Consider the following 115,343-nt stretch of genomic DNA (forward strand, 5'->3'; position numbering starts at 1 on the left):
GCTCGACCTGACGAGCTACCTCGCGGCTCCCGTCGCCTACGACGTCATCGCCGACACCTGGGGCTGGCCGGCCGTGCGCACCTACATGACCGAGCTCGCCGACTACGCCGAGCAGCTCGTCGCCACGGCGTTCTCCGAGCGCACCGGCGAGGACCACCTCGTCGACGTCGGTGTCCGCGTGAACGCGCTGCGCCTCGTGCGCCTGCCGGCGGGCCTGGCCCGCACCCACGCGGAGGCCGATGCGCTGCGCGATCGCGTCGTGCGCGAGCACGCCGTCGAGGCGGCCTTCACGAGCTTCAACGGAGTCGGCTATTACCGGCTCTCCACGCACGCCTATAACACGGCGCGCGACTTCGAAGCATTCGTCGAGCGTATGGTTCCCACGCTCTGCGAGTGGGCGAGCGACGCGAGTCGCTGAGCCGGCACCACCCCTGCGGAACACTGCACCCCACCCAGAAAGAGGAAACGAATGGCCAAGAGAAAGGTCCTCGCCGGCCTCGGCATCGGGCTGGCGGCTTCGCTCGCCCTCAGCGGATGCTCCGGCGCCGCCGATGACGGAACCGTCACCCTGCAGATGGTCGAGAGCCTGACGAACCCCGCGCGCACCGAACTGCTGAACGAACTCATCGGCGAGTTCGAGGAGGCGAACCCCGACATCCAGGTCGAGCTCGTGTCGCCGCCCACCGACCAGGCCGACCAGAAGATCCAGCAGATGCTGCAGTCGGGCTCCGGCGTCGACGTGCTCGAGGTGCGCGACCTCACCGTCGGCCCGTTCTCGACGAACGGCTGGTTGCACGACATGACCGAGGAGTTCGACGGCTGGAAGGGCTGGGACGCCCTGACCCAGAACGCGACGGACGTCGCGACGGCCACGGGGAAGACCTACTTCATCCCTTACGGCTTCTACGGCATCAGCCTCTTCTACCGCACCGACCTCGTCGAGCAGGCCGGCTTCGACGGTCCGCCCGAGAGCTGGGAGGACCTCGTCGACCAGGCGAGCGCGATCCAGGACCCCGGCGCGAACACCTACGGCTATGCATTCCGAGGCGGCAAGAACGGGTACACGAACGCCGTGCTCGCCATCTCGGCCTATGTCGCCGACGACATCGACGTGTCGAACGCCTACAAGCTCACGAACGGCGACTCGATCTTCTCAGCGCCCGAGGCGCTCGACGCGCTGGAGCTCTACTTCTCGCTCTTCGAGAAGGCGTCCCCGCCGTCATCCGTCGCCTGGGGCTACCCCGAGATGGTCGAGGGCTTCTCCAACGGCTCGACCGGCTTCCTGCTGCAGGACCCCGAGGTCATCGCCGCGGTGCAGCAGTCGACCGCGATCACCGAGGACCAGTGGAACACCGCACCGATGCTCGTCGGACCGACCGGCAAGGCCATCCAGCCGCTCGCGACGGCGGGCTGGGGCATCGCCGAGGCGAGCGAGCACAAGGAGGAGGCGGCCAAGCTCATCCAGTTCCTCTCCGAGGGCGACGCGTCGATCCGCTTCACCGAGGGCAACAGCCTCGTGCCGATCCTCGACGGTGCCGACGAGGCCGAGTTCTACAAGACCGGTACCTGGGAGAGCTACCTCACCATGAACGCCGACCCCGAGGTCTACATCACGGCCGAGCAGCCCCGCGGAGCCGCGTGGTGGACCGAGTGGGGCGAGAAGGCCGACGCCGAGCTCCAGCAGGTGCTCATCGGCCAGCTCACGCCCGAGGAGCTTCTCGCCAGTTGGGATGCCTACTGGACCGAGAAGTGGGCTTCCGAGTAGGCCGTCGCCGAGGCTGTCACGGATGTCCCGTCAACTGACGACCGTCGAGGAGCGCCCGTCCACCCGGGCGGGCGCTCCCGCGGCGGCCGATTCCGAAGCTCCGCCCGCCCTCGGGCCGCGCCGCCGACCGTTCACGGCCCGGCGCGGGCTCGTCGTCCTCGCGTTCATGCTGCCGGCCGCGATCTTCGTCGGCGTCTTCACGTACTACCCGATGCTCGCCGGCAGCCAGATGGCGTTCCGCAACTGGAAGCTCAGCAACCTCACCGACACCGGGTGGGTGGGCCTGCAGAACTTCGCCACCATCGTCGCCGACCAGAACTTCGGCACCATCCTCGCGAACTCGGTGCTCTGGGTCGTCGCCTCGATCGTGCCGCAGTTCGTGATCGGCTTCGCGCTCGCGCTCTGGCTGCGACGCAGGTTCCGGTTCCGCGGCGTCTACCAGGCGCTCATCTTCTTCCCCTGGGCGATCTCGGGCTTCCTCATCGGCATCCTGTTCCGCTGGATGTTCAACGGGGAGTTCGGCGTCATCAACGACCTGCTGCGCAAGTCCGGACTCGTCGACGCACCCATCCCGTGGCTCGCCGAGCCGGGAACGGCCATGTTCGCGGTGATCGTCGCGAACGTCTGGTACGGCGTCACGTTCTTCGCGATCATGATCCTCGCGGCGCTGCAGTCGGTGCCAGACGAGCTCTTCGAGGCGGCCGCGCTCGACGGCGCCGGCAAGGTGCGCACGCTCTTCCAGATCACGATCCCGTACATCTCGACCACGCTCGCGCTCACGATCCTGCTCAGGGTCATCTGGATCTTCAACTTCCCCGACATCATCTGGGCGATGACGGGCGGCGGCCCGGCGAACCAGACCCACATCATCACCACGTGGATGATCACGTTCACCCAGCGCGGCGACTACGGCGTGGCATCCGCCCTCGGCCTCATCGTCGTCGGGCTGCTGCTCGTGTTCTCCGCGTTCTACCTCATGGCCCTTCGCGGCCGGAAGGAGGCCTGAGCATGATCAACGTCGAAACGGTGCCGGCACGCGTCGTGCGCATCGCGTTCCTCGCGCTCTGGCTGGTAATCTCGCTGTTCCCGCTGTACTGGATCGTCGTCACGTCGTTCAAGGTCCCCGGCGACATCTACAGCTACCCGCTCGCGTACTGGCCCGAGGAGTTCTCGGTGACGAACTACGTGTCGCTGTTCGAGAAGTCGCAGTTCGGCCGGTACGTGATGAACAGCCTCGTCATCGCCACCGCGGCGGCCACGGTCGCGACCCTGATCTCGCTACTCTCGGCGTACGTGCTCGCCCGCTTCGAGTTCCGCAGCAAGACCGCGATCCTCATGGCGTTCCTCGTGACGCAGATGATCCCAGCGTTCATCGCCCTCGGCCCGCTCTACCTGCTCATGGTGGAGCTGAAGCTCGTCGACACCCACTTCGGGCTGATCCTCGTCTACATCGCGGTGTGCATCCCGTTCTGCACGATCATGCTGCGAGGCTTCTTCGCGAACATCCCCGACGCCCTCGAGGAGGCGGCGATGATCGACGGATGCTCCAGGCTCGGCGCCCTCTTCCGGGTCATCGTGCCCGTCATGAAGCCGGGCATCGTGGCGGCGTTCATCTTCAACTTCGTGAACTGCTGGAACGAACTGTTCCTGTCGGTCACGCTCATGAACAAGGACGCGAACAAGACCATCCCCACGGCGCTGAACGGCTTCATCTCGAGCTTCAACATCGATTGGGGCTCGATGTCGGCGGCCGCCGTGCTCACCATCCTGCCGACCATGGTGCTGTTCGCCCTCGCGAGCCGCTATATCGTGCAGGGCCTCACGGCGGGCGCGGTCAAGGGCTGACGGGCGCCCGGTGCCAGCCGGGCTCCCACATCGGCGAGTGCCAGCGCCCAGAGTGGTACACTATCCCGTACCACTGAGCGGAGAGGGTGGACATGTCGGCGATCACCGCGACGGAAGCACGAAAGAGCCTGTTCGGCCTGATCCAGCAGGTGAACGAGGATCACACTGCCGTCGAAGTCGTGTCTCGACACGGCAATGCGGTGATCATGTCGAAGGACGACTACGACGCCATCACCGAGACCGCCTACCTGCTGCGCAACCCCGCCAACGCGGAGCGGCTTCTTGAAGCGGTCGAGCGGGCGCGTCGCGGTGAGTTCGAGCAGCACGACCTGCTCGACGCGTGACCCGCGCGCTCGCGTTCGACCAGAACGGATGGGAGGACTACGTCTCCTGGCAGACACAGGATCGCAAGACGCTCAAGCGCATCAACCTCTTGATCGCCGACGTGCTCCGCGACCCGTTCGCTGGGATCGGCAAGCCCGAGCCGCTCAAGCACATCCTCTCGGGCGCCTGGTCACGCCGCATCGACGAGACGAACCGGCTCGTCTACTACGTCACCGACGATCACATCGTCATCCTTCAAGCCCGCGATCACTACTGAGGCGGACAGCCACCGCCGTACGTCTCCGACGGACACGATCCTCAACCGGCACCCGACACCCGGCGCGGTCGCCGGACGAGCGTTTCGACCAGCTGCGGGGGCCATTCCGCGAGCTACGGCAACTCGAGGACGTACTCCGTGTCGGACGGGAATCTCACGGTCACCAGGATCGGGCGTCCGTCCACCGACGACGGGAGGGCGAATACATGCGTCGTCGGCGACAGGTCGGCGGTGCACGGGTTGTTGGGGGATAGCGTGAACTCGATCGCGATGGCATCCTCGGCGACCACCTGCAGTTCGCCCGCGACAACTGGGCAGCTGCTGCTTCCGAGAGTGATCACTCCCAACTCGGTGTCGCTCACCCACCCGGCGACGGGGCGAAGGTCGAGAGGATCCGGGTCGGGTCCTTCCCAGCTCTCGGGCATCCCCCTGATCACTCGGTCGGCTCGGGAGCCGTCATCGAGTCCGCCGGGACCGCTCGCGCAGCCGGCCAGCGTCAGCAACCCGATCAATCCAACTCCGGACACTGCGAGCCGTGTGGCCAATCGGATCCGATCACGGTCCGGCCCTGATGCCCTCATGGCCTGAGTGTGTCTCCAGATGACCACTTCTCGACCACACGTCCAGGTTCGTTATCGACTCGATGCCGAACGCCAGTCGGGGACCTGAGGTCTGCGATCAGCCGACCGCCGACACGTGCAGCGCCGCGCGCGTGATCGCCGCGGCGTCGATGCCGTGGTACGCGTACACGCTCGCGAGGTCGCCCGCCTGGCCCAGCCGGCTGACGCCGAGGTGAGCAGCGCGAACCCCGTTGACGCCCGTGAGGAACGACAGGGTATGCGGATGCCCGTCGAGCACCGTCACCATGGGGGCCGCCCGGTGGGCCGGCAGGATGCCGCGGAGCAGCCATTCGCCGTCGGAGCCCTCGCCGCTCGACGCCCCGAGCCCGCTGCGCGCCTGCAGCGCGTCGAAGAGGAGCCCCGCGTTCGTCACCACGACGACATCGACGGGGACGCCGGCCTCGGCGAGCGTGTCGGCGGCGGTGAGCGCCTCGGGCACGACGGCGCCCATCGCGACGATCGTCGCGGCGGGAGACTCGGCGGCGCGCCGCAGCACGTAGCCTCCCGCGACGACCTGTCGCCGGCGCAGTTCGCGCGCCTCGGGCAGTTCGGGCACTGCGGCGAGCGATTGGTCGACGGGCCTGGTCGACAGGCGGAGGTAGCTCGAGACGCCGTCGGCGCGGCCGATGCGGCGGATGGCCTCGAGCAGCATCCACTCCACCTCGACCGCGAACGCCGGCTCATAGGCGAGCAGGCCCGGCTGCTGCAGGCCGATGGCGGGCGTGAGCAGCGATTGGTGTGCGCCGCCCTCGGGGGCGAGCGTCACCCCCGATGGCGTGCCGACGAGGATCGACTGCCCGCCGGCGTACATGCCGAACGTCCACGGCTCCAGGGCGCGGGCGATGAACGGGTCGTACACGACGCCGATCGGGATGAGTGGGAACCCCCAGCGGCTCCACGTCGCACCCAGCTCGCCGAGGAGGCCGACGAGGTTGGTCTCGGCGATGCCGAGCTCGACGTGCTGGCCGTCCATCGTCTCGCGCCAGTGCAGGATCGTCTCGGGGTCGTCGTCGAACCAGTCGCGCTCGGGGCTGGCCGACCAGACCTTCGACTTGTTCACCCAGCCGCCGAGGTTCGTGCTCGACGAGACATCCGGACTCACGGTCACGATGCGCGCGGCGAGGTCGGGGGCACGACGGGTGAGGTCGAGCAGGGTGCGACCCAGCGCGGTCTGCGTGTTGGTGATGCCCTTCGGCTGCCAGCCGAGCTCGGCGGGCGGCGCGAACCCCGGCGCCGGGGCCACCGGTTCGCGCCGCAGGCGAGCGGCCGTCGCCTGGCAGGCGCGTCCGGCCGGGCTGTCGGGGTCGAACACGGTGAACGGATGACCCGAGTTCATGCCCATGAAGGTGGCGAGTGCGGCGAACTGCTCGTCGGTGAGCAGGGCGGAGTGGTTCTGCGGATGCCCCTCCATCGGCAGGCCTCGCCCCTTCACCGTGTAGGCGAAGATGACGGTCGGGCGGGTGTCGTCGATGCTGCCGAACGCGTCACGCAGGGTGTCGTGGTCGTGGCCCCCGAGCGTGCGCACGGCCTCACGGAGCGCGCGCGGGTCGAGGCCGCCGATGACCGCCTCGAGGTCGTCGTAGCCGCCGGCGCAGAGCCGGTCGAGCAGGTCGGCGTCGGTCGATCGGAGGAGGCGCTGGTACTCGGGGTTCGGCATGCCGTCGATGCGCTCGCGCAGGCGGTGTCCGCCAGGGCGGGCGAACAGCTCCTCGAGCGCGCGCCCGTACTTGGCGGTGATCACCTGCCAGCCGGCCGCCTCGAACTTGCCGGCGAGCGCGGTGAGGCTGAGGGCCGGGACGACCCGGTCGAGGCTCTGCCGGTTGAAGTCGACGATCCACACGAGCTCGCCGAGATGCGGGGTGACCGGGTCGCCCATCGCCTCCCAGATCGCCCCCTCGTCGAGTTCCGCGTCGCCGATGAGCGCGTACTGCCGGCCCGTGCCGGCGTCCCCGCCGTGGGCGTCGACGTACCGTCGGGCGACGGCGGCCCAGAGCGGGGCCGTGGCGCCGAGGCCGACCGATCCGGTGGAGTAGTCGACGGGATCGGGGTCCTTCGTGCGGCTCGGGTAGGGCTGGAGGCCGCCGAACTCGCGGAGCCCCGTCAGTGCGGCCGGGTCGAGTTCGCCGAGCAGGGCGTTGATCGCGTGCAGCACGGGGGAGGCGTGCGGCTTCACCGAGACACGATCGCCCGCGCGCAGCTGCTCGAACCAGAGCTGCGTCATGATCGTCGTCATCGACGCGCTCGAGGCCTGGTGACCCCCCACCTTGAGGCCGCCGGGATTCGGGCGCACGCGGTTGGCGTGGTGGATCGAGGCGGTCGCGAGCCAGAGCACGCGCTGTTCGATCTCACGCAGCAGCTCGGTGCGCTCGGCAGCCGTGGACGCGGGTGCGGGAGCGGTGGTGGTCGCAGGCATCGGTGGACTCCTTCGTCGCTGCGGCAGGGGTTCGTCCATGCTCGGCCCTCGGAACCCGGGAGACAACACTTCGGCCGTAGAATGCACAGCCTGTAGCATTTCTGATGTGTCGGAGCAGCGAGAACCAGTCAGAATGACCGATCGCACGATCGATGCGACGGATGCCGCGCTGGTCCTCGCCATGGCCGACCATCCCCGGGCGACGGCCGTCGCCCTCGCGGAGCAGACCGGTCTCGCGCGCTCGACGGTGCACACCCGGCTCGGGCGGCTCGAGGCCGAGGTGCTCGCCGGGGTCGAGCGACGCCTGGACCCGGCATCCGTCGGTCTCCCGCTCACCGCGTTCGTGTTCGCGCACGTCACGCAGCAGCAGCTCGAGGAACTGCCGCAGACCCTCGCACGCATCCCCGAGGTGGTGGAGGTGTACGGCGTCTCGGGCGACTGGGACCTGCTCATCCGGGTCGCCGCGGCCGACGGCGACGACCTCTACCGGATCGCGAACGAGGTGCTCGCCACGCCGGGCATCGAGCGCACGTCGACGACGCTGGCCATGAAGACGATGCTGCCGTATCGGGTGCGGCCGCTCGTCGAGCGTCGGCGTCGCCAACGTCGCTGAAGCCGAGACCGCGCGGTGCGAGCGTCGCCGCAGGCCGTCGAGAAGGCCGCGAGTGACGGCAGCGGCTCGGTTGCCGGCCCCGCGGCGAGGACGTGATCGACGCACATCAGCGGGCGAATTGCGCTCTCTGCTGCCGCGCATGATCGTGTCGATCGAGCCGTCAGGCCACCGCGGCCGGAACGGGCATCGCGAAGCGGGCGCGTCCGCCGAGTCGTTGTGCTTGGTCAGGGTCGACGTGCGGTGGTGGGGTGAGCCACACTTCCGATCGGGTGGCGTGGATGCTCCATCCTTCGCGGTGGATGCGGTGGTGGCAGAAGGAGCAGAGCATGACCCCGTTCGAGAAGTCGGTCGGGCCGGTGTCGCGTTCCCACCAGTCGATGTGGTGCGCGTCGACGTAGGCGATGTTCTGACCGCATGAGGCGCATCCGCCGTCGCGTTCGCCGAGCGCGAGCCGCTGCGCTTTGCTGAAGAGCCGGGCCGAGCGGCCGAGGTCGAGCGGCACGCCCTCGCCGCCGAACACCGCGGGGATGAGTTCGGCGTCGGCGGCCATGCGCCGGGCGGTGCCGGCCGAGATCGGCTGGTCGATGCCGTCGATGCGGGCGTGCCCGAGGCCCTCGACGAGGGCGTCATGTTCGAGGCGCACCACGATGGTGGCTTTCGCGAGCGGAGCGAGGGTCTCACCGCAGCCGAGCGCGTGGCGGCAGATCGCGGCGAGCGCGTCGGCCTGGAGCTGCGGAATCGACCGCGCGTCGTCGACGACCGGGCCCGAATCCGAATCCGGCGCGGTCGCTTCGCGTCGTCGCAGGACGTCGCCGACCAGCGTCTCGATCGCGGTCTTGATCGGCGCTGCCGTCTCGGGGTCGAGGCGGGCGTGCAGGTGCACCATGCCCGTCGCGTCTTCGCGCATCGTGAGCGAACGCGCTCCGCGCAACTGCTCCTCACGCGGCTCGATGCCGTCTCGGTCGAGCCGGGCCTCCGCCTCGCGCACTCCACGCATGAGCAGGTCGAGCGGCACCCGCGCAGCAAGGTCGACGAGGGCCGCTTCGGTGGTGTCGGCCAGCTCGGGGTCGGCACGCAGCCGGACGCGGTCGAGCATGGAGGTGATCGCGGATGCCGCGTCGACGCCGATGCGGGCGGATTCGAGTGCTGCGCCGACGTGCGGATGCCGCGCCGGCAGCCGTTCACCGCCGAACGACCGTCGTTCCGCGGTGGCGGTGCCGACCGCGATGAGCTTCGCCGCCTCGCTCCGGGATGCCCCGGTGGCCGCGGCGATCAGTCGCACCGGGTTCTGGAACCCCTGCGCCCTGGCGAGGCTGGACTCACCCAACTCGGTGCTGGACCGCTTCGACACCTCGGCCGCGACGCGGGAGAGGAGCGCGTCGGCGTCGCGGCGGACCCGGGCGAGTGCGTCGGTCACCCGCACCAGCCCGGCGTCGCTCATCTGCCCGAGCTCCACCTGCGCCGCGCCGCTGATCGCGCCGAACGCCGGCAACGCGCCCGCCCAGGCAAGACGCAACTCCTCGACGTCTCGGTCGAGGGTGTGCAGCGGCTGATCCATGACTTCATCCTGCACCCACCCGCCGACATTCATTTCGCCGCGAAACCGCCACTGATCAGCCGAAACCCCTGTGGAGAACCACGCCCACCACCCGCCTGTGGAGGACAAGTGCGCCGTGCGAGTGTCGTCGAGGCGAGGCGAGGCGAGGCGAGGCGAGGCGAGGCGAGTCGAGGGATCCGCGAGGCGCGACGCAGGCGCCGGCGATGCTCGAGGCGAACACCATGGACGCGACCTATGAAGGCGTCGCCTGAACGGTGCGGTCGTGGCATCCGCTCGGCTCTGATTCCCAGAATGCAGATGACCGCCGCAGCACGGACGACCGCCCCAGCTCGGATGTCAGCACCCCGGACGGCGTGAGCAGATGCACAAGTGCAGTCATCCTCGACGAATTCGTGCACTGGAGCTTAAAGTCATTGCAGTCAGACTGCAATCGTTGCTAGCCTCTCGCCCAAGGTGGATGTCGGGCGTCCATCGAGGTCGATGCAGTCGAACTGTTCCCACTCCACCACCGGCTGGGAGCGCTGCATCGGCTGGCTCTCCACGCGTGCGATGACGCATGCGCGTCGTCAGTGTCGACAGATCAGGGAGGATCATGCGCAATCGATCGAGCGAAGGCGAGGAGCGCGAGGCGCAGGCGTCGGGTTCCGGGCTGTCACGCCGAGGGCTGATCCTCGGCGGTGGGGCGGCGGCGGCGTCGGCCGCGTCGGTGGCGTTCAGCCAGGGCGCCGCTGCGGCGGCTGCGCCCGGTGAGGTGACGAGGTCGGTCCTTCCCGCCGCACCCGGTGACCCCGGGGGCGATCGGCCGGGCGACCTGCTCCTCGTCAACGGGAGCATCCATACCTTCGACGAGCACGACTCCGTCGTGTCTGCCGTGCGCATCCGCGACGGGCGATTCGTCGCGGTCGGCGATGCCGCGCAGCGAGGTGCCGCGGGCCAGGCGACGACCGTCGACCTGCAGGGCAGGACCGTCGTCCCCGGCATCATCGACTCCCACAACCACATCGTGCTCGTGGGCAACCGTCCCGGCCATCACGTGGCGCTGGAGGACGTCTTCACCATCCCCGACGCGGTCGCCCGCCTCGTGACACGCGCCCAGTCCGTGCCCGAGGGACAGTTCGTCACGACCATCGGCCCCGTCTCCGCGATGCAGTTCACCGAGGGCCGCCTGCCCGACCTGACCGAACTCGACGCCGTGCCGCGACCCGTGTTCCTGATGGCGGCCCAAGGCGGCACCCGCACCAACAGCCTCGGCAAGGCGTTCTTCGAGAGCCGTGGCATCACCGGCATCGCGGAGAACGGCACCGTCCCGGGCAGCCCGTTCGGCACGGGTGCGGCGGGCGCGGCGCTCCTCGTGCTTCGTCAGGAGTTCCTCACCCCCGAGAGCCGGCAACGCACCTCGCTCGACGCGCTGCAGTACTACGCGGGGCTCGGCATCACCACGCACCTGGACGCCGGCGCCTTCCACGCGGACCCTCCGAACGGCGCGATCTTCGGCGAGAACGTGTTCACGATGCACGAGCCGTTCCTCGCGCTCAACGGCGACGGGGCGCTCCCGGCACGCCTCCGCATCGACTTCCTCCACCAGGACGCGGTCGACACCCTGCCCACGCTGCGGGAGCGACTCAAGAACTCGTTCCCGTTCTTCGGCGACGACATGCTCCGCACGGGTGGCATCGGGGAGTTCACGGCGCAGGGGATCGGCCAGGAGGGCGGGCCGGTATGGCTCCTCGGCACGCGCGAGGTCGCGAAGGCGGGGTGGCGCAACGAGAACCATTCGCTCACCCAGAACGACTACAAGCTCATCGTCGAGGGCTGGGAGCAGGTGAACGCCGAGTTCCCCATCGGCGACCTGCGCTGGGTGCTCGCCCACGCGCCCTTCATCACCGAGGAGTACGTGCTCCGCCTCAAGGCGCTCGGCGCCGGACTCAAGCTCGGCTGGGGGCCGGTGCGCACGGGCGTCGCCGTCGGCCCGGCGTACCGCACGATCCTCGGCACCGGTATCCCGGTCGGCTACCACTCCGACGGCGGCGACATCACGGTGATCAACCCGTGGCTGAACTTCTTCACCATGGTCACGGGCCGCAACCTCCGGGGCGACCTGATCAACGAGGGGCAGACCGTGACCCGCGAGGAGGCGATCCGGCTCGCCACCTCGGCCAACACCTGGTTCCTCCGCGAGGACGACCTCGGACCGATCGCGGTCGGGAACCACGCCGACCTCGCCGTACTCGATCGCGACTTCTTCTCCGTGCCCGAGGCGGAGATTCCGCACGTGCGCTCGGTCATGACGGTCGTCGGCGGACGCGTGGTGCACGACGCCGGAGTTGTTCCCGGTCGCGGGAACTGAGCCGCGCCGCCACTCACCTCGAGCGCCACCGGCACCACGGCACCACCTGCACCTCGAGCGCCACCGGCACCACCTGCACCACGGCACCACCCGCACCACGGCACCACCCCACGGCACACCTCGACACGAACCAGGAGCAGCAGGCATGCCACATCAACGGAAGCGCGGGGTCGACCGCGACATCACGCCGTCCGATCCGGCCGGCGCGATCAGCCGCAGAGGGCTCCTCCTCGGCGGCGGGGGCGCGGCGGCCGCCGCGGTCCTCGCGGGCGGACCACCGACCGCCGCCGCCGCGGCTGCACCGGCCGCCGCGGGCGTCGCGGCAGCGTTTCCCGCCTCCACGTCGGCACGCCCCGGTACCGGCGAGCTGCTCCTCGTGAACGGCCGGATCCACACCATGGACGACCGCGGCTCGGTCGTGGATGCCGTGCGCGTGAGCGGCGGCCGCTTCACGGCGATCGGCTCAGAGGCCCTCCGCGGCGACGCGGTGACGCGAGTCGACCTCGGTGGGCGCACGGTCGTTCCCGGCCTCATCGAGAGCCATTCGCACTTCGTGAGCCTCGCGAACCGGCCGGGCTACCACGTGGCGCAGTGGGAGCTCGCGAAGAACATCGAGGAGGTGCTCGCCTTCCTCGCGGCACGACGACCCGAGGTCCCCGAGGGGCAGTTCATCACGGCCATGGGAGCGGGCACGCCGCGCATGTTCGCCGAGCAGCGGCTGCCCACCCTCGCCGAGATCGACGCCGTCATTCCCGACCGGCCGGTCTTCCTGTACCAGAGCGGGTTCGGTCCGGCACGGGTGAACACGCTCGGGAAGCAGTACTTCGAGTCCATCGTCGACCTGCCGGTCACCGTGGCCGCCGACGGCACGATCGCCGGCGGCAACCCCAGCATGGCGAACCGTGCGCTCTACCACCTGCGGATCGCCCAGACCTTCGAGGACAAGCGCCGCAGCGCGCTCGATGCCATGGCCTTCTCGGCGGCGGTCGGCGTGACGACGGTGCTGGACCAGGTGCTCCCGGCGACCGCCGGCGCGACCCTCGACCCGTCGCTCCTGCCACCGCAGCCCACCGACGCGCTCTTCCGGCTCGACCACTTCCGCATGTACGACGCGTGGCTGTCACTGCACGCCGAGGGCCGTGCGTTCCTCCGGCTCCAGATGAACTTCCTGCACAACCAGGGGTACATCGCCGAGCTCGGCGGCCTCGAGCAGCAGCTGCCCGAACTCAGGGAGCGGCTGAAGAACCAGTTCCCGTTCTTCGGCGACGACCTCCTGCGCACGGGCGGCATCGGCGAGTGGGCGGCGCCGTTCGCGCTGCCGTCGAACGCGAACGGCTACGCGGTCTGGCTCGAGTCGCAGCGACTCGTGGCGAAGGCACGTTGGCGCAACGAGAACGCCCAGGGCGGCAGCCCGACCAGCTCGGCGAACATCGAGCAGGTCGTCGCCACCTACGAGCAGATGGACGCCGAGTTCGGCATCACCGACCTGCGCTGGGGCCTGCAGCACGCCGACTTCGCGACACCCGACCAGCTCGCGCGCCTCAAGGCGCTGAACTGCGGCGTCTCGACCTCGGGCTTCCGGTGGCTCGGCGGCACGCCGCGCGCCGACGGACTGCCCGTCGGCCCCCTCTTCCGCCAGATCCACGACAGCGGCATCAACATGGGGCTGCACGAGGACGGCGTGCACATCGCGCCGCACAACCCCTGGTTCGCGCTGCACTACGCCACCACGGGGCTGAACGTCCTCGGCCAGCAGGTCAACCCGGGCCAGCAGCTCACCCGGCAGGAGGCGCTGCACGCGTACACGCGGGGCAATGCCTGGTACCTGAACCGGGAGGACGAACTCGGTTCGGTCGAGGTCGGCAAGCTCGCCGACCTCGTGGTGCTCGACGAGGACTACTTCTCGGTGAGCGACGCGGAGCTGCGGGACATCCGGCCCGTGATGACGATCATCGGCGGCGACGTCGTGCACGACACCGGCGTGGTCGGCGGGTAGGCCCCCGGCGGTCGACGGCGTCGCGACGGGTGGCGCCGCCGACCGCCGGAGCAGTCGCCGGCCTACCGGCCGGTGCGGATCGCCAGGTAGGCGTCGAACGCCTCGCGGCTCGTCTTCGCGGGAACGTAGCCCAGCACCTGCTTCAGGCGCGTGTTGTCGAGCACCGGGCGGTATCGCAGGAAACCCACGCGCTCGGGCCCGTGCACCGTGAGCCGCAGGGCGTGCGCCACGCCGAGCACGCCGGTCAGCAGCCCCGGCGGCACGGTGATCGTGCGCTTGCCGAGTGCCTCGGCGATCTCGGTCACGGTCACCCGCCCGTCGCCTGCGACGTTGAACGCCCCCGTCACGTCGCCGGTGGCACCGCGCACGATCGCGCCGACCACGTCGTCGACCCAGACGAACACGAATGGGCTCTCGGAGCCCGAGATGCGGAGGATCCGCGGCCCGTCCCAGAGCGCGGTGATCTGGTTCGCGACGGTCGGGCCGAGGATGGTGCCGATGCGCAGCACCACCTGGCCGAGCGTCGGATGCTCCCTGCGGTACGTCTCGAGCAGCTCCTCGACGAGGCGCTTGTGCCGCGAGTAGCTGAACTCCTCGTTGCCGCGGATCGCGTCGTCCTCGGTCAGCCACTCGGGGTTGTCGGCGTGGTAGCCGTACGCCGCGCCCGACGACGACACGACGATGCGCGTCACGCCGCCCGCGACCGCGGCGTCGAGCACGTTGCGGGTGCCCTCCACGTCGACGCGGTACTCGAGCTCCTCGCTGAGTCCGCCCGGGTTCACGATGGCGGCGAGGTGCACGATCGTGTCGATCTCGTGGCGCTCGACCACCGAGGCGACGGCGGCGGCATCCGTCACGTCGCACGTCTCGACGACGACCCCGTCGGGCACGGATGCCCCGGGCGGACGCACATCGCCCGAGACGACGAGCCCGACCCCGGGATGCGCGGCGAGCGCACGCACGGCGTTCGAGCCGAGGAACCCGCTGCCGCCCGTGGCGAGCACGCGCTTCACGAGGCGGCTCCGGGCTCGACCTCGGGTGCCGCGGTCGGGTCGACGGGCGCGATCGTCGCGGGGGAAGCCGCCGCCGCGGCATCCGCCCGCTTCGTGCGCCTCGCCCACAGCGTCGCGAGCGTGAGCCCGGCGATGATGTCCCAGATGCCCCACCAGCCGGCGACGATCGCCATGCCGCCGAGTCCGCCGAAGAACGAGAAGACGAGGCCGAGGCCGAGGCCCGCGTTGCGGATGCCGACCTCGAACGTGATGGCCTTGAGCTCGGGCACCCGGAGGCCGCCGATGCGCGCGCTCACGTAGCCGAGGCCGAGCGCCACGGCGTCGTGCAGGAACACCGCGAGCAGCACGATGCCGATGTAGGCCATGAAGATCGCCCAGTTGCCGGCGAGGGCGGCCACGATGAAGCCGACGAGGCCGAGGAGACTCACCCAGCGGGCGTACGGCTGCACGCGAGCGGCGAAACGCGGCCACATCGCCCGGATGCCGAGGCCCGCGAGGAACGGCAGCCCGATGATGAGGAAGATGTCGAGGAGCATCTGCCAGCCGTCGAGGCTCACCGCACGCACGAGCTCGCTCGCGGTCGGGTGCAGGCTGCCCCAGAACGCGAGGCTGACGGGCAGCAGGAAGATGTAGATGACGTTCGCCACGGCCGTCATCGACACCGAGAGGGCCACGTTGCCGCGGGCACGGTAGGTGAGCACCTGCGAGATGTTGCCCGGCGGGCAGCACGCCACGAGGATCATGCCGAGCGCGATCGACGCCTGTACGTTCAGGAGCAGCGTGAGCCCGAAGGTCACGGCCGGCAGCAGGATGATCTGCGCGAGCAGCGCGATGATCATGGCCTTCGGCGCCTTGGCCACGGCTCGGAAGTCGGCGGGCGACGTGTCGAGCGCGATGCCGAACATGATGAGCCCGAGCACGATGTTGAGTGCGATCAGCGAGCCGGGCGAGAAGTTGAGGACGACGTCGTCGATGTTCATGCGCGGGTCCCTGCGGTCGAGGTCGGGTGGTCGGATGCCGCGTGGTGGTCGGATGCCGCGTGATCGTCGGATGCCACGGGGGCGCCGTTCGGCGCGGGCAGTGTGCGGAGCATCCGCTTCATGGTGCGGCGGTACGCGTCCTTGTTCACGTAGTACGACATGCGATCGAGCCCGAGGTAGCGGTAGCCGCCCGTGAGGTCGGGCCACGGGGCATCCGCCGCCGACCGGAAGCGGGACGCGGCATCCGGTGCCCGACGCTCGGCCGCAAGGTACGCGGCGATGAGCTCGGCCTGCTCGTAGCGGCCCTGCCAACCGATGCCCGATGCCTCGATCATGCCGAGCACGAAGAGCCCGTTGAACGACGGCGGGAAGATGTTGAGGAACAGCTTCGGCGCTGCGGCGGTCCAGTTGAGGTGCGTGCGCTCGACGAAGGGATAGTCGAGCTGGTAGCCCGTCGCGAGCACGACGAGGTCGTAGTCGCCCGAGGTGCCGTCGGCGAAGTGCACCGTGTGCCCGTCGAAGCGGTCGATGTCGGGCACGACGCGCAGGTCGCCCTGTCCGAGGTGGTTCAGGATGAGCGTGTTCACGATCGGATGCGACTCGTAGATGCGGTAGTCGGGCTTCGGGAAGCCGAACCGCACCGGATCGCCGGTGAACGCGCGCAGCACCCGGGTGTCGACGAACTGCTTGAGCCGGGCTGGCAGCGGCCTGCCCTGGTTCAGGGTGTCGGACGGCCGGCCGAACAGGTACCGGGGCACGAAGTAGTAGCCGCGCCGCACCGAGAGGTCGACGGATGCCGCGTGGTGCACCGCATCGACGGCGATGTCGCAGCCCGAGTTGCCGGCGCCGATGACGAGCACGCGCTTGCCGTCGAACACCTTCGCCGACGTGTACGCGCTCGTGTGCATGATCTCGCCCGCGAACTCGCCGCGGAACGAGGGCACGTTCGGCTCGGCCAGCGTGCCGTTGGCGAGGATGACGGCCGAGTACTCGCCCGTGACGGTCTCGCCGTCGGCGGTCGTCGCCGTGACGCGCCAACCGGCGGCGCCGGTCGCGTCGCCGTCGACGGGCTCGACCGAGGTCACGCGCGTGTCGAAGCGGAAGTGCTCGCGCAGCCCGTAGGCGTCGGCGTAGGCGCGGAAGTACTCGAGGAGCTCGCGGTGTCCGGGGTAGTCGGCGGTCGACGACATGGGGAACTCGGCGAACTCGGTCGTGGTGCGCGACGAGATGAGGTGCGCCGACTCGTACATGGTCGATCGCGGGTTGTCGATGTTCCAGAGGCCACCCACGTCGGGGCCGGCCTCGAATCCGTCGAACGGGACGCCGGCGCGGGAGAGCGCGCGTGCGCCGGCGAGGCCCGAGGGGCCCGCTCCGATGAGGGCGATGGGGTTCACGGTGCTTCCTGGGCTGGGCGGTTCGCGCCGACGGGGGGCGGCGCGGCACGTCGATGTGCCCGATCAGCATATGCAATGGCGGCCCGGGTCTCGTGGTGCGGGGCGGTCGCTCGCGCCGTCCGCTCATGTCGAACCCTCGTGTTCGAGTCAGAGTTCCTGGGCGAACATCACGAGGATGCCGCTGGGGCCGCGCAGGTAGGTGAGCTTGTAGACGTCCTCGTAGGTGGCCACGCCCCGAAGCGGGTGACAGCCGTGCTTCGCCGCGATGGCGAGGGCTTCATCGAGGTCGTCGACGGAGAACGCGACGCGGTGCATGCCGATCTCGTTGGGACGGGTGGGCTCCGTCTCGATCGCACCCGGATGGAGGTACTCGAAGAACTCGAGCCGCCCATGACCGTCGGGTGTCTGGAGCACCGCGATCTTGGCATGGTTGCCGTCCAGGCCGACCGCAGTATCGGCCCATTCGCCGCTCACGGTGTCGCGGCCGACGACGGTGAGACCGAGGTCGGTGAAGAACGCGATCGCCGCCTCGATGTCGCGGACGGCGATGCCGACGTTGTCGAGTCTGATGGCCATCAGCGGTCCCTCAGTGCAGCACGCGGTAGGTCACGTGCGTGACCGTGCTCGCGGCTCTCGCGGAGACCTGCTCCAGATTCAGTGGTGGCACGCCGTCGAACAGGCGAGCGCCCGCTCCGAGCGTGAACGGCACGATGTGCAGCCGCAACTCGTCGACCAGTCCGGCTGCCAGGTACTGGTTGATGGTCTCCGCCCCGCCCTGGATCGAGACGTCGCCGTCCCCGGCGGCTTCGCGTGCCCGGGCCAGTGCCGACTCGATGCCGTCGGTGACGAAGTGGTAGGTGGTGCCGCCGTCCATGGGCTGCGGGTCGCGCGGGTGGTGGGTGAGCACGAACACCGGGCCGTGGAACGGCGGGTCGTCGCCCCACCAGCCGTTCCACGCCCGGTCCCACTCGCCGCGCACCGGGCCGAACATTTTCCGCCCCATGATGTGGACCCGGGACTCAGCCATCTGGTCGCGCTCGGCCCGGTTCTCATCCGCGTGGTCGAACATCCAGGCGTGCAAGCGGTCGCCCCAGCCGTCGCCGCCGTCCTCGCCGAACGGGCGCTGCTCCGTCTGGTTGCGACCGGCGGCGTATCCGTCGGCCGTGATCGTCTGGTTGACGATGACCTTGCTCATCGTGGTGCTCCCTTCGTCGAAGAAGTGGTGAGCCTTCCTGCTATCTCGAACAGTATTGTACGAATTGTTGGAGAGCGCCATGCAGAGATGCGCATCCGATCGGGGGAGCGGCGGAGCAGTCCCCGGGGCGTCCGCCGACCGATTCGCACCGACGCGGCTGGGTAGGCTGGACGCGTGGCGCACCGCATCTACATCTGCTCCGCCGAGGGCAACACGGGCAAGTCCACCGTCGCGCTCGGCATGCTCGACACCCTCACGAGGCGCGCCACCCGCGTGGGCGTGTTCCGCCCGATCTCCCGTTCCACCGAGGAGCGCGACTACGTGCTCGGCCTGCTCCTCGCGCACGACGGCGTCGTGCCCCTCGAGTACGAGGAGGCCATCGGCGTCGGCTACGACGACGTGCACGCCGACCCCGACGCCGCGCTCGCCACGATCGTGCAGCGCTTCAAGGACGTCGAGGAGCGGTGCGACGCCGTCGTCATCATCGGGTCGGACTACACGGATGTCGGCACGCCGACCGAGCTCGCGTACAACGCGCGCATCGCCGCGAACCTCGGCGCCCCGGTGCTGCTCGTGCTCGGCGGTCGGATCACTCAGGGGCGCGGACGATCGGAGCGGCTCGGCTACTCCGACGCCCGCACTCCGGGCGAGCTCGCGCAGATCACCGAGCTCGCGCTCGAGGAGCTCTCGCGCGAGCACGCCACGCTCCTCGGCATCGTCGTGAACCGTGCCGACCCCGACTCGCTCGACGAGGTCGTCGCGTCGGTGCAGCAGGCCGCACTCCCGAATTCCGGCAGCACGCACGCGCTCGCCGCGGTGGCCGACTCCGGGGCATCCGCTCGACCGGCTCAGGACGACGCGGTCGCCGTGTGGGCCATCCCCGAGGATCCGTTCCTCGTCGCGCCGTCGATGCGCACGATCATGGAGGCCGTCGACGGCGAGCTCTACGCGGGCGACCCCGACCTGCTGAACCGCGAGGCGCTCGGCGTGGTGGTCGCCGCGATGTCGATGGAGAATGTGCTCACCCGGCTCATCGAGGGCTCGGTGGTGGTCGTGCCGGCCGACCGAAGCGAGGTGCTGCTCGCCGTGCTCACCGCGCAGAATGCGGCGACGTTCCCCTCGGTGTCGGGCATCGTGCTGAACGGCGGCTTCCCGCTGTCGGAGGCCATCGAGCGTCTCGTCGACGGGCTCAAGGCCGACCTGCCGATCATCCGCACCGAGCTCGGCAGTTACGACACGGCGCTCGCGATCACGCACACGCGCGGCCGGCTCGCCGCCGAGTCGCAGCGCAAGCGCGACACCGCGCTCTCCCTCTTCGAGAAGCACGTCGACGGCCACGCACTGCTCGACCTCCTCGACGTCGCCCGGCCCGAGGTCGTCACGCCGCTGATGTTCGAGTACGGGCTGCTCGAGCGTGCGCGGCGCGAGCGCAAGCACATCGTGCTGCCGGAGGGCTATGACGACCGCATCCTCCGCGCCGCCGCGACGCTGCTCGCGCGCGATGTCGCCGATCTCACGATCCTCGGCGAGGAGATCGAGGTCCGGGCGCGCGCCATCGGCCTCGGCCTCGACATCTCGCGCGCCACGGTGCTCTCGAACCACGACCACGTGCTCGTCTACCGGTTCGCCGACGAGTACCAGCGCCGCCGCGCGCACAAGGGCATCACGCTCGAGCAGGCGCGCGAGACCGTGCAGGACGTCTCGTACTTCGGCACCATGATGGTGGCCCTCGGGCTCGCCGACGGCATGGTGTCGGGGGCGATGCACACGACGGCCCACACGATCCGGCCGGCGTTCGAGATCATCAAGACCCAGCCCGGCGTCGACATCGTGTCGAGCGTGTTCCTGATGGCGCTCGCCGATCGCGTGCTCGTCTACGGCGACTGCGCCATCGTGCCCGACCCGACCGCCGAGCAGCTCGCCGACATCGCCATCTCGTCGGCCCGCACGGCGGCGCAGTTCGGCATCGAGCCGCGCATCGCGATGCTGTCGTACTCCACGGGGGAGTCGGGCAGCGGGGCCGACGTCGACAAGGTGCGCCGCGCCACCGAGCTCGTGCGCGAACGGGCGCCCGAGCTGCCGGTCGAGGGCCCGATCCAGTACGACGCCGCCGCCGACGCCGCGGTCGCCCGCACGAAGATGCCCGACTCGACGGTCGCCGGCCGTGCGACGGTGTTCATCTTCCCCGACCTCAACACGGGCAACAACACGTACAAGGCGGTGCAGCGCTCGTCGGGCGCCGTCGCGATCGGCCCCGTGCTGCAGGGACTCAACAAGCCCATCAACGACCTCTCCCGCGGCGCGCTCGTGCAGGACATCGTGAACACCGTCGCGATCACGGCGATCCAGGCGGCGGATGCCTCGTGAGCGTCGTCCTCGTCATCAACTCGGGTTCCTCGTCGCTGAAGTACGAGCTCGTCGACGTGGATGCGCGCGAGACGCTCGGGTCGGGTCTCATCGAGCGCATCGGCGAGCGCAGCGGACGTGCCAGGCACACCGTGCCCGTCTCCTCGACGCCATCGGTGGAGTTGGCGGATGCCCCGTCCGACTCGACGCGTGAGCTCCCGATCCCCGACCACACCGCCGCCTTCCAGGTGATGCTCGAGGCGTTCGCCGATCGGGGTCCGTCGCTCGAGGAGCATCCGCCCGTCGCGATCGGCCACCGGGTCGTGCACGGCGGCAAGCGGTTCTTCGAGCCGACGATCATCACCGACCTCGTGAAGATCAACATCGAGGACCTCTCGGAGCTCGCCCCGCTGCACAATCCGGCGAACCTGCAGGGCATCGAGGCGGCCGAGGAGATGTTCCCCGACGTCCCGCACGTGGCGGTGTTCGACACGGCGTTCCACCAGACGCTGCCGCCGGCCGCCTACACGTACGCGATCGACGCAGAGCTGGCCGAGAAGTATCGCGTGCGGCGCTACGGATTCCATGGGACCTCGCACAAGTACGTGTCCGAGCAGGCGGCCGAGTTCATCGGCAGGCCGCTCGCGGAGGTGAAGCAGCTCGTGCTGCACCTCGGCAACGGTGCCTCGATCACGGCGGTCGACGGCGGCCGCTCGGTCGAGACGTCGATGGGGCTCACGCCGCTCGAGGGGCTCGTGATGGGCAGCCGGTCGGGCGACCTCGACCCGGCGGTGCTGTTCCACCTGCACCGGAAGGCCGACCTGTCGTTCGACGACCTCGATTCGCTGCTGAACACGAAGAGCGGACTGGTCGGGCTCTCGGGCACCCGCGACATGCGCGACGTGCTCGAACGCCGCGCCGACGGCGACGAGGCCGCGAGTCTCGCGTTCGACGTGTACGTGCATCGTGTGAAGGGCTACGTCGGCGCCTACTACGCACAGCTCGGCCGGCTCGACGTCATCTCCTTCACCGCGGGGGTCGGCGAGAACGCGGCGCCCGTGCGGGCCGCCGCGCTCGCCGGCCTCGAGCGGCTCGGCATCGAGATCGACGAGGAACGCAACGCCGAGCGATCGGATGAGGCCCGGAGGATCTCGACGGATGCCTCGGAGGTGACCGTGCTCGTCGTGCCCACCGACGAGGAGCTCGAGATCGCGCGCGAGACCCTCGCCGTCGTGGTGGCGGCGGCGGAGCCGACGGTGCGCGCGTAGCGAGCGCCGCGCCGCGCCGCGAGCGCCGCGCCGCGCCGCGAGCCTCCGGGCACTTCGGGGCGTCCGACGTGCCCGACGTGCCCAGGTCGGCGGATATACGATCCGCCGCGCCGTCGTGCACGGGGCTCCACTCGGGGTGGCGGATCGTATATCCGCAGAACGCGGCGGCTCCAGCGCGATCACGCGGCGCTGACGGATGCCGAGACGCGGGCGTGCGCCAGCTGGGCCACCATCGCGGCATCCGCCCCCACGCCGTCGATGAGACTCGACCGGCGCGTCCGCTGGAACCGGAGCCCGACGGCCATGAGTCCGGGGAGGCCCGTGACTCCATGGCGATGGCGAAGCTCGCCCTGGTCATCGAGCAGCAGCGGCGGCAGCCACGAGTAGTCCCGTCGGTAGCCGCCGGCCCAGATGACGGTGCGGATGCCGCCGCCGACGAGGTCGATCGACGTGGGCGCCTCGGTCGGGCTGAACGGGGCCGGCCGGTCGATCACGCCGGCGTCGAGTCCGACTCGTGCGATGACCGCGTCGATCCGGTCGAGCGTGCGATGCATGACGCGGTCGGCGGCCGCCGTGCGGTCGGCGAGGGTCGCGTCGAACCGTGCGGTTCTCCCGTCCGCGCGGATGAGGCGGCCGACGAGCTCCACGCCGTTCTCCGCGAGGGCGGGCAGGTCGATCGAGCGGGGCACGGCGCTCCCGACGACCTGGAGCGACGGCTCGCGGGTCGCGGCGACCGGATCCGGCATGTCGTCGATGCGCCGATCGAGCGAACCCGTGCGGTCGAGCCACGCCATGATGTCGGAGCCGCGGTAGCGCCGCGGCACGCGCAGGTGCCTGCCGACTGCGAGCACCACGCGGCGCCCGTCGCGGCGGAGTTCGTCGGCGAGCTGCACGCCCGTCGCGGAGGCGCCGACGATGAGCACGCCGCCCGCGGGGAGGGACGCGGGATTCCGGTACTCGCTCGCGGTGATGGAGCGGATGGACGGACGCATCCCGCTTGCCTCCGCCGGACGTGTCGGCACATCGCACCAACCGGTCGCGACGATCACGTTGCGTGCACGCCAGGTCCCCGACCCCGTGACGACCTCCAGCCGCTCGTGGCCGACGCGAAGGCGTTCCACGGCGGTGCCGCTCATGACGGGTGCCCCGATCCTCTTGGCGTAGCCGCGGAGTTCCGACGCGAAGTCGGCGGTGGACATGTACCCGTCGGGGTCGGTCCCGTCGTACGAGTGGCCGGGCAGCCGCGTCATCCAGTTGGGGGTGAGCAGCGTCTGGGAGTCCCAGCGACGGCTCAGCCAGCGCTCGCCGACCGCGGAGCGCTCGAGCACGACGTGCTCGTGGCCCAGGCGGCTCAGCTCGTGGCTCGCGGCGAGACCGGCCTGGCCTGCGCCGACGATGACGGTGTCGATGTGTCGCATCTCGGCGGCTCCTCGTCGATCTTGGGTTCCGTGCGTGGAGGGACGGGCCGTCCCTCCACGCACGCGGTCGCGTCAGTCGGTGGTGACGTCGATGGTGATGGGCACGCCGTTGGTGAGCACGTCGTAGACCGCGGAGCGGCGCACGGACTGCTCGAGCACGGTGCGGAGCTTCTCCGGGTCGTCGCCCTTCATCGAGAAGGTCATCCGGATGCCCGAGTAGCCGTTGCGCACGTCGTGGTCGAGGCCGAGCAGGCCCAGTACGTCGATGTCGCCCTCGACGGTGGACGAGACCTCGGTGAGGTTCACCTTCCGGGCCGCCGCGATGTTCGCGATGCCGGCGGTGATGCAGGCCGCGATGGCGTGCAGCAGGAACTCCACGGGAGTCGGCGCGTTGTCGCCGCCCACGAGCACGGTGGGGTGGTCGGCCTCGATGACGGTGGGCTGGCGGTGCTCCATCTCCTGCTTGGCGCCGAAGAAGCGGTGGATGACCGTGCGGTTGTGGGTGCCGCTGAGCCAGGTGTTCTCGGCGCGGAACTGGAACTTCGCGATCTCGGGATCGCTCTTCACGACGTCGAGCGTCGCGAAGAGTGCGGTGGTGTCCACGCCATTGCGAAGTCCGGTGCGCGGCTCGGTCGTCGTCTCGGGGGCGGCGGTGTCGGTGGTCATGGTGGTGGTGTTCATGAGGGGCTCCTCTGTCGGTGATGGGTCTCGGTGGACGGGTGAGGTGGTGGTCGAGGCGGCCGTCATGGCATTCGCACGCGGTCGACCGGCGTCCGGCGGTATCCGTCGGTGGCGACCGCGCGCACGGTGGCGACGATCGCGGCGAGGGCCAGGAGGCCCACGATGATCTCTGGGATGAACATGTCGACGACGGTACGGACGCGTCATTCCCGCACCCTTCCCTGCTCGGGGAAGGATGTGGGAAGGATTCGCGCCTCCGGGGATCGGACTATCGCCCGAGGGCCGGCGCGACGATAATTCCTCACAGGCGGAGCCACTCCGGAGACGCCGTGGAGGTCGCGTGCCCGACGTCAGGATCCGCTTGCTGGGCCGCTTCGACGTGCTCGTCGACGGCGCCATCAGCGCTGCCGGCTCGATGGGTCGACGTCACGCGTCGGCACTGCTGAAGCTCCTCGCCCTCGCGCCGGGGCACTCGCTCCACCGCGAGCGCCTGCTCGACCTGCTCTGGCCCGAGGAGGATCCCGAGACCGCCCTTCCCAAGCTCCACAAGGCCGCGCACTTCGCACGACGGGCATGCGGCCATGCCGACGCCGTCGTCTTCCGGAGCGACCTCGTCCAGCTCTTCCCCGGTGCCGACGTCGTCGTCGACGCGGAGCAGTTCGAGAGCCTCGCCCACCGGGCCATCGAGTCGCATGATCCGGCGACCGCGCGCATGGCACTCACCATCGCTCACGGCGAGCTGCTCCCCGACGAGCGCTACGAGGAATGGGCGGAGGCGGAGCGCGACCGACTCGCCGACCTCCGGGTGCAACTCCTCCGACTCGCGGAGCGTTGGGACGATCTCGTCGTGATCGACCCGAGCGACGAACTCGCTCACCTGGAGCTCATGCGGCGGCACCTCGCCGCCGGTGATCGGCACGCGGCACTGCGTCAGTTCGAGCGCCTCGACCGGGCCCTCCGGGGCGAACTGGGCGTGGCCCCGAGCGAGGAGGCGCTGCGACTGCGCGAACGTGCCCTCGCCGGCGAACAGGCGGCATCGGCACCTGCTCGTCGCCCCGCCGCCGAGGCGCCGTTCCCGGGGCGGGAACCGCAGGTCGCGCTCATCGACGAGCTCCTCGGCGACGCCGAGGCCGGTCGTGACCGCGTCGCGCTCGTGACCGGTGCGCCCGGCGTCGGGAAGTCGATGCTGCTCTCCACGTGGCGGCGGGCCGCCGAGGACCGCGGTTTCCGTACCGCAGCCGGGAGCGCGGTGCCCGCCGAAGGGTCGTGGCCGTACGCGCCCGTCACCGAGGCGATCGCCGACCTCTGCCGACGGCATCCTTCACTCGTCGAGCGGCTGGATGCCCCGTTCCGCGAGGAGATCGAGCGGGTCATGGCTTCGCTGCCGTCGCCGTGGTCGGGTGCCGACGCGCACCAGCGGCTGTTCGTCGCCTCCGCGGCACTGCTCCGGCTCGCGGCATCCGATGGCGGCTTGCTCCTGATCATCGACGACCTGCACGACGCCGACGAGGCGAGCCTGCGCCTGGTGCGCTACCTGGTGCGGGTCCTGCGTGGCGAGCGCGCGGTGCTCGCGTTCGGCCTCACGCCGCCGCCGCTGCCGCCGATCGTCGCGGATCTCGAGCAGAGCCTGCGTGCGCGGTTCGGAGCGGTCGCGGTGGAACTCGGTCCGCTCGACCCTGCCGCCGTCGACGCCATCGTGCGTTCACGACTTCCCGACGCCGGGGAGCAGACCATCGCCCGCATCGCCGAGATCTCGCGTGGCCTGCCGTACGCCGTCGCGGAGTTGACGCGCCGGGCCGCGGAGGATTCCGACTGGGAACGGCACGCCGACGAGGATGCGGTCGCACGCACCGATCCGGCGACCCGGGCGGCGCTGCAGCGACTCGCGGTGCTCGGCACGGTCTTCGATACCGACGATGTCGTGGCGGCGGGCGGGGGCGACGAGCAGGTGGCCTACCAGGTCCTCGATGACGCCCTCGCCACCGGCGTGATCGAACGCACCGAGTTCGGGTACCGTTTCCGCCACGCGATCGTGCGTGACGCGATCCTCGCGGCCCTGCCCGCCCATCGGATTCGATCGGTGCATCGCGAGATCGGTGAGCACCTCGCCGCGGCGGGTGGATCGCCCGCGCGGATCGGTCATCATCTCCTGGAGTCGGGGGATGCCGCGAGGGCCGTGCCCCACCTGCTCGACGCGGCCGAGGGCGAAGCCGCGATCGGGGCCTATCGCGACGCCCTCGCGCTCATCGAGCGGGTGCGCGATGACGCGCGAGGCGAGGAGCGGCAGCGCCTGCTGCGGCTGCGGGCGGACCTCCTGCAGGCGATCGGCGACGTCCGCGCCGTTTCCGCCTACCGGGAGGCCCTCGAGGGAGCGGTCGCCGACGAGGCGCGCGTCCTCCGGGCCCGGCTCTCGCGTGCCGCCCTCACCGCAGGCGATCCCGAGACGGCCGCGGCGGCGCTCAGCGGGCTCGAGGCGACCGACCGGCCCGAAGACACCGAGATCCTCCTCGCGCAGGCGAACGTCGCATTCTTCAGTGGTGACGTCGACCGGGCCTGGGCGATCGCCCAGTCAGCGCAGGAGCGCGTGCTGGGCGGTGAGCGGTCGTGGCGGGTGCTCGATCTCATCTCGTTGCAGGGCCTGCTCGCCCACAATCGGGGCGAGTGGTTCGATCGCATCCGCACGGAGCTGCGGAACCTGCGCTCGAGTCCGGAGGCCGCCAACGCCGTGTTCGACGGCTACCTGTGCGCGGCGGAGTACCTGCTGTACGGTCCGACGCCCTACCGCGACGTCATCGACCTGGCAAGCGGGATGCGTGAGACCGCCGAGAAGGCGGGGGCGCTTCGTGCCGTGGCGTTCGCCGGGGCGCTCGCCGGCGAGGCCGCGCTGCTGTCGGGAGATCTCGATCGGGCACGCGCGGAACTGACCGAGTCGGCCGAGCTCCACCACGAGCTGGGCGCGGTCGCGGGGGAGGCCCACTGCCTCGAGCGACTCGCAGAGGTCGAGTTGTACCGCGGGAATCGCGAGGAGGCCCGGCGCCTGCTCGATCGGGCGTTGCCGCTGGCGCGCTGGTCGGTCATCGCCCTGCACCTCATCCAGCGCGTGTACGGGTCGATGGTGCTCGCCGCGGAGGATGCCGAGGAGGCGTGCGCGGTGGTCGACCGTGCGGAGGCGACCATGGGAGCCGACGACCACTGCAACTTCTGCACGGTGATGTTCGCCGTGCCTGCGGTCATCGCCTTCGCACGCTCGGGCGATCTCGACCGGGCCCGGCACTATCGGGACATCGCGGAGCGCTCGTCGCAACTCTGGGACGGCACCGCCTGGCAGGCCGCGTTCGACGAGGCGAAGGCCCACCTCGCCCGCGCCGAGGGCGACCCGGGAGCCGAGCGTCTCGCGGAGCGCGCGGCCGGGGGATTCGAGCGCGCGGGGCAACCGCTCGACGCCGCTCGTTGTCGTGCACTCGCCGACGAGCTGGCGGCCGAATCCGCCCTCCTTCCCTGATCCTTCCCCCTGCGGGGCATCCTGAGGGAAGAGCGCGTCGGCAGCATGTCGTCTCGAGGGCGGATCGCCCGCGACGAGAGGACGCACCATGAACGACGCACTGGGGATGTACCTGGTGATCAAGGCCGAACACGAGGCGCTGCTGATCGAGCTCGCCGAGCGCGAACGGGTGCGCGGGTTTCCGCGCGCCGCGCGTCGGGAACGACGGCGCGTGGTCGCTCCGGCCTGGATGCAACGCCTCGGCACCTATGCAAGAACTCTTGTGCAACAGTCCTTGTAGAGTTAGCATGGCCGCATGGCCGAACACGGAAGCTCCATCGACCTGCATGATGCGGGTCCCATGCGCGCCCTCGCGCACCCGCTGCGCCTGAAGGTCCTCGGGTTGCTGCGCGTCGAGGGGCCGCAGTCGGTCGGCATGCTCGCCGAGGCGACGGGCGCGGCATCCGGCTCGATCAGCTACCACATCGCGACGCTCGCGAAGCACGGCTTCGTCGAGCGCGTGCCCGAGCGCGAACGCGACGGGCGCGAACGCTGGTGGCGGGCCGCGCACGAGATCACGCGAACGCGCTCCGTGGAGTTCCTCGACGATCCCGAACGGCGCGAGGCATCCGATGCCATGCGCCGCGCCGTGATCGACGCGTACCATCGCGAACTGCTCGAGGCCCTCGAAGCGGAGCACGACCTCGAGCCCGAGTGGGTCGCGGCCTCCGACTCCAGCGATGGTGCCGCCCAGCTCACGCTCGAGGAGTTCCGTGAGCTCTCCGACGACCTCGAGGCCGTGCGCGAGAAGTGGTGGGCGCGCGGTCGCGAGCCCCGGCCGGGCACGCGCGCCGTGCGCTGGATGACCCACACGTTCCCGAGGCGCGGGCGATGAGCACCGACGCCTCCGCCACGGTCGCCGACTCGGTCGCTGAGCCTGTCGAAGCGAGTGCAGGCCCCCGCCGGCGCGTGCCGGTGCTCGCCCTCTTCGCGGCCCAGTTCTTCTCCCTCTCGGGCAACGCCATCGCGCTCGTCGCGATCCCGATCATCGCCCTGATGGAGACGGGCTCCGCGCTCGCCGCCGGCGTCGCCGGCGTGTTCGCGACAGTGCCGCTCGTCATCGGCGGCGCCCTCGGCGGCGTGCTCGTCGACCGATTCGGCTATCGCACGTCGAGCATCGTGGCGGATGTCGCGAGCGGGCTCACCGTCGTGGCCATCCCGGTGCTCTCCGCGACCGTCGGCCTGTCGTTCGGGGCGCTGCTCCTGCTCGTCTTCCTCGGCGGGCTGCTCGACGCACCCGGCGACACCGCGAAGACGGTGCTGCTGCCCGACCTCGCCGCCCTCGCACGCATGCCGCTCGCGCGCGCCGCGGGTGCCCAGTCCACCGTGCAGCGCACCGCGACCATGATCGGCGGGGGCGCCGCCGGTGCGCTCGTCGCGATCGCCGGCCCCATGCCCGCACTCGTGGTCGATGCGGCGGGGTTCGCACTGTCGGCCCTGCTCGTCGCCGTGCTGGTTCCGCGTCGCGTCGCATCGCGCGGTCCCGCGGCGTCGCCGCCGGAGTCCGAAACGGCGCGCGGCGGGTTCGTGGCCGGCATCCGATTCATCGCGCGAACCCCCCTGTTGCGCGCGATCGTGCTGCTCGTCACCGTGACGAACGCGATCGATGCGGCGGGCTACACGGTGCTGAAGCCCGTGTACGCGGCCACCGTGCTCGGTGACCCGGCACTGCTCGGGTTCATGGTCGGATGCTTCGCGGGCGGCGCCCTCGTCGGCTCCGCGCTCTTCGGCCTCGTCGCGCACCGCTGGTCCGGGCGGGTGATGTTCGCGACGTGCTTCGCGCTGGCGGGGACCCCGCCCTACCTCTCGATGGCGCTCGGCGCCCCGCTGCACGTGCTGCTGCCAGTGCTCGTGCTCTCGGGCCTGGCGGCCGGCGCGCTGAACCCGATGATGGCGACCGCCATGTACGGGCAGGTCCCCGACGGAATGCGCGCCCGGGTGTTCGGTGCGACCACGGCCGGCGTCGCGGCCGCGATGCCGATCGGCGCCCTTGCCGGCGGATTCGCCGTGGAGCAGTTCGGGCTCCTGCCGACGCTCGCGGTGTGCGGCGTGGTCTACCTCCTGCTGGGGGCCAGCCCGCTCGTGATCCGCGCGTTCTCGGGACTGACGGCGGCGCGGACGCACGGCGCCGACAGCGCCGAGCAGACGCCGACCGAGGCATCCGGCCCGCTCGTCGACACCACGGCCTGACGGCTCAGCGCACGAGCCTCGCGCAGTCGATGCACAGCTCGGCGGTGGGGCGCGCGTCGAGGCGTCCGACGGTGATGCGCTTGCCGCAGCGTGCGCAGATGCCGTACGTGCCGTCGGCGATGCGGGCGAGCGCGTGGTCGACCTCGGCGAGCTCGGACTTCACGTCGGCGAGCACCGCGGTGCGCTGCGACCACTCCTGGGTCATCGTCGGACCCTCGGGATCGTGCTCGTCGTCGGCCGTGGCATCCGACCTCGCCGTGCGCACTTCGGCCATCGCGTCGCCGAACTCCGCGAGCCGTTCCTCGGCATCCGCCCGTTCCGCGCGCAGTCGCGCCTCGAACCGTGCGAGTTGCGCCGGGGTCATCGTCGTCGCCGTCATCTCGCCCCCCTTCCGGTTCAGAGCATGTTACGCCACCCGCATCCGGAGTCGGTGTCACACGCGGGAACTACGATTGACACGTGGTCACCGCCCTGTATCGCCGCTACCGGCCCGAGACGTTCGCCGAGATGATCGGCCAGTCGCAGGTGACCGAGCCGCTCATGACCGCGCTCCGCACCGACCGGGTGAACCACGCCTACCTGTTCAGCGGGCCGCGCGGCTGCGGCAAGACCACCTCGGCACGCATCCTCGCCCGCTGCCTGAACTGCGCCGAGGGGCCGACGGATGTCCCGTGCGGCGTGTGCCCCAGCTGCATCGAGCTCTCGCGGGGCGGCGGCGGCTCGCTCGACGTCGTCGAGATCGACGCCGCGAGCCACAACGGCGTCGACGACGCCCGCGACCTGCGCGAGCGCGCCGTGTTCGCCCCCGCCCGCGACCGCTACAAGATCTTCATCCTCGACGAGGCGCACATGGTGACGCCGCAGGGCTTCAACGCGCTGCTCAAGCTGGTCGAAGAGCCGCCCGAGCACGTGAAGTTCATCTTCGCCACCACCGAGCCCGACAAGGTCCTCGGCACCATCCGCTCGCGCACGCACCACTACCCGTTCCGGCTCGTGCCGCCCGGCCCGATGCTCGAGTACGTGCAGAAGCTCTGCGCCGAGGAGGGCGTCGAGGTGGCGCCCGGCGTGCTTCCACTCGTGGTGCGGGCGGGCGGAGGCTCGCCCAGGGACACGTTGTCGCTGCTCGACCAGCTCATCGCGGGGTCAGAGGGGCCGACCATCGACTACGAGCGGGCCGTAGCGCTGCTCGGCTACACGCACGGCGCGCTGCTCGACGAAGTCGTCGACGCGATCGGTGCGAAGGACGCCGCGGGCGCCTTCGCCGCGGCCGACCGCGTGGTGCAGACCGGGCAGGACCCTCGCCGCTTCGTCGAAGACCTGCTCGAGCGGCTGCGAGACCTCATCGTCGTGGCGGCGTCGTCGCCCGAGGCGGCGGCCGCGGTGCTTCGCGGGGTGCCCGAAGACGAACTCGCGAAGATGGCGACGCAGGCGGCGGCCTTCGGCTCCGCCGAGCTCTCCCGCGTCGCCGACCTCGTGAACCAGACCCTCACCGAGATGACGGGCGCCACCTCGCCGCGGCTGTACCTCGAGCTCATGCTCGCGCGCGTGCTCGTGCCGTCGAGCGACGACACCGAGCGCGGGGCACTGGCTCGCGTCGAGCGGCTCGAGCGTCGCGTCGGGGTGACGGATGCCGCGGCTCGTGAGGTCCCCGAGCCTGTCGAAGGGAGCTCACCGGCCGGGGTGTCGGAGTCACCGTCCGCTGGTCGAGGAGCGATGGAGCCGCCGTCCGCTGGTCGAGGAGCGATGGAGCCGCCGTCCGCTGGTCGAGGAACGACGGAGTCGCGTCTCGAGACCCCTCCTCCCACCCCCAGGCCCGTCGGTCCGGTCACGCTGCAGCTGATCCGCGACGCGTGGCCCGAGATCCTCGGCGTGCTCGAGCGCACGAAACGCACCGCGTGGATGGCGGCGATGACCGCCAAGGTCATCGACTACCGCACCGACGACGGTGTGCTCGTGCTCGGCTTCCCGAGCCAGAACGACGTGAACGACCTCCGCGGCACCGGGGTGCAGAGCCCGGCCGAGCTGCTGCGCCGCGCCATCGCCGACGTCCTCGGCGTGCAGGTGAAGTTCCTGCCGAGGGTCGTCGGTGCGTCGGGTGCTGCACCCGAGCCCGCGCCGGCCGCGCCCGGTCGGCGTGACCTGCCCGCTGCCGGGTCGCCGACCACCCCGCCGACGCACGCGACGCCCGCCGAGCCGCCTGCGCCGGCGGCCCCGGCGGCTCCGGCGGTCACGAAGCCGGCGACCGCTCGGCAGGCTCCGGCGCCCGCCGCGCCCGTCGACTCATGGGCCACGGTCGCGATTCCGGCCGACGACCCCGGGGTCGTCGTGCCACCGGTCGACTCCAGCGCCTCGAGCGGCGTGTCGGCTGCCGACGCGGTGCGCCCCGCCTCCACCGCCACGGCAACGGCAGTGGCCGAGCCGCCGGCCGAGGCATCCGCCCTCGCCGACGCGCCCGACGACGCCGACGCGCCACCCGAAGACGTCGAGCCGCCGTTCGATCCGGGTCCGCCGCCCGAGATCGTCGTCGACGTCGCGTCCGCCCCGGCGCCCGTCGACGGCGGCATCCAGCGCTACGGCGAGGCCGTCGTGCGCGAGGTGCTCGGGGCGACCTTCCTCGAAGAGGTCGAGGCGCCCGGACGCACCGGCTTCGGGGAGCGTGGTTAGCCCGTGTACGAAGGCATCGTCCAGGAACTCATCGACGAGCTCGGCCGCCTGCCCGGCATCGGGCCGAAGTCCGCGCAGCGCATCGCGTTCCACATCGTGCAGACCGAGCACTTCGACGTCAGCCGGCTCGCCGAGATCCTCATGGAGGTGCGCGAGAAGGTGCGCTTCTGCGAGATCTGCGGCAACGTGTCCGAGCAGGAGACCTGTTCGATCTGCCGCGATCCCCGACGCGACCCGCACCTCATCTGCGTCGTCGAGGAGGCCAAAGACGTCGTCGCGATCGAACGAACGCGCGAGTTCCGCGGCCTGTACCACGTGCTCGGCGGCGCGATCAGCCCGATCGACGGCATCGGCCCCGACGAGCTGCGCATCCGGCAGCTCATGCAGCGCCTCGCCGACGGCACCGTCACCGAGGTCATCATCGCGACCGACCCGAACCTCGAGGGCGAGGCCACGGCGACCTACCTCAGCCGGTTGCTCACGACCCTCGAGATCCGCGTGACCCGCCTCGCGTCGGGTCTTCCCGTCGGCGGCGACCTCGAGTACGCCGACGAGGTCACGCTCGGTCGCGCCTTCGAGGGCCGCCGCGTCGTCGGCTGACCTCTCGTCCTCTTCGACCCCTCTCGTCCTCTTCGACCCCTCTCGTCCTCTTCGACCTCTCTCGTCCTCTTCGACCTCTCTCGTCCTCTTCGACCCCTCCGCTTCCTCGACTATTGACGTTCCCTCGCATCGGAGTGATCTGAACGTCATCACCGGGGACCGAACGGTAACACTCGGTGGGCGCGACCCGTTGACGGTGTCGGTGGGCGCGCGTAGAACGGACGCATGACGAGCGCAGGAACCCGTTGGGTCGAGGGATACGTGCAGGCCTGGGAATCGAACGATCCCGAGCAGATCACGACGTTGTTCGCCGAGGACGCGGTCTATCTCACGGCGCCCGACCACGAACCTCGTCGCGGACATGAGCAGATCGTCGCCGGCTGGCTCGACGACCGCGACGAGCCGGGCACGTGGTCGTTCGTCTGGAACATCATCCACGAAGACGAGGGCTTCGTCGTCGTGCAGGGCCGCACGGAGTACCCCACCGAGAAGGACTACCTTAACCTCTGGATCGTGCGCCTCGACGCGAGCGGGCGCGCGACCGAGTTCACCGAGTGGTACATGCCGCGGGCGCACACGGGCTGACGCGGCATCCGCTCGCCGGCCCGCGACACTGACGGCGGCCGTCGCTCGCGGCGGCGCACCGTGTTCGGGCCGCCGCGGCGAGCAACGGCCGCCGATGACCTGCCGGCGGCCGATGCGGAGCTACCGCAGCACCTCGACGAGCATGACCCACGCCATGACGATCGCCGCGACGATCGCGAGCAGTGACCCCAGGGCCACCGCCACGAGTCCGGCGCTTCCGGCGCCGACGACGATGAGCCCGCCGCCCACGAGGAACGCGGCGATCGGCACGGCACCCAGGGCGCTCTTCGCGAACCGGTCGCTCGCCGAGACGTGATCTTCGCGGGCGATGACGCGCATCGCGTGCACGTGGAACGCCGCGGCGATGACGGCCGCCACGAGGATCTCGACCCCGTACGCGACCTCGTCCTGCCCGGGCATGAGCCCCAGCGCACCCGCGACGATCGCGAGCACGAGCGCCGCGATCGACGACGCCGCCCGGGCCGGCAGCGTGGGCGACGACATGATCGTCGAGATGTTCACCGACATCGCGACGATGAGGAGGCCGGCGAGGGCCGCGGTCGCCCCGACCATCGCCACGTTGAAGTCGGTCCATCCGTCGAGCAGCTCGGCCATGAGCGCACTCTATCGTCGGCCACGCGACGGGGCTGCGTGGCGCCGCCGAAGGTCGCGGGTGCACGCGGCGAAGGGTCCCGGATCACACGGACCCGGGACCCCTCGTCCCGCTCAGGTGCGGCGTGGGTGGCCGATCACCCGGTCACGCACGTGTACGAGCTCGCCTGGTCGAGCGAGCCGTACCCCTGGTACTCCGGCCACGACGGGTACTCGCACATCGGACGGGTGCGGTCCGCACCGGCATTGCCGTCACGCGCCACGAGCCCTGACGGCGCGACGCCCTGCTCGACCCAGTTCACGATCGCGTCGAGCCCCGGGTACTGCGCCGCGAAGCGCCCCTGTCCGTGGCCCCAACCCGGGACCATGTAGAACTTCAGGAACGAGTCGAGCCGTGGTCCGAACTCGTCCTGCAGCGCCGCGTAGTACTGCAGCGTGTTGTGCGGGGTGATGAAGTCGTCGATCGTCCCGTGGGTCAGGATGACCTTGCCGCCGTACGCGCGGAACTTGTTGAGCGAGACATCCGTGACATCCATGATCTCCCCCACCTCCTGCACGCGCTCGGCGTAGTCGAGCGGATCGACGGTGTAGCCGTTCCAGTCGGGCGGGTTGCCCGCGACGCCGTACTGCATCGTCGCGTTGAACACCTGGAACTGCAGGCCCTGCGACAGCGGCCCGGATCCGAAGCCCGGGAAGCCCTGGTACAACGCACCCTCGAACAGCGCGCTCTTCGCGAAGATCGAGTTGCCCTCGATCTCGATGCCGAGGTCGTAATCGGTCGTCATCTTCACGGCCGCGGCGATCTCGACCTCGGAGAGACACGAGTCGGATGTCGCGGGGTCGACGCCCGCAGGACACGCGAGTGCCTGCACGTCGAACGCCTCGTTGCACGCACCGACGTTGCTCACGATGCCGTCGGCGGCGCCGTCGAGCGTGTCGCAGGTCGCGTAGACCGCGTTGGTGATCGTCGCGGTCTCGGCGGCGTTGAGGTGCCCCGCGCCGTCCTCGAGCAGGAGCGCGTCGCGGAAGTTCACCGCGCCGACGTGCATCATCGTCACGTTGTACGCCGGGTAGTTGGCGATGATCCCGTCGTAGTCCTTCGGATACCGCGCGGCGGCGTCGAGGGCTTCGTGGCCGCCCTGCGACCCGCCGATGAAGTACGACCAGGCCGGCTCCGCACCGTAGGCGGCCTCGATGACGGCGTTTGCCGCGTCGTGCGCCTTCTTGACCGACCACTGGCCGTAGTTGAGGAAGAGCTCCTCGTCGAGTTGGAAGGTGCCGTCGAAGCCCGGCCCGCCCTGGTGCCCGCCGTCGGAACCGAGCGTGACCCAGCCCTGCGAGAGCGCCGTCGGGGAACCCGCCGGCTGCGCCGTGTAGTTCCCGGTCGCCGTGACGAGCGAACCGTCGAAGCCGCCGCCACCGAACTGCAGCGTGCGGCCGTTCCACTCCGCCGGGAGGTTGACGCGGAACTGCATGTCCTGCGGCGCCGAGACCGCTCGGATCCAGCCGGTGACGGCGCAGTAGCCGCCTGCGGCATCCCAGACGGCCGTCTCGACGTCGGCCCCGTTCGTCGGCAGCCCGATGTCGTCGGCCGGGATCGTGAGTCCCGCGAGCGGCGCGCAGCCCGCTTCGGTGAGGACCGGCGGCGCGCCTTCGGTGCTGCTCGGTGCGGCCGCTGCCGAGGTTGCCCCCGCGGTGATGAGGACGGCGGCGATGATGCCCATCGACACCGCCGTCGCCCGCCTGAATGCTGAAATCAACCCACGCCCCCTTGCGTCCTGATGCGAGGAGCGGTGCCGGCGGCACCGTTGCCGCATCGTGGTTCTTCCGCGGCGCAGCCCGCCGACGGCGAGTGTCACGCTAGTCCCGCCTGCCGCCGGCGGTGAGTGATCATTCGTTCAGTGGAAAGGGCGTTGAGTCCGAGCCGTATCGGGTGCAGAATCAGCGCCGGCGCCCGCCGCGGGCCGTCACATTGCCGGTCGTGCATACGGCCCGCCGTACAATGGACGTTCCGGCGACCGGACGTGCATCCCCGGCGCCCGCCACCACCCCGGGAGACCACGTGAGCTTGATCGTGCAGAAGTTCGGCGGGTCATCCGTCGCCGATGCCGAGAGCATCAAACGCGTCGCGAAGCGCATCGTCGAGACCCGCAAGGCGGGCAACGACGTGGTCGTGGCCGTCTCGGCGATGGGCGACACCACCGACGAACTGCTCGACCTGGCGCACGAGGTCACGCCGATCCCGGCGCCGCGCGAGCTCGACATGCTGCTCTCGGCCGGCGAGCGCATCTCCATGGCCCTGCTCGCCATGGCCATCAAGAGCATGGGGCACGAGGCACTCTCGTTCACCGGCAGCCAGGCCGGCATGATCACGGATGCCACGCACGGCGCCGCCCGGATCGTCGACGTCACGCCGGTGCGCCTGCGCGAGGCGCTCGACGAGGGCGCCATCGTCATCGTCGCCGGGTTCCAGGGGTTCAACCGCGACACCCGCGACATCACCACGCTCGGCCGCGGCGGAAGCGACACCACGGCCGTCGCCCTGGCCGCGGCGCTCGACGCCGACGTGTGCGAGATCTACACCGACGTCGACGGCGTGTTCACCTCCGATCCGCGGATCGTGAAGTCGGCTCGCAAGCTGTCGAGGATCACGAGCGAGGAGATGCTCGAGCTCGCGGCATCCGGAGCCAAGGTCCTGCACATCAGGGCGGTCGAGTTCGCCCGCCGCCACGGCGTCACCCTGCACGTGCGTTCGTCGTTCAACAACAACGAGGGGACGATCGTCTACGACCCCTCGCGCCTTCCCGAAGGAGCCGAAGTGGAAGAGTCCGTCATCGCCGGCGTCGCGGTCGACCTGACCGAGGCGAAGATCACGGTCGTCGGCGTCCCCGACGTGCCGGGCGTGGCCGCGAAGATCTTCAAGATCGTCGCGAACACCAACGCCAACGTCGACATGATCGTGCAGAACGTGTCGGCCGCCTCGACCGGGCGCACCGACATCTCGTTCACGCTGCCCAAGTCCGATGGGCAGAAGGCGCTCACCGCCCTGTCGCACTCGCAGGAGGCGGTCGGGTTCACCTCGCTGCAGTACGACGACCAGATCGGCAAGCTCTCGCTCGTCGGCAACGCCATGCGCTCGGCCACGGGAGTCTCGGCCCGGCTGTTCGAGGCGCTCTACGAGGCGGGCATCAACATCGAGATGATCTCCACGAGCGAGATCCGCATCTCGGTCGTCACGCGCGCCGACAGCGTGCACGCCGCGGCGCGCGCCGTGCACACGGCCTTCGAGCTCGACGCCGAGGAAGAGGCGGTCGTGCACGCGGGCACGGGGCGCTGAGCGAGCGGATGTCGCGACGCGCCGCCGCCCGCGCGACGACCTTTCGGCGGCCCACGACGGTCGCACAGGGTCGTGGGGCCGCAAAGGGTCGTGACGCGACATCCGGGATGTGCTGCACACTGGAATGAGACGTACGGGCGATTCGGCCCGGGAACAGGAAGAACCCCATGGCACACGGAGTGAACATCGGCGTCGTCGGCGCGACCGGACAGGTCGGCTCGGTCGTACGGCAGCTGCTCGAGGAGCGCGACTTCCCGGTCGCCTCGATCCGCTACTTCGCATCGGCCCGCTCGGCCGGCACGACGCTGCCGTGGAAGGGCGAGGACATCGTCGTCGAGGACGCGGCCACCGCCGACCCGACGGGCCTCGACCTCGCGATCTTCTCCGCGGGCGCAACGCTCTCGAAGGCGCAGGCGCCGCGCTTCGCCGCGGCCGGTGTCACGGTCATCGACAACTCGAGCGGCTGGCGCATGGACCCCGACGTGCCGCTCGTGGTGAGCGAGGTGAACCCGCACGCCATCGATGAGGCGAAGAAGGGCATCATCGCGAATCCCAACTGCACGACCATGGCCGCCATGCCCGTGCTGAAGGTGCTGCACGACGATGCCGGACTCGAGCGGCTCATGGTCTCGACGTACCAGGCCGTGTCCGGCGCGGGCCTCGCGGGCGGCGAGGAGCTGCTCGAGCAGGCTCGCGCTGCGGTCGCGCAGGACGCGATCGGCCTCGTGCACGACGGTTCCGCCGTCAACTTCCCCGAGCCGCAGAAGTTCGTGCGTCCCATCGCGTTCGACGTGATCCCGCTGGCGGGCTCCATCGTCGACGACGGCGACAACGAGACCGATGAAGAGAAGAAGCTCCGCAACGAGAGCCGCAAGATCCTCGAGCTGCCGGGCCTGCGCGTCGCGGGCACGTGCGTGCGGGTGCCGGTGTTCACGGGGCACTCGCTGTCGATCCACGCCGAGTTCGCGAACCCGATCACGCCCGAGCGGGCCACCGAGCTGCTGGCGGATGCCCCGGGCGTCGCGCTCTCCGACGTGCCCACGCCGCTGCAGGCCGCCGGTGCCGATCCGAGCTTCGTCGGACGCATCCGCCAGGACCAGTCGGCGCCCGAGGGCAAGGGTCTCGTGCTGTTCGTCTCGAACGACAACCTGCGCAAGGGCGCGGCGCTGAACGCCGTGCAGATCGCGGAGCTCGTGGCCGCGAAGCTGCCCGCGGCGGTCTGAGGCCCACCCGCGAACGCGGCCCCGAACGGGGGGCGTGACGAGCAAGCGGCGCTCCACTACCGTTTGCTGACGATCCTTCAGTGATGAGCGGCGGCGCGGTGTGCCGCCGCTCCGTCATGCCCGAGCCCTCAGCTCTCGGCCGGGGATCGGCACGCCCGCACCCCGCCCAGCATCCTCAGAGGAGCCATCACCCGATGAAGCCCGTCCGCACCATCACCGCAGCCCTGCTGCTCGCCGCCGGCGCCGCCGTGTTCACGGCCGCGCCTGCCTACGCCGACGAGACCCCCGTCGCCGTCAACGAGGGCGTCTGCGCCGATCTCGACACCGGTCACCTGTCGGCCGGGGACGCCACGTCCCTCACCATCTCCGCGCCCGATGGCTTCCTGATCGCCGAGTACTGCGTGAAGGCCGGCTCCATCAAGCAGGGCAACGGACCCGAGTACGAGACGGTCGACCCGCCGGCGGCATCGGTCACGATCGAGCACACGTCCGGCAAGGAGATCAGCCACTACTCGGTGCGCTACGTGCCGGTCACCCCGCCCGAGACCGAGCCGCCGGCGACCGAGCCGCCCGCCACGACGCCGCCGGCCGAGACCACGCCGCCCGCCGGCGGCGGTGACGGCGGCGCGAAGCTCGCCGAAACCGGCTTCGAGAACGGCTGGCTCGCGTTCGCGGGCCTCGGCGCGCTCGCCGTCGGCGCCGCGCTCATCGTGCCGCGCGTGGTGGCCAAGCGCCGCTGAATCCGCAGCGTCGTCTGACGACGCCGAACGGCCCGTCCCGATCCGATCGGAACGGGCCGTTCCCGTCACGGGCCCCGGGCGCGGCCTACAATCGCGGCATGCAGGGGAGCGGGCTCGTTCGGTGGCGGCGTCTCGCGGCGGCATCCGTCACGGCTGCAGTGCTCTGCGCCGGCCTCGTCGCCTGCGCCGCGGCATCCGAACGCCCCGATGCGTCGCCGACGCCGGGTGCGACGGTCGCCGCCTTCTACGGCGACTCGTACACGCGGGGCACCGGCACGACGTCGCCCGAGCGACGGTGGTCGTCGATCGTGTCCGACGAACGGGGTTGGTACGAGTTCAACCCGAGCGTCGACGGGCTGGGATACGTGATCAACCGGGGATTCAGCGGCGTCGACCTCGTCGACCTCATCGTCGACTTCGAGCCGCCGCCCGACGTCGTCATCGTCACGATGGGCCTGAACGACAGCTTCCTCCCGCCGGGCGACGACGCCGAGCTGGAGGCGGCGATCGACGACGACCTCGAGCGCTTCCGCGACGAACTGCCCGACGCCCGCCTCGTCGTCGTCGAGCCGTTCTGGTACACCGCCGAGCGCCCCGCGTCCCTCGAGCGGGTCATCGAGCTCGTCGAGGCGGCTGCCGATCGCGTCGACGCCGACCACCTCGACGGAGCGTCGAGATGGCTCGAGGGACATCCGGAATGGATCGCCGCCGACGGCATCCATCCGAACGACGAGGGCCATGCCGAGATCGCCCGGCGCATGGACGCGGAGCTGGGGCGACTCGGCCTCTGAGCCGGGTCCTGCAGTGGCGGCATCCGCTCAGCCGAGCTGCTGCCGCGCCGCCACGTCCTGGTGCGCGAGCCGCCGCAGCGCGAGGATGACGGGCTCGTACAGGGCGGTGCCGAGCACGGCGTACTCGACGGCGGCGTGCGGCTCACGGGGCATCCGGTCGAGGTCGAACGCGGCGATCTCGTGCAGGTGGCGGCCGTACTCGAGGAGCCGCTCCGCGCTGATCGGCATGCCCGCCGCCTCGGCCGCCGCGAGTGCCGCCTCGAGCTGCGCGACGGCCGCGTAGCCGGGGTCGTAGACCTGGCCGAGCGCTTCGAGGGCGGCGCGGGCTCGTGGGTAGGGATCGTCGTCGTCGACGGATGCCTCGACCACCGTCGGCGGTAGCGCGCTGACCGCGCGACCGAGGGTGGCGTAGAGGTCGTCGCCCGGATCGTCGACGAGCGCGAGGGTCGCGCGCGCCTGCTGCACGCTGAGGCCGACCGGGCCCATGAGCGCCCGGATCAGGCGCAGGCGCCGAAGGTGAGTGGCGTCGTAGGTCGCCTGCGTCGCCGACGTCGCGACCCCCGGATGCAGGAGGCCCTCCCGCAGGTAGTACTTCACCGTGGCGAGGGGGAATCCGGCGGCGTCGGCGAGGGCGGAGATGCGCATGCGGCTCCTTGCATTGGAGAGCGGCACTCTCTAATATTGGAGAGTAGAACTATCCAATCATATCCGACCACCCGGAAGGACCGGCCATGCCGTCCCCGAACGATCTCATCCTCATCGGCATCCTGCTGCTCGCGCTCGTCACGGTCGAGAGCGGCGGGTACTTCCTCACCCGCGTGATCCGCGGCCACGTCGCCGCGAATCGGCTGCAGCAGAATTTCTTCCGCGCGGGCCACGCCCACGCCGCGGTGCTGCTCGTGCTCTCGATCGCGATCCTCGCCGTCATCTCGTATGCCGCGCTCGACGGGTTCTGGCTCTGGCTCGCCCGCACCGGCGTGCCGATCGCGGCGATCCTGATGCCCGCCGGATTCTTCCTTTCCGTGCTCGGCAGGGAGCCCGAGCGTCCGAACCGGCTCATCTGGTTGCTCTGGATCGGCGTGGTCTCCCTCACCGCGGCGCTCATCACGGCGGGCATCGGCCTCATCGCGGGCGGCGTCGCGGCGCTCTGAGCCGGTCGCTGAGCCTGTCGAAGGGCCGGTCCCGGAGCCTGTCGAAGGGCCGGTCCCGGAGCCTGTCGAAGGGCCGCTTCGACAGGCTCAGCGACCCGTGTCGGCGGCCCGCGGTACCTTCGCGCCATGGCCATCCCGCAGCGCTTCAGCCTCGTGACCATCGGCGTCGCCGACGTCGATGCCGCCACCGCGTTCTACCGCCGCCTCGGGTGGCGGCAGTCCACCCACTCCGCCGACGGCATCACCTTCTTCTCGACGCCGGGTCCCATCATCGCGCTCTGGTCGAGCGGCGAGCTGGCCGTCGACGCCGGACTCGCGGGTGAGACGGATGCCCCGCGGTCGGCGCCCGACTACCGCGCCGTCGCGCTCGCCATCAACTTCGACACCCGAGCCGAGGTCGACGCGGCCCTCACCGACTGGCAGTCGGCGGGCGGCCGGGTCACGAAGGCGGCGGCCGAGACCGAGTGGGGCGGCTACAGCGGGTACGGCGCAGACCCCGACGGCAACCTGTGGGAGTTCGCCCACAATCCGTTCTGGCCGCTCGATGAGCGGGGGATGCCGCACCTCGACGGCGGCGACGTCGAGTGATCGTGTCGCTTCGACAGGCTCAGCGACCACGGTTCGGTCGCTGAGCCTGTCGAAGTGCCGGCCGCGGCATGATACGCGGTCAAGGGCACCATCTCAACGCATCTAGACTGGAAATCGTGACTTCAGAGGAATCCGTCGACGTCGTGCTCATCGGCGGGGGCATCATGAGCGCGACGCTCGGCTCCCTGATCTCCCAACTGGAGCCCGATTGGAGCATCCGCGTCTACGAACGGCTCGGCGAGGTCGCTCAGGAGTCGTCGAACGCGTGGAACAACGCCGGCACGGGTCACGCGGCGCTCTGCGAGCTGAACTACATGCCCGAGGCATCCGACGGCACGGTCGATGCCTCGAAGGCCGTCTCGATCAACGAGCAGTTCCAGGTCAGTCGGCAGTACTGGGCGCACCTCGTGTCCACGGGGGCGTTGCCCGAGCCGCACAACTTCATCAACTCCACGCCGCACATGACGTTCGTCAAGGGCGAGGCGAACGTCGAGTACCTGCGCAAGCGGGTCGCGGCGTTGAAGGACCAGCCGCTCTTCCCCGACCTCGAGTACACCGAGGACCTCGAGCGCATCGCCGAGTGGACGCCGATGCTCGCGAAGAAGCGCAACCCGAACCAGAAGGTCGCCGCCACCCGCATCGAGTCGGGCACCGACGTCGACTTCGGTGCGCTCACGCGGTATCTCTTCGACGACATGGCGCGCCGCGGCGCTTCGATCTTGACGAACCACCAGGTCACCTGGCTGAAGCGTCGTCGCGACGGGCGTTGGCAGCTCCGGGTTCGCCAGCTCGTGGGGCAGTACCCCAAGACCGTGAACGCGCGGTTCGTCTTCGTCGGCGCCGGTGGCGGCGCGCTCGCCCTGCTCCAGCACTCGGGCATCCCCGAGATCAAGGGGTTCGGCGGATTCCCGATCTCGGGCCAGTTCTTCCGCACGACCAACCCGAAGGTCGTCGCGCAGCACCAGGCCAAGGTCTACGGCAAGGCCGCCGTCGGTGCGCCGCCCATGTCGGTGCCGCACCTCGACACGCGCATGGTCGACGGCGAGAAGGCCCTGCTGTTCGGCCCGTACGCGGGCTTCACGCCGAAGTTCCTGAAGACGAGCACCTGGTTCGACCTGCCGTTCTCCATCCGCTTGCACAATCTCGGCACGATGCTGCAGGTCGGCGTCAAGAACCTCGATCTCGTGAAGTACCTCGTCTCCGAGCTGCTGGCCTCGCGCGCGAAGAAGATGGCGGCGCTGCGCGAGTTCATGCCCACCGCGAAGGACCGCGACTGGGAGCTCATCACGGCGGGCCAGCGCGTGCAGGTCATGAAGCGCGACCCCGAGAAGGGTGGCGTGCTGCAGTTCGGCACAGAGGTCATCACGGGCGCCGACGGCACCATCGCGGGCCTGCTCGGCGCCTCGCCTGGTGCATCGACGGCCGCGCCGATCATGCTCGACGTGCTGCAGCGGTGCTTCCCCGACCGCTTCGCGGGCTGGGAGCCGAAACTGCGCGAGATGATCCCGAGCTACGGCACGACCCTCTCGAGCGATCCGGCCGCAGCGAAGGCGTCGCTCGCCGAGACGGCGAAGGTGCTCGAGCTCACGGCGTAGCAACGCCATCGGTCGCGCCCGCGTACGCTGAGCGCTGCTTCTTGACGAGACCGCAAGAAGCACGATTCTTTCAGTGGCGAGTCGCCGAATCCCCGAACGGACCGCCCGTAGAGTCGAATCATGACGGGATCTTCTCGCCACGGCGCACGCAGCGACGAGCGCGCCGGATGCGGCAACCACGGGTGTGCCGCATGATCGACCCCGGCGTTCCGATCGCCACCGGCGCGATCCCCGTCCAGACGGCACAGCGCAACGCGTACTTCGTTTCCGACAGCACCGGCATCACGGCCGAGACCCTCGGCAGCGCCCTCCTCGCGAACTTCCCGACGATCCGATTCGTGCGTCAGACGATCCCGTTCGTCGACACCGTCGAGGGCGCGCACAACGTCGTCGCCGAGATCGATCGCGCGCGTGTCGACGGCGGTCGCCCGCTCGTGTTCATCACGGTCAAGGCGGCCGACGTTCGCGCCGTGATCGGCGGCGCCAACGCCGTGATCATCGACCTCCTCGCGGGGCACCTCGTCGAGCTCGAGCGCGCGCTCGGCACGACCGCCTCGGCGCAGCTCGGCCAGTACCACGCGGTGGGCGATGTCGAGAGCTACTTCGCGCGCATGCGCGCCGTCGAGTACGCCATCGAACACGATGACGGCCAGAGCCGGCGCGCCCTCGACATCGCCGACGTCGTGCTCATCGCCCCGAGTCGCTGCGGCAAGACGCCGACCACGATGTACCTGGCCCTGCAGTACGGACTCCTCGTCGCGAACTACCCGCTCACCGACGACGACTTCCCGACCGACGGGCTGCCGCGCGCGGTGGCGAAGTACGCCGACCGCTGCTTCGGGCTGACGACGACGCCGCTGCGGCTCAGTCAGGTGCGGCACGAGCGTCGCCCGAGCTCCCGCTACGCGAGTCTCGAGCAGTGCACGCTCGAGCTGCGCCGCGCCGAGGACCTCTACCGACGCAACCGCGTCCCCTTCCTGAACTCCTCGACGAAGAGCGTCGAGGAGATGTCGGCGGTCATCCTGCAGACCATGCGGCTGCGCGCGTGAGCACGAAGACCGTGACATCCGGATGCCCCGAGCCGGCGACATCCGCCCGAACACCTGAACACCCCACACCCGACACCCCGGCCCAGCCACAAGCACCGAGCGAGGTACCCCGAATGAGCAACATCCTCTGGTTCGACGAGATCGGAATGGGCGATCTCGCCCAGGTCGGCGGCAAGAACGCCTCACTGGGCGAGATGGTGTCGCACCTCTCCGACGCCGGCGTGCGGGTCCCGGGCGGCTTCGCCACGACGGCCGACGCGTACCGCTCCTTCCTCAGCGCCGAGGGTCTCTACGAGCGCATCAAGGCCGCGGTCGAGCGGCTCGACATCGACGACGTGGCCGAGCTCGCCCGCGTCGGTTCGTCGGTGCGGTCGTGGATCGAGGCGCAGCCGTTCCCCGACGACCTCGAGCGCGACATCCGCTCGGCGTACGCGAAGCTGCTCGAGAACGACCACGAGCCCGACGCGGTGACCTGGGCGGTGCGCTCCAGCGCCACCGCCGAGGACCTGCCCGACGCGAGCTTCGCCGGCCAGCAGGAGACGTTCCTCAACATCGGCGGCATCGACAACATCCTCGCCGCGATCCGCAGCGTCTTCGCGTCGCTCTACAACGACCGCGCGATCGCGTACCGCGTGCACCACGGCTTCGAGCACCACGACGTCGCCCTCTCGGCGGGCGTGCAGCGCATGGTGCGGTCGGATGTCGGCGCCTCCGGCGTGATGTTCACCGTCGACACCGAATCTGGCTTCGACCGGGCCGTGTTCGTGACGAGCTCGTACGGGCTCGGCGAGGCGGTCGTGCAGGGGGCCGTGAACCCCGACGAGTTCTACGTGTACAAGCCGGCGCTGCAGGCAGGTCGCCCGGCGATCCTGAAGCGGTCGGTCGGCGAGAAGGCGGTCGCGATGCGCTACACCGACGGCACCCACGTCGGTGGCAGCACGGTGTTCGGGGATGTCCCGCTCGAGGATCGTGCCCGCTTCAGCATCACCGACGAGGACGTCGAGGAGCTCGGCCGGCAGGCGCTCACGATCGAGGCGCACTACGGGCGGCCCATGGACATCGAGTGGGGCAAGGACGGCGTCGACGGCCGGCTGTACATCCTGCAGGCCCGCCCCGAGACCGTCGTGTCGCGCGCCGACGGCAACGTCATGCGCCGCTTCGTGCTCGACGAGCGTGGCGAGGTGCTCGCCGTCGGCCGCGCGATCGGGCAGAAGATCGGCGCCGGTCCGGTTCGGGTGCTCACGGATCTCGCCGGCATGGAGCAGTTCCAGGTCGGTGATGTGCTGGTCGCCGACATGACCGACCCCGACTGGGAGCCGATCATGAAGCGGGCCTCCGCGATCATCACGAACCGCGGCGGCCGCACCTGCCACGCCGCGATCATCGCGCGCGAGCTCGGCATCCCGGCGGTCGTCGGCACGGGCGACGCTACCCGCACACTCAGCGACGGCGTCGACGTGACGGTCTCGTGCGCCGAGGGCGACGAGGGCTTCGTCTACGCGGGCCGCCTCTCGTTCGAGGAGCAGGAGACCGCACTCGACCGGATGCCGCAGGCCCCCGTCAAGATCATGATGAACGTCGGCACGCCCGACCAGGCGTTCGCGTTCGCGAAGCTCCCGCACAAGGGCGTCGGTCTCGCGCGCCTCGAGTTCGTCATCAACCGGCAGATCGGCATCCACCCGCGCGCGCTGCTGGAGTTCGACACGCTGCCCGGCGACCTGAAGGAGGTCGTGGCCAAGCGCATCGCCGCTTACCCGTCGCCGCGCGACTACTTCGTGAAGCGCGTGGCCGAAGGCGTCTCGATGATCGCCGCGGCCTTCGCACCAGAGCCGGTGATCGTGCGTCTCAGCGACTTCAAGTCGAACGAATACGCGAACCTCATCGGCGGCGAGCGCTACGAGCCGCACGAGGAGAACCCGATGATCGGCGACCGCGGGGCATCGCGGTACATCTCGGCGGACTTCCGCGAGTGCTTCGACATGGAGTGCGAGGCGCTGCGGTACGTCCGCGACGAGATGGGCCTCGCGAACGTGCAGATCATGGTGCCGTTCGTGCGCACCGTCGGCGAGGGCAAGGCGGTCGTCGACCTGCTCGCCGAGAACGGACTGCGCCGCGGCGAGAACGACCTCAAGGTCATCATGATGTGCGAGGTGCCGTCGAACGCGCTGCTCGCCGACGAGTTCCTCGAGCACTTCGACGGGTTCTCGATCGGGTCCAACGACATGACGCAGCTCACGCTCGGCCTCGACCGGGACTCGTCGCTCGTCGCCGACACCTTCGACGAGCGCGACCCCGCCGTGCTGAAGGTGCTCGCGATGGCGATCGAGGCCTGCCGGCGCCACGGCAAGTACGTCGGCATCTGCGGCCAGGGCCCGAGCGACCACCCCGACCTGGCCGATTGGCTCGTCGAGCAGGGCATCGAGTCGGTGTCGCTGAACCCCGACACCGTCGTCGAGACCTGGCTGCGGCTCGCGAAGCTCGCCCCCGTGCCGGCCTGAGCGCCGGCGCGCGGTTCGGCGGCGGCGGCCCGTCGTCGCGACGGCGGCTCGAGCTCGGGCCGCCGCTGCGAGCTCGGGCCGCCGGGGCATGCCGCCGCGGCATCCGCTGGCCCGTGAATGCTTGCCATCACGCGCGGAGGTCTGCTACCGTCGACCCCGCTATGAAGTGAGCACATCCCATCGTCCCGCGCCTGAGGCGCCGTTGACGTCGGGTGTGCTCGTTCCGCACTGATCGCGACAGTGTCGCGTGCACCCGCGATGTGACGGCGAATGCCCGGCGGGACCCACCATCCGCTTCCGGGTCGCCGACCGCGCCGCCATGCCGCGTGCGCGCCGTTCGGTGCATCGACCGTGCCTGCGCGCCCTCGTCGGCGACGGCCGGCGACCCGGGAGCATTCGCGAACGGACGTTCCCGCATGGCTGTACACGTTTCCCATTCCCTGCACCTCCACGCCGACGGGCTCTCGGCCGCCTACGCCGACCGCCGCATCTTCGCCGACCTCGGGTTCTCCGTCGCCCCGGGGCAGCGGGTCGGGCTCATCGGCGACAACGGCGTCGGCAAGTCGACGCTGCTCCGGCTCCTCGGGGGCACGAGCGGTGGTGCGGATGCCCCGGCTCCACCGCTCGGCGATCCCCTCGCCGAGGGGCGCATCAGCCGTCCGGTCCGCACCGGCCTGCTCGCGCAGGAACTGCCGTTCCACGCGCGTGACGCGGTCGGCGAGGTCCTCGAGGACGCGCTGGCCGAGGTCCGCGCGATCGAGTGCGAGCTCGACGCGGCATCCGCGGCCCTCGCCGTCGCCGAGAGTGATCCCGAGGTCGAGGCGTCCGAGCGGCGCTACGCCGACGCCCTCGACGCCGCCGAGCGCGCCGACGTGTGGGCGGCGGAGGCACGCCGCGACGAGCTGCTCGAGGGTCTCGGCATCGCGAGCATCGGCCTCGATCGTCGCATCGGCGAGATCTCGGGCGGGCAACGCAGTCGGTTCGCCCTTGCGGCACTGCTGCTCCGGGCACCCGATGCGCTGCTCCTCGACGAGCCCACGAATCACCTGGATGACGCTGCCGCCGCGTTCCTCGAGGAGCGCCTGCGCGCCTGGCGCGGACCCGTGCTCTTCGCGAGCCACGACCGCGAGTTCCTCGATCGCGTCGCCACGGGACTCCTCGACCTCGATCCTGCGCGTGCGGGCGCGGTCGCGCTCGTCGGGTCGGCGCGCGATGACGTGCTGGCGGCATCCGGTGGCACCGTGTTCGGCGGCGGCTTCAGCGAGTTCCTCGCCGTCAAGGCGGCCGAGCGCGAGCGCTGGCGCCGCCAGTACGACGCCGAGCAGGTGGAGCTCGCCCGGCTCCGCGAGAGCGTGGGCGGGGCGGCGCGTCGGGTCGCGCACGGCAGGGCCGCGACCGACAACGACAAGTTCCTCAAGCACTTCAAGCGCGGCAATGTCGAGCAGGCGGTGTCGCGCCGGGTGCGCAACGCCGAGCAGCGCCTCGAGACGCTCGAGCGGGAGCAGGTGGCGAAGCCGCCGGTTCCGCTCGCCTTCGCGGGCATCCCGTCGGGTTCGCACGCGCTCGAGGAGGCATCCGGACTGCTGCTGCAGGTGTCGGATGTCGCGGTCGACGGCCGCCTCGAGCTCGGCGAGCTGGCCGTGGCGCCGCTCACGCGGCTGCTCGTGACCGGTGCGAACGGTGCGGGCAAGTCGACGCTGCTCGGCGTGCTCGCCGGGACGCTCGCGGTCGACCGCGGCATGGTACACCGGCGTCGGGGCCTGCGCGTGCAGTTGCTCGAGCAGGACGTGCGGTTCGCGGAGCCGGATGCCTCGCCGCGACGCCTCTACGAGCGCGTGCTCGGTGCGCGGCGCGCCGAGCAGGTGCCGCTCTGGAGCCTCGGGCTCGTCGGCCGGCGCGATGAGAACCGGCCCGTCGGGTCGCTCTCGGTGGGGCAGCAGCGGCGGCTCGCGCTCGCGCTCGTGATCGCGAGGCCCCCGCACGTGTTCCTCCTCGACGAGCCGACGAACCACCTCTCGCTCGCGCTCGCGACCGACCTCGAGGAGGCGCTCGGCTCGTACCCGGGCGCGGTGGTCATCGCGAGCCACGACCGGTGGCTGCGGCGGCGCTGGGCGGGGGAGCGGCTCGAGCTCGAGGCGGGGCGGCGCGCGGATGCGCCGGAGCCGGCAGTGGCCGGGTGACCGGCCGCGGGGCGGCTTCGCCCTTGCGCGAGATGTCGCCGTGAGCTCTTGTGAGTTTCGCCTCATTTGAGGCGGCCTCGACACGATCGGATGAGAACACCTTCACGGTGGGTCGCTCTCCGCGGCGGCGGCGGCCGCCCGTCGCGGCGGCGGCCCGAACTCGGGCCGCCGCCGCGAGCCCGGGCCGCGACTGGCCCGGCGACCCGGGCGGGCGCCACGCCGGGGCATCCGCTTGCCCCACCTTCGAACATGTGTTCGAATGGGCAGATGCGATGGAGTGGACAGGAGCTCGGCGTCGAGGAGGTCGACGCGCTGCCCGGGCTCGCGAAGCTGAACAATCTCGTGCGCTCGGTGCAGACCCCCGACTTCGCGGGCGTCACGTTCCACGAGGTGCTCGCGAAGTCGGCGCTCAACAAGGTCCCGGGCCAGTCGATGGTGCCGTTCGGCTGGACCATCAACCCGTATCGGGGCTGCAGTCATGCATGCGTGTACTGCATAGATCCCGAAACGGTGATCACGATGGGCGACGGCCGCGAGAAGCCCCTGTGGAGGGTCGAGGTGGGCGATGAGGTGCTGGGAACCCGGGTTGAGGGGCGCTACCGTCGATACGCTCCAGCCAAGGTCCTCGCGAAGTGGACCTCCCCGAAGCGCGCGTACCGCGTCACGCTTGCCGATGGCACGACGCTCGTCGCGAGCGGCGATCATCGGTTTCTCACGGAACGTGGCTGGAAGCACGTCACCGGATCGATGTCTGGGCCTGGGCAGCGTCCGTACTTGACGACTGGGAACTCGTTGATGGGGTTCGGTCGTGGGGGAGCGGCACGCCAGATCTCCGTGCTGTCCGACGATTACGCCCTTGGCTATCTGACGGGCATGATCCGCGGCGACGGTCTCATGTTCACGCGTGAGTACGCACGGCCGCGCGGCGGCTCATATGTCCATCGCCAGTTCCGCCTCGCACTCGCGGATCTGGAGGCGCTCGCTCGTACGCGGCTCTATCTGGAGATGTTCGGGATAACGACGAACTCGTTTCAGTTCTCCCGTGCCAGCGTGAATCGACGTGCGATGCAGGGCATCAGAACCGCAACACGAGCGCATTTCGAAACGATTGCGAACCTGATCGCGTGGCCCACGCGCCAGACGGATGAGTGGGCGGCCGGTTACCTCGGAGGCATCTTCGACGCTGAGGGGTCGTGCAGTCGAGGCATCCTCCGTATCTCGAACAAGAACGAGTCGATCCTCGATGCCATCGAAGAAAGCCTCCGGCGGTTCAGACTCTCCTCCGCGCGTGAGCCCGTCCGGGCGAATGGCGTCGCCACCGTTCGCCTGACCGGTGGACTGCCGAGTCGCACCCGATTCTTCGCCCTCGCGCAGCCCGCGATCGTCAGGAAACTCGCGATCGCCGGAGCCGCAGTGAAAACGCACGCCGATCTCCGCGTCGTCGCGATCGAAGACCTCGGCGAGGTCATGGACATGATGGACATCACGACCACCACCGGGGATTTCATCGCGAACGGCGTCGTGAGCCACAACTGCTTCGCTCGCCCCACCCACACCTACCTCGACCTCGACGCCGGTGACGACTTCGACCGCCAGATCATCGTGAAGGTCAACGTGGCCGACGTGCTGCGCACCGAGCTGGCGAAGCCGGCCTGGCGGCACGAGCACGTGGCGCTCGGCACGAACACCGACCCCTACCAGCGCGCCGAGGGCCGCTACACGCTCATGCCGGGCATCATCGACGCGCTCACCGACAGCGGCACGCCGTTCAGCATCCTGACGAAGGGCACGCTGCTTCGCCGCGACCTCCCGCAGCTGGCGGATGCCGCGAAGCGGGTGCCGGTCGACCTCGCCATGTCGATCGCGGTGTACGACCACGACCTGCAGCAGTCGGTCGAGCCCGGAACGCCGAGCACGAAGGCGAGGCTCGCGACCGTGACCGCGGTGCGCGACGCCGGGCTCGACTGCGCGGTGTTCATGATGCCGATCCTCCCGTACCTCACCGACACGCGAGCGCACCTCGACGAGGCGCTTCGGCAGGCCGAGGCCGCCGGTGCGACGAGCGTGCTCTACACGGCGCTGCACCTCAAGCCCGGGGTGAAGCCGTGGTTCATGGAGTGGCTCGAACGCGAACACCCCGAACTCGTGCCCAAGTACCGGTCGATGTACTACGGCAGGAACGCCTACGCCCCCAAGGAGTACCGACGGTGGCTCGCGCAGCGGATGCATCCGCTCATCCGAGCGCACGGGCTGCAGCCGGGGCGCGAGGACCCGGTGACGGGCGGCGTCCGGTCGTCGGCGCCGTCGACGTCGTGGCGGGGCGCCTCCAATCTCCCCGACGCGCTCGGACTCCCGCCCGATCCGTCGGCGCTGTTCTGAGTCGAACCGACTCGAGACCCCCTCGACATCGCGGAACTGCGATAATCCGCTGAAGGCCGAGGGGCACCCGACCACCCCCTGCCGTGCGAGTGGAGGACCACGATGACGCTGGGGTTGCCCGGACACCTCGCGCGCGATTCGCTCAGCCGTGCGCTCGCGCACGGAGGCCACTGCGCGGCGTGGGTGTGCCTGGCGATCGCCGTCGTGGTCGGCGTCATCGGCGCAACGGTCGAAGGCAACCCCGCCGGCTGGATCACCGCAGCGCTCTCGGCGCTGCTCGCCGGCATCCTCGTGCTCGTCGCGCGGTACCCGACCGTGACGCTCACCCTCATCTACCTCGCCGCCGGAACCGGTACGGTGCTGGCCCTCACCGTGATCGTGATGGACCCCGCCTACGGCGTGAGCTCCACCGACAACGTAGTGCTCGCGCTGCCGCGGATCGCCCTGCTCCTCGTCGGCGGCGCCGGTGCCGGGTCCGTGCTCGCGATCACCTGGGGCGTGCTCGGATACGGGCTGGGCGAGGCGGCCGCCTTCCTCGGGGCCGCGCTCGTCGGCGCGGTGTGGACGCCCAACGTCGCCGCGGTGACCGCGCTCGCGATGCTCATCGTCGCCCGCGGTTTCGACGGGCTCGGCCGGCGCACCGATGCCCGGCGCGAGACCGGGCTGCACCGGGCGAGCCAGCACACCCGCGAACTCGCCATCCGACACGACTACGAACTGCGTGCGACCGCCCGACTGCACGACACGGCGCTCAGCCATCTGATCGCCATCGCCGCGGCCGGCTCGGGGCCCGTCGACGAGCGACTGCGCCTCGGCATCCGGCAGGATCTCGGGCTCATCGTGGGCCGTGACTGGGCGATCGACCACAGCGCGCCCGACCGGCCTCCGGCGAGCTCCCGGCCTCCGTCGAGCTCCGCCTCCGCCACGGCACGCCGTGACGAATCGGGCGCCGCGGGCCACGGGGCATCCGCCACCGCCGAACCGCCCACGCTCGAGGCGTCGTTCGCCGCGGCCGAGCACACCGGACTCGATGTGCAGGTGAGCGGCGACCTCGGGGTGCTCGCGCTGCTCGGGCCTCGTCGGGCCGCGGCGCTCGACGGAGCCGTCGCACAGTGCCTCGTCAACGTCGCGCGACACGCTGGCGTGGGCGAGGCCGAGGTGGCGATCGGGTTCGGCGGCGGCGAGGTGACCGTCGCGGTGATGGACAGCGGAGTCGGATTCGACGAAGACGAGGTGCCTGCCGACCGCATCGGGCTCCGCACCTCGATCCGGGCTCGCATCGAGCAGGAGGACGGCACCGTGCGCCTGTGGTCGACCAAGGGCGTCGGCACCACCGTCGTCATGACCGTGCCCGAGGGCGGCGAATGATCCGGATGCGCCTGACCCAGCAGGAGGCCGACCCGCTCGGCGGCATCACCGCCGCGCCCCTCGTCGCGATCGGGGCCGCGCTCGGGTTCGGCGTCTCGGTCGCGCTCACGTGGGCGCATCGCGAGGAGATCGTGCGCCCGCTGGGGGCCGTGATCGCCGTCGCCCTCGTCGGCGCCGCCTGCCTCGTGGCGGCGGTCTCGGTCGTGCCGTCGCGAGCGCCGTTCCGGGCCGAACGGCTGTGGCTCATCGTCGCGCTCGCCGTCGCCGCCGCCGTCGCCGAGTACATCAGCACCATCGGCGCCAACCGGTCGCTGTACGACGACTTCGGGCCACTCGTCGTCGGCATCCTGATCCTCTGTCTGGCCCCGTACTGCACCTGGTTCTCGCTCCTGCTCGCGGGCATCCTGTCGGCGGCGGTGCTTTCGCTCCTGGTCGCCGGGTCGGCATCGAGCATCGCCGTGCATGTCCCGGTCGCCTCGCTCGTCGCCCTGAACTCGGCCGCGGTGCTCGCGCTCGCCGCCGCGGCCGCGGGCTACTCGTACGCGATCGTCGACGAGACGCTCGCCTGGCAGCGGTCGGCCAACCGGGCCGCGCTGCAGCGCGACGCGGAGCTCCGCGCCGGCATCGCACGATCGGTGCAGCAGAGCCGGGTCTCGGTGCTCGGTCGCGAGGTGCTGCCGTTCCTCGCCGGGGTCATGACCGCCGACCGGATCTCGGTGGCCGATGCCGACCGCGCCCGCGACCTCGCCGAGACGCTGCGGCACGCCCTGAAAGCGGGCATCGAGTCCACCTGGCTCGACGAGCTCGCCGGAGACCTGCAGCTCGGCCGCGGCATCCCCGTCGTGGTCGACGACCCGGCGGCGGCGGCGAACGGGCTCAACGACGACCAGCGTTCGGCGCTCACCGCGCTGCTCGTGTGGCTCGCCGACGCCGATCGGTCGTCGGGGATCCGAATGGAACTCCGCGCCGATGCCGACGGCTCCGACATCGCCATCATCACCGAGCACGGTTCGTCGCCGCCGAGCCGTCGTGAGCTCGACCGCTTCACCGCGGTGGCGCGGGCGATGGCGATGAGCGCGGAGGCCACGCTGACGGGAGAGAATGTGAAGGTGGAGTTGCGTCATGTCGTCGAGTGAGTTGCCGACCACGGCCGTGACGCCGGTTCCGGATGCCCCGGCCGACCCGGATGCCCCGGCCGACCCGGTCGCGTCGCAACCCGTGCTGCGGCTCGCCCTCCTCGACGACCACCGGCTCATCGTCGACGGACTCGCCACCTGGTTCGCCGACCACGAACCCGACTTCGAGGTCGCCGTGCGCGCGACGTCGTGGATGGACCTCATCCGCGACCCCGCATTCCCCGTCGACCTCGTGCTCATGGACCTCCAGCTCGGCGACGACGTCTCGATCGAGTCCCGCATCCGTGCCTGCCGGGCGGCGGGGGCGAAGGTCATCGTCGTGACGGCGATCGACGACGAGGAGTCCCGAGCGCGGTGCCTCGCCGCGGGTGCCGCGGGTTTCGTGCCCAAGACGCTGCCGGCGGGCAGGCTCGCCGACCTGGCGCGGCGCGTGGCCCGCGGGGAGCGGCTGCGGGGACATCCGTCGTCCGCAAGCGCTCGTCGAGAGGCCGGGGCGGCGGCGCAGCCTGCGAACGAGCCGGGCTCGGCGCACCTCAGCGCCGCCGAGGAGCGCGCCCTGCGCCTGTACGCGCAGGGGTACTCGACCCTCGAGGTGGCCGAGCGCATGGACGTCGGCTACGAGACGGCGAAGACGTACCTGCGGCGGGTGCGCGAGAAGTATGCACGTGTCGGCCGGCCGGCGAGCCGGAAGGCCGACCTGATCCGCCGTGCGGCGGAGGACGGATTCCTCGAGTAGATGGCGAAGCTGTACTTCCGTTACGGGGCGATGAACTCCGGCAAGTCGACGGCGTTGCTCCAGGCGGCGTTCAATTACGAGGAACGCGGCCATCAGGTGCTGCTCGCCAAGCCGGCGGTCGACGCGAAGGGCGACCGCAGCATCGTGTCCAGGCTCGGCATGGCTCGCGACGTCGACTTCATGATCGAGCGCGACGCGAGTGCGCTCGAGCGGTTCCAGACTCATCGCTCGCGCGTCATCGAGGCGACGGGCCGCGACGTGAGCTGCCTGCTCGTCGACGAGGCGCAGTTCCTCACCGCCGACCAGGTCGACGACCTGCTGCGGATCACGCTCATGGACGACATCCCCGTGATCACCTATGGCATCCGCACCGACTTCCAGACGGTCGCGTTCCCCGGTAGCCGGCGGCTCCTCGAGGTGTCGCACAGCGTCGAGGAGTTGAAGACGATCTGCCGGTGCGGCCGTAAGGCGATCTTCAACGCGCGCCTCGTCGACGGCCGGTTCGTCTTCGACGGCGACCAGGTCGCGATCGACGGCGAGGAGGTCACCTACGAATCGCTCTGCGGCGTGTGCTACCTCGAGGAGAGCGGCGGCGTGCTGAACGGCCGCCACTGAGCGGTGCTGCCGTGCCGACGTCGGTGACGGTCGACGCCGACGGATGCCACTGACACGCGCCGCTCGAGGTGCGAGCATTGGCAGCATGACGGTCGTCGCGCAGCCGATGCCACGCCGCGTCGCCGGCGTCGACGCGGCACGCGGATGGGCGCTGATCGGCATGTTCGTGGCGCACGTCTCGCCCGCGGTCGCGAATCCCGAGGTGACCGAGTTCATCGCCCTCGCCGACGAACGGCCGCGCCTGCTCTTCGCTCTCACGGCGGGCATGGGGCTCGGCTTCATCTCGGGCGGCGTGCACCCCGTCTCCACGGGCCGTGGTGAGCTGCGACGGCAGATCGCGATCCGCGCAGTCATCCTCATCGTGCTCGGCATGTTCATCTGGTTCACGCTCGACCCGCTCGTGTTCATCATCCTCGACGTCTACGGCGTCGCGTTCCTCGTGCTGCTGCCGATGCTGTTCCTTCCGCCGCGGGTCGCGCTCGGCCTCGGCGTCGCGCTGCTCGCGGTGGCGCCCGCGCTCACGGCGATCGGCGCCCGCACCGAGTTCGTCACGGCGATGCTCGAGACCCCGTTGAAGTTCCTCGCCGACTGGGCGGTCGCGGGCGCGTACCCGGTGGCCATCTGGGTCGCCGTGATGCTCATCGGGCTGGCGCTCGCGCGAATGGACCTCGGGTCGCCGCGGGTGGTCGCGGTGATCGCGCTCGCGGGCACCGCGGCGGCATCCGTGTTCCTGCCGCTGGCCGCGCAGCTGCCCGCGCCCGAACTCGTCAGCGAGGCCGAGTGGTCGGTGCCGGTGCGCGCCTCGCTCGAGGCGCTCGGCAACGTCGGCGTGGGGGCCCTCGTGGTGGCGGCGATGCTCGGGCTTACCGCGTTCGCGCGACCGGGCGTCCGGCGCGTCGCGTCGACGCTGCTGTCGCCGATCATCGCCATGGGCTCGATGCCGCTGACCATCTACACGCTGCACCTCGTCGTGCTGGGGCTCGCGATCCGCGAGGAGAACGGGGTGGTCACGGATGACTCGTGGGCGCTGCTCATCGCCCTCGTCGTCGGTTCGATGCTGTTCGCGTGGCTGTGGCGGCGCTACCTGGGCCGCGGCCCGCTGGAGCGCGTGCTGCGGTGGGCGAGCGGACGCGGTCGCGCCGACGCCGAGCCGGCGGCGACGCCCCGTGGAGCGGCGGATTCGGCCGCCGACCGGAACTGAGGACCCCTCAGGACCCCATTTCGGGGGACAGATCGCAACTGGGCCTCCTCCGAGGGCCCCGAGCGAGGTAGCCTAGCGCATGGCTCGTCGCCCGAACGGCGAGTCATTTTGGGGGCTCGCCGACCCGAGGGGCGGGCAGTCGGAGGTGATCATGACCCTGACGCGATCGTCGATCGACTCGCCGTCTGCGGTCGTCGCCGCGTGGCAGCGTGCGTACGCGGCGCGCCTGCTCGTCACCGATGTCGTCGTCATCGTCGTCGCGGTCTACGCGTCGCAGTTCATCCGGTTCGGCACGAGCGGCGCCAAGCTGCGTATCCCCGGCGAAGACGGCGGGGTCGTCGAGCTGAGCTACCTGCTGGTGTCGGCGCTGCTCTCGCTCAGCTGGGTGCTCGCGCTTGCGATCTTCGCCACCCGCGACCGCACCATCATCGGCGCCGGCTCGACGGAGTACAAGCGCATCACGGATGCCACGATCCGCGTGTTCGTCGTGCTGACGCTCGCCGCGTTCCTGCTGCAGTCCGAGGTCGGTCGTGGATACCTGCTCGTCGCGCTCCCGCTCGGGCTCGGCCTCCTGCTGCTCTCCCGCTGGATGTGGCGCAAGTGGCTCCTCCGACGTCGGGCGGCGGGCGACTTCTGCCACCGCGCGGTCCTCATGGGCGAGCGGCAGAAGTGCGTGCATGTCGCCGAACAGATGTTGCGCGACACCGCCTCGGGCATCACCATCGTGGGCGCCATCACCGAGGGCGATTCGAGCGACTCGGATCTCGCGCCCGGCATCCCCGTGCTCGGCGACCACGGCAGCGTGAGGCGCGTGCTCGAGGAGGCCCGCGCCGACACCCTGGTCTTCACGGGCGCCGACACCATCGATCCCCGTGCCATGCGGAAGCTCGGCTGGGAGCTGGAAGCCAGCTCGACGACCCTGATCGTGGCACCGGCGCTGACGGATGTCGCGGGCCCGCGCATCCACGCACGACCCGTGGCCGGGCTCCCGCTGATCCAGGTCGACTATCCGACCTTCACCGGGCGCAAGCACGCCCTGAAGCGGGCCTTCGACGTGCTGGTCGCGTTCATCGCACTCGTCGTGCTGAGTCCGGTCTTCCTCGTGATCGCCTTCCTCGTGCGACGCGACAGCCCGGGGCCGGCCCTGTACATGCAGGAGCGCGTCGGACTCAACGGCGAGCGATTCCACATGCTGAAGTTCCGTTCGATGGTCGTCGACGCCGAGTCGCAGTTGACGTCGCTGCTCGACCGTTCCGACGGCAACGGCGTGCTGTTCAAGCTGAAGTCCGACCCGCGGGTCACCCGCATCGGCGCGTTCCTCCGGCGGTACAGCCTCGACGAGCTTCCGCAACTCGTCAACGTGCTGGTCGGCGACATGTCCCTCGTGGGTCCGCGTCCGCCCCTGGCGTCCGAGGTGGAGCGGTACGACGAGTGGACGCATCGCCGTCTCCTCGTCCGACCGGGCATCACGGGCCTGTGGCAGACGCAGGGTCGCTCCGACCTCTCGTGGGAGGACAGCGTGCGGCTCGACCTCTACTACGTGGAGAACTGGTCGCTGACCGGCGACATCATCATCCTGTATCGCACCATCCGCGCGGTGAGCCGGGCGAGCGGTGCGTATTGAGATGACCGTGCAGCGCCGCACCGTACGATGGCTTGCGTGAGCACGCAGGCCCCGAAGACCAAGCGACCCCTCGTCCGCAGTGCACGACTGTGGGTGCCGGTCGGCATCCTGCTCGCGCTCATCATCGGCGGCGTGGGGTTGGTCGTGGTCGGCAACATCCTCGCCGAGCGCGCATTCGCCGCGAGGGATTCCCTCGAGGCGGCCATTCCGCTCGCGGAGCGCACCCAAGACCTCATCGCCGCCGGTGACACCGAGGGCGCCAAGGCCGCAGCCGCCGAGTTGGGCGTCCACGCCGCGGAGGCTCGTGCCCAGACGGAGGGCCGCCTCTGGCGTGCCGTGGAGTGGGTGCCGGTCGCCGGTCCGAACCTCCACGCGGTCCGGGTCGCCTCGGCAGCGGTGGACGATCTCGTGAACGGTGCCGTCGTGCCGGCGACGGCGCTCAGCCTCGACGCCCTGAAGCCCAAGGATGGCGCGATCGACGTCGCGGCCGTCCAGCAGCTCGCGACGATCGTCGAGGACGCATCGAACACCGTGCAGCAGGTCAGCACCGACCTCGACACGATCGATCGCGGGGCGCTCATCGAGCAGGTGGAGTCGGGCATCGTCCGGCTCGACGACGCCGTCGCGAAGATCGAACCCGCGCTCACCGCCGCCGACACGACACTGCAACTGCTGCCCGGCGCGCTCGGAGCCGAGGGCCCGCGCAACTACCTCATGCTGTTCCAGAACAACGCCGAGGCGCGCGGCGCCGGTGGGAACCCGGCGTCGATTCTGCTCGTCAACGTCACCGACGGCAGGATCACCATCGCCCAGCAGGCCTCGAGCACCGACTTCCAGAACGCCCGTCCGACTCCGGTCGCCGAGCTCGATCCCGAGACCGTCGCGCTCTATGGCGACAAGGTCGGCCGCTACATGCAGGACATCATGCTCACGCCGAACTTCACGGAGTCGGCCGACATCATGCGGGCCTGGTGGGCGGAGTCGTTCGGCACGCCGATCGATGCCGTCGTCTCCTTCGACCCCGTCGCGCTCGGTTACCTGCTCGGTGCGACCGGTCCGGTCACACTGCCCAGCGGTGAGCAGCTCACGGCCGACAACGCCGCCTCCGAGGTGCTCAACCGGGTCTACTTCCGGTACGACGAGCCCGAAGACCAGGACGCGTACTTCGCCTCCGTCGCCGCATCGGTGTTCCAGGTCGTGAGTTCGGGGGCCGGCGATTCCCGGGCACTCGTCGAGGCGCTCGTTCGTGCGGTCGACGAGGGGCGTCTCATGTACGCGCCGTCCGACCCTGAGGAAGCGGAGTACATCGCCGGCACCCGCATCGCGGGCATGCCTCCGGTCGACAACGTCGAGCGCACGGCCGTCGGCGTGTACGTCGACGACATCACCGAGGGCAAGCTCGACTACTACGCGAAGCTCGGCATCGAGGCGACCTCCGATCAGTGCACGGCGGAGGCGCCGACCGTCACCACGACCGCGACGTTCAGTTCCACCCTCGACCAGGGCGCGGTCGACGATCTCGCCGAGTACATCTCGCCCGCCCGGTTCTTCCCCAAGGGCTGGATCAGCACCGATCTCGTGCTCTATGGTCCGGTCGGCTCGACCTTCGTGTCGGCGACCGTCGATGGCGCGGCGGCAGCTCCGGCGGTGTTCCCGCACCTCGGTCGGCCCGCCGTCAAGGTCAATATCGTCAACCCTCCCGGCACCAGCCACACGGTCGTGGCGACGTTCGCCGGCGCGGCCGGAACCTACGGGCCGCTCGAGGTGTGGCACACGCCGATGGTGCAACCCACCGACGTGACCGTCACGACTCCGGGGTGCTGACCGACGACGGCTCCGCCTCACGCGGTGTCGTGCGGAAGACGACCGTGTGGTAGAGCCAGAAGCGAACGAGCACCACGATCACGATGCTGACCAGGTTCACGCCGTTCACGATGAACGGCCCCGCGGGTCGATCGAGGATGAGTTCGGCCGCCTCGACACCGGCCCAGACGATCGCAGCGCCGAGCGCGGTGCAGACCGCGTTCACGATCACGAAGAGGACGACCTCGGCCACCCGACCGCGTCGGTCGCGATGACGGAAGGTCCACTCGCGATTGCCGAAGTAGGCGTTCACGAGTGCGACCAGCGAGGCGACCACCTTCGCGGCGACCACATCCCACCCGAAGGCGAGGAAGAGCAGGTTGAACACCGCGATCTCGATGATCGTGCTGATGGCGCCCACGGTGAGGAACCGGGCCCCGAGCCCGGCAAGACGACGCCAGCGGGCTCGTTTCGACATCTCGACTACGCTACTACTCGGATCTGTGTGAACCCGCACACGGACAGCTGCTTGGGAGTCGGCGTGAGCATCGATCACCTCGCCGTCGTCATGCCGGCGTACAACGAAGCGGCGGGCATCACCGGCTTCATCCGCGAGGTGCACGCCAGCCTCTCCCCGCTCGCGAAGCGCCTCGACATCGTCATCATGAACGACCGGTCGACGGATGCCACCGCCGACGTTCTCGCCGCACTCGGCCATGAGCTCCCGGATGTCACGGCCATCACGGCCGACGTGAACCGCGGACATGGGCCCACCGCCCTCGCCGCCTATCGCGCCGGCCTCGAGCGGCATCCCGATCTCGTGCTGCACGTCGACGGCGACGGGCAGTTCAGCGGCGACGACCTCGCCCGGGTCGTGTCGGCCGCGGTCGCGACCGGCGCCGAGGTGGTGCACGGCGTGCGAACGGGTCGCACGGATCCGTGGTTCCGGCGGGCGCTCACCGCGTGCGTCGGGGTCATCGTCGCTCTCGTCGCGGGGCGCCGCATCCCCGACGTCAACACGCCGCTCCGCGCCTATCGCCCGGCGGTGCTCGAGGAGCTCCTGGCGGCCGTGCCGTCGGGCGCACAGATCCCTCATGTGCACTTCTCCCTCGCCGAGGTCCGGCACGGGTACGACGTCCGCTACGTGCGGGTGCGAAGCCAGCCGCGTCGCGGCGGCGATGAACAGGGCACCATGTGGGGGGTCGAGTCTCGTCGCGTCCCCCTCCTGCCGCCGAAGCGCCTGCGGGCGTTCACCCGCACGGCGGCCGCTGAACTGTGGCACGTGTCGCTCAAGCCGGGTCGGTAGGCATGTCCGGGTCGGGAGGCATGTCCGGGGTCGCGGTGCGTGGTCGGGGCATCCGCCCGCTCGACGTCGTCTTCTGGCTCGCGGTGGCCGGCGTCGCGGTCGCGAACCTCCTGGTCCTCGTGCCGGCGTTCACGACGGTCCGGCTCTGGGAGGACGAGGCGTTCAACCTCACCGTGCCGCTCAACCTGATTCGCGGGCTCGGGTACACGAGCGACGGCACCCTCTCGGGCAGCGAGCTGACGCCGTTCGACCCGCGCATCTCGACGGGCCCCGTGATGCTGCTGCCGACCACCCTGTTGATCGCACTCGGTGTCGACCCGGTGATCGCCGGGAGGCTGGTGGCGGGGGTGGGCTACTCCGTGCTGCTCGCCGGCCTCTGGGTACTCGGTCGACGACTGGGCGGGCGCTGGACTGCGCTCGTCGCGGCGGCATTGCCCCTCGCGTATGCGGCCGATCTGCCGCCCTCGCCCATCCAGTCCCCGTACGACCTCCTCGGCGAGGTGACGGCGGCCGGCCTGCTCGCCGCCGGCCTGGTCGCGCTGCACCGGCGGCCCTGGCTCGCAGGGCTGATGGTCGGTCTCGCCGTGCAGGTCAAGTTCGTGTCGCTGTTGGCGCTACCCGCGTTCGCCCTCGTCGCACTGCTCGATGCGCCCGGCCCCGGTCTCGCTCGACGCCTCCGGGTGACGCTTCCGCGCGTACTCGTCGCGGCCGCCTGCGTCGCGGCCCCGACGATCGCGTTCGAGGCCTGGAAGCTCGTGGCGCTGGGGCCGGTCGGATACGTCGAGAACCTCAAGGAGTTCGCGGGCTTCCTGCTCTCGGGTGGGCAGTCGGGCTATCGCGTGCCGCCGCTCGAGAAGCTCACCGCGCTGCTGGGCGCCTGGCATCTGCCCTGGTGGCTGGTCGGCGTCGCGATCGTCGTCGGCCTGGCGTTCGCGGTGGTCGGTGCGCTGGCCGTGCGGCGGCAGCCGGCGGCGCTCGCGACCGCGGGCGCGCGCTCGGAGGTGCGCGAGTTCGTGGTGATCGCGGCGGCGGCGGCCATCGGGCTCCTGACCTACCTCGCCTGGTGGATGGTCTCGTCGCACACGCCGGTCTGGCTGCGGCATCCGGCGCCTGGCGTGCTCGCGTTCCTGCCCGTGGTGATCGCCGCCTCCATCGTGCTCGCGCGGGTGGCGCTGCAGCGGTGGGATGTCTCGCGGCCGGCCGTGACCCGGATCCTGGGCGCAGTGCTCGGGGTGACGGGCCTCGCGCTGCTCACGGCGTCGCTCGTCGGGCGAGTTGTCGCATTCCCGTACACCACGTGGGAGACCCTCGGCGGCCAGCGTGACGCGGCCGCGCAGATCGCCGAGCTCGGGTACGACCGGTTGGCGAGCCCATGGGGTGGCCCGGTGAGCGTCATCGTGATGTCGGGCGCGCACTCCGGTCTCATCGACGCGGTCGACGCGGTCGAGGGCGATCCGCGCGTGTGGGCGGGGGAGCCCCCGCCCGACTGCGACGTGCTCCTCGAGGCGTCCGGCTACGCCGTCTGTGCGCCGCCGGAGTGAACTCGTGTAACCGAGGGCGCGTGGGGCCGGAACAGGCGGAATCAAGCGGCCGCGTAGACCTCACCGCTGGCTCGAGTTCGCGACATCCGCCACCCGAGCACGACGACGCGGCCGACCGCCACGCCTGCGGTGTTCGCGACGACGTCGGAAGCTGCCGGCACCCGCGACGGGATGCCGAGCTGCACCAGCTCGATCGCGATGCTGACGAGGCATCCGATGCCGATCACCGCCCACGGTGACCACCGCGGCGCCGCCACCGAGACCAGCAGCCCGAAGGGCACGAACAGCGCGATGTTCGCGAGGAACTCGAACACGATGGCGGCCCCCTCACGGGACGCGCCCCACGCTGCGACGAGGTCGGCGGCCAAGCCGACGAGGCCGGTCACCCGGCCGGCCTCGCGCGCAGGAAGGAACACGATCAGGGCGAGTGCGACGAGGTACGGAGCGAGCATGACGCGCGCGGCCGCACGGGCGCGCACAGCGCGAGGGCGTGGCGCTGCGGCATCCGTCGTCATCGACTCAGCGTAGCGGGCGGACCGGAGCACACCGCGGTACGACCGCGGTGACCGAGGTTGCAGTGCAGTGGCACCAGAACGCGGGTGGCCGATCGGTCATCGGCGGCCTGCCGGCGTCCCTAGGCTCGTGAGTCGAGCCCGACGAAGGAGACAGATGTCCGACGCCCCTACCGCACCCGCCGGATGGTATCCCGACACCGAGCATCCCGGGGGACTGCGGTACTGGGACGGGTCGGTCTGGACCGAGCATCGGGCGGCGGCCACCGGGCAGACGCCGCAGGCCGAGCGGATGCCGCGAGCCGACGCGGTTGCCCCCGTCGACGCTGCCGGCCGCACAGTGAGGGTCGGCAGCTACCTCGGCTCGTTCTCCAAGACGAGCTGGATCATCATGGCCGTTCTCGGGTTCGTGGTCGTCGTGATGTTCGCTGCCAACGGGTTCGGCGGCGGGCTCGGAGCGATCGGTCTGATCGCGTTGATCACCGGCGCCTACGCACTGATCACGAAGCGGCCGTCGTGGGCGAAGATCTCCGGACGCAAGAACGCGGCCGGTGTGCTCGCCGGCGGACTCGTCGCGACGCTGGTCGGGACGTCGGTGTCGGCGGCGACCCGCGGAGACGTCGAGGTCACGGCCGCGATCCCGACCGAGACGGCAACGCCGTCCCGTTCGAAGCCGACCCCGACGCCCATGCCGACCGGCGAGCCGGACGCACCCGCCACGGTGACCACCGCAGCCGGCGCCCCATCGGTGCGCATCGCCGACAGCTCCGTCACCCAGATGCCGGCGATCGAGCTGCTCGAGACGCTTCCGGTGAAAGGACGAGCGCCCAAGACCGGGTACGACCGCAAGGCGATGTTCGGCACGGCGTGGCTCGACGTCGACCGGAACGGCTGCGACACCCGCAACGACATCCTCGCCCGCGACCTCGAGCCCGAGGTCACGTCCGGTCCCTGCAAGGTCACCTCGGGGGCGCTCGCCGACCCGTACACGGGTGACACGATCGACTTCGTGCGCGGCAACACCACCTCCCTGGACGTGCAGATCGACCACGTCGTTTCGCTCATGAACGCGTGGGAGACCGGCGCGCAGCAGCTCACCCAGGCGCAGCGCGTGAGCCTCGCGAACGACCCGATCAACCTCTACGCCGTCGACGGCCCCACCAACATCCAGAAGGCCGCCGGTGACGCGGCGACCTGGCTGCCGCCCAAGCGCGACTTCTGGTGCACGTACGTTGCGCACCAGATCTCGGTGAAGGCGACCTACGGCCTCTGGGTCACCGTGCCCGAGCGCGATGCCATGGTGCGGATCCTCGAGAAGTGCCCCGGTCAGCCGAGCGTCACCTCTGCATTCGCGCCGGCACCTGCGCCCGTGGCTGAGCCGGAGTCGGAGCCTGCGCCCGCACCGGCGCCTGCGCCTGCGCCGGCCCCCGCACCCGCTCCTGCCCCGGCCCCGGAGCCCGCTCCCGCCCCGGTGTACTACGAGAACTGCGACGCCGTGCGGGCTGCTGGCGCGGCGCCGATCCACGCCGGCGATCCCGGATACTCGGGCAAGCTCGACCGCGACGGCGACGGAGTCGCCTGCGAATAGCGCGTGCCGGCGCGCATGCCTGTGGCTGCGGCATCCGTCATCGTCTCAACGGAGTGGGCGGTGCCGCCCAGTAGCCGACCACTGCGCCCGCCAGCGCACCGACGACGTTGAGCGTCAGGTCGACCGGCGAGGGGGAGTGGTCCGCCATCCACCACGACGGGGCGAACTCGACGAGCGCGCAGGCGCCCAGCAGCAGGGGAACGGCGAGCAGCGACATCCGTCGACCGAACGCCACCACCACGAGGATGCCGAGCGGCGCGAAGAACACCGCGTGCGAGGCGTACTCGACGACCTCGTAGGTGATCCAGCCCGCGAGCCCATGGCTGCGCAGGTGGGCGAGTATGCCGCGTACCCACGGCGTGAACCCCTCGTCGATCGGACGCGGCACCAGGGCGAAGATCGCGCCCAGCGCGGCGTAGATCGCGAGCACGAGCAGCGCCCAGCGACGGCCTCGATCGGGGGGAGTCATCCCCTCAGCCTAGGAGCGGCGGGTGCGACAGAATGGACCGGAGTGTCTGAACGAAGGGTCCCCATGCGCATCTCAGTGATCGGCTGCGGCTACCTCGGCGCCGTGCACGCCTCGGCCATGGCCGAGCTCGGCCACCAGGTCGTCGGCATCGACGTCGACGCGGGCAAGATCGCCGCGCTCGCCGCAGGCAGGCCTCCGTTCTTCGAGCCCGGGCTCGCCGAGATCCTCACCTCGGCGACCGCCAGCGGCAGGCTTCGGTTCAGCACCGACATCGCGGATGCCGCGAGCGCCGACGTGCATTTCCTCGCCGTCGGCACGCCCCAGGCGGCCGGCACCGGCGCCGCCGACCTCAGCTACGTCGACGCCGCGTTCGAATCCCTGCTCCCGCACCTCGCCGACGGCGCGCTGGTCGTCGGCAAGAGCACGGTGCCGGTGGGCACTGCTGCGCGGCTCGCGGCTCGGCTGGCAGCGGATGCCTCGCACGCGCGCCTCGCGTGGAACCCCGAGTTCCTCCGTGAGGGCTTCGCCGTGAAGGACACGCTCGAGCCCGACCGGCTCGTCTACGGCGTCGGCGGGGCCGGCGGCGCTGGCGGCGCTGGCGTCGGCGGCGCCGGCGGCGCTGGGGGTTCCGGGGGTGCCGACGGTGCCGACGCAGACGACCGGCACGCGGCATCCGTGCTCGACCAGGTCTACCGCGCCGCGATCGAGGCCGGCACGCCGCGAATCGTGACCGACTACGCCACCGCCGAGCTCGTGAAGGTGGCCGCCAACGCATTCCTCGCCACGAAGATCAGCTTCATCAACGCGATGTCGGAGCTCGCGGATGCCACGGGCGCGGATGTCACGGCGCTCGCCGACGCCATCGGACACGACGCGCGCATCGGCCGTCGCTTCCTCAACGCCGGTGTCGGATTCGGCGGCGGCTGCCTGCCGAAGGACATCCGCGCCTTCACCGCGCACGCCGAGGAGCTGGGCCGCGGCGACTCGGTCGCCTTCCTGAAAGAGGTCGACGCGATCAACCTCCGGCAGCGGCAGCGGGTCGTCGACCTGGCCGTCGCCGCCCTCGACGGGTCGGTGTACGAGCGCAAGATCGCGGTGCTCGGCGTGACGTTCAAGCCCGAGTCCGACGACGTGCGCGACTCGCCCGCGCTCGACGTCGCGGTGCAGCTCAAGGGGCTCGGGGCGCGCGTCATCGCCACCGACCCCGAGGGCATCGAGAACGCGCGGGTGAGGCATCCGCAGCTCGAGTACACGACCTCGACGAACGAGGCGTTGCGTGGGGCCGACCTCGTGGTGCTCGTCACCGAGTGGCGGGAGTACCGCGCGCTCGACCCCGCGCAGGTCGGGCGGCTCGTCGCGGGGCGCCGCATCATCGACGGGCGCAACGTGCTCGATCCTGCCGCGTGGCGCGTGGCCGGCTGGGAGTACAAGGGGCTCGGGCGACCGTAGCGCGGGTCACGCTTCCGCGCTTCCGCGCTTCCGCGCTTCTCGGCGGGGTCTCGGCGCGGTCTCGGCGCGTCTGGGGAGTTCTCCACAGTTGCTGGGAATTCGAACATATGTTCGAAGGATCTGCGAGAATGGAGGCATGCCAGAAGCCCCCGCAGCGCTCGGCGAACTGCTCGCCGAGGTCGACGCGCTCGTCGACGCGTGGGCTGCGGCGTCGACCCTGGCGTCGACGGATGCCGCGGCCGACGTGCTGTCGATGACCGATGCCGGCCTCCTCATGGTCACCGAAGCGCTGGCCGGGTTGTCGAAGCGCGTCGACGCGCTCACCGTGCGGTGCGCGGCGGGTCTTGCTCGCCGCTCGCCGAGCGAGGCCGGCAACGACGGGCTGGCACGCCGCACCGGGCACTCCACGCCTGCCGGTCTCATCGCCGCCGTGAAGGGCGGGCGCTACTCCGAGGCGGTCAAGCTCATCGCCGTCGGCGAGGCCACCGAGCCGCGCGCCGCGTTCACGGGCGAGCTGCTGCCGCCGCGGTTCGCCCACGTCGCGGCAGGGGTCGCGGCGGGTCGGCTCGGCGTCGAGGCCGCGGCCGTCATCACCTCGTTCCTCGCGCGGGTGTCGATTCGCGCCTCGGCTGAGGATGTCGCGTGGTCCGAGGCCCTGCTCGTCGAGCGAGCCCCCGTGGTCGGCGTCGACGGGCTCAACCGCCTCATCAAGCAGCTCGAGGCCAGGCTCGATCCCGACGGCGTGCGACCCCGCGAAGACGAACTCCACGGCCAGCGCACCCTGCGCATCTGGGAAGACGGCGCCGGCATGATCAACCTCCGCGGCCGGTTCGACCCGATCACCGGCGCGCCCATCAAGGTCGCCGTCGAGTCACTCGTCGGTGCCGAACTCCACCGGGCACGTGACGCGCGTCCGGCATTCGGTGCTGCCCGCGAGGGCGCGTCGGGCACTGTGCCCACGTCCGCCGACGGCGCTGATTCCGGCGACGGCGCTGATTCCGACGACGGCGCTGCTCCCGGCGACGGCGCTGCTCCCGGCGACCGGCCCGACGCGACCACCGATGCCGCGATGTCCGAGCAGCGCACCATCGAGCAGATGAACGCCGACGCGCTCGCCGACATCGCCCGGCTCGCCATCTCGTCGGCCGATGCGTCGCTGCCGGCGCTCGCGTTCGCGACCGTCGTCGCTCGCATCGACCACGACGCGCTCCGCTCCGGGCTCGGTCACGCCTCGATCGACGGCATCGACCAGCCCGTCAGCGCCGCCGCGGCACGCCAGCTCGCGGCATCCGCCGGCATCATCCCGATGGTCTGCGGCGGCGACGGCGAGGTGCTCGACCTCGGCAGGGGCAAGCGGCTGTTCTCGAAGGCGCAGCGGCTCGCGCTCGCCGAACGAGACGGCGGGTGTGCCCACCCCGGGTGCCGCCGGCCGATCGCCCACACCCAAGCGCACCACATCAGGTGGTGGAAGCGCCATCGCGGACGCACCGACCTCGACAACGGAGTCCTGCTCTGCGCATTTCACCATGGGCTGCTCCATCGCAACGGTTGGGGCATCGAGATCCGCGACAATCGGGCGTGGTTCATCCCGCCGCCGCACATCGACCCCCAGCAGCGTCCGCGCGCCGGCAACCGATCGCCGCATCTCGAGCTTGGCGGTGCTCGCAGCGGCGCCGGCGACGGCGCGTGGAGTCCGCCCCTTGCCGTGTCTGCCGCCTGATCGGCGCGCGCTGCCCGTGCGGGCGCGCTGCCCGTGCGGGCGCGCTGCCTGAGCGGTGCGCCGCCTGTCGGCGAGCCCGCCTGATCGGGGCGCATGATCGCCGCGTCGCCTGAGCGGTGCGCCGCCTGTCGGCGAGCCCGCCTGAGCGGTGCGCCGCGATCTGGAGCCGCCTGATCGGTGCGCCGCCTGTCGGCGAGCCCGCCTGAGCGGTGCGCCGCGATCTGGAGCCGCCTGATCGGGCGCGCTGCCTGATCGGCGCGGCCGGCCTGGAGTCGTGCCCATGTACCGCTGCGGCGGCCGTGAGAACGGCCGCCGCAGCGCAGACGGCGAGGGTCAGGGTGCGACGAGACCGTTGATCGCCACCCGCTCGAGCGTGGGCGACACGGTCGACGTACCCGTGAACGTCGCACGGTACTGGATGTACCGCGAGTTGCCCGGGATGTCGGCTCCGGCCTCCACCGTCGTGAACGCGGTCCACGTGCCGTCGGGCGTGGCCGTGTTGCCGGTGCGGACCTGGATCACGACCGACGTCCCGCCGGGTGCCTGGGCGGTCACGTCGAGCGTCTGCCAGTCCGACGACGAACCCGCGTCGAGCACCCGGGACGTGAAGACCCCCGACCTCGGCGTGCCGGTCATCGACGCGGAGTCGACCGTCAGGTTCGCCCCGCCCGCGGCGTAGTCACTGAACACAGTGCCCATGCTGCCGGTGATCGCCACGTTCTGCGTGTGCCGCACGGTGCCGTCGACCGAGAACACGATCCGGTCGGCCAGCCAATCGATGCGGTACGTGTGAGCGGAGCCCACGAGGCCAGTGCCCAGTGACACATCCGCTACCGCGCCGTTGTTGCTGGTGCGTGCGTACAGCGTGTTCGTGGTGCCGCTGGTGCTGAAGATCGCCCATCGGGAGGAGCCCGAGAGGTCGGCCGCGAGTCCGCCGTGCTGGTTCGCCGCCGCCCCGAAGGTCGCGACGAACTCCACGGTGCTGCCCGGCCACGTCTGCTCGGTCGTCTTCAGGAGGCCGCCGTTGACCGCGACCTTGCCGCCCGAGACGACCGAGCCGCCGGAGCCGCCGCTCCAGAGGGTGCTCGTCCACCCGGTGGGCACCGTGCTGCCGTCGAACGGCGTGGCGACCGAGGGGAGCGCCGGCGTGAGCCGCATCCAGCGCAGGACGAGCGCGCCCGCACCCGAGGTGTAGTCGCTCGCCATCGGACGCATCGAGCCGCCCACCGTGGCCGCCGTGTGCACGAGGGCGCCGTCGACGTAGAAGCGGACGCTCGAGCCCCACTCGATCCGGAACACGTGCTCGGAGCCGATGTACTGCGAGCCGAGCGCGACGTCGACGATCGCGCCGCCGGCGTTCCGGGTGCGGGCCAGCAGCACGCCGCTGGTCTCGTACGTGCCGAACATCGCCCACGACTCGCCGGCGGCGTTGAGGGTGTCGGCTAAGCCCGCGTTCTGGTACTTCGCGCCCGTGAACGTCGCCGTGAACTCGACGGCTCGGCCCGCGCCGCCCGTCGCAGAGGTCCGCAGCCACGAGCCGTCGACCGTGGCGGTGCCGCCGGGGAAGGTCGTCGACCCGCCCGTCCAGCTGCCGGTCTGCCAGCCCGAAGGCACGCCGGTGCCCTCGAACTCGGCTCCCGCGAGCGGCGGAAGCACGACCTCGCCGCCTGCGGAGTTGGCGACGTACGTGAGGCTGCCGGGCGTGCCCGCACCGAACTGCGACGCCGAGGTGTCCTCGAGCACCGTGGCCACCGCGGAGGTGGTCGTGAACGACCAGGTCACGGTCGACCCGAGGGCATTGCCGGAGCCATCGGTGACGCTCCCCGCCACCGTCACCGTGTAGGTCGTGCCCGGTGCGAGGTTCGCGTTCGGGTTGAGCGTCGCCACCGCCCCTGCGACCGACCGCGTCGCCGGCACGTCGGTGCCGGCACCCTGCGCTCGGAGCGTGTAGGTCGCAGCCGTGACGGTCGCCGCGGCCACCGGCTCGCTGAACGTCACCGTCACGTCCGCGTCGACGGCCACGCCGGTGGCATCCGGTGCCGGAGTCCTGCCGACGACGGTGGGAGCCGTGGTGTCAGGGGTCGGCGTGGTGAACTGCGCCGTCGACGACGTCGCCGTGTTGCCCGCCGCATCCGTCGACACCAATCGGAAGGAGTACTGCGTCGCCGGAGCGAGCCCCGCGAGGTCGATGGTGTGCGAGGTGCCGAGCGTCGAGACCTCGGCGACCGAGTCGAGCGCACCGGGGGAGGTGCCGTACTCGACGCGACCCGTGGCCTGCTCGTCGGTGGTCCAGGTGATCCTCGCGGTGGTCGGCGCGATCATCTGCGAGGCGACCGCGGAGATCGTCGGCGGAGTCGTGTCGGGCGCAGGCGGGCGCGGGGAGTAGGGCAGGTTCACCGACGCCAGCGCGGGCGTGATCGCCCCGTTCGCGGTGGTGAACCGCGCCCGGTACTGGAGATAGCGGCCCGAGACGGGCATGTCCTGACCGGCGGCGACTGCTGCGAACGCCGTCCAGCTGCCGTCTGGCGTCGCCGTGTCGCCGCCGCGCACGTCGAGGGCCAGGGTCGAACCCGCGGGCACCTGCGCCGAATAGCTCAGCACGCCCCAGTCGGCGGTCGTGCCGGCATCGTGCACGCGTGACAGGAAGGATCCGCTGGTGGCATACGGCGTCACGTGCATCCACTTCAGCTTGAGGTTGCCGCCGGCCGCCGTGTAGTCGCTCGCGAGCGCGCGCATCGTTCCGCTGACCGTCGCCGCGGTGTGGACGAGGACGCCGTCGATGTAATAGCGCACGGAGGTGTCCCACTCGATGCGGAACAGGTGCTCGGCACCGATGTACTGGGTGCCGAGTGACACGTCGGCGGTCGCGCCGTTCGCAGTGTGCGTGCGCGCCCGCAGCACGCCGGTGGTCTCGTTGGTGCCGAACATGGCCCACGATTCGGCGGCGCTGTTCAGCGTGACCCCGAAGCCGGCGTTCTGGTTGGTGGAGCCGCTGAAGGTGCCGACGAACTCCACCGCGCGGCCGGAGCCGACGAGGGTCGTGCTGCGCAACCACGAGCCGTCGACGGTGGCAGTGCCGCCCGAGAAGCTCGTCGTGCCACCGGTCCAGACGCCGGTCGACCAGCCGCTCGGCACGGTCGATCCCTCGAACTCGGATCCCACGACGGGAGCAAGGGTCACCTCGCCGCCCGAGGCGTTCGCGACGTACGTGCCGAGGCCCGGGGTGCCCGCACCGAAGTGCGCGAACGAGGAGTCGCTCGCCGCGGCGGACGGCGTGGTGAACGACGCACTCGGCGTGGTCGCTGCAGGCCACTGGCCGGTGTTCCCGAACGCGTCGGCCGACACGACGCGGTAGTAGTACGTCGTGCCGGGGGTGAGGCCGGTGAGCTGGATGCGGTGCGAGGTCGTCTGGGAACCCGCCTGCACCGACGACGTCAGGGCGTTCGGCGACGTGCCGAACTCGACGCGCGAGGATGCCGGTTCGTTCGTCGTCCAGGTGACGTCGGCCGTCGTCGCGCCGGTGGCCGCGGCACCCGCCTTGGAGATCGAGGGCGCCGTCGTGTCGACGCCGTACGTCGCCGAGTAGTTCCCGTCGACGGCGGCGAACACCGCGTAGCTCACGCCCTTGATGACCTTCGTCTGGAACGACACCGTCGCACCGCCGCGGGAGAGGGACTGGAGCGTTCCGGTGCTGCCGTGCGTGGGCAGCATCGCCTGGAGTCCGGTCGCGCCCTCGCCGGCCTTGACGGTGAACGTCATCGTGTCCCCGTTGCGGGCGAGGTTCGAGAACGATGAGGCGTTGCGCCCGTCGGTCCATTCGAGCAGCTGCTCCGCGGTGATGACCGGCACGCTCCTGCCCTGGGCGGCGGTGAGCACGGCGTCGTGATACGACGCGGCGTTCTTGCCGTCGGTGTGGAGGTTCGCGACGAACGCACCGTAGTAGCCGTTGTCGATCGCTCCGTCCATGAGCGCGATCGCGGTCGACGGGTACGCCTGGCCCGACTCGTCGGTCAGCTGCGTCGCCGCCTGGTAGACGTCGACGAGCCGGCCGTCGAGTGTGAGGAATCGCTGCGCCATGCCCGATCCGGTGAACATGCCGGGACGCGAGCCGGCCCACGAGCCCGGCCAGTAGTAGTAGTTCGCGTCGAGGTGGATGCCGGCCTTCTCCTCCTCCTCGGGGACGGTCGTGTAGTCCACCCAGAACACGCAGTCGTTGCGACTCGTCGTCGGCGTCGTGATGCTCGGGTAGTGCCGGCCGAGCGCGGCGAGCTGCTCGGTCAGCAGCGCGGCGAACTGGGCTCGGTTCGGCGTGCCGCACCCGGAGTTCGGGTGCAGGGCGATCTCCAAGCCCTGCTGCTCGTACGTGCGGGCCTGGGCGTCGGAGAGCTCCGGATAGTCGACGAACATATACGAGGTCGACCGGACGCAGTCCCAGAAGGCGACGTAGCAGCCCGCGGTGCTGCGCGAGAGCTCGGTCGAGAACCGGGTGGGCACCGAACCGCCGTTGTGCTCATCGGCCGTCATGACGATCGTGGCGACCTCGCCGCGCGGCAGGTACCAGAATCGCGGAACCGGCAGCACGTCGCGGGTGGTCTCGGTGACGAGGTTCGCCAGCAGGCGCTGCTGCTCGTCGGCCTGGGGGATCGCGACCTTCGACAGGTCGATGTAGTCGCTGTAGAACAGGTCGTCGCTTCGGATGGGGGAGATCCCGTCGCGCTCCTGTCCGATCCAGGCCGGGTTGCCCTGACGGGTGTACACGATCGAACGCGCCAGGTCGAAGGTGAAGGCGGCCGCGCTTCCACCCGCGGTGCCGACGCTTCGGAGTGTCACCGCCGGGAACTCGGTCGCGTCCGTGGCGGTGCCGTACAGCTGCGCCACCACCTGCGTGCCCGCGTCACGCGGGCGATACAGGTCGGCCGTACCGTGGAACTGCATGGTCGCGCCCTCGATGCCCTCGCCGGGCTTCCTCGAGGTGTCGATCTTGAGGTATCCCTCCGCGAGCGTGCCGCCGGCCGGCGCGAGCCCGAGGAGGTCGGCGAGGGAGGCCGACGGGCGCATGGCGATGAGGTTGCCGCCGCCGTTCACCCAGGCGGTCAGCGACGCGACCTGATCGGCCGTCAACGCGGTCTCGCCGAGCACGAGCGTGTCGTACGGCGCGAGCGCCGATGCGCTGAAGGATGAGGTCGTGCGCACCGTGAACAGGTTGAGGCCCTCACCGCGCATCATCTCGGGGAGGTAGGCCCCGAACTGGCTCGTCCCCTTCACGATCAGGACGGGACCGCCGGGACCGATGTTCGGGTTCGCGCGCGCCCCGCTGCGTGCGATCGTGGCGAACGTCCACGAGTAGGCCTCGATCAACGGGTTCCCCGCGGCATCCTTCACGCCGCTCGTGCCGCCCGCGATCGTGACGGTGTACTCGGCGCTGTACGCGAGGGCGTTCACCGGATCGAAGACGGCCGAATGGGTGGCCGCGTCGTAGGTGATGACCGCACTGACGAGATTCCCTGCCGCATCACGGAGTTGCACGGTGGTGCCGGTGATGGTGGCCGGCGCCATGGGCTCGCTGAAGATGGCGGCGATGTTCCCCTCGATGCCGAAGTCGGCGGCGTCGCGAACGGGCCAGGTCGCGGTCACGCTCGGCGGCGTGGTGTCGGGTCCCGCGGTCTGGAATCCCCACGTGAAGTCGGCCTGGAGTGGGATGCCGGTGGCATCGCGTACTCCGCTCGCACCGCCCTTGACCGTGACGGTGTGCGGCGTCGCCAGGGCGAGGGGCTGGTTCGGATCGATGACCGCCGACGTCGAGGCGGCGTCGTAGGCGACGTTCGCGGGCACGAGGTTGCCGCCGGCGTCGCGGAGCTCGATCGTCGCGGACGTGACGGAGGCCGGGTCCATCGCCTCGCTGAAGCCGACGGTCAGGTTCGCATCGGCTGCGGCACCCGTCGAATCCGCGGCGGGCGAGGTGCTGCTCACCGTGGGCGCCGTCGTATTCACGCCGTCGGTGAGGAAGCCCCAGGCGTAGTCGGCGGCGAGCCGGTTGCCCGCGGCGTCGGCGACACCGGCTGCGCCGCCCGTGATGATGGCGGTGTAGCGGGTTCCCGCGGCGAGGGGTGCGCTCGGGTCGAGCACGGCCCGGCGGTCGATGGCGTTGTACGTCACCTCAGCCGGCACGGTGTTGCCCGCGGGGTCCCGCAGGCGGAACGTCGACGCGGTCACGGTCGCCGGGTCGATCGCCTCGCTGAAGGTCGCCGTGATGTCCGCGTCGGCATTCACCGACGCCGCATCGGGGCCCGGCGTGGTCGCGCTGACGGTGGGCGCGGTCGTGTCCTGCGGCACGTTCGACGTGAAGAGCACGTCGACGAGGTAGTTGCCCGACTCCCAGGAGTTCCGCGGGAAGATCCCGCCGCTGCCGTACATGTACACGCCGTTCGGCCCGTCGGCGCCATCACGGAGCGCGTGCAGCGGCGGCCGGTCGACCCCGGCGCTCGCGAAGGGCGTTCCCAGCGCGTAGTGGCCGGTGTTCGTGTGGTACGACGCGACGTAGGTGACGCCCGCCTGGATCGTCACCGGAGACGAGAAGACCGCCTCCTGCCAACCGGTCGCGGATTCGCCGGCGAAGGTCACGATCGCGAGCGGCTGCCCGGTCGCCGACCAGAGGGTTCCGGTGTGGGCGCCGGTGTTGCCGGCCGTCTTGTAGTAGCGGATGCCGAGGAGCTGGCCCGCGACGTCGGAGCGGAACTTCACGCCCACCTCGACGGCCGAGGTGTCCCCACCGTCGGTTCCCGTGACGGTCTGGTCGAAGATCGACGTGCACGTCAAGCCGGCCGGACACGCCGTCGGAGGCGTGCCGAGCGAGACGACGCCGCTCAGGTTGGCGCTGTCGTCGGCGGCGCGCACGCGGATCGCGGGTGTGCCCGCGAGGGCGGTGAACGTGTAGCTCCAGCTCTCCCGGCCGGTGGCGCGACGCCACGTCGAGCCGCCGTCGGTCGACACCTCGACCGTTCCGACGACGCCCCCTCCGGCATCGGTCGCCGTGCCGGAGACCGTGCGCGTCCCTGGCCCCGTGACGCTGGACGCCGAGGACGTGATGACGACGCTCGGCGGCGTGGTGTCGGTCGATGCCGGCGTGGCGACGAGTCCGGACTGGACCGTTCCCGGTTGTGCGCCCATGTCGGCGAGCACGTTCATCGTCGCCTGCTGCACGTTGCGGTTCTCGGTGTCGCCCGGGTCGGGCATGAAGGCGCCGTGGTCGTGCTCGCCGTCGAGACCCCACGTCCACTGCACGGTTCCGGCGCCGAAGACCAGGGCGCCGCTCGACGCCCGGTACAGGCTCAGGTGATGCCGCTCGGAATCGATGGTCGTGCTCGAGAGCAGCACCCGCCCGGGCGGATACCAGCTCGCGTAGCTCGCCTGCTCGGGATTCCACTCGTACCCGATGGTTCCGTTCGGGAGCGTGACCGTTCCCGAGGGGGAGAGATTCGCGACATCCGTGTTCCGCCAGAACCGCTGCTTGGCGAACTCGCCAGGGACCTTCATCGACGTGGTGCCGCTGCGCCAGCTGAGCTGGCCGGTGAGCATGTTCTCGGGCTCGCCGACGACCAGGTTGGAGGTCGACGACTGCGGCGACTCCCGCCAGAGGCCGGTCCAGGTGTCGCTCGGATCGCAGGCGTAGTCCCCGTAGCAGCGCTGGTGCTCGGACGCCGCCGCCCCGGCGGAGCCCTCCTTGTAGACCGCCATGGTCCGGTGGTCGTCGGGTGTCGGGTCCTGGCCCGAGTCCTCCATGCGGATCTTCCAGTACACTTCGTTGCCGCTGAAGAAGGCGAGGTCGACGCCGGAGTCGCGCGCGGCCTCCACGGCGTCTCGCTGCTCCTGCGACCAGTACTCGTCATGGCCGACCGAGAGGAACGCCTGGTGCTCGAGGAGCTCGGCAGGCCGGATGGCGGTGTCGATGCCGCTCGAGTAGCTCACGTCGTACCCGTTGCGCTCGAGCCAGCGGATCATGGGGTACTCGGCGTTGAAGAGCCAGTTCTCCCGTTCGACCCCGCGAGTCGTGAAGGGGCGGTTGTAGCTCACCTTCTGGGCGTTCACCCCGGTGGATCCGCTGTCGTACGTGTTGTAGCCGCCGTAGGGGTTGTACGCCTGCCACGTGGTGTCGGAGGTCTGGAACAGCAGCTCCGAGTTTCCGTCGTCGTCGCGCACGACGAACGGGATGTGGCTCGCCCCGCCGTTGTCAGCCCTCGTCGGCCTCGCGATGTAGAGGCCGGATGTCGCGTCGGCGGGCACGTTCCACGTGGCGGACACGCTCCAGTTGCCGCAGTCCACGAGGTTGTCGTCGGTCGACCCGTCGATGACGGCGCAGTTGGGCTGCTGCCGCTCCGTGGTCGCGGAGGTGTCGATCGTCGCGACCTTGCGGGCTCCGTTGCCTTGGTACCAGCCCAGTCGGTAGATGTCGATGCGATAGTCGGCCGCGTCGGTGTCGATCTTGAACTCGACGGTCTCGCCCTGGTTCGCGCTGATCTTCGTCGTGAACCCCTGGATGCTCTCGTCGCCTACATCGTCGACGTCCCACTCGGAGGCGGGCGAGCCGGGCAGGCTGTTCTCCGCGGTGATCTCGTTGTCGGCCGCCTGCGCGGCCGCGGCGGGAAGCACGGCGAAGGGCACCGGCACGAGCAGCAGTGCCGTGACGAGTGAGGCGATGACGGACCGAGGGCGGGGGTGAACCCGGTCCTGAGATCGACGAGGCATTACGGTGGTTCTCTTCTCAGGACAGGGGGGAAGACTCTCAGGACAGGGGGGAAGACGACGGTGACTTCTGTCAGTTTAGGAAACCTATCCCACCTCGGATGCCCCCACTCAGGGGGTACCGTCGGATACATGCTCCGTTGGCAGTGCTCATGAGGAACGGATGATGCCCCAGCCCATCGAGTCGTACGCCGTCATCGGCGACTGCCGAACCGCGGCGCTGGTGGGCCTCGACGGCGCCATCGACTGGCTCTGCCTGCCCCGCTTCGACGCCCCGTCGGTGTTCGGGGCGCTCCTGGGCGACCCCGACCAGGGCTGCTGGAGCCTCCGGCCGACGGATGCCTCGGCCACGCCCTCCCGGGCCTACACGCCCGACACCTTCACGCTCGTCACCCGCTGGTCGACCGCCGACGGCGAGGTCGAGGTCATCGACCTCATGCCGCAGACGGCCATCGAGGTGGCCGAGGAACGACGAAGCGACGTGATCCGGCGGGTGCGCGGCATCCGGGGTTCCGTGACCATGCGCCAGGAACTGCGCGTGCGCTTCGACTACGCGGCGTCGCTGCCGTGGATGCGGCAGGTGGGCACCGTGGATGCCCCGGCGCTGCTGGCCGTCGCGGGCCCCGACGCCCTCGTCGTCCGCGGCCCGCAGCTTCGCCCGAGCGGCCATCGGCACCTGGGCGAGTTCACGGTCGCCACCGGCGAGACGGTCGACGTGCAGCTGACGTGGTGCCCGGCGCACCTGCCGGTGCCCGAGCCGCTCGACGTCGATGTCGCGATCACGGCGACCGACGCATGGTGGCGGGAGTGGGTCGCCTCGAGCGAGGAACCGGGTGCCTACGACCCGGCCGTGCGGCGCTCGCTGCTCGTGCTGCGGCTCCTCTCGCACGAGGAGACCGGCGGCATCGTGGCGGCCGCGACCTCGAGCCTGCCCGAAGACCTCGGCGGCGCCCGCAACTGGGACTATCGGTACGTGTGGCTCCGCGACGCCGCGCTCACGCTCGAGGCCCTCATGCATCACGGCTACACCCGCGAGGCCGCCGCGTGGCGAGGCTGGCTGCTGCGTGCGATCGCCGGCGACCCCGCCGACGTGCAGATCATGTACGGGCTCGCGGGGGAGCGCCGGCTCACCGAGTGGGAGGTGCCCACGCTGCCGGGGTACGCCGCCAGTGCGCCGGTGCGGGTCGGCAACGCGGCCTCCGAGCAGTACCAGGCCGACATCTTCGGCGAGGTCATGGTCGCGCTCGATGCCGCGCGTCACGTGGGCGTCGACGAGGACGACTTCTCGTGGTCGCTCCAGGTCGCGCTGCTCAGCGAGGCCGAGCGCCAGCTCCAGCGCCCCGACTCCGGCATCTGGGAGATCCGCGGCGCCGAACAGCACTTCACGCACTCGCGCGTCATGCTCTGGGCGGCGTTCGATCGGGGCGTGTGCGCGGTGGAGTCCGATGGATGCCTCGGGCCCACGGGTCGCTGGCGGGACATCCGCGACCGACTCGGCGAGGCGATCGAGCGCGACGGGTTCGACCCGGAGCTCGGCAGCTACGTGCAATTCCCCGGCACGACCGAGGTCGATTCGGCGCTGCTGCAACTGCCGCAGGTGGGATACCTCGCCCACGACGACCCGCGCATCCTCGGCACCGTCGCCCGCATCGAGCAGACCCTGATGCGCGACGGGTTGCTGCGCCGGTATCGCACCGAGAGCGACGTCGACGGCGTGCCCGGCGACGAATGCGAGTTCATCGCCTGCTCCTTCTGGCTCGTCGAGCAGTACGCACACTCGGGCCGGCTCGACGACGCGAAGGCGTTCATGGAGCGCATCCTCGGGTACTGCACCGACCTCGGGCTGCTCGCCGAGCAGGTCGACCCGCGCACCGGTCGCCACGCGGGGAACACGCCGCAGGCGCTGTCGCACCTCGCCCTCGTGCGTGCCGCCGACGCGATCGCGCACGTGAGCGGCACGGCCACCGACGGTGCCCGCCAGAGCCGCGGACGCTGCGCGCGCCGCATGCGCGACTGACGCGGCACCGGGCCGCCCGCAGTGCGAGGCGCGCAGGGCCGCCGGGACCTTCGCCCTTTCCGCCGACCGAACCCGGGTGCACCGTGGGGCAATGGACACCGAGCGCGTGACCGAGGTCGAGACCCCCAACGGAAGGCTCCGCGGACGCCTCGCCGACGGCGTGCACGTGTTCCGCGGCATCCCGTACGCCGCGCCGCCGTTCGGCGCGAACCGGCTGCGGCCGCCGCGGCCGGCCGAGCCGTGGACGGGGGTGCGCGACGCGACCGTGCTCGGACCCGAGCCGCCGCAGGTCACGCCCCCGCGGACGAGTTCAGCCGGCGGCGCGTCGGGGGAGTGGGACGACATCGACGACGCCTTCGCCGAGGTCGAGCGCGCCGCGCCGTCGGAGGAGGTCCTGAACCTCAACCTGTGGACCCCCGACCCCGGGTCGACGGGGTTGCCGGTGATGGTGTGGATCCAGGGCGGCATGTTCGAGTTCAGCTCGACGGCGGCGTACGACGGCAGCCGCTTCGCCCGCGATGGCGTCGTCTGCGTCGTCATCAACTGGCGCCCGGGTGCCGACGGCTTCCTCTTCCTCGACGACGGCATCGCCGATGTCGGCCTGCTCGACCAGGTCGCGGCGCTCGAGTGGGTGCGCGACAACATCGCCGCGTTCGGCGGCGACCCCGCGAACGTCACCGTGTTCGGCGAGTCGGCCGGTGCGATGAGCATCGGCATGCTGCTCGCGATGCCTCGGGCCGAGGCGCTGTTCCGGCGAGCGATCCTCCAGAGCGGTGCGGCGCATCCGGTGACGGATGCCGCGTCCGCACGTCGCATGGCCGGCCATCTCGCCGAGCGGCTCGGCGTGCCGGCCACGCGCGACGCCCTGGCCGACGTGCCCGTCGACCGGTTCATCAGCGCCCAGATGGAACTGAAGGCGGAGCTGTTCGCGAACCCCGATCCAGAACGGTGGGGGCGGGCCGCCGTGTCGGCCGGACCCTGGCTGCCGGTGATCGACGGCGACGTGATCCCCGGTCGGCCGATCGAACGCATCGCCGCCGGTGCGAGCTCGCACGTCGACGTCCTCGCGGGCACCAACGCCGACGACTGGCGCCTCTTCCTCGCGGTGGGCGGACTGCTGCCGCAGATCACCGACGAGATGCTCACCGGACGAATGGACGAGTTCGGCTACCTCTCCCTCGCGGCCTACGACCTGCCGGTCGACGTGGCCCTCACCGCGTATCGGGCGCGGTACCCGCAGGCGACGCCCGGCGAACTGCTCGCGATCGTGCAGACCGACTGGTGGGTGCGGATCCCCGCGATCCGGCTGGCCGAGGCGCATGCCGACGCGGCATCCGGAACCTATGTCTACGAGTTCGCGTGGCCGTCGCCGGGGCTCGGCGCGGTGCACGCGGTCGAGGTCCCGTTCGTCTTCGACACCCTGGGGCCGGATGTCCCGCTGTTCGGCGACCTACTCGGCGAACACGCTCCGCAGTCCCTCGCCGACCTCATGCACGCCGCCTGGGTGTCCTTCGCCACCACCGGCGATCCCGGCTGGCCGAAGTACGACCGTGAGCGCCGTGCGACCATGCGCTTCGACACGGCCTCCGAGGTGGTGGACGATCCACGCCGGTGGGAGCGGGAGCTCTGGAGCGGTGTCCGCTGACCGTGGGCAGCGGCGCCGGGCCGAGGAGCCGGCGTACGTCGTCCGCGCGATACCGAGGGAACGACGGCCCGTGCTCGACCGCCTGGCCGGTGCGAGCCGTCGATTCCAGGTGCATGCGCTCATGGAGCTCGACGTGACCGAGCCCTCCGCGCGCATCGCCGCCGCCGAAGCCCCGGTGACGTGGACCGGGTTCATCATCGCGACGCTCGGTCGTGCGGTGGCCCGACACCCCGAGGTGAACGCGCGGAGGGCCGGCAACCGCATCCTCTTCTTCGACCGCGTCGACCTCGGAGCGACCGTGGAACGGCAGTGGCAGGGCAGGGCGGTGCTCGATGTCGTCACGATCCCCGACGCCGACCGGGCGTCGTGCGCCGAGATCTCCGCACTGCTGCACGACGTCAAGTACGGCCCGGGCGCCTCCGAGCGGCTGCGCGGCGCGACGGCGTGGATCGTGCGACTGCCGGGCCCGTTGCGGCGCGGCGCCATCCGCGCGGCGGCGAGGCGACCCCGCATCGCGGCGACGTTCGGCCCCGCGGTCGGCGTCACCTCGATCGGGATGTTCACGGGCGGATGGGGCTGGGCGATCCCCCTAGCGCCGCTGACCGTGATCGCGACCGTCGGTGCGGTCGTCGAGCGGCCGGTCGTCCACGACGGTCGGATCGTCGCCCGGCCGATGCTGCCGATCACCCTCACCTTCGATCACGCCGTGATCGACGGCGCGCCGGCCGCTCGGTTCACCGAGACGTTCCGCACGCTCGTGGAGACGGCCGCCGCGTTCGCCTGAGACTGAGGCTGAGACGCAGAAGACCCCCTCCACGAAGGAGGGGGTCTTCACGTGGTCGGGGTGACAGGATTTGAACCTGCGACCTCTTCGTCCCGAACGAAGCGCGCTACCAAGCTGCGCCACACCCCGGTGCCCTCACGGGCCTCCACAAGGATAGCCGAAAAAACGCGGCCGGCCGACCACGGCGGAGGCCGCGGCATCCGCCGACGGTGCTACTCCGACGGCACCAGCGTGAGCAGGGTCGCCTCGGGCGGGCATGCGAACCGCACCGGCGCGTAGATCGACGTGCCGAGGCCGGCCGAGACGTTGAGGTATGCGGATCGAAGCCCGTGCCGCCACGTGCTGAGGCCGCTCACCTGGCGACGGGGGATGTCGCAGTTGGTCACGAGCGCACCGTACCCGGGCACGCACACCTGGCCACCGTGCGTGTGGCCGGCCAGCATGAGCTGCGCACCGTGGTTGATGAACGAGTTCAGCACCCGCTGGTACGGCGCGTGCGTGACGCCGACGGTGACCGTGGGGCGTCGAGGCGCAGCGGATGCCGCGTCGGGCCAGTGCTCGTCGCCGAGCGGGTCCTCGGCGCGCAGCTCATCGATCGCGCCGGCGATGAGGTCGAGTCGGTCGTAGCCCTTGTGCGGGTCGTCGACGCCGAAGAACTCGAAGTGCGTGCCCCGCAGGTCGAGGCTCGTCGCCGCGTTGTCGAGGTCGTGCCATCCGAGCTCGGCGAAGTAGGCGTGCAGTGCGCCGATGTCGAGGCGCTTCACGTTGCCACGGTGCCTCGACGGGCCGCCGAAGTACGAGAACGGGTTCTTCAGCACGGGGCCGAAGTAGTCGTTGGAACCGTTGACGAAGACACCCGGCACGCCGCGGAACGCGTCGAACGCGCGTCGCACACCCTCGAGTCCCCGCTCGTGGCCGAGGTTGTCACCCGTGTCGACGATGAGGTCGGGCTCGAGCTCGGCGAGCGAGCGCACCCACTCCTGCTTCTCGCGTTGCCAAGGTGCCATGTGCAGGTCGGAGAGATGCAGGACCCGTACCGGCGCCGCGCCGGCGGGCAGCACGGGCACCGCGACCTGCCGGAGGGTCCACCGCTTCCGCTCGACGAGGCTGCCCCAGGCGAACGCGGCGGCACCCGCCGCGCCGATCGCGAGCGCGATCCGCGCGGCGGGCGTCAGGCCGGAGCCGCTCACCCGTCGCCGGGCGCGCTGTCGCCGCCCGGTCCCCCGCCGCCGATCGCACTGGAGAAGGTGACCGTGACGGTCTCGCCGCGCTTGATGGCGGTGTTCGGCGCCGGGTTCTGGCTCTCGACGACGGCCGTCGGGTCGATGTTGCCCGACGTCTTCATCTTGAGCCCGGCCTGGTCGAGCGCGGCCTTCGCCTGTTGCTGGGTCATGCCGGTGAGGTCGGGAACCGTCGTGCCGTTGCCGTTGCTGGTGAACACGCGGATCGTCGCACCGCGGCCGGCCTGGCCGGACGGGTCGGTGCCCGAGACCGTGCCCGCGGGCAGGTTGGAGTCCTGCTGACCGCCGTCTTCGAAGACGAAGCCCGCGGCTTCGAGCGCCTTCTTGGCCTCGTCGAGGGAGAGGCCGACGACCTGCGGCACGTCGACGAGGACCTGCTTGAAGTAGCTCTGGTCGGGCTGGGGGAAGTCGTCGCCGCCGAACTTGAGGTCGGCGAGCTCCATGAGCGAACTCCAGATGCGGTGTCGCGCGGTCGCGGCGCCACCGCTGTCGAAGCTCAGGTCGCGGAGGTTCGCGTCGCCCACGACGTTGCCGACCCAGACCGCGGTGGCGGCCTTGGTGCTCGCACCCGTCATCCAGGTGTCCTTCGCCCCGTCGGTGGTACCCGTCTTGCCGATGTGGGGGACGCCGGTTCCGGTGTTCGAGGCCGACGCCGTCGCCTGGAAGGGGGTCTGCATCGCGAACGCCATGGCGTGCGCCACCTCGGGCGTCACCGATTGCGTGCAACTGGACGCCGGCGGCGCGATCTCCGTGCCGCTGGCATCGACGATGCGGTCGATCGCGATGGGCGAGCACGTCAGCCCGTTGTTGGCGATGCCGGCGAACGCGGCGGCCATCGCCACCGGCGCCACCTCCTCGGTGCCGAGGATGGCCGACGGGCCGAACACCGCACCTTCGTCGATCGCGCGCGAGCCGTCGGGGTTGTAGACCGGCGTGCCGTCGTCGTTGTAGGCGAATCGCTGGCCGAGGTCGAGACCGTCGGCGCGATACACCCCGAACGCCTGGGCGGTGTCGCGGATGTTGCACAGATCGAGCTGCTGCGCCATGGCCATGAACGCGGTGTTCACCGAGTACTTGGTGGCATCGACCGCATTGTTCGCGTTGGTGGAGTCGTCGTTGCGGGGGTTGTAGCTGCCGCTCCATCCGCCGTAGCACGACGCGGGGAACGAGGTGAACGTACGACGCGACCCGTTGAAGGTCTCGCGCAGGGAGTGGCCCTGCTTGAGCCACTCGGCGAGCGTGAAGACCTTGAAGGTCGAACCCGGCTGCAGGCCGCTCGATCCGCCGTAGTCGAACGACGTGCTGTAGTTCACCGACGTGTACGAGGGATCGGCTGCCGCGACCTCGGGATCTTCGGTGTAGTTCTTGTTCTGCGCCATGGCGAGGATGCGGCCGGTGCCGGGCTGCACGGTGACCGCCACGGAGCCGACGTCGAACCTCGAGTCCACGAACGGCACGTTCTCGGCGATCGCCGCCTCGGCCCTGCCCTGCAGTTCGAGGTCGAGGGTGGTGAAGATCTGGAGGCCGCCCTTCTGCAGGAGCTGGGCGCCCTCGTCGACGTCGGGCGTGGCCGGGTCGTCGAACTGGTTGATGACGACGTTCTTCACGTAGTCGCAGAAGAAGGCACTGCCCCGGGCGGTCTGGCACCCGGTGCTCGGCTCCTTGATCAGCGGAGTCACGGGCGTCGCGACGGCCGCGTCGTGTTCCTCCTGCGTGATCTTCTTCTCCCTCAGCATCTCGCCGAGGATGTAGTCGCGACGCTGCTTGTTGTCGGCGTACGGCACGGCCTGGCCGTCGACGACCGTGTTCACGCCGTTCGTCTCGCTCTCGGGGTAGTCGAGGCGGAACTTCTCGGGGTGGTTCACGATCGCGATGAGGCTCGCCGCCTCGGCGAGCGTGACATCCGCCGCCGCCTTGGCGAAGTAGTACTGCGACGCCGACTCGATGCCGTACACGCGGCCGCCGAATGCGGCGATGTTGAGGTATCCGAGGAGGATCTCGTCCTTCGTGGCCTTCTTCTCGAGGGCGATGGCGTACCGCATCTCCTTCAGCTTGCGCTGAGGCGAGGTCTCGGTGGCCGCGGCGTACGCCGCCTCCTTCTCCTCCTCGGTCTCCGCCTCGCGGATGCCGTTGTTGATGAGCACGTTCTTCACGTACTGCTGCGTGATCGAGGAGCCACCCTGCACGTCCTTGTTCAGCACGTAGGTGTTCACCGCGCCGCGGATGGTGCCCTGGATGTCCACGCCGCCGTGCTCGTAGAACCGGGGGTCCTCACCGGCGATCGCGGCGTCCTTCACGTACTGGCTGATCGACTCCCAGGCGACCTCCTCGCGGTTCTCGTCGAAGAACGACGCGAGCAGGATGGGGGTGCCGTCGGGCTGGGTGGCGTAGATGTCCGTCTTCTCGGAGAGCTCGCCGACGTTGAGGTAGCCGGGGAGGTTCTCGAACATCGAGATCCCGTTGTTGGCGGCCATGCCGGTGACCGCGAGGGCGGGGGTGACCGCGGCCGTGACGAGGATGCCGGCGAGCGCGCTCATGCCGACGAAACCGAGGATGCCGGTGCCGACGTCGCTCATCGTACGATTTTGGGCAGACATATAGTGGAGCCTAACGGAGAAGGCTGGCAAAACCCGCTACGCCGACGGTGCTTCGCGCCTCGGCGCGGGTGCATCCGCCCGCACTCCGGTCCGCCCACATCAGAGACGAGGAACCGCATGCCGGCCTGGGAGTACATCACGACCCCGTTGCTCATCCACAACACCGCCGCCATCCTCAACAACTGGGGCTCGGAGGGGTGGGAGCTCGTGCAGGTCGTGCAGGGCCCCGAGGGCGGGCTCGTCGCCTACCTGAAGCGCCCGAAGGCCGACGAGGCGTCGGCCGCGGCATCCGCGGGCGCCGCCGCAGCGGCGCAGGCCGCAAAGCAGTTCGAGGGCGAGCAGTGATGGCCGCCTACGAGGACCGCCTCGCCGAGCTCGGCATCGAACTCCCCGAGGTCGCGCCGCCCGTCGCGGCATATGTGCCGGCCGTCGTGACCGGCTCGTACGTCTACACATCGGGCCAGCTGCCGTTCGTGTCCGGTGCGCTGCCCGCCACCGGCAAGGTCGGCGACGCGCACGGCCTCGTCCCGGCCGACGACGCCAAGGGCTATGCGCGCACGTGCGTGCTCAACGCGCTCGCCGCCGTGCGCGCCGAGATCGGGTCGCTCGACCGGGTGACCCGCATCGTGAAGCTCGTCGGCTTCGTGGCATCCGACCCGTCGTTCACCGGCCAGCCCGGCGTCGTCAACGGCGCGTCCGAGCTGCTCGGCGAGATCTTCGGCGAGGCCGGTCGGCACGCCCGCTCGGCGGTCGGCGTCGCGGCGCTGCCGCTCGACGCGCCCGTCGAGATCGAGCTCGTCGTCGAGTTCGCGTAGCGCCGCTCGCGCTCTGCGCCACGTCGGCGCCCTCCGCGCCATCACAGCTGGCGCAGCGGGCGCCGAGCTGGCGCGGCGGCCACAGCGGCCGCCGCGCCCGCGCCGCGGTTAGCGCACCTGCGAGCTGATCACCTGCATGATCGACGTGTCGGCGAGCGTCGTGGTGTCGCCGACCTCGCGACCCTCGGCGAGGTCGCGCAGGAGGCGCCGCATGATCTTGCCCGATCGCGTCTTCGGCAGCTCGTTCACGACGAACACCTGACGCGGCCGCGCGATCGCGCCGATCTGCGTGGCCACGTGCTTGCGCAGCACCTCGCTCACGTCCTCGATCGTGGAGACGGCGTCGGCGTGGCTCTGCTTGAGGATGACGAACGCGACGACCGCCTGGCCCGTCGTGTCGTCCGCGGCGCCGACCACGGCGGCCTCGGCCGTCCACGGGTGCGCCACGAGCGACGACTCGATCTCGGCGGTCGAGAGCCGGTGGCCGGACACGTTCATGACGTCGTCGACGCGGCCGAGCAGCCAGATGTCGCCGTCCTCGTCGCGGCGGGCGCCGTCGCCGGCGAAGTACTTGTCGCCGAACTTCTCCCAGTACGTCTCCTTGAACCGCTCGGGGTCGCCCCAGATGCCGCGGAGCATCGCGGGCCACGGCTCGGTGACCACGAGGAGTCCGCCGTTCTCGCCCTCGACCGGGTTGCCGTCGTCGTCGAGGATGTCGATCGAGACGCCGGGGATCGGCACCTGTGCGCTGCCGGGCTTGAGATCGGTGATGCCGGGCAGCGCCGAGATCATGATCGCGCCGGTCTCGGTCTGCCACCACGTGTCGACCACGGGGATGGAGCCGCCGCCGATGACGTGCCGGTACCAGATCCACGCCTCGGGGTTGATCGGCTCGCCGACCGAGCCGAGCAGGCGCAGCGAGCGCAGGTTGAACGCGTGCGGGATCTGCCGGCCCATCTTCATGAACGAGCGGATCGCGGTGGGGGCCGTGTAGAGGATCGAGACCTTGTAGCGCTCGACGATCTCCCACCAGCGACCCGGGTGCGGCGTGTCGGGCGTGCCCTCGTAGAGCACCTGGGTGGCCGCGTTCGCGAGCGGTCCGTAGACCACGTAGGAGTGGCCGGTGATCCAGCCGACGTCGGCGGTGCACCAGTAGACGTCGCGCTCGGGGTGCAGGTCGAACACCGTCTTGTGCGTGAACGCCGCCTGGGTCAGGTAGCCGCCCGAGGTGTGCAGGATCCCCTTCGGCTTCCCGGTGGTGCCCGAGGTGTAGAGGATGAACAGCGGATGCTCCGCGTCGAAGCCCTTGGCGACGTGCTCGTTCGAGGCCTTCGCCACGGTGTCGTGCCACCAGAGGTCGCGGCCGTCGGTCCAGTCGATCTCGTTCTCGCCACGACGCACGACGAGGACGTTGCGCACCGTGTCGCCGTCGGTCTTCGAGAGCGCCTCGTCGACCACGGGCTTGAGCGGGAAGACCTTGCCCTTGCGCCATCCGCCGTCGGCCGTGATGACGAGGGATGCCTCGGCGTCGTCGATGCGGGAGGCGAGGCTGTCCGCGCTGAACCCGCCGAAGACGACCGAGTGGATGGCGCCGATGCGCGCGCAGGCGAGCATCGCGACGATCGCCTCGGGGATCATCGGGAGGTAGATCGCGACCCGGTCCTGCTCGCCGATGCCGAGCTCGGTGAGCACGTTCGCGGCGCGCTTGACCTCGTCGGTGAGCTCGGCGTAGGTGACGTCGCGGCGGTCGCCGGGCTCGCCCTCCCAGTGCAGGGCGACGCGGTCGCCGAGACCCGCCTCGACGTGGCGGTCGAGGCAGTTGACCGCGACGTTGAGCTCGCCGTCGTCGAACCACTTCGCGAACGGGGGGTTCGACCAGTCGAGGGTTCGGGTGAACGGCTTCTCCCACTGGAGGAGTTCGCGGGCCTGGTCGGCCCAGAATCCGAGGCGGTCGGCGCGTGCCGCCTCGTACAGGTGCTCGTCGGCGACGGCTTGGGCGGCGAACTCGGGGCTCGGGCGGAATCGCCTGATCTCCTCGAGCGCGTGATCGATCTGAACGGTCATGATTGTCCGGTCGCTCCTTCGCGATTGGTTCATCGGATGGGTCGCCTGCCCCACCCAGCACCATACCTCGCGCCCGAGGCCCGCCCGTAACGGGTGGGTCACGCTGCGACGCATGCGATTCCACGGGGGTGTCGCGAGGCACTAGTGTGGCGATGCGACACGCTCCTCTGTGTCTTTGCGCAGAGAAAACTGTGTGTCCGCACAAATGAGGACAGAAAATGCTTGCGCATCCTTCCTCAGGCAATACACTGAGTACCGCCCGAACACTCGTTTCGAGGCCTGCAGCGCTCGTGATTCCCCCCAATCCTTGCGCTGCCGAGGCGGCACCTGTTCCCCCCAATGGGTGCCGCCCCCTTACGTTAAGAGGCGTTGCCGTCGCAGCGTCTGCAGGTCGAGTTCTCCTCCACAACGGGGTGGGGGAGGCTCTTACCTCACTTCCAGCCGAGCGGATGCCGCGGCCGACGCGCTGCTGCCTACCGTCGCTGCATGACCATCCCCTTCGTCGCGACCCCCTCGTGGGAGCGAGAGCCTCGGCTCGCCTCGCTGCCGCGCTCCGCCGATGCGACGCGTGACGCCGAGGCGCCGGCGGGTCTCGAGCTCGAGCGCGCGGCGCCCGCCTCCCTCGACGGCCCCGCCGGCGCGCTCGCGCCCGCCTCCCACGTCGGCCCCGCCGACGCGCTCGCGGTGCTCGGTCCGCTCGCGCCGTACGCGGCATCCGGACCGGTGACCGACCTCTTCGTGAACGGAGCAGACGGGCTCTGGGTCGACCGCGGCTCGGGTCCCGAACTCGACGCGGCCTGGCGGGCCGACGAGGCGGAGGTGCGCTCGCTCGCGGTGCGCCTCATCGCGAGGGGCGGGCGTCATATCGACGAGGCGACGCCCGCGGTCGACGTGCGGCTCGGGCGGGGCATCCGCGTCCACGCCGTCCTCCCGCCGGTGTCGACCCGGGGCACCCTGTTGTCGGTGCGCGTGCCGCGGGCGGCGGGCTTCCCGCTGGCCGCCCTCGCGCGGGCCGGCATGATCGATGCCGCGCAGGAGGCGATGCTCCGCGATGCGGTGGCGGCGCGCAGGAACCTCCTCGTGACGGGCGCCGCCGGGTCGGGCAAGACGACGCTCCTCGCCGCGCTCCTCGGCGAGGCATCCGAGCGGGAGCGCATCGTGCTCATCGAGGATGTCGCGGAGCTCACGATCGACCACCCGCACGTCGTCTCCCTCGAGGCCAGGCAGCCGAACCTCGAGGGCGCCGGGCGGCTCGGGCTCGATGCGCTCCTGCGCGAGGCGCTGCGGATGCGTCCCGATCGGCTCGTCGTGGGGGAGTGTCGCGGGGCCGAGCTGCGAGAGCTCCTCGCGGCGCTGAACACCGGACACGACGGCGGCGCGGGCACGCTCCACGCGAACTCGCTCGATGACGTGCCGGCACGGCTCGAGGCGCTCGGCTCCACGGCGGGGCTCAGCGCCGATGCCGTGGCGCGGCAGACGGTGAGCGCCTTCGACCTCGTGCTGCACCTCGAACGCATCGACGGGCGGCGACGGCTCGCGCAGGTCGGCCGGTTCCGGCTCGAGGGCGACCGGCTCGCGGTGGAGCCCGCATGATCGGGCGGATGCCGCCACCGCTCGCCCGGCTCGGCGAACGCGTCGCCGCGCTCCGCCACCGCGGCGACCCGGCCGCAGACGTCGACGCGGTCGCCGCCGTCGCGGAACGCCTCGCGGTGCTGCTCTCGGCCGGCGTCCCGGCGCCCACCGCGTGGACCCACGTCGGCGATCGTCCCGTGCTCGAGGCCGCCGCCGCGGCGGCAGCAGACGGCAGGTCGGTCGCCGAGGCGATCATCGCCGTGACCCGTGGGAGCGCGGCCGCCCCGGGTGCCGGTGCCGGTGCGGCCGCTCCGAGTGCCGGTGCCGGGGCCGCGCCGGATTCGGCCTCGGCCGCGTGGTCGGTCCTGGCGGCCGCATGGGCGGTCGCCGCGGAGTCGGGGGCGCCGCTCGCGACGAGCCTCCGGGACCTCGCCGGCGCGCTCCGCGACGAGGCGCAGCTGCGCCGCGAGGTGCGCACGGCGCTCGCCGGGCCCGTCGCCAGTGCGCGCCTCGTCATGGCCCTCCCGCTCATCGCCGTCGGCTTCGGCGCGCTCGTGGGCTTCGACACCGCGTCGATCCTCCTCGGCAATCCGATCGGCCTGACCTGCCTCGTGCTCGGCGGGCTCCTCCTGTGGGCCGGACGACGCTGGAGCTCGCGTCTCGCTGCGCGGGCCTCCTCCTCCGATGCCGACGCGGGGCTCGAGCTCGAACTGCTCGCCATCGCCATGTCGGGCGGCGCCTCGATCGAGGGTGCGCGCGAGGTCGTGCATCGTGCGCTGCAGGCGTGCGGCATCGCCGAGCGCGATCGTGGGGCATCCGACGCCGTGATCGGGCTCGCGGCCCGCGCGGGCGCGCCGGTCTCCGACCTGCTCCGCGCGGAGGCGTTCCGGCTCCGCCGCGTCGCTCGCGCGGAGGGCGCGGCACGGGCCGCCGCACTCGGCGTGCGGCTGATGCTTCCGCTTGGAGCGTGCGTGCTGCCGGCGTTCGTGCTCCTCGGCGTCGTACCGCTCCTCGTCTCCGTCGTCTCGGTCACCCTCGGCGGTGCCCGATGACGCCGCCAGGCTCGTGCCGCCCACCCGCCGGGACTCCGGCAGAACAGGAAGGAACATCACCATGCAGCATCAGGTCGAGCCACTCCGGCTCGCGTCGCCCGCCTCGAAGCGGGCCGAACTCGACGGGGCGCCTCGTCGGCGGTCGCGGCTCCGACGCACGCTCCACGGAGCAGCGCGGCGCGTCACCGGAGAGCGGGGAGCCGCAACTGCGGAGTACGCCGTGGCGACCATGGCCGCGGTCGGGTTCGCCGGCCTCCTCGTCATCATCCTGCGGGGCGACGAGGTTCGCGGCATCCTCACCGACCTCGTCCGGAATGCGCTCACGGTCGGCTGATCGCGACCGGGGCAGCGTGACGGCGGAATTCGCCGTCGCGCTGCCCGCGATCGCCCTCGTGCTCGCGGCGTGCCTGGCCTCCGTGCAGCTCGTGGGCCAGCACGTGCGTCTCACGGATGCCGCAGCCGACGCGGCTCGGGCGCTCGGTCGCGGCGACTCCGTCGCGGCGGCCGGCGCAGTCGCCGACCGCGTCTCCGGCGGAGCGTCGCTCGCCGTCTCGGAGGACGGGCCGTTCGTGTGCGTCACCCTGCAGGCTTCCGGCCGAGGGCTGCTGTCCGCCGTCGTGCTGCAGGCGGAATCGTGCGCCGTGACGGGTGGACGCTGATGCGGCGAGCTGGCCACGGTCGGTGCGGTGATCCGGGCAACGATCGGGGTGCGGCATCCGTGCTGGCCGTCGGCATCGTCGGCGCCGTCGTCGCGCTCACCGCGCTCGTCGTACCTGCCGCCGCGACCTTCGTCGTGTCGCAGCGAGCGGCGAACGCGGCCGATGCCGCCGCGCTCGCCGCCGCCGATGCGGTCTCGGGGGCCGTGCCCGGGGTCCCGTGCGAGCTGGCCGCGCGGGTCGCCGCGCGCAACGGGGCGACGGTCACCGCCTGCGACGTCGACGGCCCGACGGCGAGCGTGAGGGTCGCCATCGGTGCGCTCGGCATGACCGTCGAAGCCGCCGCGCGAGCGGGGCCGCCCGGATCCGGCTGAGTGCCGCGGTGTGGGGACGGCCACCGAAGGCTTGTGCAGGAGAATGGGCGCTCTGCCGGCCTCAGGAATGACAAGGCCCCCACTTCTCCTGCACGAGCTGACGACTCTCCTGCACGAGCTGACGACGCAGCCGCGGACGCCGGCGCGCGGTAGCCCGCTGGGGTCAGCCGTGCGCGGCGATGTAGTCGATGAGGCGCTGCACGGTCGTCAGGTCGGCGTAGTCGTCTTCGGGCGTGCTGACGCCGGTCGACTGCGCGAGCACCTCGAGCAGTCGAAGGAAGTCGAGGGAGTCGAGTTCGAGGTCCTGACGCAGCCGCGACGAGGCGTCGAGTCCGTCGGTGTCGACGTCGGGTGCGACCTCGTTGATCGCGGCCAGCACGGCGGTGCGGGCATCCTGTTCGTTCACAGCGCCTCCGGTTTCTGCAGCAGCTCGTCGACGCGAGCGAGGAAGCGGCCGCCGCGCAGTCCGTCGCTGGCGCGGTGGTCGGCGGACAGGGTGGCGGTCACCGTCGGGCGCACGCCGATCAGTCCGTCGACCGCACGCGGCTGCTCCATCACGCGGCCGAAGCCGACGAGGGCGACCTGGGGCGGGTAGATGACGCCGAAGACGCTTTCCACGCCGAGGTCGCCGAGGTTCGTCACCGTGATGGTCGGATCGGCCATCTCGGCGCGCTGGAGGCGTCCCGCCCGAGCGCGCGCGACGAGATCGCGGAGCCGCTCCATGAGGTCGTCGAGCGCGAGGGTGTCGGCGTCGTGGATCGCCGGCGCGACGAGGCCGCCGCCGCGTAGTGCCACGGCGACCCCGAGATGCACCGACGCACTCGGCTGGAACGCGCCGTCGACGAAGAACCCGTTGACGTCCGGCACCTCCTTGGCGGCCTTCGCGGCGGCGGCGAGCAGCAGTGCCGCCGGGACGAGTCGCGTGGCGATCGGACGCCCGGCGTTGACGCGCTGCATCCAGTCCATGGCCGCACCGAGGTCGATCGTGGTGCTCAGGTAGTAGTGCGGCACTTCGCGCTTCGAGCGCGCCATCAGTGCGCCGACGGCGCGGCGGAGGCTCGCAACGCGCTCGGCCGCTTCGCCGGCGGTGGTGGCCGCGCGGCGTTCGGCACGCGAGGGTCGGGGCGGTGGCTCCGGAGCGGTGCCGTGGGCCTCGGGCGCCAACGGGGGCGCGGGCGTCTCGGCGGCGTGACGAAGGTCGGCCTCGGTCACGGCGCCGCCGGGTCCGGTGCCGTGCACGACCGCGAGGTCGACGCCGAGTTCGGCCGCGAGCCGCCGCGCGCGTGGGGACGACCGCACCCCACCCCTCGGGGCCGCGGCCGGACGTCCCGCCTCGGGCGCGACACCCGCAGCCGTCGCTCGCCCGGCCGCCGCCTCGATATCGGCGCGCGTGATCGCGCCGTGCCGGCCGCTGCCGCGGAGCTGCTCGACGTCCACGCCGAGCTGGTGCGCGAGATGCCGGATCGGCGGCGTGGCGTGGCCGGCCGGTTCGGGCTCGCCGGCAGGCTCCGCTCGCGCCGGCGCTGCAGCCGTCGAGGCCGGCCCGGCCATCGCGGGCTCCGCCGCCGCCGGCGCAGGGGGGACCACGTCGGCGGGGGTGCCCGTGAGACGGGCGATCGGCGTGCCCACCGGCACCGTCTCGCCGAGTTCGACGAGGAACTCCGCGACGATCCCCTCCTCGAACGACTCGACCTCCATGACGGTCTTCTCGGTGTCGACCTCGGCGATGAGGTCGCCTCGGTGCACGTAGTCGCCGGGCTTCACGAGCCACTCGACGACCTTGCCCCGCTCCATGTCGGCGCCGAGCGACGGCATCCGGAACTCACCCACGGAACTCACCCACGGAACTCACCGGGCGCCCACCACCTCGCGGACCGCGGCCACGACGCGCTCGACCGTCGGCAGCGCCGCATCCTCGAGGTGCTTGGCGTACGGGATCGGCACCTCCTCGCTGCAGACCCGCGCGACCGGGGCATCCAGGTCGTAGAACGCCTCCTCGGTGATGCGCGCGCTGAGCTCGGCCGAGAGGCCGCCGCTTCGCCATCCCTCGTCGACCACGACGGCGCGATGCGTCTTGGCGACGGTCGCCATGATGGCGGCGTCGTCGAGGGGACGCAGAGTGCGCAGGTCGAGCACGTCGGCGTCGATCCCGTCGTCGTGCAGCACCTCGGCCGCCGCGAGGGCGGTCGGGAGCGTGCCGCCGTACGTGATGATCGAGACATCCGACCCCTCGCGCCGAACGGCGGCGCGGTCGATGTCGACGGCGCCCGCGTCATCCGCGAGTTCCCCGGCGACGTTGTAGAGCGAGCCGTGCTCGAAGATGAGCACGGGGTCGGGGTCCTCGAGTGCCGTCCACAGCATGCCGCGAGCGTCCTCGAGCGTCGCGGGCGCCAGGATCCGAAGTCCCGGGATGTGCGCGAGCCATCCCTCGAGGCTGTGCGAGTGCTGCGCCGCCAGCTGGCGTCCTCCGCCGGTCGTCATGCGGATCACGATGGGCACGTTGAACTGCCCTCCCGACATGTGCAGCAGCGTCGCCGCGTTGTTCACGATCTGGTCGAGCGCGAGCAGGCTGAAGTTGACCGTCATGATCTCGACGATCGGTCGCATGCCGCCGAGCGCCGCGCCGATGCCCGCACCGACGAACCCCGCCTCGGAGAGGGGCGTGTCGCGGATGCGGACCGGTCCGAACTCCTCGAGCAGCCCGAGGCTCACGGCGAAGCCGCCGCCGTAGCGGCCGACGTCCTCGCCCATGAGGAACACGCGCTCGTCGCGCTGCAGCGCCTCGCGGATCGCGGCCCGCATCGCCTCGCGGTAGGTCGTCTTCACGGCGCCGTCCGTTCGCTGTACACGAAGCGCGCGAGCTCCTCGACGGGCTCGAGCGTGCCGGCCTCCGCGAACGCGATGGCGGCCTGCACCTCCTCCTCGACCTCGTGCCGGAGCGCCGCCCACTCATCGGCCGGGAGGGCGCCCTGCGCCTCGAGGGCGGCGCGGAGCAGCTCGACGGGGTCGCGCTCCATCCACCGCTCGACCTCGGCCTTCTCGCGGTATCGCTCGGGGTCGAACATCGAGTGCGCGCGGAAGCGGTAGGTGCGCAGCTCGAGGAAGTGCGGCCCCGCCCCGGCACGCACGGCATCGACCGCTCGCCGCGCGGACTCCTCGACCGCGAGCACGTCCATGCCGTCGACCGCCCACGACGCGATCGCGTACCCCGAGGCCTTGAGCGCGATGTCGGTCTGCGACTCCGACCGCTCGATCGCCGTGCCCATCGCGTAGAGGTTGTTCTCGCAGCAGAACAGCACCGGCAGGTCCCAGAGCGCCGCCAGGTTCAGGCTCTCGTGGAACTCGCCCTCGGCCACCGCGCCCTCGCCGAAGAAGCACACCGTCACCCGGTCGCGGCCCGAGAGCTTGTCGGCGAGCGCGAGCCCGACGGCGAGCGGCAGCCCGCCCGCCACGATCGCGTTGCCGCCGTAGAAGCGGGTCCCGGCGTCGAAGAGGTGCATCGACCCGCCGCGGCCGCGGCAGCACCCCTCGGCGTGTCCGTACATCTCGGCCATGATCGCGTTCGCCGAGACCCCGCGCAGGAGTGCGTGCCCGTGTTCGCGGTAGGTCGCGACGACCGCGTCATCCGGCCCGAGCACCGACATGACGCCCGTGGCGACCGCCTCCTCGCCGATGTACACGTGCAGGAATCCGCGGATCTTCGTCGCGCTGTACAGCTCGACGCACGCCTCCTCGAGACGGCGCACTCGCAGCATCTGGCCCAGCAGGTACCGCACGTGCTCGGGGTCCCGCGTGATGGCCGCGGCCGTGTCGTCCTGGGTCACCGTCCGGCCTCCAGGGTCGAGGTGTCGCCCTCGGGCAGCCCGAGCTCGCGGGACTTCAGCAGCCGGCGCAGGATCTTGCCGCTGCGGGTCTTCGGCAGCGCCGTGGTGAACTCGAGCTCCCGCGGTGCGACGGCGGCGCCGAGCCGCTTGCGGGCGAACCCGATGATGTCGCGCCTGAGTGCGTCGGATGCCTCGACACCGGGCTTCAGCTCGACGAACGCCTTGACGACCTCGCCGGCGACCGGATCGGGCACCCCGATGACGCCGGCCTCGGCGACGGCGTCGTGCTCCATGAGCGAGCTCTCCACCTCGAACGGGCCGATGAGGTGCCCCGACGACTTGATCACGTCGTCGCCGCGCCCGACGAACCAGTAGTAGCCGTCCTCGTCCCGGCGCGCGAGGTCGCCCGTGAGGTACCAGCCGCCGACGAAGCACTTGCGGTACCGCGCCTCCTCGTCGAGGTAGCCGCGGAACATCGACGGCCAGCCTGGTCGCAGTGCCAGTTCGCCCATCGTGTCGGGGTCGGTGACGAGCTCGACCTCGCCGTCGTGCACGACCGGCGCACCGGCCTCGTCGCGGGCGACGATGGCCGCCTCGATGCCGGGCAGCGGACGCCCCATCGAACCGGGCCGGATGTCCATGGCCGGGTAGTTCGAGATCATGATCCCGCCGGTCTCGGTCTGCCACCAGTTGTCGTGGATCGGCAGCCCGAACGCCTCCTGCCCCCAGACGACAACCTCGGGGTTGAGCGGTTCTCCGACGCTCGCCACGAACCGCAGCGACGAGAGGTCGTGCGCCTTCGCCCGTTCGGCGCCGGCCTTCATGAGCATGCGCAGCGCGGTCGGCGCGGTGTACCAGACCGTGACCCGCTGGTCGGCCAGGATGCGGTACCAGCGCTCGGCGTCCATCTCCTCCTCATCGACCACGGTGGTCACCCCGTGCACGAGCGGGGCGATGATGCCGTACGAGGTGCCCGTCACCCAGCCGGGGTCGGCCGTGCACCAGTAGACGTCGTCGGGATGCAGGTCCAGGGCGAATCGACCCGTCGCGAAGTGGGCGACCACGGCGTCGTGCACGTGCACCGCACCCTTCGGCCGGCCCGTCGTGCCGCTCGTGAAATGCAGCAGCGCCATGTCCTCGGGCTGCATGGCCGCAATGGGGCCGTACGGGGGCGCCTCGGCGATGAGGGCCCCGAGGTCGAGCGTGCCGCGCTCGGGCTCGCCGTCGGCGTCGATGAGGAGCACGTGGCGCAGGGCGGGCAGCGCGTCGCGGATGCTCGCCACCTTCCTGCGGTAGAGCGCCCGGGTCGTGACGAGCACGACGCCCGAGCCGAGCTCGAGACGCTGCCGCACGGGTTCGGGCCCGAATGCCGAGAACAGGGGGCAGAACACCGCGCCGTGCTTCAGGGTGCCGAGCACCGCGGCGTACAGGGCGGGCGAGCGGCCGAGGAGCGAGAACACGCGCTCGCCGCGCTGAACGCCGAGCATCCGCAGCAGGCTCGCGAACCGGTCGGTCTCCTCCGACAGCGCCGTGAAGCTGAGGGAACGGATGCCGCCGTCCGCGCGCACGAACCGCAGGGCGTCACGCCGGCCGAACTCGCCCGTCGCGTGCCGATCGACGGCTTCGTAGGCGATGTTCACGCCGCCGCCGGGGAGCCCCGGCAGGGCTCGGCGCGCGTCGTCCCAGGTGAACGATGCGCGGGCCTCGTCGTAGTCGAGGAGGTTGGGCGTCACCGTGAAGGACGCGAGCTCCTTGGAGATCGTGGGCCAGCGGGTGGTCGACCGTGTCGATGCCTCCATGGCCTGAGGCTATGCGCGCGCGAGGTGCCGCCACGGGCCCTTCGTCCCGTCGCCCGTGGGCGGGGCGGGCCGCCGCAAAGCTCGTGCATCCGGCGACCCGCGCCACCCGGCTACCCCTACCCGCGCAGGGCCGCCTCCAGGGCGGTGAGCACCGTCGGGTCCTCGATCGTCGCCGGCACCTTGTAGGACTCGCCGTCGGCGATCTGCCGCATGGTCTTGCGGAGGATCTTGCCCGACCGGGTCTTGGGCAGCCGCTCGAGCACGGTCACGTCGCGGAACGCGGCGACGGGTCCGACGGTCTCGCGCACGAGCGCGACGAGCTCCTTCACGAGGCGGTCGTGGTCGACGTCGGTGCCGTGCTTGAGCGTCACGAATCCGGCGGCCCGCTGCCCCTTGAGCTCGTCCTTGACGCCGATCACGGCGACCTCGGCGATCGCGGGGTGATGGTTGATCGCCTCCTCGAGGGTGCCCGTCGAGAGCCGGTGCCCCGCGACGTTGATGACGTCGTCGGTGCGCCCCATGACGTAGACGTAGCCGTCGTCGTCGAGGTAGCCGCTGTCGCCGGTCGCGTAGTGGCCGGGGAAGGCGGTCAGGTACGAGGAGACGTACCGGTCGTCGCCGCCCCACAGGGTGGGCAGGCTGCCCGGCGGGAGCGGCAGCTCGAGCACGATGTTGCCCTCCGTGCCGACCGGAACGGGCCTGCCCTTGCCGTCGACGATGGCGACGCGGTAGCCCGGCACCGGCACGGTGGGCGAGCCCGGCTTCACCGGCAGCGGCTCGATGCCGCGCGGGTTCGCGGCGATCGCCCAGCCGGTCTCGGTCTGCCACCAGTGGTCGACGACCGGGCAGTGCAGGGCGTCGTTGATCCAGTGGTACGTCTCGGTGTCGAGGCGCTCGCCGGCGAGGAACAGCGCCTCGAGGGTCGACGTGTCGTAGCGGCGCAGGTGCTCGAGCCCCGGGTCCTCGCGGCGGATGGCGCGAATGGCCGTCGGTGCCGAGAAGAGCACCTTCACGCGGTACTCGTCGACCATGCGCCAGAACGCGCCCGCGTCGGGGGTGCCGACGGGCTTGCCCTCGTAGAGCACCGTGGTCGCACCGGCGAGCAGCGGCCCGTAGACGATGTAGCTGTGGCCGACGACCCAGCCGACGTCGGAGGCCGTCCACATCACGTCGCCGGGGTGGAGGTCGTAGATGTTCCGCATCGACCAGGCCAGGGCGACCGCGTAGCCGCCGTGGTCGCGCACGACGCCCTTCGGGGTGCCGGTCGTGCCCGACGTGTAGAGGATGTAGAGCGGGTCGGTCGCCGCGAGCTCCACCGGGCCGACGGGCTCGGCCTCGGCGAGCTCCTCCTCCCAGTCGAGCCAGTCGATGCCGATGCGGCCGTCGAACTCGGCCGCGCTGCCCGCGACCGCCTCGCGGTTGCGCACGATCACGCCCTGCACGCTGAGCTCGTCTTCGGGGATCACGCTGATCGACGTGGTCGTGGCATCCGTCACCGAGCGATCGCCCACGATCATCGCGAGCGCCTTCTCGATGATCGGCAGGTACTCGACGCTGCGGCCGGGCTCGAGCCCGCCCGACGAGGTGACGATGAGCTTCGGCTCGGCGTCCTGGATGCGCACCGCGAGCTCGTTCGCCGCGAAGCCGCCGAAGATGACCGAGTGCACGGCGCCGATGCGCGCGCAGGCGAGCATGGCGATGACGGCCTCGGGGGTCATCGGCAGGTAGATCGCGACGCGGTCGCCCCGCTCGACGCCGTTGTTGCGGAGCACTCCCGCGAAGAGCGCGACCTCGTGCAGCAGTTCGGCGTACGTGAAGGTGCGTTTCGAGCCGGTCATCGCCGAGTCGTAGGCGAGCGCGACCTGGTCGCCGCGGCCGGCCGCGACCCAGCGGTCGAGGGCGTTGGCGCTCACGTTGAGCGTGCCGTCGGGGTACCACCGGTAGATGGGGGCGTTGCCGTCGTCGAGCGCACGGCTGGGCGGGCGGTTCCAGTCGACGAGGCCGGATGCCTCGAGCCAGAACTGCTCGGGATGTTCCAGGCTCCGGCGGTACTCGTCGGCATACCTGCTCGTGCTCATCGCCGCTCCTCCCCATCGAGGCGGGCGACGATGCCACTGCCCCGGGACGTGCTGTCGTGTCACGCCGGCTCTGGCGTGAGGGTCCCAATGTATACACATACCCGGGATCTCACGACTCCGTTGGGAAGAATCTCAGGAAAGACGCGGTGAACTTGCCGCATCCAAAGGGTCCGTGTATACATGAACCGAACGCCGAGGCTGACGGGAGGGGACACCATGCGAGCTGGCGACCGCGCCTACCGCACCCTCCGCACCGAGATCCTCGACGGCACGCTCGAGCCGGGAACGGTGCTGCAGGAGGTCGAGCAGTCCACGCGCCTCGGGGTGAGTCGCACCCCCGTGCGCGAGGCGCTGCGGCAGCTCGCCGCCGACGGCCTCGTCGATGCGTCCGGGCGCGGAGCCGTCGTCACCGCCGTGTCGCGCGACGACATCGTCTCGCTGTACGAGTTGCGAGAGGCGCTCGAGGCGAAGGCGGCAGCACTCGCGGCGCAGCGGGGCGAGGCCGTTCCGTTCCTGCTCATCCGCGATCGACTCCTCGGGGCCCCTCGGCTCCTCGCCCAGGGCGAACCGGGGCTGGCCCCGTACTTCGAGATCGTGGACGACCTCGACGACGCCATCGAGGAGGCCGCCGCGAACCCGTTCCTCGCCACGGCCCTGCGCAGCGTCCAGCTGCACTCCGCGCGCATCCGTCGGCTGTCGCGGCACAACCCCGAACGACTGCGCGCGGCCGCCGGCGAACACCTGCTCATCGTCGAGGCGATCCTCGCGCGCGACGCCGAGCTCGCCTCGCACGCCACCCACGTGCACCTCCACATGAGCCTCACGAACGCCCTCGCCACGGCGCCCGCCGGCGCCGAGCCCGCGGTTGCGCCCGCTGCCGAGGCGGACGCCGACGCACTCGGGCCGAGGGTGGCCTGACGCATCCGGCCGACGACGAGACCCCGACGACGAGACCCCGACGACGAGACCCCGACGACCAGACCGACAAGACCACCGACGACCAGACCCCGACGACCACCCCACCGAACAGAGGCGACGAGAACGACATGACCGACCTGAAGACCCCCGCCGTGCAGCTCCACCACGTGCGCGTGCACCGCAGCGAGGAGAACCTCGCCCGCCAGGACCAGCTCGCGTGGAAGATCGCCGAGGTCGCCGCCGATCCCGTCGAGGTGACCGAGGAGGTCACCGAGATGGTGATCAACCGCGTCATCGACAACGCCTCAGTGGCCGCGGCCTCCCTCACGCGCGAGCCGGTCGTGGCCGCACGCTCGCAGGCGACGTCGCACCCCGTCTCGATCCACGGCGAGGGCGCGACCGTGTTCGGCCTCGACGCCGCGCGCCGCACGAGCCCCGAGTGGGCGGCGTGGGCCAACGGCGTCGCCGTGCGGGAGCTCGACTACCACGACACCTTCCTCGCGGCCGAGTACTCGCACCCGGGCGACAACATCCCGCCGATCGTCGCCGTCGCCCAGCACCTCGCCGGGGCCCGCGGCCTCACCGGCCGCGAGCTCGTGCGCGGTCTCGCCACGGGCTACGAGATCCAGATCGACCTGGTCAAGGCGATCTCGCTGCACCGGCACAAGATCGACCACGTCGCCCACCTCGGACCCTCGGCGGCCGCCGGCATCGGCACCCTGCTCGGCCTCGACGTCACCACGATCTTCCAGTCGATCGGCCAGGCCCTGCACACGACCACCGCCACCCGCCAGTCGCGCAAGGGCGAGATCTCCAGCTGGAAGGCCCACGCCCCGGCGTTCGCGGGCAAGATGGCCGTCGAGGCGGTCGACCGCGCCATGCGCGGCCAGACGAGCCCGACCCCCATCTACGAGGGCGAGGACGGGGTCATCGCGTGGCTCCTCGACGGCCCGGATGCCGCGTACGAGGTGCCCCTGCCCGAGCGCGGCGCGGCCAAGCGGGCCATCCTCGACTCCTACACGAAGGAGCACTCGGCCGAGTACCAGGCCCAGGCGTGGATCGACCTCGCACGCAAGCTCCACCGCGAGCACCCCGAGCTCGTCGCCGACCCGTCGAAGATCGCGAGCGTCGTCATCCACACCTCGCACCACACGCACTACGTGATCGGCTCGGGCGCCAACGACCCGCAGAAGTACGACCCGACCGCCTCGCGCGAGACGCTCGACCACTCGATCCCGTACATCTTCACGGTCGCCCTGCAGGACGGCGCCTGGCACCACGTCGACTCGTACGCTCCCGAGCGCGCCGGCCGGCCCGACACCGTCGAGCTCTGGCGCAAGGTCACCACGGTCGAGGACCCCGAGTGGACCCGCCGCTACCACTCGCTCGACATCGCCGAGAAGGCGTTCGGCGGACGGGTCGTCATCACGCTGGCCGACGGCGGCGAGATCGTCGACGAGATCGCCGTCGCCGACGCGCACCCGCTCGGTGCTCGGCCGTTCGGTCGCGAGCAGTACGTGCACAAGTTCCGCACCCTCGCCGCCGACGTGCTCGAGGCCGCCGAGATCGAGCGGTTCCTCGACGTCGCCCAGCGCCTCCCCGAGCTGAAGCCCGAGGAACTCGGCCAGCTCACCATCGTCGCCGCTCCCGGCGTGCTCGCACAGGTCGACTCACCCGTCGGCATCTTCTAGGAGGTCACCATGCTGTACGCACAGACACCCGCCCACGAGAAGCGCCGGAAATTCCGGGAGCGCCTCGCGACCGGCGAGATCATGCGGTTCCCGGGGGCGTTCAACCCGCTCTCGGCGCGACTCATCGAGCGCAAGGGCTTCGACGGCGTCTACATCTCGGGCGCCGTGCTGTCGGCCGACCTCGGCCTGCCCGACATCGGCCTGACGACGCTCAGCGAGGTGGCCGGCCGCGGTCGGCAGATCGCGCGCATGACGGAACTGCCCGCCATCATCGACGCCGACACCGGCTTCGGTGAGCCGATGAACGTGGCGCGCACCGTGCAGGAGCTCGAGGATGCCGGCCTTGCGGGCCTGCACATCGAGGACCAGGTCAACCCGAAGCGCTGCGGCCACCTCGACGGCAAGCAGGTCGTCGACGAGAACACCGCCCTGCAGCGCATCGCCGCCGCCGTCGACGCCCGCCGCGACGAGAACTTCCTCATCATGGCGCGTACCGACATCCGCGCCGTCGACGGCCTCGACGCGGCGGTCGACCGCGCGAAGAGGCTCGTCGACGCGGGCGCCGACGCGATCTTCCCCGAGGCGATGGCCTCGCTCGAGGAGTTCGCCGCGATCCGCGCCGCCGTCGACGTGCCGCTGCTCGCGAACATGACCGAGTTCGGCAAGAGCGAGCTGTTCACCGTGCAGCAACTCGCCGATGTCGGCATGAACATCGTGATCTGGCCGGTCTCGATGCTGCGCATCGCCATGGGCGCCACCGGGCGCGCCCTCGACGAGCTGACGGATGCCGGCTCGCTCACGCGCCTGCTCCCCGAGATGCAGCACCGCGCCGACCTCTACGAGCTCATCGACTACGAGGGCTACAACCACTTCGACACCTCCATCTTCAACTTCAGCGTCGCGCGCTGAGGCCTCGAGAAAGCGATCCCGGCATGACCGACACCATCACCGCGCCCGCCGCGGACACCACCCCTGCGGCATCCGCCAACGCTCCCGCCGAGCCCGAGATCCGCAAGGGGCTCGCCGGCGTCGTCGTCGACCGCACGGCGATCTCGAAGGTCAATCCCGAGAGCAACTCGCTGCTCTACCGCGGGTACCCCGTGCAGGAGCTGGCGGCGCACAAGCGGTTCGAGGAGGTCGCGTACCTGCTCTGGCACGGCGAGCTTCCGGATGCCGCACAGCTGGCCGAGTTCCGCGCGGCCGAGCGTGCCGGCCGCTCGCTGCAGCCGAACGTGAAGGCCGCGATCGACCTGCTGCCCACCACCGCGCACCCGATGGACGTGGTTCGCACCGCCGTGAGCGTGATCGGGGCATCCGACCCGGCCGCCGACGACGCGAGCCCCGAGGCGAACCTCGCCAAGGCGAAGGCCCTCTTCGCCGCGCTGCCGGCCGTGGTCGCCTACGACCAGCGCCGCCGCCGCGGCCAGGACGTCGTGCCGCCGCGCGACGACCTCGACTACTCGGCGAACTTCCTGCACATGACGTTCGGCGAGGTGCCCGACCAGCTCGTGGTCGACGCGTTCGACGTGTCGATGATCCTCTACGCCGAGCACTCGTTCAACGCCTCGACGTTCACCTCGCGCGTCATCACCTCGACCCTCAGCGACCTCTACTCGGCCGTGGTCGGCGGCATCGGCGCCCTCAAGGGCCCGCTGCACGGCGGCGCGAACGAGGCCGTGATGCACATCTTCGACGAGATCGGCACGGCCGCGAACGTCGTGCCGTGGCTCGACGCCGCGCTCGCCGAGAAGCGCAAGATCATGGGCTTCGGCCACCGCGTGTACAAGCACGGCGACTCGCGCGTGCCCACCATGAAGGCCGCGCTCGACACGCTCATCGAGCACTACGACCGGCCGGATGTCGCGGAGCTCTACGACACCCTCTCGGCCGAGTTCGTCGCCCGCAAGGGCATCCACCCGAACCTCGACTACCCGTCGGGTCCGGCGTACCACCTCATGGGCTTCGACACGCTCACGTTCACGCCGCTCTTCGTCGCCTCACGCGTGACGGGCTGGACGGCGCACATCATCGAGCAGGCGGCATCCAACGCGCTCATCCGGCCGCTGTCGGCCTACAACGGCGTCGACGAGCGCCACGTCCCGGTGGTCGAGTAGCGACGGAGGAACTCAGTCGAAGACGGTCTCGATGAACCGGTACTCGACCGCGGTGGGCCGGTCGTCGTCCTCACCGGTGAACTCGAGTCCGGCGGAGCGGGAGTAGACGTAGCGCTTGCCGTGCTCCCCGCTCAACTCGAGCCTGGGGCGCGGGTCGCCCGAGTCGAGGAAGGCGGTCGAGACCGTCTTGCCCTCGAGCGGACCGTCGATCAGCTTGGCGGTGTACGAGCTCGTGGAAGAGGTGTCCATGTCGCCATTCTCCTCTGCGACCCGGGTTGTGCAAGGGGTGGCGTGGGCGTTTCCGACCCCCTCCGCCGACTCCGGGTGGGTGCACTCACGGTGAGTGTGTGTATGGTGTGGCTGTCGGCGCGACCCATCGCCGATCGACGGCACACCGCTCGGGGGGACGAGCCCGGTCTGTGCGTTTCCCCCCATTTGCACGAGTTAAGAGGAGTCCGGTGGCAGGCGCGAAGAAGTTGGTCATCGTGGAGTCGCCGACCAAGATGAAGTCGATCGCCCAGTACCTGGGCGAGGGCTACGAGGTGCTCTCGTCGGTCGGTCACATCCGGGACCTCATCGAGCCGAAGAACCTGCCCGCCGACCTGAAGAAGGGGTCGCTCGGCAAGTTCTCGGTCGACGTCGAGCACGGCTTCGAGCCCTACTACGTGGTGTCCGACGCGAAGAAGAAGACGGTCGCCGAGCTCAAGCGCGCGCTGAAGGGCGCCGACGAACTCCTGCTCGCCACCGATGAGGACCGCGAGGGCGAGGCCATCGCGTGGCACCTCCTGCAGGAGCTCAAGCCCAAGGTGCCCGTGCGGCGCATGGTGTTCCACGAGATCACGAAGGACGCCATCGAGAAGGCGAAGGACAACACCCGCGAACTCGACACGGCACTCGTCGACGCGCAGGAGACCCGACGCATCCTCGACCGGCTCTACGGCTACGAGGTCTCCCCGGTGCTCTGGCGCAAGGTCGGCCCCGGCCTCTCCGCCGGCCGAGTGCAGTCGGCCGCCACGCGGCTCGTCGTCGACCGCGAGCGCGAGCGGTTGGCCTTCGTCGCAGCCGGCTACTGGGATCTCATCGGCCGCTTCACGGGCGCGACGGAGGCCTCGGACGCGCCATCGTTCGAAGCGCGGCTCGTCCGCCTCGGCGGCGAGCGTGTCGCCACGGGCCGCGACTTCGACGATGCGGGCAAGCTCAAGTCGAAGGCGGTCGTGCTCGACGAGCGGGTCGCCGAGTCGCTCGCCGCGGCGCTGCGGGCCGACGGCGTCGCCCGCACGGTGGCCAAGGTCGAGTCGAAGCCGTACTCGCGCCGCCCCGCCGCGCCGTTCACCACGTCGACGCTGCAGCAGGAGTCCGCGCGCAAGCTCCGGCTCTCGGCGCGCGACACCATGCGCGTGGCGCAGTCGCTCTACGAGAACGGCTACATCACCTATATGCGCACCGACTCGACGTCGCTGTCGCAGCAGGCCGTCAGCGCCGCCCGGAAGCAGGCGACCGCGCTCTACGGCGCGGACTCGATTCCCGACAAGCCCCGCGTCTACGCGAGCAAGTCGAAGAACGCGCAGGAGGCCCACGAGGCGATCCGCCCGTCGGGCGACGTGTTCCGCACGCCCTCCGAGCTCCAGAGCGTGCTCCGCGGCAGCGAGTTCAAGCTGTACGACCTCATCTGGAAGCGCACCGTCGCCTCGCAGATGGCCGACGCGAAGGGCCAGACGGCGACGGTCACCATCGAGGTCGGACCGACGGCTCCGGATGCCCCGGCGCCGGCCGAGGCATCCGTCGCCGTCGCAGGCGCCATCGCCGAGTTCACGGCCAGCGGCACCGTCATCACGTTCCGCGGCTTCCTCGCGGCCTATGAGGAGGGACACGACGAGGAACGGAACGCCGACGACACGCCCGGCGAGGCCAAGCTCCCGCCGCTGAAGGAGGGCCAGGCGGTCGGTCTCGTCGACCTCGCGGCGAAGGGTCACGAGACCAGCCCGCCCCCGCGCTACACCGAGGCGAGCCTCGTCAAGCGCCTCGAGGAGCTCGGCATCGGCCGCCCGTCGACGTTCGCGTCGATCATCTCGACGATCCTCGACCGCGGCTACGTCACGCAGCGCGGCCAGGCCCTCGTGCCCAGCTGGGTGGCGTTCTCGGTCGTGCGGCTGCTCGAGGAGCACTTCGGCGACCTCGTCGAGTACGACTTCACTGCCGAGATGGAGGACGACCTCGACCACATCGCCGCCGGTGAGGCCGACCGCGTCGACTGGCTGTCGAGCTTCTACTTCGGCTCCGACCGGCACCGCGGGCTCCGCCAGGTGGTCGACAACCTCGGCGACATCGATGCGCGTGAGATCAACTCCGTCGCCATCGCGCCCGACATCACGTTGCGCATCGGCAAGTACGGGCCCTACCTCGAGACGGTCGACCCCGACGCCGCGCCCGACGCACCGCCGCGGCGCGTGAACCTGCCGCAGGACCTCGCGCCCGACGAGCTCACCGAGGCGAAGGCCCGCGAGCTCATCGAGGCGCCGGTGCAGGGCGACCGGGTGCTCGGCGTGAATCCCGCGAACGGCAAGGAGGTCGTCGTGAAGGACGGCCGGTTCGGGCCGTACGTGACCGAGGTGGAGCCCGAGCCGGAGGCATCCGTCGACACGGCCACCGGCGAGGTCGTCGACGCCCCGAAGCCGAAGCGCGGCGCGAAGAAGGCCGCCGCGCCGAAGCCGCGCACCGCGTCGCTCTTCAAGAGCATGCAGATCGAGGAGATCGACCTTGACACCGCCCTGAAGCTGCTCGACCTCCCGCGTGTGGTGGGCATCGACCCCGAGTCGGGCGACGAGATCACCGCGCAGAACGGCCGCTACGGCCCGTACCTCAAGAAGGGCGCCGACACCCGCACGCTGCCGAGCGAGGATGCGATCTTCGAGGTCGACCTCGCCGGGGCGCTGGAGCTGTTCGCGCAGCCGAAGTACGGCGCCCGCCGTGCGTCGAGCGCGCTCAAGGAGTTCGACGCCGACCCCGTGAGCGGCAAGCCCATCAAGGTGAAGGACGGCCGGTTCGGCCCGTACGTCACCGACGGCACGACGAACGCGACGATCCCGCGTGCGGAGTCGGTCGAGGACATCACGTTCGAGCGCGCCGTCGAGCTGCTGCAGCAGAAGCGCGACAAGGGGCCAGCTGCGCCGAGGGCGAAGCGCACCACCACCCGCTCCACGGCCGCCAAGAAGGCCCCCGCGAAGAAGGCGCCCGCCAAGAAGAGCACCACGTGACGCGCGGCGTCTTCATCACGCTCGAGGGCGGCGACGGATCGGGCAAGACGACGCAGGCGGAGCTCCTCGAGGAGTGGCTCACAGATCGAGGTCGCACGGTGGTGCGCACGCGCGAGCCCGGCGGCACCGAGGTGGGCGTCGAGGTGCGCGAGATCGTGCTGCATCACCGGGGCGACATCGCGCCGCGCGCCGAGGCGCTGCTGTACGCCGCCGACCGGGCGCACCACGTCGCCACGGTCGTGCGTCCCGCGCTGGAACGCGGCGACATCGTGATCCAGGACCGCTACATCGACTCGTCGGTCGCCTACCAGGGTGCCGGGCGCGTGCTCGACCCCGAGGAGGTGCGGTCCGCCTCCGAATGGGCGACCGAGGGCCTGCGCCCCGACCTCACGATCCTCCTCGACCTCGATGCCGCGGCCGCGCGCGGTCGCCTCGACGCGGCGCGCACCCGGTACGACCGGCTCGAGGCCGAGGCATCCGAGTTCCACGATCGCGTGCGCACCGCCTACCTCGAACTGGCCGCCGCCGAGCCCGAGCGGTTCCTCGTGGTCGACGCGGCGCTCGCCGTCGACGACATCGCCGCGACGATCCGCGACCGCGTCGCGGCCCTGCTCTGATCGGGCGCGGATCCACGGTCGGCGGCGGAAGGTAGCGTGGTCTCGTGAGCGTGTGGAGCGACCTGACCGGGCAGGAGCAGGCGATCGCCGTGTTCCGCGCCGCGGCGGCGTCGGCCGAGGCATCCGACGCCTCGAACCCGCTCGACGCCGCATCGCAGCAGATGACGCATTCGTGGCTCATCACCGGCCCGCCGGGGTCTGGGCGATCGAACCTCGCCTACGCGTTCGCGACGGCACTCATCTCGGGCGCCCCCGACGGCGACGAGGCGACCCGCATCCAGGTCGAGGCGCGCAGCCATCCCGACCTGCAGGTGCTCGCCACCGAGGGTGTCATCATCAAGCGCGACGACGTGCGCGAGATCGTGCGGCGTTCGCATTACTCGCCGTCGGTCGGCCGCCACCGCGTCATCATCGTCGAGGACGCCGACCGCATGACCGAGCAGACCTCGAACTTCCTGCTGAAGGAGCTCGAGGAACCGCCCGAGCGCACGGTCTGGATCCTCTGCGCACCCAGCGAGGCCGACCTCATCCCCACCATCCGCTCGCGCGTGCGCACCGTGCGACTGCAGATGCCGACGGTGGCCGAGGTGGCCGCGCTCCTCGAACGGCGCGACGGCGTCGAGCCGGCCCTGGCCGAGCGGTCGGCCCGCGAGGCCCAGTGCCACATCGGCATGGCGCACCGGCTCGCCACGAGCGAGGAGGCGCGCCTTCGCCGCGCCGAGACGCTGCGCCTCGCCCTCACGGTGCGGTCGGCGGCGACGGCCGTGGCCACGGCCGCGCGCTTCCTCGAGATCGCGGGCGACGATGCCCGGGCGATCACCGAGCTGCGCGACGCCGAGGAGCGCGCGCACGCGCTGCACTCCCTCGGCCTCGCGCCGGGCCAGGCCGTGCCCGCCGCCCTCCGGCCGCAGCTGAAGGCGCTCGAGGACGACCAGAAGCGGCGGGCCACGAGGAGCCTCCGCGACGGCATCGACCGCATCCTCGTCGACCTGGCGTCGCTGTACCGCGACATCCTGCTGATCCAGCTCGACGCCCGCGTCGACCTCGTCAACCGCGAGCTCGAACCCGAGATGCGCCGGGCCGCGGCATCCGCTGCTCCGGCGACCACGCTCGCGACGCTCGACGCCATCCAGACCGCGCGCGAGCGCATCGACGGCAACGTGCAGCCCGCGCTCGCCCTCGAGGCGATGCTCGTGTCCGCGATCCGCACCACCACCACCGAACGGGGGGCCGCATGACCGGCGCACGAATGACGACGATCCGGCGGATGCCGCCCATGCCGCGGATGCCGCGCGGTGCGCGATCGGGCGTCGTCGCGGGCGTGCTCGTCGCGCTGCTCGCGCTCACCGGCTGCATGCCGACGTTCCTCGGCGGCGGCGAGGGGCCGCGCTCCACACCGACCGGGGAGCGGGTCGAGGAGTCGCTGCGCCCGTTCTACACGCAGGTGCTCGAGTGGGAACGCTGCGGCGACGGCATGGGCTGCGCGACCGCGACGGCGCCGCTCGACTGGGACGATCCCGGGCGCGGTGAGATCGAGCTGGCACTCGTGCGCCATGTGGCAAGCGGCGATCGCATCGGCTCACTGCTCGTGAACCCCGGCGGCCCGGGTGGGTCCGGATACGAGTTCATCGCCGATTCGCTCGAGTACGCGGTGGGCGCGCCGCTGCGCGAGCGGTTCGACGTCGTCGGCTTCGACCCGCGGGGCGTCGGCCGGTCGTCGGCCGTCGCCTGCTACGACGCCGAGCAGATGGACGAGTTCCTCTACGGCATCGTGCCGGCCGAACGCGGCAGCGATGAGTGGGTCGAGACGGTCGGCGCGGCGTCGGCGGACTTCGGCCGAGCCTGCGCCGAGCGCACGGGCGAGCTGCTCGGCGAGGTCGACACGGTGAGCGCCGCGCGCGACCTCGACCTGCTGCGGGCGATCCTCGGCGACGAGCAGCTCAACTACCTCGGCTACTCCTACGGCACCTTCCTCGGCGCGACCTACGCCGACCTCTATCCCGACAAGGTGGGCCGGCTCGTGCTCGACGGCGCGATCGACCCGTCGGCGAGCGATGCCGAGGTCACCGAGGCGCAGGCGGTCGGGTTCGAGCAGGCGCTGCGCGCCTATCTCGAGGACTGCCTGACCACGACCGACTGCCCGTTCGAGGGCACGGCCGACGCGGGAATGGCCGAGGTGGGCCGCCTGCTCGCCTCCGTCGACGCGAGCCCGCTGCGCGGCACCGACGGCCGCATGGTCGGCGCCGACACGCTGCTGACCGCGATCATCTACCCGCTCTACTCGGCCGACTCGTGGCCGTACCTCAGCGAGATGCTCGAGTCGGTGATGTTCGGCGAGGCCGACTACGCGCTGTCGTTCGCCGACGGCTACAACGGGCGCAACGAAGACGGCACCTATCGCGACAACTCGACGGAGTCGTTCCGGTCGATCAACTGCCTCGACTACACGTACCAGTCCGATGTAGGCGTCATGCGCGAGAAGGCCGCGTCGGTCGCCGCAGCCGCGCCGACCATCGGGCCGTACTTCGGGTTCGGCGACCTGGCGTGCGTGAACTGGCCGCACCAGAGCGCGCGCGAGCGTGCGCCGATCCACGCCGAGGGCGCGGCCCCCATCCTCGTGATCGGCACGACGGGCGACCCCGCGACGCCCTACGAGTGGGCGGTCGAACTGGCCGACCAACTCGAGAGCGGCGTGCTCGTGAGCTACGACGGCGAGGGGCACACGGCCTACAACAAGTCCAACGCGTGCGTCGACCGGACGGTGGAGGCGTTCCTCATCGACGGCACCGTTCCGTCGAGCGATCCTCGCTGCTGACGTGGTCAACGGCGGCTCGCAGATCCGCTAACATGGATTCTCGTGCCATCCGGATCACCTCGGCGATGCGATGGACACGCCGCCTTAGCTCAGTCGGCAGAGCGATTCACTCGTAATGAATAGGTCGTGGGTTCGATTCCCACAGGCGGCTCTCATACGATGTGTTACTTCGCCTGATTGGTGCCATTCGGCATTCGGGTGAGTGGTGACAGTGTTCCGGTTGATGGGTTACACCGGTTTCGGTTGATGGGTGACACTCCCGAGTATGCGGGAGTTGAGCGTGTCAGAGCAGCGGTATCAGGCCGTGCTCGCCGTGATCAAGGACGGTGAGACGGTGGTGTCGGTCGCGGCCCGGTTCGGGGTGTCGCGGAAGACCGTGCATCAGTGGTTGTCCCGGTATGAGGCGGATGGGCTCGAGGGGCTGGCGGATCGTTCGCATCGTCCGAGGTCGTCGCCGTTGCAGATGCCCGCGGTTGTCGAGGTCGCGCTCGTGGATCTGCGGCGGCGGCATCCGTCGTGGGGGCCGCGGCGGCTGGTCTACGAGCTGCGCCGGGCTGGGGTGGAGCCGGTGCCGAGTGAGTCAGCGGCGTATCGGGCGTTGCTGCGTTTCGGGTTGATCGATCCGGCAGCGAGGCGACCGCGGGATCGGAAGTGGAAGCGGTGGGAACGGGGCCGGGCGATGGAGCTGTGGCAGATGGACGTGGTCGGCGGGTTCGTGCTCGCGGATGGGCGCCGGGCGAAGGCGTTGAGCGGGATCGATGATCATTCGAGGTTCTGTGTCTCGGCGTTCCTGATGCTGCGGGAGAATGCGGGCAGTGTCGCTGAGGGCCTCCGCGTCGCCCTGGAACGGCATGGACTGCCGGGTCAGGTGCTCACCGACAACGGGAAGGTGTTCACGGGCCGGTTCAACCAACCGCCGGTGGAGATGCTGTTCGATCGGATCCTGCGTGAGCACGGCGTGGAGCATCTGCTGACCCAGCCGCGGTCGCCGACGACAACGGGGAAGGTCGAGCGGTTCCATCGAGCGCTGCGGACCGAGTTCCGCACCGATCGGGTGTTCGCCTCGCTGGCGATCGCGCAGGCCGAGCTGGATGCCTGGGTTGCGGACTACAACCATCGTCGACCGCATCAAGCGATCGGGATGGTACCGCCGGCGACACGGTTCCTTGCCGCGGCGACCCAGCCGTTGCCGATTCGGCCGACCGCGGACACCGCACGGCCGGCAGCTGCTCGCGGGGATGGGGACTGGGTCGCCCGGCGTGCGAACGCGGTCGGGGTGATCACCGTGAACTGGCAGCAGATCGTGCTCGGCAAGGCAGCCGCGGGCCGGGACGTGGACGTGTGGGTCACGGACGAGGTCGTGCAGGTCTATGACGGCGACCAGCTGCTGCGCACCCAGTTGCGGCGCGGCAGCGGTCAGGTCCGCAATAAGCGTCCCTCCGTTCCCGGAGGACGATCTACAGTGAAGACGAGTGTCACCCATCACCCGGAGTAGATGTGTCACCCATCAACCGAAGACGAACAGCGGCTCTCATACGAAGCCCCGGTCATCGACCGGGGCTTTGTTGTTCCCCGGGCGCGGAGGTGTACGCATAGCGTTCGCGACGCACGCAGAATGTGCACTCGTGACCCGATCTGGGTTACCCTGAACGGACGTGCAATCCAAGGCAAGGGAGCCGAGATGACACAGGGAACCGCGACGACGACGGCACTGCATCGCGACCGGATCTTCGCCGGCGGCGAATGGGTCGCCCCGGCGGCGCGCGACGAGATCGTGGTGCAGAACCCGGCAGACCTGAGCGAGGTCGGGCGCACTCCGGATGCCTCCGAGCGCGACGTCGATGTCGCGGTGCGCGCCGCGCGCGAGGCGTTCGATCACGGCCCATGGCCGAGGATGACGTTCGCCGAACGCGCCGAGTGGATGTTCCGGCTCGCCGACGAGATGGAACGGCGCGGCGCCGAGACCTCCGCCCTCATCACCGACGAGATCGGCCAGCCGGTGCGACTGTCGAGGCCGTGGGCCCAGGTGATCCCGGTCAACCACGTGCGGTACTACGCGAACATCGCGAAGACGTACGACGAGGAGGAGGTGCGGCCGAACGTCCGTCGCGAGGGCACCTCGATCATCCGCAAGGAGCCGCTCGGCGTCGCTGCGCTCATCGTGCCGTGGAACCAGCCGCAGGCGTCGACCACGCTGAAGCTCGCGCCCGCGCTCGCCGCCGGATGCACCGTAGTGCTGAAGCCTGCCGAGGAGACGCCGCTCGACGCGTACCACTTCGCCGAGGCCGGCCTCGCGATCGGCATGCCGCCCGGCGTCATCAACATCGTGCCCGGCGGCCGCAAGACGGGCCGCGGGCTCGTGGCGCACCCCGGCATCGACAAGGTGAGCTTCACCGGCTCTCCCGAGGCGGGCAAGCAGATCGCCGCGGCGGCCGGCGCGCGGCTCATCCCGGTGACGCTCGAGCTCGGCGGCAAGTCCGCCGCCATCGTGCTCGAGTCGGCCGATCTCGACGAGATGTTCGCGAGCCTGCGCAATGCCTCGTTCGACAACACCGGGCAGACGTGCGCGCTCCTGTCTCGCGTGGTCGTGCCGCGCAGCCTGTACGGCACCGTGCGCGACCGGCTCGTCGACCTCGCCCGCGACCTGCGCGTCGGCGACCCCGAGGACGAGGCGACCGAGCTCGGGCCGCTCGTGTCGCGGCGCATCCACGAGCGCGTCTCCGGCCTCGTCGACGCCGCCAGGGCGCAGGGCGCGACGATCCTCGCGGGCGACACCACGCTGCCGGAGGTCGGCTACTACTTCGCCCCGACGATCGTCGACGACGTGTCGCCCGACAGCATGATCGCGCAGGAGGAGGTGTTCGGCCCGGTCGTCACGATCCTGCCGTACGACGGTGTCGAGCAGGCGATCGAGATCGCCAACGACTCGCGGTACGGGCTCGCGGGCGCCGTCTACGGCGACCCCGACGAGGTGCTGTCCGTGGCCCGGCGCATCCGCACCGGCTCGATCGGCCTCAACGGCTACAAGCCCGATCTCAACCACCCGTACGGCGGCTACAAGGAGTCGGGCCTCGGCCGCGAGTTCGGACCCGAGGCGATCGGCAACTTCCAGGAGACCAAGTCGATCTGGCGCTGAGCGCTCTCGGCGACCGCCGCCGCGTCTCTCGAAGGTCCGGTCCCTGAGCCGGCCGGAGGGCGGTCGCGCCCGCACGTCGAAACGTCGCGGATGCACGGTTCCACCGGGCATCCGCGACGTTTCGGTTCAGCGGGCTGCTCGGACGGGCTCAGCGACCGGTGACGCGCAAGGTCGAGAAGTCGCGTTCGCAGGGTCGCACCGTGCATCCGCGACTTCTCGATTTCGCGCGCGGCGCGGGTCAGGCTCCGGATGCCGCGCGCGGCGCGCATCAGGCGTCGGATGCCGCGACCGCGGCCATGCTCGCGGTGTCGGCGTTGTAGCCGCGCTTGGCCTTCTGGATCTGCTCGTAGACGTGGTGACGCTGCTCGACGAACTCGGGCATCGACCGGGTCTCGAGCTGGTCGCGCTCGGCCGGGAGGTCGATGTGCAGGTCCTCGAGCACGATCGTCGGCGACGACGAGAGGATGATGACGCGCTCGCCGAGGTACACCGACTCGTCGATGTCGTGGGTCACGAAGAGCACGGTGACGCCGAGCTCCTTCCAGACCCTGCGCAGGAGGTCCTCGAGGTCGGCGCGCGTCTGCGCGTCGACCGCCGCGAACGGCTCGTCCATGAGCAGCACCTCGGGGCGGTAGGCGATGGCGCGTGCGATCGCCACGCGCTGCTGCATGCCCCCCGAGAGCTGCCACGGGTACGA

The 115,343-nt window shown here is 70.8% G+C and carries 90 protein-coding genes and 2 tRNA genes (2 of these 92 cut by a window edge); 62 read left to right on the top strand and 30 right to left on the bottom strand.

All coding sequences use genetic code 11. The annotated features are described in order from the left end of the window. The 6 genes from ACVFI9_RS05370 to ACVFI9_RS05395 all read left to right on the top strand — a co-directional run. Positions 1 to 418 carry the final stretch of an aminotransferase class V-fold PLP-dependent enzyme gene (locus ACVFI9_RS05370; protein WP_474765015.1) on the top strand. 803 nt of this gene lie to the left of the window's left edge, so 418 of the gene's 1,221 nt are visible here — the last part of the coding sequence; the start codon falls outside the window, past its left edge; its stop codon occupies positions 416 to 418. Between the two features lie 51 nt (positions 419 to 469). Beyond that, complete coding sequence (locus tag ACVFI9_RS05375) at positions 470 to 1,765, top strand: ABC transporter substrate-binding protein (protein WP_474765016.1); 1,296 nt, start codon at positions 470 to 472, stop codon at positions 1,763 to 1,765. A gap of 22 nt (positions 1,766 to 1,787) precedes the next feature. Continuing rightward, complete coding sequence (locus ACVFI9_RS05380) at positions 1,788 to 2,771, top strand: carbohydrate ABC transporter permease (protein WP_474765017.1); 984 nt, start codon at positions 1,788 to 1,790, stop codon at positions 2,769 to 2,771. Between the two features lie 2 nt (positions 2,772 to 2,773). After that, complete coding sequence (locus tag ACVFI9_RS05385; RefSeq protein ID WP_474765018.1) at positions 2,774 to 3,610, top strand: carbohydrate ABC transporter permease; 837 nt, start codon at positions 2,774 to 2,776, stop codon at positions 3,608 to 3,610. 92 nt (positions 3,611 to 3,702) lie between these two features. Continuing rightward, the gene (locus ACVFI9_RS05390) at positions 3,703 to 3,954 is read left to right on the top strand and encodes a type II toxin-antitoxin system Phd/YefM family antitoxin (RefSeq protein WP_474765019.1); all 252 of its coding nucleotides are present in this window, start codon (positions 3,703 to 3,705) and stop codon (positions 3,952 to 3,954) included. Next, positions 3,951 to 4,211: a Txe/YoeB family addiction module toxin gene (locus ACVFI9_RS05395; protein WP_474765020.1), complete on the top strand. Its 261-nt coding sequence runs from the start codon at positions 3,951 to 3,953 to the stop codon at positions 4,209 to 4,211. The genes ACVFI9_RS05390 and ACVFI9_RS05395 overlap by 4 nt, the downstream gene beginning before the upstream one ends. Positions 4,212 to 4,324: 113 nt before the next feature. On the opposite strand, the gene ACVFI9_RS05400 is transcribed toward ACVFI9_RS05395, so the two are convergent. Then, positions 4,325 to 4,636 (bottom strand): hypothetical protein, encoded by a 312-nt coding sequence (locus ACVFI9_RS05400; RefSeq protein ID WP_474765021.1) that lies wholly within the window; start codon positions 4,634 to 4,636, stop codon positions 4,325 to 4,327. A 253-nt stretch (positions 4,637 to 4,889) separates the two neighbouring features. Beyond that, positions 4,890 to 7,244, bottom strand: a complete 2,355-nt coding sequence (locus ACVFI9_RS05405) for a transketolase-like TK C-terminal-containing protein (protein WP_474765022.1) — start codon at positions 7,242 to 7,244, stop codon at positions 4,890 to 4,892. Between the two features lie 133 nt (positions 7,245 to 7,377). Here ACVFI9_RS05405 and ACVFI9_RS05410 point away from each other — a divergent pair, with 133 nt between their 5' ends. Next, positions 7,378 to 7,857: an Lrp/AsnC family transcriptional regulator gene (locus ACVFI9_RS05410; RefSeq protein ID WP_474765023.1), complete on the top strand. Its 480-nt coding sequence runs from the start codon at positions 7,378 to 7,380 to the stop codon at positions 7,855 to 7,857. Positions 7,858 to 8,017: 160 nt separating this feature from the next. On the opposite strand, the gene ACVFI9_RS05415 is transcribed toward ACVFI9_RS05410, so the two are convergent. Then, a complete protein-coding gene (locus ACVFI9_RS05415; RefSeq protein WP_474765024.1) occupies positions 8,018 to 9,415 on the bottom strand; it encodes an HNH endonuclease signature motif containing protein in 1,398 nt (465 codons plus the stop codon). Between the two features lie 592 nt (positions 9,416 to 10,007). Here ACVFI9_RS05415 and ACVFI9_RS05420 point away from each other — a divergent pair. Together ACVFI9_RS05420 and ACVFI9_RS05425 are read left to right on the top strand one after the other, a co-directional pair. Continuing rightward, complete coding sequence (locus ACVFI9_RS05420) at positions 10,008 to 11,762, top strand: amidohydrolase (RefSeq protein ID WP_474765025.1); 1,755 nt, start codon at positions 10,008 to 10,010, stop codon at positions 11,760 to 11,762. Between the two features lie 145 nt (positions 11,763 to 11,907). After that, positions 11,908 to 13,758, top strand: coding sequence for an amidohydrolase (locus tag ACVFI9_RS05425; RefSeq protein ID WP_474765026.1), 1,851 nt, complete (start codon positions 11,908 to 11,910; stop codon positions 13,756 to 13,758). Positions 13,759 to 13,820: 62 nt separating this feature from the next. On the opposite strand, the gene ACVFI9_RS05430 is transcribed toward ACVFI9_RS05425, so the two are convergent. From ACVFI9_RS05430 to ACVFI9_RS05450, 5 genes are all read right to left on the bottom strand, one after another. After that, complete coding sequence (locus ACVFI9_RS05430; protein ID WP_474765027.1) at positions 13,821 to 14,771, bottom strand: NAD-dependent epimerase/dehydratase family protein; 951 nt, start codon at positions 14,769 to 14,771, stop codon at positions 13,821 to 13,823. Beyond that, on the bottom strand, positions 14,768 to 15,751 hold the full coding sequence (locus ACVFI9_RS05435) for a bile acid:sodium symporter family protein (RefSeq protein WP_474765028.1): 984 nt from the start codon (positions 15,749 to 15,751) through the stop codon (positions 14,768 to 14,770). Before ACVFI9_RS05435 ends, ACVFI9_RS05430 begins: the two co-directional genes overlap by 4 nt. Continuing rightward, positions 15,748 to 17,145, bottom strand: coding sequence for a flavin-containing monooxygenase (locus tag ACVFI9_RS05440; protein ID WP_474765029.1), 1,398 nt, complete (start codon positions 17,143 to 17,145; stop codon positions 15,748 to 15,750). Before ACVFI9_RS05440 ends, ACVFI9_RS05435 begins: the two co-directional genes overlap by 4 nt. A 147-nt stretch (positions 17,146 to 17,292) precedes the next feature. Beyond that, positions 17,293 to 17,721, bottom strand: a complete 429-nt coding sequence (locus ACVFI9_RS05445; RefSeq protein WP_474765030.1) for a VOC family protein — start codon at positions 17,719 to 17,721, stop codon at positions 17,293 to 17,295. 10 nt (positions 17,722 to 17,731) lie between these two features. Beyond that, positions 17,732 to 18,340, bottom strand: a complete 609-nt coding sequence (locus ACVFI9_RS05450; protein ID WP_474766184.1) for a dihydrofolate reductase family protein — start codon at positions 18,338 to 18,340, stop codon at positions 17,732 to 17,734. A 174-nt stretch (positions 18,341 to 18,514) separates the two neighbouring features. On the opposite strand from ACVFI9_RS05450, the gene pta reads away from it, so the two are divergent. Together pta and ACVFI9_RS05460 are read left to right on the top strand one after the other, a co-directional pair. Further along, the gene (gene pta / locus ACVFI9_RS05455) at positions 18,515 to 20,707 is read left to right on the top strand and encodes a phosphate acetyltransferase (protein WP_474765031.1); all 2,193 of its coding nucleotides are present in this window, start codon (positions 18,515 to 18,517) and stop codon (positions 20,705 to 20,707) included. Continuing rightward, positions 20,704 to 21,954, top strand: coding sequence for an acetate/propionate family kinase (locus ACVFI9_RS05460; RefSeq protein WP_474765032.1), 1,251 nt, complete (start codon positions 20,704 to 20,706; stop codon positions 21,952 to 21,954). Before pta ends, ACVFI9_RS05460 begins: the two co-directional genes overlap by 4 nt. Before the next feature lie 179 nt (positions 21,955 to 22,133). Here ACVFI9_RS05460 and ACVFI9_RS05465 read toward each other — a convergent pair whose 3' ends face one another. Both ACVFI9_RS05465 and ACVFI9_RS05470 read right to left on the bottom strand, forming a co-directional pair. Next, positions 22,134 to 23,372, bottom strand: a complete 1,239-nt coding sequence (locus ACVFI9_RS05465) for an NAD(P)-binding domain-containing protein (protein WP_474765033.1) — start codon at positions 23,370 to 23,372, stop codon at positions 22,134 to 22,136. Between the two features lie 72 nt (positions 23,373 to 23,444). Beyond that, a complete protein-coding gene (locus tag ACVFI9_RS05470; protein WP_474765034.1) occupies positions 23,445 to 24,053 on the bottom strand; it encodes an OsmC family protein in 609 nt (202 codons plus the stop codon). 340 nt (positions 24,054 to 24,393) lie between these two features. On the opposite strand from ACVFI9_RS05470, the gene ACVFI9_RS05475 reads away from it, so the two are divergent. The 4 genes from ACVFI9_RS05475 to ACVFI9_RS05490 all read left to right on the top strand — a co-directional run bounded on the left by ACVFI9_RS05475 (position 24,394) and on the right by ACVFI9_RS05490 (position 29,784). Further along, positions 24,394 to 27,555 carry an ATP-binding protein gene (locus tag ACVFI9_RS05475; RefSeq protein ID WP_474765035.1) on the top strand — a complete coding sequence of 1,054 codons (3,162 nt, stop codon included), beginning with the start codon at positions 24,394 to 24,396 and terminating at the stop codon, positions 27,553 to 27,555. 88 nt (positions 27,556 to 27,643) lie between these two features. Further along, positions 27,644 to 27,835: a hypothetical protein gene (locus tag ACVFI9_RS05480; RefSeq protein ID WP_474765036.1), complete on the top strand. Its 192-nt coding sequence runs from the start codon at positions 27,644 to 27,646 to the stop codon at positions 27,833 to 27,835. A 15-nt stretch (positions 27,836 to 27,850) separates the two neighbouring features. Beyond that, positions 27,851 to 28,429: an ArsR/SmtB family transcription factor gene (locus ACVFI9_RS05485; protein ID WP_474765037.1), complete on the top strand. Its 579-nt coding sequence runs from the start codon at positions 27,851 to 27,853 to the stop codon at positions 28,427 to 28,429. After that, entirely contained in the window at positions 28,426 to 29,784 is a 1,359-nt protein-coding gene (locus ACVFI9_RS05490) for an MFS transporter (protein ID WP_474765038.1), read from the top strand. The genes ACVFI9_RS05485 and ACVFI9_RS05490 overlap by 4 nt, the downstream gene beginning before the upstream one ends. A gap of 4 nt (positions 29,785 to 29,788) precedes the next feature. Here ACVFI9_RS05490 and ACVFI9_RS05495 read toward each other — a convergent pair whose 3' ends face one another. Continuing rightward, positions 29,789 to 30,163 (bottom strand): TraR/DksA family transcriptional regulator, encoded by a 375-nt coding sequence (locus ACVFI9_RS05495; protein WP_474765039.1) that lies wholly within the window; start codon positions 30,161 to 30,163, stop codon positions 29,789 to 29,791. Between the two features lie 80 nt (positions 30,164 to 30,243). Between ACVFI9_RS05495 and ACVFI9_RS05500 the strand changes: the two genes are divergently transcribed. The 3 genes from ACVFI9_RS05500 (at position 30,244) to ACVFI9_RS05510 (ending at position 33,633) form a co-directional block, all read left to right on the top strand. After that, positions 30,244 to 32,448 (top strand): DNA polymerase III subunit gamma and tau, encoded by a 2,205-nt coding sequence (locus tag ACVFI9_RS05500; protein ID WP_474765040.1) that lies wholly within the window; start codon positions 30,244 to 30,246, stop codon positions 32,446 to 32,448. A 3-nt stretch (positions 32,449 to 32,451) separates the two neighbouring features. Continuing rightward, the gene (gene recR, locus ACVFI9_RS05505; protein ID WP_474765041.1) at positions 32,452 to 33,048 is read left to right on the top strand and encodes a recombination mediator RecR; all 597 of its coding nucleotides are present in this window, start codon (positions 32,452 to 32,454) and stop codon (positions 33,046 to 33,048) included. Positions 33,049 to 33,273: 225 nt separating this feature from the next. After that, entirely contained in the window at positions 33,274 to 33,633 is a 360-nt protein-coding gene (locus ACVFI9_RS05510) for a nuclear transport factor 2 family protein (protein WP_474765042.1), read from the top strand. A gap of 120 nt (positions 33,634 to 33,753) precedes the next feature. Here the strand turns inward: ACVFI9_RS05510 and ACVFI9_RS05515 are convergent, their stop codons facing one another. Together ACVFI9_RS05515 and ACVFI9_RS05520 are read right to left on the bottom strand one after the other, a co-directional pair. After that, complete coding sequence (locus tag ACVFI9_RS05515; RefSeq protein WP_474765043.1) at positions 33,754 to 34,248, bottom strand: hypothetical protein; 495 nt, start codon at positions 34,246 to 34,248, stop codon at positions 33,754 to 33,756. Positions 34,249 to 34,382: 134 nt separating this feature from the next. Continuing rightward, positions 34,383 to 35,969 carry a tannase/feruloyl esterase family alpha/beta hydrolase gene (locus ACVFI9_RS05520; protein WP_474765044.1) on the bottom strand — a complete coding sequence of 529 codons (1,587 nt, stop codon included), beginning with the start codon at positions 35,967 to 35,969 and terminating at the stop codon, positions 34,383 to 34,385. Between the two features lie 338 nt (positions 35,970 to 36,307). On the opposite strand from ACVFI9_RS05520, the gene ACVFI9_RS05525 reads away from it, so the two are divergent. The 4 genes from ACVFI9_RS05525 (at position 36,308) to ACVFI9_RS05540 (ending at position 40,336) form a co-directional block, all read left to right on the top strand. Continuing rightward, the gene (locus ACVFI9_RS05525) at positions 36,308 to 37,582 is read left to right on the top strand and encodes an aspartate kinase (protein ID WP_474765045.1); all 1,275 of its coding nucleotides are present in this window, start codon (positions 36,308 to 36,310) and stop codon (positions 37,580 to 37,582) included. Positions 37,583 to 37,749: 167 nt separating this feature from the next. After that, positions 37,750 to 38,805 (top strand): aspartate-semialdehyde dehydrogenase, encoded by a 1,056-nt coding sequence (locus tag ACVFI9_RS05530; protein WP_474765046.1) that lies wholly within the window; start codon positions 37,750 to 37,752, stop codon positions 38,803 to 38,805. A 194-nt stretch (positions 38,806 to 38,999) separates the two neighbouring features. Then, positions 39,000 to 39,545 (top strand): LPXTG cell wall anchor domain-containing protein, encoded by a 546-nt coding sequence (locus ACVFI9_RS05535; protein WP_474765047.1) that lies wholly within the window; start codon positions 39,000 to 39,002, stop codon positions 39,543 to 39,545. Between the two features lie 98 nt (positions 39,546 to 39,643). Next, a complete protein-coding gene (locus tag ACVFI9_RS05540; RefSeq protein ID WP_474765048.1) occupies positions 39,644 to 40,336 on the top strand; it encodes an SGNH/GDSL hydrolase family protein in 693 nt (230 codons plus the stop codon). Positions 40,337 to 40,363: 27 nt separating this feature from the next. Here ACVFI9_RS05540 and ACVFI9_RS05545 read toward each other — a convergent pair whose 3' ends face one another. Next, complete coding sequence (locus ACVFI9_RS05545) at positions 40,364 to 40,981, bottom strand: MerR family transcriptional regulator (protein WP_474765049.1); 618 nt, start codon at positions 40,979 to 40,981, stop codon at positions 40,364 to 40,366. Between the two features lie 86 nt (positions 40,982 to 41,067). Between ACVFI9_RS05545 and ACVFI9_RS05550 the strand changes: the two genes are divergently transcribed. From ACVFI9_RS05550 to ACVFI9_RS05615, 14 genes are all read left to right on the top strand, one after another. After that, on the top strand, positions 41,068 to 41,487 hold the full coding sequence (locus tag ACVFI9_RS05550) for a hypothetical protein (protein WP_474765050.1): 420 nt from the start codon (positions 41,068 to 41,070) through the stop codon (positions 41,485 to 41,487). Positions 41,488 to 41,613: 126 nt separating this feature from the next. Beyond that, positions 41,614 to 42,075, top strand: coding sequence for a VOC family protein (locus ACVFI9_RS05555; protein ID WP_474765051.1), 462 nt, complete (start codon positions 41,614 to 41,616; stop codon positions 42,073 to 42,075). Positions 42,076 to 42,239: 164 nt separating this feature from the next. Further along, entirely contained in the window at positions 42,240 to 43,670 is a 1,431-nt protein-coding gene (locus ACVFI9_RS05560; protein ID WP_474766185.1) for a malate:quinone oxidoreductase, read from the top strand. A 191-nt stretch (positions 43,671 to 43,861) separates the two neighbouring features. After that, complete coding sequence (locus ACVFI9_RS05565; RefSeq protein ID WP_474765052.1) at positions 43,862 to 44,719, top strand: pyruvate, water dikinase regulatory protein; 858 nt, start codon at positions 43,862 to 43,864, stop codon at positions 44,717 to 44,719. A gap of 113 nt (positions 44,720 to 44,832) precedes the next feature. Continuing rightward, complete coding sequence (gene ppsA, locus ACVFI9_RS05570) at positions 44,833 to 47,217, top strand: phosphoenolpyruvate synthase (protein ID WP_474765053.1); 2,385 nt, start codon at positions 44,833 to 44,835, stop codon at positions 47,215 to 47,217. A 416-nt stretch (positions 47,218 to 47,633) separates the two neighbouring features. Continuing rightward, positions 47,634 to 49,397 carry an ABC-F family ATP-binding cassette domain-containing protein gene (locus tag ACVFI9_RS05575; RefSeq protein WP_474765054.1) on the top strand — a complete coding sequence of 588 codons (1,764 nt, stop codon included), beginning with the start codon at positions 47,634 to 47,636 and terminating at the stop codon, positions 49,395 to 49,397. A gap of 267 nt (positions 49,398 to 49,664) precedes the next feature. Next, entirely contained in the window at positions 49,665 to 51,776 is a 2,112-nt protein-coding gene (locus ACVFI9_RS05580) for an intein-containing Rv2578c family radical SAM protein (protein WP_474765055.1), read from the top strand. A gap of 102 nt (positions 51,777 to 51,878) precedes the next feature. Then, positions 51,879 to 53,144 carry a sensor histidine kinase gene (locus ACVFI9_RS05585; RefSeq protein ID WP_474765056.1) on the top strand — a complete coding sequence of 422 codons (1,266 nt, stop codon included), beginning with the start codon at positions 51,879 to 51,881 and terminating at the stop codon, positions 53,142 to 53,144. Positions 53,145 to 53,149: 5 nt separating this feature from the next. Continuing rightward, positions 53,150 to 54,280, top strand: a complete 1,131-nt coding sequence (locus ACVFI9_RS05590; RefSeq protein ID WP_474765057.1) for a hypothetical protein — start codon at positions 53,150 to 53,152, stop codon at positions 54,278 to 54,280. After that, on the top strand, positions 54,267 to 55,016 hold the full coding sequence (locus ACVFI9_RS05595) for a response regulator transcription factor (RefSeq protein ID WP_474765058.1): 750 nt from the start codon (positions 54,267 to 54,269) through the stop codon (positions 55,014 to 55,016). The genes ACVFI9_RS05590 and ACVFI9_RS05595 overlap by 14 nt, the downstream gene beginning before the upstream one ends. Continuing rightward, entirely contained in the window at positions 55,017 to 55,631 is a 615-nt protein-coding gene (locus ACVFI9_RS05600; RefSeq protein ID WP_474765059.1) for a thymidine kinase, read from the top strand. 85 nt (positions 55,632 to 55,716) lie between these two features. Further along, positions 55,717 to 56,832 carry a heparan-alpha-glucosaminide N-acetyltransferase domain-containing protein gene (locus ACVFI9_RS05605; RefSeq protein WP_474765060.1) on the top strand — a complete coding sequence of 372 codons (1,116 nt, stop codon included), beginning with the start codon at positions 55,717 to 55,719 and terminating at the stop codon, positions 56,830 to 56,832. Positions 56,833 to 56,911: 79 nt separating this feature from the next. Continuing rightward, complete coding sequence (locus ACVFI9_RS05610) at positions 56,912 to 58,456, top strand: sugar transferase (protein WP_474765061.1); 1,545 nt, start codon at positions 56,912 to 56,914, stop codon at positions 58,454 to 58,456. A gap of 36 nt (positions 58,457 to 58,492) precedes the next feature. After that, positions 58,493 to 60,280 (top strand): DUF4012 domain-containing protein, encoded by a 1,788-nt coding sequence (locus tag ACVFI9_RS05615; protein WP_474765062.1) that lies wholly within the window; start codon positions 58,493 to 58,495, stop codon positions 60,278 to 60,280. On the opposite strand, the gene ACVFI9_RS05620 is transcribed toward ACVFI9_RS05615, so the two are convergent. Beyond that, positions 60,261 to 60,737, bottom strand: a complete 477-nt coding sequence (locus tag ACVFI9_RS05620; RefSeq protein ID WP_474765063.1) for a GtrA family protein — start codon at positions 60,735 to 60,737, stop codon at positions 60,261 to 60,263. The two genes, ACVFI9_RS05615 and ACVFI9_RS05620, sit on opposite strands and share 20 nt — an antisense overlap. Positions 60,738 to 60,800: 63 nt before the next feature. On the opposite strand from ACVFI9_RS05620, the gene ACVFI9_RS05625 reads away from it, so the two are divergent. Together ACVFI9_RS05625 and ACVFI9_RS05630 are read left to right on the top strand one after the other, a co-directional pair. Then, entirely contained in the window at positions 60,801 to 61,565 is a 765-nt protein-coding gene (locus ACVFI9_RS05625; RefSeq protein ID WP_474765064.1) for a glycosyltransferase family 2 protein, read from the top strand. Positions 61,566 to 61,585: 20 nt separating this feature from the next. Continuing rightward, entirely contained in the window at positions 61,586 to 63,106 is a 1,521-nt protein-coding gene (locus ACVFI9_RS05630) for a hypothetical protein (protein WP_474765065.1), read from the top strand. 41 nt (positions 63,107 to 63,147) lie between these two features. On the opposite strand, the gene ACVFI9_RS05635 is transcribed toward ACVFI9_RS05630, so the two are convergent. Further along, positions 63,148 to 63,621, bottom strand: coding sequence for a VanZ family protein (locus tag ACVFI9_RS05635; RefSeq protein ID WP_474765066.1), 474 nt, complete (start codon positions 63,619 to 63,621; stop codon positions 63,148 to 63,150). 154 nt (positions 63,622 to 63,775) lie between these two features. Between ACVFI9_RS05635 and ACVFI9_RS05640 the strand changes: the two genes are divergently transcribed. Then, positions 63,776 to 65,206 (top strand): excalibur calcium-binding domain-containing protein, encoded by a 1,431-nt coding sequence (locus ACVFI9_RS05640; protein ID WP_474765067.1) that lies wholly within the window; start codon positions 63,776 to 63,778, stop codon positions 65,204 to 65,206. Between the two features lie 37 nt (positions 65,207 to 65,243). Here the strand turns inward: ACVFI9_RS05640 and ACVFI9_RS05645 are convergent, their stop codons facing one another. Then, complete coding sequence (locus ACVFI9_RS05645) at positions 65,244 to 65,675, bottom strand: hypothetical protein (protein WP_474765068.1); 432 nt, start codon at positions 65,673 to 65,675, stop codon at positions 65,244 to 65,246. Positions 65,676 to 65,738: 63 nt separating this feature from the next. On the opposite strand from ACVFI9_RS05645, the gene ACVFI9_RS05650 reads away from it, so the two are divergent. Then, a complete protein-coding gene (locus ACVFI9_RS05650; RefSeq protein ID WP_474765069.1) occupies positions 65,739 to 67,124 on the top strand; it encodes a UDP-glucose dehydrogenase family protein in 1,386 nt (461 codons plus the stop codon). A gap of 136 nt (positions 67,125 to 67,260) precedes the next feature. Continuing rightward, entirely contained in the window at positions 67,261 to 68,844 is a 1,584-nt protein-coding gene (locus ACVFI9_RS05655; protein WP_474765070.1) for an HNH endonuclease signature motif containing protein, read from the top strand. Positions 68,845 to 69,177: 333 nt separating this feature from the next. On the opposite strand, the gene ACVFI9_RS05660 is transcribed toward ACVFI9_RS05655, so the two are convergent. Further along, on the bottom strand, positions 69,178 to 77,586 hold the full coding sequence (locus tag ACVFI9_RS05660) for a N,N-dimethylformamidase beta subunit family domain-containing protein (protein WP_474765071.1): 8,409 nt from the start codon (positions 77,584 to 77,586) through the stop codon (positions 69,178 to 69,180). Between the two features lie 163 nt (positions 77,587 to 77,749). Between ACVFI9_RS05660 and ACVFI9_RS05665 the strand changes: the two genes are divergently transcribed. The 3 genes from ACVFI9_RS05665 (at position 77,750) to ACVFI9_RS05675 (ending at position 82,029) form a co-directional block, all read left to right on the top strand. Beyond that, on the top strand, positions 77,750 to 79,600 hold the full coding sequence (locus ACVFI9_RS05665) for a glycoside hydrolase family 15 protein (protein ID WP_474765072.1): 1,851 nt from the start codon (positions 77,750 to 77,752) through the stop codon (positions 79,598 to 79,600). Positions 79,601 to 79,691: 91 nt separating this feature from the next. Further along, complete coding sequence (locus ACVFI9_RS05670; protein ID WP_474765073.1) at positions 79,692 to 81,245, top strand: carboxylesterase/lipase family protein; 1,554 nt, start codon at positions 79,692 to 79,694, stop codon at positions 81,243 to 81,245. Further along, positions 81,235 to 82,029, top strand: a complete 795-nt coding sequence (locus ACVFI9_RS05675; protein WP_474765074.1) for a 2-oxo acid dehydrogenase subunit E2 — start codon at positions 81,235 to 81,237, stop codon at positions 82,027 to 82,029. Before ACVFI9_RS05670 ends, ACVFI9_RS05675 begins: the two co-directional genes overlap by 11 nt. 52 nt (positions 82,030 to 82,081) lie before the next feature. On the opposite strand, the gene ACVFI9_RS05680 is transcribed toward ACVFI9_RS05675, so the two are convergent. From ACVFI9_RS05680 to ACVFI9_RS05690, 3 genes are all read right to left on the bottom strand, one after another. Continuing rightward, positions 82,082 to 82,158: transfer RNA gene (locus ACVFI9_RS05680), tRNA-Pro, on the bottom strand. Positions 82,159 to 82,241: 83 nt separating this feature from the next. Further along, on the bottom strand, positions 82,242 to 83,219 hold the full coding sequence (locus ACVFI9_RS05685) for a metallophosphoesterase (protein ID WP_474765075.1): 978 nt from the start codon (positions 83,217 to 83,219) through the stop codon (positions 82,242 to 82,244). After that, positions 83,216 to 85,846: a transglycosylase domain-containing protein gene (locus tag ACVFI9_RS05690; RefSeq protein WP_474765076.1), complete on the bottom strand. Its 2,631-nt coding sequence runs from the start codon at positions 85,844 to 85,846 to the stop codon at positions 83,216 to 83,218. Before ACVFI9_RS05690 ends, ACVFI9_RS05685 begins: the two co-directional genes overlap by 4 nt. Positions 85,847 to 85,984: 138 nt before the next feature. Here ACVFI9_RS05690 and ACVFI9_RS05695 point away from each other — a divergent pair, with 138 nt between their 5' ends. Together ACVFI9_RS05695 and ACVFI9_RS05700 are read left to right on the top strand one after the other, a co-directional pair. Next, positions 85,985 to 86,212, top strand: a complete 228-nt coding sequence (locus ACVFI9_RS05695) for a DUF4177 domain-containing protein (protein ID WP_474765077.1) — start codon at positions 85,985 to 85,987, stop codon at positions 86,210 to 86,212. Further along, positions 86,212 to 86,682, top strand: coding sequence for a RidA family protein (locus ACVFI9_RS05700; RefSeq protein ID WP_474765078.1), 471 nt, complete (start codon positions 86,212 to 86,214; stop codon positions 86,680 to 86,682). The genes ACVFI9_RS05695 and ACVFI9_RS05700 overlap by 1 nt, the downstream gene beginning before the upstream one ends. Before the next feature lie 108 nt (positions 86,683 to 86,790). On the opposite strand, the gene acs is transcribed toward ACVFI9_RS05700, so the two are convergent. Further along, entirely contained in the window at positions 86,791 to 88,746 is a 1,956-nt protein-coding gene (gene acs, locus ACVFI9_RS05705) for an acetate--CoA ligase (RefSeq protein ID WP_474765079.1), read from the bottom strand. Between the two features lie 486 nt (positions 88,747 to 89,232). Here acs and ACVFI9_RS05710 point away from each other — a divergent pair, with 486 nt between their 5' ends. From ACVFI9_RS05710 to ACVFI9_RS05730, 5 genes are all read left to right on the top strand, one after another. Then, on the top strand, positions 89,233 to 90,339 hold the full coding sequence (locus tag ACVFI9_RS05710) for a TadA family conjugal transfer-associated ATPase (protein WP_474765080.1): 1,107 nt from the start codon (positions 89,233 to 89,235) through the stop codon (positions 90,337 to 90,339). An 8-nt stretch (positions 90,340 to 90,347) separates the two neighbouring features. After that, positions 90,348 to 91,370 carry a type II secretion system F family protein gene (locus ACVFI9_RS05715; RefSeq protein WP_474765081.1) on the top strand — a complete coding sequence of 341 codons (1,023 nt, stop codon included), beginning with the start codon at positions 90,348 to 90,350 and terminating at the stop codon, positions 91,368 to 91,370. 61 nt (positions 91,371 to 91,431) lie between these two features. Beyond that, positions 91,432 to 91,704 carry a DUF4244 domain-containing protein gene (locus tag ACVFI9_RS05720; protein WP_474765082.1) on the top strand — a complete coding sequence of 91 codons (273 nt, stop codon included), beginning with the start codon at positions 91,432 to 91,434 and terminating at the stop codon, positions 91,702 to 91,704. 16 nt (positions 91,705 to 91,720) lie between these two features. Then, positions 91,721 to 92,029, top strand: a complete 309-nt coding sequence (locus ACVFI9_RS05725) for a TadE family type IV pilus minor pilin (protein ID WP_474765083.1) — start codon at positions 91,721 to 91,723, stop codon at positions 92,027 to 92,029. After that, positions 92,029 to 92,400, top strand: a complete 372-nt coding sequence (locus ACVFI9_RS05730; RefSeq protein ID WP_474765084.1) for an Rv3654c family TadE-like protein — start codon at positions 92,029 to 92,031, stop codon at positions 92,398 to 92,400. Before ACVFI9_RS05725 ends, ACVFI9_RS05730 begins: the two co-directional genes overlap by 1 nt. 163 nt (positions 92,401 to 92,563) lie before the next feature. Here the strand turns inward: ACVFI9_RS05730 and ACVFI9_RS05735 are convergent, their stop codons facing one another. From ACVFI9_RS05735 to ACVFI9_RS05760, 6 genes are all read right to left on the bottom strand, one after another. After that, the gene (locus ACVFI9_RS05735) at positions 92,564 to 92,806 is read right to left on the bottom strand and encodes an acyl carrier protein (protein WP_474765085.1); all 243 of its coding nucleotides are present in this window, start codon (positions 92,804 to 92,806) and stop codon (positions 92,564 to 92,566) included. Next, positions 92,803 to 94,230 carry a dihydrolipoamide acetyltransferase family protein gene (locus ACVFI9_RS05740; protein WP_474765086.1) on the bottom strand — a complete coding sequence of 476 codons (1,428 nt, stop codon included), beginning with the start codon at positions 94,228 to 94,230 and terminating at the stop codon, positions 92,803 to 92,805. The genes ACVFI9_RS05735 and ACVFI9_RS05740 overlap by 4 nt, the downstream gene beginning before the upstream one ends. An 18-nt stretch (positions 94,231 to 94,248) precedes the next feature. Then, positions 94,249 to 95,226, bottom strand: coding sequence for an alpha-ketoacid dehydrogenase subunit beta (locus ACVFI9_RS05745; RefSeq protein ID WP_474765087.1), 978 nt, complete (start codon positions 95,224 to 95,226; stop codon positions 94,249 to 94,251). Continuing rightward, on the bottom strand, positions 95,223 to 96,224 hold the full coding sequence (pdhA, locus tag ACVFI9_RS05750; protein WP_474765088.1) for a pyruvate dehydrogenase (acetyl-transferring) E1 component subunit alpha: 1,002 nt from the start codon (positions 96,222 to 96,224) through the stop codon (positions 95,223 to 95,225). The genes ACVFI9_RS05745 and pdhA overlap by 4 nt, the downstream gene beginning before the upstream one ends. Further along, complete coding sequence (gene acsA, locus ACVFI9_RS05755) at positions 96,221 to 98,023, bottom strand: acetate--CoA ligase (protein WP_474765089.1); 1,803 nt, start codon at positions 98,021 to 98,023, stop codon at positions 96,221 to 96,223. The genes pdhA and acsA overlap by 4 nt, the downstream gene beginning before the upstream one ends. Positions 98,024 to 98,139: 116 nt before the next feature. Next, positions 98,140 to 100,101, bottom strand: coding sequence for an AMP-binding protein (locus ACVFI9_RS05760; protein ID WP_474765090.1), 1,962 nt, complete (start codon positions 100,099 to 100,101; stop codon positions 98,140 to 98,142). A 216-nt stretch (positions 100,102 to 100,317) separates the two neighbouring features. Here ACVFI9_RS05760 and ACVFI9_RS05765 point away from each other — a divergent pair, with 216 nt between their 5' ends. The 4 genes from ACVFI9_RS05765 (at position 100,318) to ACVFI9_RS05780 (ending at position 104,824) form a co-directional block, all read left to right on the top strand. After that, positions 100,318 to 101,019, top strand: coding sequence for a GntR family transcriptional regulator (locus ACVFI9_RS05765; protein ID WP_474765091.1), 702 nt, complete (start codon positions 100,318 to 100,320; stop codon positions 101,017 to 101,019). A gap of 128 nt (positions 101,020 to 101,147) precedes the next feature. Further along, complete coding sequence (locus tag ACVFI9_RS05770) at positions 101,148 to 102,710, top strand: MmgE/PrpD family protein (RefSeq protein ID WP_474765092.1); 1,563 nt, start codon at positions 101,148 to 101,150, stop codon at positions 102,708 to 102,710. A 9-nt stretch (positions 102,711 to 102,719) separates the two neighbouring features. Further along, positions 102,720 to 103,619 carry a methylisocitrate lyase gene (prpB, locus tag ACVFI9_RS05775; protein ID WP_474765093.1) on the top strand — a complete coding sequence of 300 codons (900 nt, stop codon included), beginning with the start codon at positions 102,720 to 102,722 and terminating at the stop codon, positions 103,617 to 103,619. Between the two features lie 23 nt (positions 103,620 to 103,642). Further along, a complete protein-coding gene (locus ACVFI9_RS05780; protein WP_474765094.1) occupies positions 103,643 to 104,824 on the top strand; it encodes a bifunctional 2-methylcitrate synthase/citrate synthase in 1,182 nt (393 codons plus the stop codon). Between the two features lie 12 nt (positions 104,825 to 104,836). Here ACVFI9_RS05780 and ACVFI9_RS05785 read toward each other — a convergent pair whose 3' ends face one another. Further along, positions 104,837 to 105,073, bottom strand: coding sequence for a hypothetical protein (locus ACVFI9_RS05785; protein ID WP_474765095.1), 237 nt, complete (start codon positions 105,071 to 105,073; stop codon positions 104,837 to 104,839). Between the two features lie 209 nt (positions 105,074 to 105,282). Here ACVFI9_RS05785 and topA point away from each other — a divergent pair, with 209 nt between their 5' ends. The 7 genes from topA to ACVFI9_RS05820 all read left to right on the top strand — a co-directional run bounded on the left by topA (position 105,283) and on the right by ACVFI9_RS05820 (position 114,646). Beyond that, positions 105,283 to 108,078 (top strand): type I DNA topoisomerase, encoded by a 2,796-nt coding sequence (gene topA, locus ACVFI9_RS05790; protein ID WP_474765096.1) that lies wholly within the window; start codon positions 105,283 to 105,285, stop codon positions 108,076 to 108,078. After that, on the top strand, positions 108,075 to 108,695 hold the full coding sequence (tmk, locus tag ACVFI9_RS05795) for a dTMP kinase (protein ID WP_474765097.1): 621 nt from the start codon (positions 108,075 to 108,077) through the stop codon (positions 108,693 to 108,695). The genes topA and tmk overlap by 4 nt, the downstream gene beginning before the upstream one ends. A 44-nt stretch (positions 108,696 to 108,739) precedes the next feature. Next, positions 108,740 to 109,933, top strand: a complete 1,194-nt coding sequence (locus tag ACVFI9_RS05800; RefSeq protein WP_474765098.1) for a DNA polymerase III subunit delta' — start codon at positions 108,740 to 108,742, stop codon at positions 109,931 to 109,933. After that, the gene (locus tag ACVFI9_RS05805; protein WP_474765099.1) at positions 109,930 to 111,510 is read left to right on the top strand and encodes an alpha/beta hydrolase; all 1,581 of its coding nucleotides are present in this window, start codon (positions 109,930 to 109,932) and stop codon (positions 111,508 to 111,510) included. The genes ACVFI9_RS05800 and ACVFI9_RS05805 overlap by 4 nt, the downstream gene beginning before the upstream one ends. 78 nt (positions 111,511 to 111,588) lie before the next feature. Then, positions 111,589 to 111,661 (top strand) — tRNA-Thr (locus ACVFI9_RS05810). A gap of 114 nt (positions 111,662 to 111,775) precedes the next feature. After that, positions 111,776 to 113,005 carry an IS481 family transposase gene (locus ACVFI9_RS05815; protein ID WP_474765100.1) on the top strand — a complete coding sequence of 410 codons (1,230 nt, stop codon included), beginning with the start codon at positions 111,776 to 111,778 and terminating at the stop codon, positions 113,003 to 113,005. Positions 113,006 to 113,191: 186 nt separating this feature from the next. Continuing rightward, positions 113,192 to 114,646 carry an aldehyde dehydrogenase gene (locus ACVFI9_RS05820; RefSeq protein ID WP_474765101.1) on the top strand — a complete coding sequence of 485 codons (1,455 nt, stop codon included), beginning with the start codon at positions 113,192 to 113,194 and terminating at the stop codon, positions 114,644 to 114,646. Between the two features lie 268 nt (positions 114,647 to 114,914). On the opposite strand, the gene ACVFI9_RS05825 is transcribed toward ACVFI9_RS05820, so the two are convergent. Then, positions 114,915 to 115,343 carry the 3' end of an ABC transporter ATP-binding protein gene (locus ACVFI9_RS05825; protein ID WP_474765102.1) on the bottom strand. The gene runs 429 nt beyond the window's last position, so the window shows 429 of its 858 coding nt (coding positions 430-858); its start codon lies off the right edge, out of view; it ends in the stop codon at positions 114,915 to 114,917.

The sequence above is a fragment of the Agromyces sp. NSFZ genome (assembly GCF_056156205.1).

Bases quoted from the DNA above. Each gene is read 5' to 3' on its own strand.
- ACVFI9_RS05420 (WP_474765025.1), top strand. From the start codon at position 10,008: ATGCGCAATCGATCGAGCGAAGGCGAGGAGCGCGAGGCGCAGGCGTCG.
- ACVFI9_RS05670 (WP_474765073.1), top strand. From the start codon at position 79,692: ATGGACACCGAGCGCGTGACCGAGGTCGAGACCCCCAACGGAAGGCTC.
- ACVFI9_RS05610 (WP_474765061.1), top strand. From the start codon at position 56,912: ATGGCTCGTCGCCCGAACGGCGAGTCATTTTGGGGGCTCGCCGACCCG.
- ACVFI9_RS05560 (WP_474766185.1), top strand. From the start codon at position 42,240: ATGAGCGCGACGCTCGGCTCCCTGATCTCCCAACTGGAGCCCGATTGG.
- ACVFI9_RS05760 (WP_474765090.1), bottom strand. From the start codon at position 100,101: ATGAGCACGAGCAGGTATGCCGACGAGTACCGCCGGAGCCTGGAACAT.
- ACVFI9_RS05665 (WP_474765072.1), top strand. From the start codon at position 77,750: ATGCCCCAGCCCATCGAGTCGTACGCCGTCATCGGCGACTGCCGAACC.
- ACVFI9_RS05700 (WP_474765078.1), top strand. From the start codon at position 86,212: ATGGCCGCCTACGAGGACCGCCTCGCCGAGCTCGGCATCGAACTCCCC.
- ACVFI9_RS05425 (WP_474765026.1), top strand. From the start codon at position 11,908: ATGCCACATCAACGGAAGCGCGGGGTCGACCGCGACATCACGCCGTCC.
- ACVFI9_RS05605 (WP_474765060.1), top strand. From the start codon at position 55,717: ATGACGGTCGTCGCGCAGCCGATGCCACGCCGCGTCGCCGGCGTCGAC.
- ACVFI9_RS05715 (WP_474765081.1), top strand. From the start codon at position 90,348: ATGCCGCCACCGCTCGCCCGGCTCGGCGAACGCGTCGCCGCGCTCCGC.
- ACVFI9_RS05520 (WP_474765044.1), bottom strand. From the start codon at position 35,969: ATGGGCATCATCGCCGCCGTCCTCATCACCGCGGGGGCAACCTCGGCA.
- ACVFI9_RS05435 (WP_474765028.1), bottom strand. From the start codon at position 15,751: ATGAACATCGACGACGTCGTCCTCAACTTCTCGCCCGGCTCGCTGATC.
- ACVFI9_RS05550 (WP_474765050.1), top strand. From the start codon at position 41,068: ATGCCGTCCCCGAACGATCTCATCCTCATCGGCATCCTGCTGCTCGCG.
- ACVFI9_RS05765 (WP_474765091.1), top strand. From the start codon at position 100,318: ATGCGAGCTGGCGACCGCGCCTACCGCACCCTCCGCACCGAGATCCTC.
- acsA (WP_474765089.1), bottom strand. From the start codon at position 98,023: ATGGAGGCATCGACACGGTCGACCACCCGCTGGCCCACGATCTCCAAG.
- ACVFI9_RS05530 (WP_474765046.1), top strand. From the start codon at position 37,750: ATGGCACACGGAGTGAACATCGGCGTCGTCGGCGCGACCGGACAGGTC.
- ACVFI9_RS05480 (WP_474765036.1), top strand. From the start codon at position 27,644: ATGAACGACGCACTGGGGATGTACCTGGTGATCAAGGCCGAACACGAG.
- ACVFI9_RS05595 (WP_474765058.1), top strand. From the start codon at position 54,267: ATGTCGTCGAGTGAGTTGCCGACCACGGCCGTGACGCCGGTTCCGGAT.
- ACVFI9_RS05620 (WP_474765063.1), bottom strand. From the start codon at position 60,737: ATGTCGAAACGAGCCCGCTGGCGTCGTCTTGCCGGGCTCGGGGCCCGG.
- ACVFI9_RS05720 (WP_474765082.1), top strand. From the start codon at position 91,432: ATGCAGCATCAGGTCGAGCCACTCCGGCTCGCGTCGCCCGCCTCGAAG.
- ACVFI9_RS05770 (WP_474765092.1), top strand. From the start codon at position 101,148: ATGACCGACCTGAAGACCCCCGCCGTGCAGCTCCACCACGTGCGCGTG.
- ACVFI9_RS05540 (WP_474765048.1), top strand. From the start codon at position 39,644: ATGCAGGGGAGCGGGCTCGTTCGGTGGCGGCGTCTCGCGGCGGCATCC.
- ACVFI9_RS05590 (WP_474765057.1), top strand. From the start codon at position 53,150: ATGCGCCTGACCCAGCAGGAGGCCGACCCGCTCGGCGGCATCACCGCC.
- prpB (WP_474765093.1), top strand. From the start codon at position 102,720: ATGCTGTACGCACAGACACCCGCCCACGAGAAGCGCCGGAAATTCCGG.
- ACVFI9_RS05385 (WP_474765018.1), top strand. From the start codon at position 2,774: ATGATCAACGTCGAAACGGTGCCGGCACGCGTCGTGCGCATCGCGTTC.
- ACVFI9_RS05465 (WP_474765033.1), bottom strand. From the start codon at position 23,372: ATGCGACACATCGACACCGTCATCGTCGGCGCAGGCCAGGCCGGTCTC.
- ACVFI9_RS05655 (WP_474765070.1), top strand. From the start codon at position 67,261: ATGCCAGAAGCCCCCGCAGCGCTCGGCGAACTGCTCGCCGAGGTCGAC.
- ACVFI9_RS05470 (WP_474765034.1), bottom strand. From the start codon at position 24,053: ATGAACACCACCACCATGACCACCGACACCGCCGCCCCCGAGACGACG.
- ACVFI9_RS05580 (WP_474765055.1), top strand. From the start codon at position 49,665: ATGCGATGGAGTGGACAGGAGCTCGGCGTCGAGGAGGTCGACGCGCTG.
- ACVFI9_RS05410 (WP_474765023.1), top strand. From the start codon at position 7,378: ATGACCGATCGCACGATCGATGCGACGGATGCCGCGCTGGTCCTCGCC.
- ACVFI9_RS05485 (WP_474765037.1), top strand. From the start codon at position 27,851: ATGGCCGAACACGGAAGCTCCATCGACCTGCATGATGCGGGTCCCATG.
- ACVFI9_RS05585 (WP_474765056.1), top strand. From the start codon at position 51,879: ATGACGCTGGGGTTGCCCGGACACCTCGCGCGCGATTCGCTCAGCCGT.
- ACVFI9_RS05785 (WP_474765095.1), bottom strand. From the start codon at position 105,073: ATGGACACCTCTTCCACGAGCTCGTACACCGCCAAGCTGATCGACGGT.
- ACVFI9_RS05690 (WP_474765076.1), bottom strand. From the start codon at position 85,846: ATGAGCGACGTCGGCACCGGCATCCTCGGTTTCGTCGGCATGAGCGCG.
- ACVFI9_RS05660 (WP_474765071.1), bottom strand. From the start codon at position 77,586: ATGCCTCGTCGATCTCAGGACCGGGTTCACCCCCGCCCTCGGTCCGTC.
- ACVFI9_RS05515 (WP_474765043.1), bottom strand. From the start codon at position 34,248: ATGGCCGAGCTGCTCGACGGATGGACCGACTTCAACGTGGCGATGGTC.
- ACVFI9_RS05575 (WP_474765054.1), top strand. From the start codon at position 47,634: ATGGCTGTACACGTTTCCCATTCCCTGCACCTCCACGCCGACGGGCTC.
- ACVFI9_RS05780 (WP_474765094.1), top strand. From the start codon at position 103,643: ATGACCGACACCATCACCGCGCCCGCCGCGGACACCACCCCTGCGGCA.
- ACVFI9_RS05490 (WP_474765038.1), top strand. From the start codon at position 28,426: ATGAGCACCGACGCCTCCGCCACGGTCGCCGACTCGGTCGCTGAGCCT.
- ACVFI9_RS05375 (WP_474765016.1), top strand. From the start codon at position 470: ATGGCCAAGAGAAAGGTCCTCGCCGGCCTCGGCATCGGGCTGGCGGCT.
- ACVFI9_RS05820 (WP_474765101.1), top strand. From the start codon at position 113,192: ATGACACAGGGAACCGCGACGACGACGGCACTGCATCGCGACCGGATC.
- ppsA (WP_474765053.1), top strand. From the start codon at position 44,833: ATGAGCAACATCCTCTGGTTCGACGAGATCGGAATGGGCGATCTCGCC.
- ACVFI9_RS05535 (WP_474765047.1), top strand. From the start codon at position 39,000: ATGAAGCCCGTCCGCACCATCACCGCAGCCCTGCTGCTCGCCGCCGGC.
- ACVFI9_RS05815 (WP_474765100.1), top strand. From the start codon at position 111,776: ATGCGGGAGTTGAGCGTGTCAGAGCAGCGGTATCAGGCCGTGCTCGCC.
- ACVFI9_RS05600 (WP_474765059.1), top strand. From the start codon at position 55,017: ATGGCGAAGCTGTACTTCCGTTACGGGGCGATGAACTCCGGCAAGTCG.
- ACVFI9_RS05695 (WP_474765077.1), top strand. From the start codon at position 85,985: ATGCCGGCCTGGGAGTACATCACGACCCCGTTGCTCATCCACAACACC.
- ACVFI9_RS05405 (WP_474765022.1), bottom strand. From the start codon at position 7,244: ATGCCTGCGACCACCACCGCTCCCGCACCCGCGTCCACGGCTGCCGAG.
- ACVFI9_RS05495 (WP_474765039.1), bottom strand. From the start codon at position 30,163: ATGACGGCGACGACGATGACCCCGGCGCAACTCGCACGGTTCGAGGCG.
- ACVFI9_RS05445 (WP_474765030.1), bottom strand. From the start codon at position 17,721: ATGGCCATCAGACTCGACAACGTCGGCATCGCCGTCCGCGACATCGAG.
- ACVFI9_RS05450 (WP_474766184.1), bottom strand. From the start codon at position 18,340: ATGAGCAAGGTCATCGTCAACCAGACGATCACGGCCGACGGATACGCC.
- ACVFI9_RS05565 (WP_474765052.1), top strand. From the start codon at position 43,862: ATGATCGACCCCGGCGTTCCGATCGCCACCGGCGCGATCCCCGTCCAG.
- ACVFI9_RS05710 (WP_474765080.1), top strand. From the start codon at position 89,233: ATGACCATCCCCTTCGTCGCGACCCCCTCGTGGGAGCGAGAGCCTCGG.
- ACVFI9_RS05415 (WP_474765024.1), bottom strand. From the start codon at position 9,415: ATGGATCAGCCGCTGCACACCCTCGACCGAGACGTCGAGGAGTTGCGT.
- ACVFI9_RS05635 (WP_474765066.1), bottom strand. From the start codon at position 63,621: ATGACGACGGATGCCGCAGCGCCACGCCCTCGCGCTGTGCGCGCCCGT.
- ACVFI9_RS05390 (WP_474765019.1), top strand. From the start codon at position 3,703: ATGTCGGCGATCACCGCGACGGAAGCACGAAAGAGCCTGTTCGGCCTG.
- ACVFI9_RS05805 (WP_474765099.1), top strand. From the start codon at position 109,930: ATGACCGGCGCACGAATGACGACGATCCGGCGGATGCCGCCCATGCCG.
- ACVFI9_RS05400 (WP_474765021.1), bottom strand. From the start codon at position 4,636: ATGCCCGAGAGCTGGGAAGGACCCGACCCGGATCCTCTCGACCTTCGC.
- ACVFI9_RS05630 (WP_474765065.1), top strand. From the start codon at position 61,586: ATGTCCGGGGTCGCGGTGCGTGGTCGGGGCATCCGCCCGCTCGACGTC.
- ACVFI9_RS05645 (WP_474765068.1), bottom strand. From the start codon at position 65,675: ATGACTCCCCCCGATCGAGGCCGTCGCTGGGCGCTGCTCGTGCTCGCG.
- ACVFI9_RS05730 (WP_474765084.1), top strand. From the start codon at position 92,029: ATGCGGCGAGCTGGCCACGGTCGGTGCGGTGATCCGGGCAACGATCGG.
- ACVFI9_RS05380 (WP_474765017.1), top strand. From the start codon at position 1,788: ATGTCCCGTCAACTGACGACCGTCGAGGAGCGCCCGTCCACCCGGGCG.
- ACVFI9_RS05545 (WP_474765049.1), bottom strand. From the start codon at position 40,981: ATGCGCATCTCCGCCCTCGCCGACGCCGCCGGATTCCCCCTCGCCACG.
- ACVFI9_RS05640 (WP_474765067.1), top strand. From the start codon at position 63,776: ATGTCCGACGCCCCTACCGCACCCGCCGGATGGTATCCCGACACCGAG.
- acs (WP_474765079.1), bottom strand. From the start codon at position 88,746: ATGACCGTTCAGATCGATCACGCGCTCGAGGAGATCAGGCGATTCCGC.
- ACVFI9_RS05555 (WP_474765051.1), top strand. From the start codon at position 41,614: ATGGCCATCCCGCAGCGCTTCAGCCTCGTGACCATCGGCGTCGCCGAC.
- ACVFI9_RS05510 (WP_474765042.1), top strand. From the start codon at position 33,274: ATGACGAGCGCAGGAACCCGTTGGGTCGAGGGATACGTGCAGGCCTGG.
- ACVFI9_RS05650 (WP_474765069.1), top strand. From the start codon at position 65,739: ATGCGCATCTCAGTGATCGGCTGCGGCTACCTCGGCGCCGTGCACGCC.